This is a genomic window from Halomonas koreensis (assembly GCF_031451675.1).
Lineage (GTDB): Bacteria > Pseudomonadota > Gammaproteobacteria > Pseudomonadales > Halomonadaceae > Halomonas > Halomonas koreensis.
Map to the genome: position 1 here is coordinate 111,370 of NZ_JARWAK010000006.1, position 101,997 is coordinate 213,366.

Genomic DNA, 101,997 nt, shown 5'->3' on the forward strand with positions numbered 1-101,997 from the left:
CCTGGCCGACTGCGGCGTGCGCCGCTACGCGCTGCAGATGGCCCGTACCGAACGCTGCCAGGATCCCGACTACTGCCGGCCGGTCGCCGGCGCCCCCTCGGCCGAGGCCCTGGAGGCCCTGGCCCGGCGCCTGCGCCCGCACTTCGACCGCCTCGACCTGCGCCACTGAGCGCCGCCGCCCCCTGCCCGCCGCCCCGCCCCGCGGGGCGGCGAGGCGACGATGCCCTCGCGACTGATCTGGATCATTTCCCCCCGGGCGCATCACGCCTAGCCTATGCACAACATGTTGCGCCCCAAACCGAGGGAATTGGCATATATGGAAAACAACGCGACGCACCGGGCAGACGCCTCGGGCCGCCACGGAGTCCCGGTGGCCGCCACCATCGACGAATACCTGCAGCGCGCCGACTGGCGGGTGCACGCCAACGCCAACCAGGGCTATTCCCTGGGCGGGCTGATCCTCAACGCCGCCGGCAAGCTGATCGCCAACTACTGGCTCGACGAGGTCTATCCCGAGGCGGTGGGCCGGGCGCACCGCGAGGGCGACCTGCACATCCATGACCTGGACATGCTGTGCGGCTACTGCGCCGGCTGGTCGCTGCGCACCCTGCTCGACGAGGGCTTCAACGGCGTGCCCGACCGGGCCGAGAGCCACCCGCCGCGCCACCTCTCCAGCGCCCTGGGGCAGATGGTCAACTTCCTCGGCACCCTGCAGAACGAGTGGGCCGGGGCCCAGGCCTTCAGCTCCTTCGATACCTACCTGGCGCCCTTCGTGCGCAAGGACCGCCTGGACTATCCGGCGGTCCGCCAGGCCGTCCAGGAATTCATCTACAACCTCAACGTGCCCTCCCGCTGGGGCAGCCAGACCCCCTTCACCAACCTGACCTTCGACTGGTCCTGCCCGGCGGACCTGCGCGACCAGGTGCCGGTCATCGGCGGCGAGGCGCAGCCCTTCACCTACGGCGAGCTGCAGGCCGAGATGGACATGCTCAACCGCGCCTATCTGGAGGTGATGGAGGCCGGCGATCGCCAGGGGCGGGTCTTCACCTTCCCGATCCCCACCTACAACATCACCCCCGACTTCGACTGGGACGGCGACAACGCCGAGCGGCTCTTCGCCCTGACCGCCAAGTACGGGCTGCCCTACTTCCAGAACTTCCTCAACTCCGACCTGGAACCGCACATGGTGCGTTCCATGTGCTGTCGGCTGCAGCTCGACCTGAGCGAGCTGCTCAAGCGCGGCAACGGCCTGTTCGGCAGCGCCGAGCAGACCGGCTCGCTGGGGGTGGTGACGATCAACTGCGCGCGGCTCGGCCACCGCTTCGCCGGCGACCGCGCGGGCCTGTTCGAGGAGCTCGACCGCCTGCTGGCCCTGGGCCGCGACAGCCTGGAGATCAAGCGCGAACGCATCCAGCAGTGGATGGATGCCGGCCTCTACCCCTTTACCCGCCGCTACCTGGGCAGCCTGGACAACCACTTCTCCACCCTGGGCGTGAACGGGCTCAACGAGATGGTGCGCAACCTCAGCGAGGATGCCCACGACATCGCCGATCCCGAGGGCCGGGAGCTGGCCCTGGCGGTACTCGACCACGTGCGCCAGCGGATGCGCGACTTCCAGGAGGAGACCGGCCACCTCTACAACCTCGAGGCCACCCCGGCCGAGGGCACCACCCACCGCTTCGCCCGGGAGGACGCCCGGCGCTATCCGGGCATCCTCCAGGCGGGCCCGCCGGAGGCGCCCTACTACACCAACTCGAGCCAGCTGCCGGTGGGCCACACCGACGACCCCTTCGAGGCCCTGATCCACCAGGATCCGCTGCAGACCCGCTACACGGGGGGCACGGTGCTGCACCTCTACATGCGCGAGCGGCTCTCCAGCGCGACGGCTTGCAAGTCCCTGGTCCGCACCGCCCTGTCACGCTTCCGGCTGCCCTACCTGACCATTACCCCGACCTTCTCGATCTGCCCGGTCCACGGCTACCTGGCCGGGGAGCACGAATTCTGCCCCAGGTGCGATGACGCCCTGCTGGCACGTCAGGCCGCGCCGCACGCGGCCGCCCATTCCGCCGATGAAAGGAGTCCTGCATGAGCACCATCCAGAGCCAACGCGACGCCCTGCCCACCGACCGGCGCCAGCCCTGCGAGGTGTGGACCCGGGTGATGGGCTACCACCGCCCGGTCAGCCAGTTCAATCGCGGCAAGCGCAGCGAGCATCGCGAGCGCACCCACTTCACCGAAGGCGCCGCCTCCCGTTGATCCCGCCGACCGCCGGGGGCCATGCCCCCGGCCCGGAGCCCGCCATGCCCGCTTCTCCCGCGCCTCGCCTGCCGGTCGCCGGCCTCACCCGGCTGACCACCCTGGACTTCCCCGACCGCCTGGCCTGCGTGGTCTTCCTGCAGGGCTGCCCGCTGCGCTGCGGCTACTGCCACAACCCGCGGATGCTGGCCCCACGGCGGGGCGAGGGGCGGGAATGGGCGGAGGTGCGCGACTTCCTCGAGACGCGACGCGGCCTGCTGGAGGGGGTGGTGTTCAGCGGCGGCGAACCCGCCATGCATCGCGACCTGCCCGAGGCGGTGCGTCAGGCCCGCACGCTGGGCTTCGCCGTGGGGCTGCACACCGCCGGCGCCTACCCGGAACGGCTGCAGGCCCTGCTGCCTCAACTGGACTGGGTGGGGCTGGACGTCAAGGGCGAGGCGGCACGGGTCGACGCCATCATCGGTCGACCGGGCCTGGCCCCGCGCCTGGCCCGCAGCCTCGAGGTCCTGCTCGACGGCGGCGTCCCCTTCGAGTGCCGCACCACCCTGCACTGGCGGGACATCGACCTGGCCGGCGTGGAGCGCCTGGCGACCCGGCTGGCCGAGCGGGGCGTGCGCCGCTATGCCCTGCAGCTGGCCCGCCACGACCAGTGCCTGGACCCGGCCTACCAGGCGCCGGTGCCCGGCGCCCCTTCCCGGGAGGCCGTCGCGGCCCTCGTCGCCCGGCTGGCACCGCGCTTCGAGAGCCTGGAACTCAGGGGCTGAGCGCCGCTTGCCACCGGGGACAAGCCGAGGCACCGCCCTCATGGCGACGGCGGCGCGCGCTCCCGACCTGCGCCGCCGCCCCCTCGCCGCTCAGCCGCACTTGGACCAGCCGCAGCCCGCGTAGCAGGTCGGGCAGCCATCCATCATGATCAGGTCCCCGCGGCACTCGGGGCACTGCCCCACCACCGTCGGCCGGCCCTGCTGCGCCTCGGCCTCGCGCTCGGCCCGAGCCTGCTCCTCGGGGCTCGGCGGCTGCCAGGGGTGGCCGCTGGCCAGGCGCTGGGCATAGCGCTGGACCAGCTCCTCCACCGGCACCTGGTGGCCATCCTGGTCCAGGAAGCCCCGGCGGTAGAGGATCTGCTGGATCGACCAGGCGATGGCGGCGACCTCGGAATCATGGAACATCGGCTTGCCCCAGCGGTTCATGCCGCAACGCACCAGCCCCTTGTCCCAGGCCACCTTGCGCAGGTCGGCCACCGCCTGGGTGACATAGCCGCCCCGGGCGGCCAGCGACAGGCTGCGCATGGTGGCGGTGATCCACTGGTGCTCGCTGGACAGCTGGCCGGAGGGGAAGAAGAACTCCACCGGGCGTTCGATGACCACCCGCTTGCCGCCCAGCACGCCCTCCACCGGCATGAAGGACACCAGCAGGTAGACCTTCTTGCGGCCCTCGGCCCCGACATAGGAGATCTTCTCCGAGACGGCTTCCAGGGTGCCCTCGGGGCGCGAGGGAATGCGCACCGTCAGGGGGTTCTCGTCGGCCAGCGGCGGCTCTTCCACCGCCTTCTTGACGCTGTAGGACACGATCTTCGAGGTGATCTCGACGGTCATGGGCGGGCTCCTTGAAGACAGAACGTCGAAAGACTTGCGCTCGCGTGACGCCCCACGACCGCCGCGAGCGATGAGGCGGCAAGGCGCCGTCCTCCGCGGCAGCGGCGTGGGGGAGCCGTCGAGGCGCCTTCGGCGACAGGCGGCGACACCGCCGCGTCGAGCGCGGCCGGTCGTGGCTTACCACTTGCCATAGGTCCCCTCCTTGAGCGCCTCGAAGAGGTTGGCCGCGCTGTGCTCCTCGCCCTCGTAGATGACCGTCTCGTCACCGGCCAGCTCCACGCTCTCGCCGTTCTCCAGCTCGAAGACATAGGTGGTGTTCTTGAGGTCCTCCTCACGAACCAGCACGCCCTGGAAGGCCTCGGGATTGAAGCGGAAGGTGGTGCAGCCCTTGAGCCGGCTGTCGTAGGCGTCCAGGTAGAGGCCCTTGAAGTCCTCGAAGGCGAAGTCGGTGGGCACGTTCACCGTCTTGGAGATCGCCGAGTCCACCCAGGCCTGGGCCGCGGCCTGCACCGCCACGTGCTGGGCCGGCGTCACGGCATCGGCGGTCACGAAGTAGTCCGGCAGGTCGCTCTCCACCGCCTCCGGCGCCACCACGTGGCGATAGGCGGCCAGCTCGAAGGACACCACCTCGACCTGGTCCTTGGTCTTGCGGCCGGCACGGATGAGGTTGCGGTAGTAGCGGTGCGAGAAGGACGGCTCGATGCCGTTGGAGGCGTTGTTGCCCAGCGACAGCGAGATGGTGCCGGTGGGCGCGATGGAACTGTGGTGGGTGAAGCGGGCGCCGTGTTCGGCGAGCTCGGCGACCAGCGCCGGCGCCTCCTCGGCGATCTTCTGCATGTAGCGGCTGTAGCGGGCGTGCAGGATGCGTCCCGGCACCCGGTCGCCCACCTCGTAGCCATCCCGGGCCAGCTCCGGCCGCTCGCGCAGCATCCTCGGCGTCAGCTCGAACTCCTCGGCGAGGATCGGCGCCATGCCCTTCTCCCGGGACAGCTCGAGGGCCTGCTTCCAGCCCTCCACGGCCAGTACCCGGCTGACCTCCTCGGTGAAGGCCAGCGACTCCGGCGAGCCATAGGGCATCTTGAGCATGGTCAGCGCCGAGCCCAGCCCCAGAAAGCCCATGCCGTGGCGGCGCTTGGCCTCGATCTCGCGGCGCTGGCCCGACAGCGGCAGGCCGCTGATCTCCACCACGTTGTCGAGCATGCGGGTGAAGACCGCCACCACCTCACGGTAGCGCTCCCAGTCGAAGCGCGGCGCCTCGCCGAAGGGGTCGAGCACGAAGCGGGTCAGATTGATCGAGCCCAGCAGGCAGGCGCCCTCCGGCGGCAATGGCTGCTCCCCGCACGGGTTGGTGGCCCGGATCTGCTCGCAGAACCAGTTGTTGTTCATGCGGTTGACCTGGTCGATCAGGATGAAGCCCGGCTCGGCATAGTCGTAGGTGGAGCGCATGATGGTGTCCCAGAGCTCGCGGGCGCGGACCACCTCGACGATGCGGCAGGCCACCCGCCCCTGGTCATCGAGGGTGTAGCCGTCCTCGATCACCGGCCAGTCCCGGTAGATCAGCTCGTCCTCGCCGACGTCGTCCCGCTCGCCCGGGTGCAGCGGGAAGGCCAGGGGCCAGTCGGCGTCGGCGCGCACCGCCTCCATGAACTCGTCGGTGATCAGCAGGCTGAGGTTGAACTGGCGCAGGCGCCCGGCCTCCCGCTTGGCCTCGATGAAGGCTCGCACGTCCGGGTGGCCGACATCGAAGGTCGCCATCTGGGCGCCCCGCCGGCCGCCGGCCGAGGCCACCGTGAAGCACATCCTGTCGTAGATATCCATGAACGCCAGGGGGCCGTTGGTGCCGGCCCCGGCGCCGAACACGAAGGCGCCCTTGTGGCGCAGGGTGGAGAAGTCGTAGCCGATGCCGCAGCCCGCCTTGAGGGTCATCCCGGCGTCGACCACGGCCTCCAGGATATCGCGCATGGCATCGCGGATGCTCCGCGACACCGTGCAGTTGATCAGGCTGACCGCCGGCTTGACGGCTTCGGCGCCGGCGTTGGCGACGATGCGGCCGGCGGGGATGGCGCCGTTGTCCAGCGCCCAGCGGAACCTCGGCAGCCAGGCGTCGGGGTCGGCCTCGACCGCGGCCAGGGCGCGGGCCACGCGCTCGCGGGTCGCGGCCGGGTCGGCATCCACCGGCCGGCCGTGGCGGTCCTTGAGGCGATACTTGGTGTCCCAGATATCGAGCGAGGGCGCCTGCAGCGGGATGTCTTCGCCGGCAGCGGCATCCTGGGCGGGTGCAGTCATTCGCGGGTCTCCAGCGGGATTCGGGAAAGCATCAATGATCGCGGCGAGCCAGTCGCTCGAGGCGGCCCAGCCATTCACCGAGGCGGCCCGGCGCCAGCCCCTCCTCCAGGCCATCGAGCAGGTTCTTGACGGTCAGGCCCAGCTCGGTGTCGCCCTCCAGGGAAAGGCGCCGCTGGAAGAAGAGGGCATCGGGATCCTCGCCACGCGTCGCCAGGCACAGGAACTCGCGCCAACCGCCGCGAATGGCCGCCTCCCCGGGGCCCTCGACGAGCACCAGGCGACGCCCCTCCAGGCCGAGGGTCAGGCTCAGCGGCAGGTCGGCGATCTCGAGACACACCCGACGCCCCTCCAGGGCGTCGAATTCGCCCTCCGCCAGGGGCGCGGCGAAGCTGCGGTTGAGCCAGGCCTCCAGCGGCGGCCGCTTGACGGCCAGCGGCAGCGCGCCCAGCAGGCGCATCGGCCCGGGCGGGGCGGGCAGGGGCAAAGCGGGCAGGGGCATGGCGGGCTCTCCTCGGCAAGGGTGGGGCTCCATGCTAGGGCGATGGCGGATGCCGCGCCCTGACATGCATCAAGCCCGGGCGCATCCGCCCTCGCTACCATATATAGTGCACAAGCGAGAATTCGACACCCCATATGGATTCGAGCGCCCTGCCGCCGGCCCAGGGGGCCACCCAAAGACAGGGCGCCCGGCCGTCTGGCCGGGCGCCCCGGGTGCCGTCATCGGCCGGCGTCAGAAGCCGGCGCCCGGGCTGCCGCCCGCTCCCGAACCGGTGCCGCCGGCACCACCGGCGCCACCGCCGGAGCCCCCATCGCCGCCACCGCTTCCTGAACCACCACCGCTTCCGGAGCCGCCACCGGCGCCACCGCCAGCATCGCCACCGGCACCACCGCCCGCGCCACCACCGGCACCGCCGCCCGCGCCACCACCGGCACCGCCGCCGGCACCACCGCCCGCGCCACCACCGGCGCCACCACCGGCACCGCCGCCGGCGCCACCACCGCCATCGCCGCCATCGCCGCCATCGCCGCCATCGCCGCCATCATCGTCACCGGAATCACCGTCATCCTCGTCGGATGGCGGCTCGACGGGCGGCGCCAGCACGATCGCCTCCAGGAAGATCAGCCCGTCACAGCCTTCCGCCAGCAGGCCGCCGCCCCCGCCACAGCCGCCGCCACCACCGCCGCCCGCGGCGGGCGCCGGCAGGTCCTCCAGCAGCTCGGCCAGCTCCTCGTCACTCAGGCGCGCCCCGCCCGTCGACGCCGGCGTCGTCAGGCGGTCATTGGCGACCCGAGACATTTCATCCTCGGACAGGGGCTGTGCCGCCTCTCCCGTCGAGGCCGTCTGCGCCACGGCCCCCGAGGCCCACAGGCAACCGATCGCTACCGTCAAGGCAGCCAACTTGAACCCTTGCATATCGCCCCCTCCCTCGCCGGCGGCCCGAAGCCCGCGGCGACCACGTCACGCAAGACAACATTCTGTTACACGCACTTCCAGCATCGTAATCAAGCGAAGTCTTCACCATCGGAAGACCCGCTGATTATGCGCGTCGCCGAGTATGACGCTCCCCAGCCTCCTCGACAGCAGGAAACTGGGATGCAACGCCGGGCGACACCCGGCGGAGGGGATCAACGGAGAGCAGGAAAGGCATCAGACGGTGCGCGAATAGCGCCCAGCGGCGGGATCGAGGTAGGCATCGAAGGCCATGGCGACGTTGCGCATCATCAGCCGTCCGGCGGGCAGCACCCGGATGCCGTGCTCGTCGATGGCGATCAGGCCATCGTCGCGCATCTCCGCCAGGCGCTCGAGGGCCTCGGCGAAATGCCGCCGGAAGTCGATGGCATAGCGTCGCTCGATGTCGGCGAACTCGAGCCGCCCGTGACACATCAAGGCATTGATGACGTCGCGACGCAGCCGGTCCTCGTCGCTGAGGCGATAGCCGCGCATCACCGGCAGCCGACCGGCCTCGAGGCGCGCCTGGTACTCGGCGGTCTCCTTGACGTTCTGGCTGTAGCTGTCGCCGACCTTGCCGATGGCGGTGACGCCGAGCCCGATCATGTCGCAGTCGGCATGGGTGGAATAGCCCTGGAAATTGCGCTGCAGGGTGCCGTTCTCCTTGGCCCTGGACAGCTCGTCCTCGGGCAGCGCGAAGTGGTCCATGCCGATATAGACATAGCCGGCCTCGGTGAGCCGGCGGATGGTCAGCTCCAGCAACTCGAGCTTGCGCTCCGGAGGCGGCATGTCCTCGGGGCGAATCAGGCGCTGGGCCTTGAACAGCTCGGGCAGGTGCGCATAGCTGTAGGCGGCGATGCGATCCGGGCGCAGCGCGATGATCTTGTCCAGGGTCGCGCCGAAGCTCTCCACCGTCTGCAGCGGCAGGCCGTAGATGAGGTCGACGCTGATCGACTGGAAGCCCGCCTCCCGGGCGGCCTCCACCAGCTCGACCACCTGCGCCTCGCTCTGCACCCGGTTGACCGCCTCCTGGACCCGGCGGTCGAAGTCCTGGACGCCGAAGCTCAAGCGGTTGAAGCCCAGCGCGCGCAGCTCGTGGATCTGGGCCGGGGTCACGGTGCGCGGGTCCACCTCCAGGGAGAACTCGCGGTCCTCGGGCGGGGCGAAGTGAAAGGCCGCGTCCAGCGCCGCCATCAGCTCGCCGAGCTGGGCATTGCTCAGGTAGGTGGGCGTGCCGCCCCCCAGGTGCAGCTGGGTCAGCCGCCGGCTGCCGTCGAACAGCGCCGCCTGCAGGGCGATCTCGCGCTCGAGCCAGCCGAGATACTCCGCCGCCCGCTCGGTGTTGTGGGTGATGATCTTGTTGCAGGCGCAGTAGTAGCAGAGGCTGTGGCAGAAGGGGATATGCACATAGACCGACAGCGGCTTGGGGACCTCCAGCCGGTTGCTGTACTCGGCCGCGGCCCGGTAGTCGTCCTCGGCGAAGGCCGCCTGGAACTGCGGGGCCGTCGGATAGGAGGTATAGCGGGGCCCCGGGCGGTCGTACTTCTCGACCAGGGGGCGGATGAACGGCAGCGTGTCTTGCATGATCGAATCGAGCCTCTTGAACCGTCGGGCGACGACGCGCGTCGTCACCGCCTGTCCGGATTATGCCAGCCGCCGCCGGCGCCGTCGGTACCCTCGACGAGGTAGCTGATGCAGATCAATTCGAGGTAGCCCGCATAATATTCATCTATGATACATCTAACTGACCGCGCCGGCGGCCCGATGCCGCAGTCCCCGTCGACGCCCGCACGAAGATGGTAAAATCCCGCGCACCACGGCCCATTCCCCTTGCCCGCCGGCGCCCGGAGGCTTCATGCACCTGACCCGATTCACCGACTATTCCCTGCGCGTGCTGATCTATCTGGCCGTCAAGGGAGAGGAGCGCTCGACCATCACCGAGATCTCCGAGCGCTTCGAGATCTCCCGCAACCACCTGATGAAGGTCGTGCAGGAACTCAACCACCGCGGCTACATCACCGCCATCCGCGGCAAGCACGGCGGGCTGCTGCTGCGTCAGGCGCCGGAGGCGATCTCCCTGGGCGGCCTGGTGCGCGACACCGAGCGCGACCTCGCCCTGGTGGAGTGCTTCGGCGACGGCAACGAGTGCGTGATCACGCCTTCCTGCCGGCTCAAGCCGATCCTCGCCGAGGCCCTGGGCGCCTTCCTCGCCGTGCTGGACCGCTATACGCTGGCGGACCTGCTCGGCCCGCAGCGCCGCGGCCTCATCCAGCTGCTCCACCTCGAGGACGGCGACGCCCCGGCGGCGAGCTGAGCCGCCCCCTCCGGCGCGTCCCCTGCCGCTGACGCGTTTCTCCCTGGACTGCCCACAACATGATGCACGTCAAGCCCCGAGGGCCGGGCGGCTGGCATGATGATGCCATCCGCCCGGTGCGGTGATGGTCGGACCGGGCTTTCTTCAGCAGGCAAAGATGCATAAAGGAGACGTGTTATGAAGACGCTCGCCATCGCCGCCATCGCCGGGGCCGCCCTCCTCTCCCTGGACGCCCAGGCCGCCGGCGACCCCGCCGCGGGAGAAAGCAAGATCGCCGCCTGCGCCGCCTGCCACGGCACCGACGGCCAGGGCACCTCGCCCATCTATCCCAACCTCGCCGGCCAGTCCGCCGCCTACCTGGAGAGCGCCCTCAAGGCCTACCGGGCCGGGGAGCGCGGCGGCGGCATGTCGTCCGTGATGACGCCCCAGGCCCAGGCGCTGTCCGACCAGGACATCGCCGATATCGCCGCCTACTACGCCAGCCTGACGCCCTGACCGCCCCGGCGCGACGCCCGCGTCGCGCCCTCCCTTCCTTCCCGGTCGCCAGGAACCTCGCCATGCCATTACTCCGGGCCCCGCTGCTCCCCTCGATCGCCAGGTGGCTCTGGCCCCTGCTGTGCCTCTGCCTCGCGAGCCCGGCCCTGGCCCTGGCGCCGGCCCAGGTGCACGAGGGCTTCCCCGCGGCCGACCGCATCGAGGACGCCGAGTCGCGCTGGCCGGTCGGCGCGGTCCACGCCGGCGATACCCTGCTCGGCTACGCCTTCGAGACCGCCGACATCGCCCCGATCCCGGCCTATTCCGGCAAGCCGGTCAACCTGCTGGTGGGCATCGACCTCGAGGGCCGGATCGTCCAGGCCGACGTCCTCGACCACTCCGAGCCGATCATGCTGGTGGGCATCCCCGAGGCAAGGCTGGAGGGCTTCGCCGACGACCATGTCAGCGCCCACGTCAACGACCGGCTCAGGGTCGGCGGCGAGCTGGATGCCATCTCCGGGGCCACCGTCACGGTCATCGTGGTCGGCGACACCATCATGCGCGCCGCTCGCCGGGTGGCCGCCGAACAGGGACTGATCGCCGACCCCTCGGCCACGCCGCCGGCGACGGTCAAGCGGGACGTCTTCACCCCGGCCGACTGGCAGACCCTGACCGGCGACGGCACCATCCGCCGCCTGCACCTCACCCACGGCGAGGTGGACGCGACCTTCGTGGGCACGCCCGCCGAGGACTACCTCCATACGCCCCGGCCCGCCGACCGCACCTTCATCGAGCTCTTCTACACCTACCTCAATGCCCCCACCGCCGGGCGCAACCTGCTCGGCGACGCCGGCTACGGGCGCCTGATGGCCGACCTCGACGAGGGCGAGCACGCCATCGCCGTCATGGGCCGCGGCGACTACTCCTTCAAGGGCTCGGGCTACGTGCGCGGCGGCATCTTCGACCGCATCGAGGTGAGCCAGGACACCACCACCGTCAGCTTCCACGACCGCGACCATAGCCGCCTGGGCGACCTGGCGATCGATGGCGCCCCGGCCTTCGACGAGCGTGACATCTTCATCGTCCGCGAGGAGGCGGCCTTCGATCCCGGCCGCCCCTGGCAGCTGGAGCTGCTGGTGCGCCGCGCCGCCGGCCCCCTGGACACCGAGTTCAGCCGCTTCAGCGCCGACTACCGCATCCCCGAGGCCTATGTCGCGCGGCCCGAGCCCCCCGTGGAGGAAGCGGTCTGGGTCCAGGTATGGCGCGACAAGGCCTTCCAGATCGCCGTGCTGGGCACCGGGCTCGCGGTGCTCACCGGCATCATGCTGTTCCAGGACGTCCTGGTCCGCCATCCCCGGATCCTGCGCCCGCTGCGCCTGGGCTTCCTGGTCTACACCCTGGGCTTCATCGGCTGGTATGCCCTGGCCCAGCTCTCGGTGGTCAACGTCCTGACCTTCACCAATGCCCTGATCACCGACTTCAGCTGGTCGTCGTTCCTGATCGATCCGATGATGTTCATCCTCTGGTCCTTCGTGGCGGTCAGCCTGCTGCTCTGGGGCCGCGGGGTCTTCTGCGGCTGGCTGTGCCCCTTCGGCGCCCTCCAGGACCTGGTCAACAAGGCCGCCCGCAAGCTCGGCGTGAAGCAGGTCGAGGTGCCCTTCGGCCTCCACGAGCGGCTCTGGGCGCTGAAGTACCTGATCCTGCTGGCGCTGTTCGCGGTGTCGCTGCACTCGCTGGGCGCCGCCGAGCGCTACGCCGAGGTGGAGCCCTTCAAGACCGCCATCACCCTGCGCTTCCAGCGCGACTGGGGCTTCCTGGCCTACGCCCTGGGGCTGGTGGCGCTCTCGGCCTTCAACCACAAGGCCTACTGCCGCTACCTCTGCCCGCTGGGGGCCGGGCTGGCCATCCCCGCCCGCCTGCGCCTGTTCGACTGGCTCAAGCGCCACCGCGGCAGCTGCGGCACGCCCTGCCAGATCTGCGCCAACGAGTGTGAGGTGGCCGCCATCCATCCCGACGGCCGCATCAACGCCAACGAGTGCCACTACTGCCTCGACTGCCAGATCACCTACCACGATGCCCACCGCTGCCCGCCGATGATCAAGCGGCGCAAACGCTACGAGAAGGCGGCCCGCCTGGCCGCGCAGCCCGACGCTCCCGAGACGCCGGCCCCCGAGGCGCCGACGTCGAAGCGAATCCCGATCCATCAGGAGGACTGAACCATGAGCGAGAAGAAGCAGGACATCGAGAACCTCGGCCGCCGCCACTTCCTGCGCAACAGCGCGGTGACCGGCGTGGCCGGCGCCGGCCTGGCCGGCGGCTTCGGCGCCGGGGCGTTGCTCAACAGCCGCCAGGCCCGGGCCGCCGGCGAGGGCGCGGAGGCCGTCGCGCCGGGCGAGCTCGACGACTACTACGGCTTCTGGAGCGGCGGGCACCAGGGCGAGGTCCGGGTGCTCGGCGTGCCTTCCATGCGCGAGCTGATGCGCATCCCGGTGTTCAACGTCGACAGCGCCACCGGCCACGGCATCACCAACGAGTCGCGGCGGGTGCTCGGCGACTCGGCCCGCTTCCTCAACGGCGATGCCCACCACCCGCACATCTCCATGACCGACGGCCGCTACGACGGCAAGTACCTGTTCATCAACGACAAGGCCAACACCCGGGTGGCACGGATCCGTCTCGACATCATGAAGACGGACAAGATCACCAGCGTCCCCAACGTCCAGGCCATCCACGGCCTGCGCCTGCAGAAGGTGCCCCACACCAAGTACGTCTTCGCCAACGCCGAGCTGCCGATCCCCCAGATCAACGACGGCCGCGACCTGGAGAACCCGGACGACTACTACACCATGTTCAACGCCATCGACGCGGAGAGCATGGAGGTCGCCTGGCAGGTGATCGTCGACGGCAACCTCGACAACACCGACGCCGACTACACGGGGCGCTTCGTGGCCTCGACCTGCTACAACTCCGAGAAGGGCATGACGCTGTCCGACACCATGCGCGCCGAGCGCGACTGGGTGGTGGTGTTCGACGTCGAGGCCATCGAGGCGGCGGTCGCCGCCGGCGACTACCGGACCCTGGGCGACGCCGAGGTGCCGGTGCTCGACGGCCGCAAGGGCTCGCAACTGACCCGCTACATCCCGGTGCCCAAGAACCCCCACGGCCTCAACACCTCGCCGGACGGCCAGTACTTCATCGCCAACGGCAAGCTGTCGCCCACCGTCTCGATCATCGCCATCGACCGGCTGCCCCAGCTGTTCGACGACGCCATCGCCCCCCGCGACGCCGTGGTCGGCGAGCCGGAGCTGGGCCTGGGGCCGCTGCATACCACCTTCGACGGCCGCGGCAACGCCTACACCACCCTGTTCATCGACAGCCAGGTGGCCAAGTGGAACATCGCCGACGCCATCCGCGCCTACCAGGGCGAGCAGGTCAACTACATCCGCCAGAAGCTCGACGTCCACTACCAGCCCGGCCACAACCACGCCAGCCTCACCGAGTCCCGGGACGCCGACGGCCAGTGGCTGGTGGTGCTCTCCAAGTTCTCCAAGGACCGCTTCCTGCCGGTGGGCCCGCTGCACCCGGAGAACGACCAGCTGATCGACATCTCCGGCGAGGAGATGAAGCTCGTGCATGACGGCCCCACCTATGCCGAGCCCCACGACTGCATCCTGCTGCGCGCCGACCAGCTCAATCCCAGCCGCACCTGGACCCGGGACGATCCCTACTTCGCCGAGACCCGGGCCATGGCCGAGGCCGACGGCGTCACCCTGGAGACCGACAACACCGTGGTGCGCGACGGCAACCAGGTGCGGGTCTATATGACCTCCATCGCCCCGCAGTACGGCCTCACCGAGTTCAAGGTGAAGCAAGGCGACGAGGTCACGGTGGTGATCACCAACCTCGACCAGGTCGAGGACCTGACCCACGGCTTCTGCATGGTCAACCACGGCGTGTCCATGGAGATCAGCCCGCAGCAGACCGCCAGCGTGACCTTCACCGCCGACAAGCCCGGGGTCCACTGGTACTACTGCAACTGGTTCTGCCATGCCATGCACATGGAGATGACCGGCCGCATGCTGGTCGAGAAGGCCTGAGCCACGACGGGGCCGGGGCATCCCGGCCCCGTATCACGGGAGCCGTAATGACCCGACGCTTTTCCCATGCCGCCGCGGTCCTGCTGACCGCGGCAGCCAGCCTGATGCTCGGCCCCGCCGGGGCCTGGGCCGCGGTCCGGACCGCCGAGCCCGGCGAGCCGCTGCAGGCGCTGGTCGCGGACGCGGAGGCGGGCGATACCCTGCGCCTGGCCGCCGGGCGCCACGCCGGACCGCTGGTCATCGACAAGCCGCTGACCGTCGCCGGCGACCGCCAGGCGGTGCTCGACGCCGGCGGCACCGGTACCGCCGTGACCCTGGCGGCCCCGGGCATCGTCCTCGAGGGCCTGACCATCCGGGGCTGGGGGCACGACCTGACCGCCATGGACAGCGGCATCCTGGTCCGCGAGGCCGCCACCGGCAGCCGGATCCGCGACAACCGCCTGTCGGGTCCCGGCTTCGGCATCCGCCTCGACTCGGTGGACGACGTCGTGGTCCGCGACAACCGGATCCGCGGCGATGCCGAACGGCGCTCCCAGGATCGCGGCAACGGCATCCACCTGTTCAACGTCGCCGGCGCGCGGGTGGAGGGCAACGACATCCGTCGCGTCCGCGACGGCATCTATATCGACACCAGCCGCGACAGCCTGCTGCGCGACAACCGCATGCAGGACCTGCGCTACGGCGTCCACTACATGTACGCCCACGACAACCGCCTGGAAGACAACCTGACCCGCCACACCCGCACCGGCTACGCGCTGATGCAGTCCAAGCGGCTGACGGTGATCGGCAACCGCTCGGAGGACGATCGCCACTACGGCATCCTGATGAACAACATCACCGACAGCCTGCTGCGCGGTAACCGGGTCAGCGGCGTGCACCAGCCCCGCGACGACACCGGCGAGCTGCTGGTCGGCGGCGGCGAGGGCAAGGCGCTGTTCGTCTACAACGCCCAGTTCAACCGCTTCGCCGGCAACCGCTTCGCCGACAGCGACATCGGCATCCACCTGACCGCGGGCTCGGAGGACAACGTCGTGGCCGGCAACGCCTTCGTCGACAACCGCCAGCAGGTGAAGTACGTGGCCACCCGCGCCCAGGAATGGTCGGAGGACGGCCGCGGCAACTACTGGAGCGACTACCTGGGCTGGGACCTGGCCGGCGACGGCACCGGCGACACCCCCTACGAGCCCAACGACGCCATGGACCGGCTGCTGTGGCGCCACCCCGAGGCCCGGCTACTGATGCACGGCCCGGCGGTGCTGGCCCTGCGCTGGGTGCAGCGCCAGTTCCCGGTGTTCCGCCCCCAGGGCGTCAAGGACAGCGCCCCGCTGATGACGCCCCCCGACTCGCTGGAGGCCGACACATGACCGCGATGATCTCGCTCGAGGGCGTGACCAAGCGTCACGGCGCCCTGACCCGCCTCGACCGCCTCGACCTGCGGGTCGAGGACGGCGAGGTCCTGGCCCTGCTGGGCCACAACGGCGCCGGCAAGACCACCATCATGAAGCTGATCCTCGGCCTGCTGGCCCCCGACGCGGGCCGCATCGAGGTGCTCGGCGGCGCTCCCGACGGCCCCCATGCCGGGGCGCTGCGCCGCCGGCTGGGCTATCTGCCGGAGAACGTCAGCTTCTACGAGGCGCTCAGCGGCCGCGAGGTGCTGCGCTTCTTCGCCCGGCTCAAGCGGGCCGACCGGCAGCAGGTCGACGCCCTGCTCGAGCGGGTCGGCCTGGGCGAGGCCGCCGGGCGACGGGTCAAGACCTACTCCAAGGGCATGCGCCAGCGCCTCGGCCTGGCCCAGGCGCTGCTCGGCGCCCCCCGGCTGCTGCTGCTCGACGAGCCCACCACCGGCCTGGATCCCGCCGCCACCCGGGACTTCTACGCCACCGTGGGCGAGCTGCGCGACCGCGGCTGCACGGTGGTGCTGTCGTCCCACGTGCTGCCCGGCATCGAGCCCTATATCGATCGGGCGCTGATCCTCGGCGCCGGCCGGCGCCTGGCCCTGGGCGGCCTGGACGCGCTGCGCCGCGAGGCCGCGCTGCCGCTGACCATCCGCGCCCGGGGCCGGCTGGCGGAGCACGACTGGCCGGCCCTGTGGGACGACGCCCGCATCCAGGCCCGCCCCCTCAACGGCCACGAGGTGTCGCTGTCGCTGCCCGCCGAGGCCAAGCTGCCGGTGCTGCGGCGCCTGGCCGCGCTGCCCGGCGTGGAGGACATCGAGCTGCAGCCGCCGAGCCTGGACGCCCTCTACGCCCACTTCTCGCGCCGCCCCACCGCGGCCCAAGGAGATCGTCGATGAACGCCATCCTGACCCTGGCCGGCAAGGAGTTCCGCGACGGCCTGCGCAACCGCTGGGTGCTGGCCATCGCCTCGATCCTCGCCGTCCTGGCGGTGGGCATCGCCTGGTTCGGCGCCGCCGCCAGCGGCGGCCTGGGCGTCGCCTCCCTGGCCACCACCCTGATCAGCCTGTCGACCCTGGCGGTGTTTTTGATCCCGCTGATCGCCCTGCTGCTGGCCTACGACGCGGTGGTCGGCGAGCACGAGGCCGGCACCCTGCTGCTGCTGCTCACCTACCCCCTGAGCCGCACCCAGCTGCTGCTGGGCAAGTTCCTGGGCCACGCCCTGATCCTGGCCGCCGCCATCGGCCTCGGCTTCGGCGTGGCCGGCGCCACCATCGCCCCGGGGGCCGAGGGCATGCCGCTGGGCGAGCTGGCCGGCGGCCTGGGGCTGCTGATCGTCAGCAGCATCCTGCTGGGCTGGGCGTTCCTGGCCCTGGCCTACCTGATCAGCGCCGGCGCCACCGAGAAGGCCCGGGCCGCCGGCCTGGCCCTGGGAACCTGGTTTTTGTTCGTGCTGGTCTTCGACCTGGCCCTGCTGGCGCTGCTGGTCGGCGTCGAGGGCGGGGGCGACTGGCTACCCTGGCTGATGCTGCTCAACCCCACCGACGGCTTCCGGCTGCTCAACCTGGCCGGCGTGGACGCCGCCCGGGAGTTCACCGGCCTGGGCGCCATGGCCCGGGGCGACATGTTCCACCCGAGCGCGCTGGTGACGACCCTGCTGGCCTGGATCCTGGTCCCGCTGGGGCTGGCCGTGCTGCGCTTCCGTCACCGCGCGACCTGATCGAGGACGTATCGATGTTCCGCCTGCTTCGCCTGCTCCCCCTGCTCCTGATCGCCCCGTGGCTCGCCGGCTGCGGCGGCGAGCCGGAGACCGCCGCCCTGGCGCCGCCCCAAGCCATCGACGCCGGCGACAGCTGCCATGTCTGCGGCATGCTGATCACCGAACATCCCGGGCCCAAGGGCCAGGCCTTCCTGGAGGGCGCCGAGGCCCCGCGCAAGTTCTGCTCGACCCTGGACCTGTTCGTCTTCCTCCAGCAGCCGGAGAACGCCTCGCGCCTGTCCCATGCCTATGTCCACGACATCGGCATCACGCCCTGGGGGCGGCCGGCCGACGAGGCCTTCATCCGCGCCGACGAGGCCTGGTACGTGGTCGGCCACGAGCGGCGCGGTTCCATGGGCCACACCCTGGCCTCCTTCGCCGAGCGCCAGGACGCCGAGGCCTTCCGCGGCGAACACGGCGGCGAGGTGATCGCCTACGCGGACATCGACCTGGACCTGCTGGGGCGGCTGGGCCGGGGCGAGCTCGAGGCGGATGCCGGGATGGCGCACCATGGGTCGGCCCACGCCCACTGAGGCGCCCCGCCCGCCGGATATGCTAGCCTCCCGGCATCCTGTCGCCCGGGAGGCCCCATGCCATCGCGTCTGCTCGCCCCCTGCCGCGCCCTGCTGCTCGGCCTGCTGCCCCTGGCCGGCACGGCCCAGGGGCTCGACTACAACATCGACGAGGTCCGCGCCCACGGGGCCTGGCACTCGCTGCGCCTGAGCCTCGGCGAGGAACGCCACGCCCGGGCCCTGGAGGCGTCCAGCTACGCCGACAGCACGCTCAGCGTCAACGCCACTCCCGGTGCCTGCGACCGGCCCTGGCTGGAGTTGCGGGTGGCGCTCGCCGAGGTCCAGGCCGACAGCGCCACGGTCAACCGGGTGCCGGTGGACCTGCTGGTCGACCAGGGCGCCGTGCACACCGGGGAGGGCGCCTTTCTCATCGAACGCGGCGACGACGGCTTCTACGTGCGCCTCTCGCGGCTCGACACCGTCGCCCTGCTCGACGCCATGGCCGCCGGCGAGACCCTGCGCCTGCGCATCCACCGCGCCCCCGAGGACTACTGGTTCATGGCCTTCGACCTGACGGGCTTCGAGGCCGCCCGAGCCCGCATGGCGCGGCTCTGCCGCAACGCGGACGAGACGCCGTAAAGGACGCGGCTTGCCCGTCGTCGCTGAGCATTCTGACGTGGTAGTGGCGAGCGCCGGCACGCGTCGGACATGGCCTAGCTCGGCACGCCCTGCGGCGCCAGCCAGCGGGCGGCGAAGTCCTCGGGCGGCAGGGCCCGGTCGTAGAGGAAGCCCTGGCCGAGACGGCAGCCCAGCGCCGTGAGCGCCTCGGCCTGGTCCCGCGTCTCCACGCCCTCGGCCAGGGTGGCGAGCCCCAGGCTGTCGGCCATGGCGATGATGGTGGTGACGATGGCGTGGTCGTTGTCGTCGCGCAGCATGTCGCGCACGAAGGAGATGTCGATCTTCACCGTGTCCACGGCGAAGCGCTTGAGGTAGGCCAGCGAGGAGTAGCCGGTGCCGAAGTCGTCGATGGCCAGCGAGAAGCCGGCCTCGCGCAGCGAGCGAGTCACCGTCACGGCCTGCTCGGGATCGGCCATGAAGCCGCTCTCGGTGAGCTCCAGGGCGATGTCCCCGGGGCGGCAGCCGGCCGCCGAGACGATGGCGGCGAGGCGCTCGGCCAGGGCCGCGTCCTCCAGCTGCTGGGCGGCCACGTTGATATGCAGCCGCCCGGGCAGCGGCGAATACCCCCGGTCGCGCCAGGCCGCCAGCTGCCGGCAGGCCTCGGCCAGCACCCACTCGCCGAGCCGGGCCAGCATGCCCCGCTCCTCGGCGATGGGAATGAACTCGCCGGGCGAGACCCAGCCGAGCACCGGATCGTGCCAGCGACACAGCACCTCGGCGCCGATCGGCGCGCCGCTGGCCATGTCCACGCAGGGCTGGTAATGCAGGCTCAGGCCGCCCGCCTCCAGGGCCGCGGCCAGGCGCCGGGCCAGGCTCAGCCGCCGGGCCAGGGCGCGCCCCATCTCCACGTCGAAGATCCGCACCGCGACGCCGGCCTGCTTGGCCCGGTACATGGCGATATCGGTGTGCTTGAGCAGCTCCCGCGGACCATCGGCGTGATCCGGATAGAAGGCCACGCCGACGCTGACGTCCAGCGAGAACGCCTGGCCGTCCACCGCCACCGGATGCGCCAGGGCCCGGGTCAGGCGCTCGGCCATGGCCGCCACGGCCGGCCGGTCGGTGTCCTCCAGCATCACCACGAACTCGTCGCCGCCCATCCGGGCCAGGCTCGCCCCCTCGACCAGGCAGTCGCGGAAGCGCCCGGCCACCTCGCCCAGCACCCGATCGCCGACGTCGTGACCCTGGCTGTCGTTGACCTCCTTGAAGCGGTTGAGGTCCAGGAACATCAGCGCCAGCCGCTGCCCCCGGGCCTCGGCCGCGGCGACGGCCTCCCGCAGCCGGGCCATGAAGCAGGCCCGGTTGGGCAGGCCGGTATCGGCGTCGTAGTAGGCCAGGTGGCGGATATGGGCATCGCTGCGGTGACGCTCCAGCTCGGCGGCGGCGCCGGCGGCGAAGATGCGCAGGGTGTGGCTGACCATGGCGGTCTCGAGGATCGGGCGCCGGTAGAGCAGGAACACCGAGCCCACCGGCCGGCCGGCGGTGTCGTCGAGGCGCCGCCCGACATAGGCCCGGGCGCCCAGCGACTCGGCCAGCTCGATGCCCGGGAAGCACTCCCCCAGGCCGTCGTCGATGATCAGCTCCTCGCGCTCGAAGGCCTGCTCGCAGGGTTTGCCGGCGAGGGTGTAGGAGAAGGACGGTACCGGCGCGCCGTCGACGAGGCCGGCCAGGGTCGTGGCGCTCAGGGGCTCGCCCGGCTCGAGGCGCGAGATGAAGGCGGCGTCCGCCCCCAGGGCATCCGCCATGCGCCGGGCCAGCTGGCTGAAGTAGGCCTCGTCGCTGCGGGCGGTCAGGGCCTCGGCGATGTCCAGCACCGCCTTCTGGGTGCGTTCGCGCTCGGCCTGGACCCGCAGGGCCTGGAGCCCGAAGGCCAGGTTGTCGGCCAGCTCCTCGAGCAGCGCGAGCTCATCGTCCGAAACCCCGCCCGGCGTGCCCTTGAGCAGCATCAGCGCCCCGAAGGGCCGCCCGCCCTCGCACAGCGGCAGGGCCACCACGGCGCGGTAGCCTCGCCGCTGCGCCGCCTCCCGCCAGCGCGGGAAGGTCGCGTCGCGCGCCAGGTCCTCGAGGATCACCGGCCGGCCATCGCGCAGGCAGCGGCCCACCGGCGTCCGGCCCTCGGGCGCCGCGGCGTCCCAGCGGAAGCGCACCTCATCGAGATAGCCATCCTCCCACCCCGCATGGGCCTGGGGCACCACGCTGCGCTCGGCATCCTGCAGCGGGTAGCCCACCCAGGCCATGCGATAGCCGCCCACCTCGCAGGCCAGGCGGCAGATGTCGCCGAGCAGCGCGCTCGCCTGCTCGGCCCGGATCACCGCGCGATTGACCAGACGCAGCAGGGTCAGGGCGCGATGGCTGTGCGTCAGCGCCCGCTCGACCTGGCGCCCGGCCAGCTCGGCGCCGGCCCGGGACGCGGCGATGCGCAGCACCTCCAGGGGCGTGCCCGTCTCCTCCAAGGGGCGGTCATAGAGGGCCGCGACCAACCCCAACAAGCGGTCGTCGGGACCCAGCAGCGGCACGCCCAGATAGGCCTCCGCGCCCGTCTCGGCGAGCAGCCGATCCTCGGGGAAGATCTCGCACACCCGCTCGGGAAAGCGGCAGGGGCGCTGGTCGACCACCCGCTCGCAGGGCGTGCCGGCCAGCTCGTACTCGAAGGGCTCGAGGCGCCGCCCCCGGGACCAGGCGCCCAGGGTCCGCACCCGCCGACTCGCCGGCAGGGTGCGCGCCAGCAGCACATGATCGGCGCCCAGCAGCTCCGCCAGGCAGCCGGCCAGGCGGGGAAAGAAATCGCGGCGATCCTCCGGCGACAGGCTGTCCGCCAGCCGCTGAAAGGCCTCCTGCGCATCGCTCGACATCGTCATGCATCGCGTCCCTGTGAGTTCCCGTGGCGACGCCGGACGGTCGGACGCCCACGGCCGGCGACCCGTCTCCCGATCGCGGACGATGACGGCCGTGCCCGGAGACCTGATTGTTAGAAACAGCTTATGTAGAAGCTAGGCGGGCGGGGGAGGCGATGTCAATGCGCGCGCGGCCCGGGACGGGGCCGCGCGCCGGGCCGCTCAGTGGCGGATCAGGTGGTCGAAGGCGCCCAGGGCGGCCTTGGAGCCCTCGCCCATGGCGATGACGATCTGCTTGTAGGGCACGGTGGTGACGTCGCCGGCGGCGAAGATGCCGGGCACCGAGGTCATGCCGCGCTCGTCGACCACGATCTCGCCACGGCTGGAGAGCTCGATGGGCGAGTCCTTCAGCCATTCGGTGTTGGGCACCAGGCCGATCTGCACGAAGACGCCCTCGAGGGCCAGCTCGCGCAACTCGCCGGAGGCCCGCTCCTCATAGCTCAGGCCGGTGACGCGGTTGCCGTCGCCGTTGACCTCGGTGGTGCGCGCGCCCTTGATGATCTCGACGTTGGGCAGGCTGGCGAGCTTTCTCTGCAGCACCTCGTCGGCGCGCAGCTCGTCCATGAACTCGATCAGGGTCACCTCGCCGACGATGCCGGCCAGGTCGATGGCCGCCTCGACGCCGGAGTTGCCGCCGCCGATCACCGCCACCCGCTTGCCCTTGAACAGCGGGCCGTCGCAGTGCGGGCAGTAGGCCACGCCCTTGTTGCGGTACTCGGCCTCGCCGGGCACCTTCATCTCGCGCCAGCGGGCGCCGGTGGCCAGCACCAGGGTCCGGCTCTTGAGGCGGGCGCCGGATTCGAAGCGCACCTCGTGCTCGCCGCCGGCCTCGCCCGGCACCAGCTCGACGGCGCGCTGCAGGTTCATGATGTCGACGTCGTATTCCTTGACGTGCTCCTCCAGCGCCGCGGCGAGCCTGGGGCCCTCGGTTTGGGGCACCGAGATCAGGTTCTCGATGGCCAGGGTGTCGAGCACCTGGCCGCCGAAGCGCTCGGCGGCCACGCCGGTGCGGATGCCCTTGCGCGCCGCATAGACCGCCGCCGCGGCGCCGGCCGGGCCGCCGCCGATCATCAGGGTATCGAAGGCGGCCTTCTCGCTGAGCCTGGCGGCCTCGCGCTCGACGGCGCCGGTGTCGACCCGGGCCAGGATCTGCTCGAGGCTCATGCGGCCCTGGCCGAAGGGCTCGCCGTTGACGAACACGCTCGGCACCGACATCACCTCGCGGGCCTCGACCTCGTCCTGGAACAGGGCGCCGTCGATGGCGTCGTGGGAGATGCGCGGGTTGAGGATCGCCATCAGGTTCAGCGCCTGGACCACGTCCGGGCAGTTCTGGCACGACAGCGAGAAGTAGGTCTCGAAGTGCAGGTCGGCGTCGAGGGAGCGGATCTGCTCGATGACCTCGTCGCTGGCCTTGGGCGGATGGCCGCCCACCTGCAGCAGGGCCAGCACCAGGGAGGTGAACTCGTGGCCCATGGGGATGCCGGCGAACGCCACGCCGGTGGGCTCGCCGTCGCGGTGCAGGGCGAAGGACGGCGAACGCTTGTCGCCGCCCTCGGTGGACAGGGCGATCTTGTCGCTGAGCCCGGCGATCTCATCGAGCAGGGCGTGGAGCTCCCGGGACTTGTCGCCGTCATCCAGGGTGGCGACCAGCTCGAAGGGTTGGGTGACCTTGGCGAGGTAGGCTTTCAGCTGTTGCTTCAGAGAGTCGTCCAGCATAACGCGGCAATCCTTGTGATGAGTGACTCGAAGACACGACTTCCCCGTACGGGCCGCGATGGACTCGCACCCGGAAGCCATGTCGGCAGAACCGGAATCGGGCCCCGCCGGGACGTCGTCCCGATCTCGCTTGCGCGACTGGTTGGTCGATCGAGGCGCCGCGCCTCGGCGGGGTAACGGGGAGCGGGAAAATCCCGCCGGTCAGCGATCCAACAAAGGATGCGCAGATTTATGTCGCGAGCGATGAGAGGCGGGGGCGCCTAGCCTGGCCGCCGCCGGAGCACAGCTTCCGGAGTGTAGCTCGCTACATGAGAGAGCGACCGGGCCGGCGTGCCGGCACCGCCGGCGGTCAGGATGGCTAGGTTCGTTCCCGACGAACCTACGCATTTCCCACTTCCTGTGGGTCATCGAGCGCAGCAATAAATCGGCGTGTCCTTAGATCTTGCCGACCAGATCCAGCGACGGCGCCAGGGTCTCCTCGCCTTCTTCCCACTTGGCCGGGCAGACCTCGTTGGGGTTGGCGCGGACGTACTGGGCGGCCTTGACCTTGCGCAGCAGCTCCTCGGCGTTGCGGCCGATGTTGCCGGCGTTGAGCTCGATGATCTGGATCCTGCCGTCCGGGTCGACCACGAAGGTGCCGCGGTCGGCGACGCCCTCCTCCTCGATCAGCACCTCGAAGTTGCGCGACACGACATGGGTCGGGTCGGCCAGCATCGGGTACTGGAGCTTGCCGATGGTCTCGGAGCTGTCGTGCCAGGCCTTGTGGGTGAAGTGGGTGTCGGTGGAGACGCCGTAGATCTCGACGCCCAGCTTCCGGAACTCCTCGTACTTGTCGGCCAGGTCGCCCAGCTCGGTGGGGCAGACGAAGGTGAAGTCGGCCGGGTAGAAGAAGAGCACGCTCCACTGGCCCTTGAGGCTCTCGTCGCTGACCTCGACGAAGTCGCCGTTGTGATAGGCGGTGGCGTTGAACGGCTTGATCTCGGTGTTGAGCAGGGACATGGCGTTGCGATCCTCGTTGCGTTGGGTGATGGGTGAAGACGCAAACGAGAATAACCGCGGCCCTTCGATAGGTTAAATTGAACAGAATCATAATTCTGATAGCCATAGAACATCTATCGACGCCGGCGCGGGTCAAGTCCGGCCCCGAGCGGCCGATAACCCGGGGAATGGACGGCGCCTCGTCCCGAGGGCCGCGCTCCCTGGAGGCAGGATGCAGCCACCCGACTCCCCCGACATGGCCCCCACCGGCGACGGCCTGGAAGGCGTCACCCGCCTGGCCCGCGAGCTGCTCGCGGTGCCGATGGCCCTGCTGGCCCGGGTCGACCGCCGCGGCTCGCCCCGGGTGCTGGCCGTCGACGGCGCCCCCTCCCGGGAGGCGCTGGCGTTCTGTGCCCGGGTGGCGGACGCGGCGACGCCGCTGGCGGCCGAGACGGCGGGCGGCCTCGCCGGCCATCCGCTGTGCCCCGACGGCGCGGGGCCGACCGGCGCGCTGTGCGTGGCCGGCGTCCTCGACGCCCGGGCACGCCGCCGCCTGGCCCTGCTGGCGAGCCAGGCCGAGGCCCTGCTGCGCGCCCGCGAGCAGGCGCATCGCCTGGAGCGTTCCACGCGGCGCCTGGAGGCGATCCTGCGCGAGTCGGCGACCGGCATCCTGCGCATCGACGCTGACGGCATCGTGCTGGATGCCAACCCCTATGCCCTGCTGCTGCTGGGCTATGCCCGCGAGGAGCTGCTCGGCCACAACGTCAACCGGCTGATGCCGGAGGCCGTGGCCCGGGAGCACGACGGCTACCTGCGCCGCTTCCTGGCCGGCGGGACGCCGCGGATCATCGGCCAGGGGCGCGAGGTCGAGGCGCGCCACCGCGACGGCCATCCGGTGCCGGTCCACCTGGCGGTCAGCGCCCTGCGCGACGAGACGGGCCGCATCGACGAGTTCATCGGCATCCTCACCGACCTCAGCGAGATCCGCGCCGCCCGCGAGGCCGCGCTGCGCGAGCGACAGCTGCTCCGGGCGGTGCTCGACGGCAGCCACGACCCCATCTATGCCCGCAGCGGCGACGGCCGCTACCTGGCGATCAACCAGGCCTTCGACGCGCTGCTGCCCCACCGCGACGGCGACGACGCCCTCTCCGGCCTCGCCGCGGACGTGCGGGACGGGATCGAGGCGGCGGAGCGCCGCGTGCTGGCGGACGGCCGCCCCCAGCGCCTGGCGCTGTCCCTGCGCCCCGGGCGCCACCACGACCTGACCCTGGCGCCGCTGCGCGAGGTCGACGGGAGCATCGACGGCGTGGTGGGGGTCGCCCACGACAACTCCCAGACCCGGCGCCAGGCCGCCCTGCTGCGCGTGCTCCACCAGGGCATCACCGACTACCAGGCGCTGATGTCCGGCCACCGGCTGTGGACCTTCCTGATGGAGGCCCTGCGCGAGCTCACCGAGAGCGACTACGCGCTGATCGGCGAGGTCATCGAGGAGGCCGGGGCCCCGGCGCTGAAGATCCACGCCATCACCGACCTGTCCTGGAGCGAGGAGTCGCGCCGCCTGATGGAGCGGCTGCGCAGCGGCGACATGACGCTGACCGATCCCGACACCCTGCTGGGGCGCGTCTTCGCCCACGGCGAGGTGGTGATGACCGAGGACCTGGCCGGCCACCCCCACCGCGGCGGCATGCCGCCGGGCCACCCCGCGCTGCACAATTACCTGGGGGTACCGATCCACGACGGCGACGCCCTGATCGGCATGTACGCCATCGCCAACGGCCGCCGCGCCTACGACGACAGCCTGCTCGAGTGGCTGCGCCCCTTCACCGCCACCTGCGCGCTGCTGATCAACCTCTACCGGCGGATGGCGGAGCGCGAGAGCGTGCTGGAGGCCCTGGCCCGGGCCCGGGACGAGGCTCAGCGGGCCAGCCAGGCCAAGAGCGACTTCCTGTCGGCGATGAGCCACGAGCTGCGCACGCCGCTCAATGCCATCCTCGGCTTCTCGCAGCTGCTGGCCGGCAGCCGACGCCACCCGCTGGACGCGCGCCAGCGCCGCCAGGTCGAGCAGATCGACAAGAGCGGCCGCCACCTGCTGCGGCTGATCGACGACATCCTCGACCTGGCCCGCATCGAGGCCGGCCGGCTGCCGCTGTCGCGGGAGCGCGTCGACCTCGGCGAGGTGGCCGAGGACGCCCTGGAGGCGCTGGAGACCCAGGCCCGGGAGCGCGAGGTCCGGCTGGCGGCGGACCTGGTCGCCGAGGCGACGGTGGAAGGCGACTACACCCGCCTCAAGCAGGTGCTGCTCAACCTGCTGTCCAACGCCATCAAGTACAACCGCCCCGGCGGCGAGGTGCACCTGGCCATCGAGCGCCGCGGCGACGCCTGGCGGATCGGCGTCCGGGACACCGGCCCCGGCATCCCCGAGGGGCGCCGCGGCGAGCTCTTCCAGCCCTTCCAGCGGCTGGACGCCGAGCACGGCCCCGTGGAGGGCACCGGCATCGGCCTGGCCATCACCCGCGAGCTGGTGGAGCACATGGGCGGCCGCCTCGAGGTGGCGAGCCGCCCCGGGGAGGGCAGCCACTTCTGGTTCACCCTGCCCGCTACCGCCCCCGCCGCGCCTCCGGCGGCCGCGCCGACGTCCGCCCCGGCCGCCGAGGTGCGCGCCCGGGTGCTCTACGTGGAGGACAACCCGGCCAATCGACGGCTGATGGCCGAGGCCTTCGAGGAGCGCGAGGGCCTGAGCCTGCAGCTGGCGACCAGCGCCGAGCAGGCCCTCGAGCTGATCCGCCGCCGCCCCCCGGACCTGGTGCTGATGGACCTGCACCTGCCCGGCATGGACGGCTTCGAGGCGCTGGCGCGGCTGCGCGCGGTTCCGTCCCTGCGCCACCTGCCGGTGCTGGCGCTGTCGGCCAACGCCATGCGCGACGACGTGCGCCGCGGCCGGGAGGCCGGCTTCGACGACTACCTGGTCAAGCCGGTCGCCTTCGATGACCTCTTCGCGGCCCTGGCGCGCTGCCTGGCCACCCCCGAGAACGCCTGAGGAGCGGGCATGCCCGATACGGACCTGACCCACAAGCGGCTGCTGATCGTCGACGACAACCCGATCAACCTCGAGATGCTGGGCGACCTGCTGGAGGACCACGGCTACACCGACCTGGTCCTGCTGGACGACGCCCGCGAGGTCCTGGCCCACTGCCGGGCGCGGCTGCCCGACCTGATCCTGCTGGATATCCGCATGCCCCACCTGGACGGCTACGGGGTCCTCGAGCAGCTGCGGCGGGCCTTCGGCGAGCGGGCGCCGGCGGCGATCGTGCTCACCGCCCAGGTCGACGATGCCACCCGCCGGCGCGCCCTGGCGGCCGGCGTCCGGGACTTCCTGACCAAGCCCTTCGATCACGAGGAGGCGATGCAGCGCATCCGCAATGTCCTGCGGGTGGAGCAGCGGCTCGCCGAGCGGCGCGAGCAGGCCGACCGGCTCGAGGGGCTGGCCGAGGCCCGCACCCGCGAGCTCGAGCGCCTCTCGCTGACCGACCCGCTCACCGGGCTGCCCAATCGCCGGGCCCTGCTGCAGAAGCTCCAGGCCTGGCGGGCCGCCGGCCACGAGACCGGCGCGCTGTTCATCGTCCTCGACGACCTGCCCGACATCATGCGCCTGCACGGCCATGACGTCGCCGAGCGGCTGCTGCAGCGCCTGGCCGACTCGCTGGCCCCGATCCTGCCCGAGGCGGCCATGCTGGGCCTGTGGGGCGGCAACGACCTGCTGGTGATCCTGCCGGTGCCGTCGGACGGCGCCTCCCTGGACGCCCTGGCCCGCCGCCTGCTCGATCGCATCGGCCGCCCCCAGCCCGTCGACGAGCGGCGCCTCACCAGCCGCGCCCGCATCGGCATCGGCCAGGCCCGGGACCGCGCCCCGCAGCGCCTGGTGCACATGGCCGCCCTGGCGCTGCCGGACGCCCAGGCGACGCCGCCCATCCGCCATCATTGCCCGACCCTGGAGGCCCGGCAGCGCGAGCGCCTGGAGCTGCAGCACGACCTGCGCGGCGCCGCCGGCCGCGGCGAGCTGCGGCTGGCCTTCCAGCCCAAGCTGTGGCTCGCCGAGGGCCGCCCGCTGGGCGCCGAGGTGCTGCTGCGCTGGCGACACCCGCGCCACGGCGACGTCTCGCCGGGACGCTTCATCCCCCTGGCCGAGGCCACCATCGACATCCTGGAAATCGGCGACTGGGTGCTCGAGACCGCCATGGCCCGGCTGGTCGCCTGGCGGGCCGAGGACCGGGTGGCCGAGGACTTCTCCCTGGCCGTGAACGTGGCCGCCCGCCAGCTGTGCACCCCCGACTTCGCCGCCACCCTGCTGCGGCGGCTGGCCCGCCACGGCCTGCCGCCCCACAGCCTGAGCATCGAGGTCACCGAGTCCGGGCTGATGGCCGACCTGAACGAGGCCCGGCGCCAGCTGCAGGCGCTGGCGGCGGCCGGCATCGCCATCGCCGTGGACGACTTCGGCACCGGCCATTCCTCGCTGGCCTACCTGAAGACCCTGCCGCTGAGCGTGCTCAAGATCGATCGCGCCTTCGTCACCGACCTGCAGGGCGACCCCGCGGCGCGCCAGCTGGCCGGCACCATCACCCGCCTGGCCCACGGCCTGGGCTTCGAGGTGGTCGCGGAGGGGGTGGAGACCCCGGAGCAGGCGCGGCGGCTCCGGGAGATGGGCTGCGGCATCGCCCAGGGCTACCTGTTCGCGCGGCCGCAGCTCGAGGCGGCGTTCCTGGACTGGTACGCCGAGGCCACCGGCCGACGCGCCCCGGCGCCGGACTGAGCCGGCGCCGGCCTCAGCCGCGGCCGGCGGGCGCCTTGAGCAGCAGCTCGACGCGGCGGTTCTCGGCCCGGCCCTCGGCGCTGTCGTTGTCGGCCAGGGGGCGGGTGTCCGCATAGCCGATGGCGCGCAGCCGCTCCCGGGTCACCCCGGCCTCGGCCAGGGCGCGCACCACGGCGCTGGCGCGACCGGTGGAGAGCTCCCAGTTGGAGGGAAAGCGGGAGGTGGCGATGGGCAGGCTGTCGGTATGCCCCTCCACCGAGATCTGGCCCTCGACGCCGGCGAGCCGCTCGGCCAGGCGCGCCAGCACCCCGTGGCCGCCCTCGGTGAGGCGCGCCCGGCCGCTGTCGAAGAGCAGCCGCTCCTCGATGCGCAGGGTGACCCCGCGCGCGCTGCGCTCGACGCTGACGCCGTCGATGCCGAGCCCCTGGAAGCGCGGCTGCAGGCCCTCGTGACGCGGCTTCAGCCCCTGGCCCACGGCCAGGGCCGCCTGGCGCGCCGGGGACGCGATCTCGTCCTCCCGATCCCCGGGCAGGCCGTAGCTGGCCATGGACAGCAGCAGCACGAACAGCGTGATCAGCAGCGTCAGCACGTCCAGGTAGCTCATCAGCCAGCTCTCGCCGTCGCCCTCTCCCTGGGCGGGCGGCGCGATCGCCTGGCGGGTGTCGTGATCAAGCACCCTGGCCGGCCTCCTCGTCGCGCGACACCGGCCGCTGGGGATCGCGGATCTCGTCGTGGTAGTTGGCGACGAAGGAGTTCAGGGTCTCCTCGATGAACGACGGCAGGCGCCGCTTGGTGATCAGCGAGATGCCCTCGAGCACCATGTTCATGGCGATCAGGCGCTCCTCGGTGCGGCGCTCGAGCTTCACGGCGATCGGCTTGAACACCAGGTTGGCCAGCAGGATCCCGTAGAAGGTGGTCAGCAGCGCCACCGCCATGCGCGGCCCGATGACGTTCAGGTCGCCGGCCTCCATCACCTCGAGCATGTTCACCAGCCCCACCAGGGTGCCGATCATGCCGAAGGCCGGGGCGTAGGTGGCCATGGTGCGGAAGATCTGCGCCTCGGCGTGCTCGCGGGCCTTGAGCCGAGCGATGCGCCAGCGCAGCAGGTCGAAGATCTCCTCTTCCTTGGTGTTGGCGATGACCAGCTGGATGCCGGTGCGCAGGAAGGGGTTGCGGGTCTGCTCCAGGGCCGCCTCCACGGCCCGCACGTCGCCCTTGAACCACAGCCGCGACATGTCCACCAGTTCCTTGATGTCGTCGCGGGTGTAGGTGTTCTCGCGGCGGAAGACCAGCCCCACCAGGCGCACCACCCGCACCACCTCCTTGAGCGGATAGCTGATGAAGGTGGCGGCCAGGGTGCCGGCCAGCACGATGGCCAGCCCCGGCAGGTTGACGAAGCTCTGCGGCGACTCGGCGGTGAACAGCAGCACGCTCGCCAGCAGCACGATGCTCGCCAGGATCCCGATCAGCGTGGACGGATTCATGTGGGCTCCCTGTCTCTAGGACGACGGACAATGAGTGGTCATCGGCGCGAAGGCCGAAAGCTTGAGGGATGGCCGGCGAGAGAGGACATCTCGCCCGCGCCTCAGGCGTCGCGCAGCTTGCCGCGCAGCCGCCCCACGGCCTGGCTGTGCAGCTGGCAGACCCGGGACTCGGTGACGCCGAGCACGGCGCCGATCTCCTTGAGGTTGAGCTCTTCCTGGTAGTAGAGGCCCATCAACAGCTTCTCGCGTTCGGGCAGGGCCTCGATGGCCGCCACCAGCCGGGCGCGCTGCTGCTGATCCACCAGCTGCGCGAAGGGCGTCTCGGGGGCACCGTCCTCGAGCATGCGCCCCTCGCCGCCCTCGGCCATCAGTTCCTCGAAGGGCAGCAGCTGGCCGCTGTTGGTGTCGCTGAGCAGCCGGCGATAGGCCTCCAGGTCCATGTCCAGGGCGGCGGCGATCTCGGTCTCCTCCGCCGGTCGCCCCAGCTCCTGTTCCAGGCGACGCGCCGCCTCGTCGGCGGCTCGGGCGTTGCGGCGCACGCTGCGCGGCAACCAGTCGCGGCTGCGCAGTTCGTCGAGCATGGCGCCGCGGATGCGCTGGCTGGCGAAGGTCGCGAAGCTCGCCCCCTGGGCGGCGTCGAAGCGCCCCAGGGCCTCCAGCAGGCCCACGGTGCCGGCCTGGATCAGGTCGTCCAGCTCGATGCTGGCCGGCAGGCGGACCTGCAGCGCCAGGGCCTGGCGACGCACCAGGGGCATGTAGTCATCCAGCAGCGTGTCCTGTTCGATCTTGCCTTGTGCGGTATACATACGTGCCTCGGCCTCTTGCGAGCCTCACCGATAATTGACGATCACCTGCAGCCCCTGGACGCGGACCGGGCCGGCGCCGTCCGGGGCGAAGCGGAAGCGCAGCGCCTCGCCGGCGGGCAGCCCCGCCAGAGCCCGGGTGCGCCCGCGCCGGGCGGGCAGCGTCACGCAGCCGGCCGGATGGCAGAGCCGGGCCCGCAGCGCGGCCCCGGCCGGCACCCGGTAGCGCCAGCGCACCTCGACGACGCGCCCGCCGGCCGCCGCCGGGGGCGGCGTCAGTGCCCGGCTCGGGGTTTCCCGGCCGGCCACGGCGGCCCGCACCCCGGGCGCCTCGGCGGCCCAGCTGCCCGACGCCGACGCCGGCGCGGCCAGCAGCCAGCCCAGCAGGGCCGCCCCCGCCATGGCGCCCCGCCTCATGCCATCACCAGCAGGTCGATGCCCAGGTAGCGGCCCGCCGCCTGGCGCAGGTTGTCGAGCAGGCCGAGGCGCGACATGCCGGGCGGGTGTACCGCCAGCAGCCGCCGCGGCCCGCCGGCGGCCGCCAGGCGGGCCAGCACCCCGAAGGCGCGGCGAAAGGCCTCGGCGTCGCCGCCGACCCACAGCGCCCAGCGCGGCTGCTGCTCGGCCAGGGCCGCCAGGTGGGGGCTCGACACGGCCAGCGGCACCACCTTCCAGCGCCGCGGGTCGCCCACCCAGCGGCGGCCGCGGCCGGCCCACTCCTCGAACAGCTCGGTCACCCGGGCCGCCTGCTCCGCCGAGGTGTCGGGCAGGCCGACCACCACCAGGGTCGTGGTCGGCGCCGGCTCGGCGGCGGGCGATTCCGGCGCCTCGACGGGGGCCTCGACCGGGGCCGCGGGCGCCGCGCCCTGGGTCGTCCGGCCTTCCCGCTCGGCCCAGGCGCGCAGCCCGGCCGCCTGATCCCCGGCGATCACCGCAGGCCCTCCAGGCCCGCGGCGCCGACGTGGCGGATGGCGTCACGGGCCATGAACAGGTACAGCAGGCCCTCCAGCAGGGCATGCTCGCGGCGCCGGCGGCGCCCGCCCGGCAGCGCCAGCAGCTCGCCGCGCAGCTCGTCGGCCTCGGCGTCCTCGGCCTGATCCAGGTGACAGGCGGCGGCGGCCAGGCCCGCGGCCAGCAGCTGGCGCACCTCGGCATCGGTGTCGTCCGGCAGCAGGGCCTGCAGCCGCTCCCAGGCGCGACGCACCTGGCGGGGCAGGGCCTCGCCATGCAGCCGGCCGAGCAGCAATGGCAGGGTGTCGGCGGCGGCGGTCAGCGGGGTCAGCCAATAGCGCTGCCCCAGGGCGCGGCCGCTCTCGGGATCGTCCAGGACCGCGACCCAGGCCATCAGCGGCTGTCGCGACGGCCCACCACGCTGCCCCGCGGGGCCCGCCTCCACCGGCAGGGCGGCGAAGCGCGCCCGGGCGGCCTGGCCGCGGAAGCGACAGCGGCGCTCCCCGGCGTGCTCGGCGAGCGCCGCCAGCTCGGACAGTGCACGGCGCTCGCCGGCGTGATGCACCCGCTGGCCGGGCCGCGCCTGGCAGAGCCAGGGCGCCCGGGCCTCGTCCAGCCACAGCCAGGTCTCGGCGTCGGGCAGGCTCGGCAGCAGGTGGACCGCGACGCCCCGTTCACCGGCCCGGGCCAGGCGCGCGGGCCAACCCGCCGGCTGGCGCTGCTGGAGATCGGGCAGCGCCAGCCAGCCGCCGCGGGCATCGATGCCGAGATCGGGCATCGCCCAGTCGGCGCCCGGCAGGGAGCGACGCGCCGCCCACAGCATGCCCACCCGCTCGAGGGCCTCGGGGGGCGCCTCGAGCAGGCGCTCGAGGCGCTCCTCCTGCAGGCAGGCCGGCAGCGCCGACAGGTCCCAGGTGGCCTCCAGGGCGGCGATGCCGGTCAGCCGGCGACGCAGCCCCGCCAGCAGCAGGCCCAGCCGGCGCCCTCGGCCGAGCAGGTCGTCGGCCCAGGGCGTCGCGGCGAGCGTGGCGGGCGCCGACGGCGCGGCGACCCGCGCCGACAGGGCGGCCTCGACCAGCGCCTCGGCATCGGCCGCCTCCAGGTCCTCGGGGACCCGCTGGCCGGTGGAGACGAAGCGCAGCCGCAGGCCGTGGCGGATCAGGGCATCCAGCGCCGGGCCCAGCTGGCCGGCCTCGTCCTGCTTGGTCAGCAGGCAGTCGTCCAGGGCGACCCCTGCGGCCCGGGCCGCCTGGCGATAGCGAGTGATCACTTCCTCCAGGGTGCCGGGCTGGCTGGCGGCGTTGAGCACCAGCAGCATGCGCACCCGCTCGTCGCTGCCCTGGAGCTGGGCGGCCTGGGCGATGATGCGGCGATCCCGCTGGCTCATGCCCACGGTGTCGATGATCACCCAGCGCCGGCCGTCCAGCTCGCCCAGCAGCTCGTCCATGGAGGTCTCGGGAGACAGCGCGTGCAGGGGCACGTCCAGCAGCTCGGCGTAGATGCGCAGCTGCTCGTGGGCGCCGACCCGGAAGCCGTCGGTGGTCACCAAGGCGACGTTCTCGGCGCCGTGGCGCTGCACGCAGCGGGCCGCCAGCTTGGCGGTGGTGGTGGTCTTGCCGACGCCGGTGGGGCCGACCAGCGCCAGGATGCCGGGCGCGTCGAGGAAGGCTTCGGGATCGACGCTGACCGGCAGCCGCGCGGCCAGCCGCCGGGCCAGCCAGGCATGGCCGGTCTCGGGCGCGGCCTCGGGGCCGGCCAGCTCGGCGGGCAGGCGGGCGAGCAGCTCGTCGGCCAGCGCCTGGCCGAAGCCCGCCTCGCGCAGCGCCCGCTCCAAGGCCTCGCGCCCCGGCTCGGCGGCGGCCGTCGCTCCGCCCTGGCCGGCCAGCAGCGAGCGCATGTCCTGCATCTCGCGCAGCAGGCGCTCGCTCATCGCCCGCAGGTCGCCGTCGCCCTCGGCGGCGGGGGCAGGCGCCGAGGGCGTCTCGACAGCCGGCGTCGGGGGGACAGGCGACGGGGCCTCGGCGGTGGCGGGCGCCACGGCCTCGTCGGCCATGGCCAGGATCTCCACGCCCGTCTCGGTGGGGCGATTGGCCAGGATCAGGGCATCGTCGCCGAGGGCGGCGCGGACCTGGCGCATGGCCTCGCGGCTGGTCTCGCCGACGAATCGCATCACGCTCATGGGGTTCACTGTCCTCCGATCAGGGTGGTGACCCTCAGGGTCCGGTCATCGGGGAGCTCGGCCTGGGACATCACCACCAGGTGGCGCAGGCGGCGGCGCAGGAAGCGCGCCAGCACCGGGCGCAGCGGGTGCGGCACCACCAGCACCGGCGGCTCGCCACTGGCCTCGTGGCGCTCCAGGGCCTGCTCGGCCTGGGTCATCAGGGTCTCGGCCAGCCCCGGCTCCAGGGCGCCGCTGCCGTTCATGGCCTGGGTCAGCACCTGCTCCAGCTGGCCGTCCAGGCCCATGACATTGAGGGTCTCGCGGCCGGCGAACCACTGCTGGGTGATGGCCCGGCCCAGCGCCAGGCGCACCGCGGCGGTGAGCTCGCCGGGATCCTGCTGCTGGGGCGCGTGCTCGGCCAGGGCGTCGAGGATGGTGCGCATGTCGCGGATCGAGACGTCTTCCTCCAGCAGGTTCTGGAGGATGCGCTGCAGCACGGTGAGCGAGATGGCCTTGGGCACCACCTCCTCGACCAGCGGCTTGTGGTCCTCGCCGAGCTTGTCGAGCAGCTTCTGCACCTCCTGGCGGCCGAGCATCTCGGCGGCGTGGCGGTGCAGCAGGTGATTGAGGTGGGTGGCCACCACGGTGCTGGCGTCGACCACGGTGTAGCCGTAGACCTGGGCGTGCTCGCGCTGCTCGGTGTCGATCCACACCGCCGGCAGGCCGAACGCCGGGTCCTGGGTCGGGGTACCGTTCAGCTCGCCGGACACCTGGCCCGGGTCGATGGCCAGCCAGCGCCCCGGGAAGGCCTCGGCGCGGCCGATCTCGGCGCCCTTGAGGCTCAGGGTATAGGCGTTGGGCGAGAGCTCCAGGTTGTCGCGGATATGCACCACCGGCGGCAGGAAGCCGACCTCCTGGGCGAACTTCTTGCGTACGCTCTTGATGCGCCCCAGCAGCTCGCCGTCCTGCTGGGCGTCGACCATGGGAATCAGCCGGTGGCCCACCTCCAGGCCCAGGGTGTCGACCAGCTGGACGTCGTCCCAGCTGGCCTCCGGGGCCTCGGGGGCCGGCGGCGGCGCCGCCTGGGTCTGCTCGGCGACCAGCTCGCGCTCCTTCTTGCGGATCAGCCACCAGGCCAGCCCGCCCAGCAGGGTGGCGAAGATCAGGAACACCAGGTTGGGCATGCCCGGCACCAGGCCCAGCAGGCCCATGACGCAGGCCGCCAGGATCATCACCTGGGGATTGACGAACAGCTGGCCGATCATCTGCTGGCCGACGTCCTGATCGGTGGTGACCCGGGACACGGTGACGCCGGCGGCGGTGGAGATCACCAAGGCGGGGATCTGGGCCACCAGACCGTCGCCGATGGTCAGCAGCACATAGGTGCGGGCGGCGTCGCCGAAGGCCATGTCATGCTGCATCAGACCGATCAGCAGCCCGCCGATGATGTTGACCACCATGATCACCAGGCCGGCCATGGCGTCGCCGCGCACGAACTTGCTGGCGCCGTCCATGGAGCCGTAGAAGTCGGCCTCCTGGGAGACGTCGGCGCGGCGCTGGCGGGCCTCGTCCTCGCCGATCAGGCCGGCGTTGAGGTCGGCGTCGATGGCCATCTGCTTGCCGGGCATGGCGTCGAGCATGAAGCGGGCGCCCACTTCGGCGATGCGCCCGGCGCCCTTGGTGATGACCATGAAGTTGATGATCACCAGGATCAGGAACACCACCAGGCCCACGGCGAAGTTGCCGCCGACCAGGAACTGGCCGAAGGCCTCGATGACCTTGCCGGCGGCGTCGCCGCCCTGGTGCCCCTCCAGCAGCACCACCCGGGTGGAGGCCACGTTGAGCGACAGCCGCAGCAGGGTGGTGAACAGCAGCACCGCCGGGAAGGCGGCGAAGTCCAGCGGCTTCTGGGTGAACATGCTGACCAGCAGCACCATCACCGCCATGGCGATGTTGAAGGTGAACAGCAGATCCAGCGCGAAGGGCGGCAGCGGCAGGATCATCATCGACAGGATCATGATGATCAGCAGCGGGCCGGCCAGCAGCTTCATCGGCACGTCGGCCATCCAGTTGCGTCGCGGCAGGTAGTGGCTCAGGGCCTTCATGCTCGTGCCTCGTCGGTGTCATCGTCCGGCCCCGGCGCCGCCACGGCGTCCGGGATCGGCAGGTTCTCGGGCGTGGGCGGGGCCTGGCCGCCCTCCTCGGCGACGCGCTTCAGGCCGAAGGCCCAGGCCAGCACCTCGGCGACCGCGGTGTAGAGGGCGGCGGGAATCTCGTCCTCCAGCTCCACATGGTGATACAGGGAGCGCGCCAGGGGCGGCGCCTCCAGGCGCGGCACGCCGGCCTCCTCGGCGACCTCGCGGATGCGCGCCGCCACGGCATCGGCGCCCTTGGCCACGACCCGGGGCGCCGCCATGCCCGTCTGTTCGTACTTCAGCGCCACGGCGTAGTGCGTGGGGTTGGTGATCACCACGTCGGCCTCGGGCACCTCGCTCATCATCCGCCCGCGTGCCATGGCCTGCTGCTGCTGGCGGATGCGCCCCTTGACCTGGGGATCGCCCTCGGACTCCTTGTGCTCGCGCTTCACCTCGTCCTTGGACATGCGCAGCTTCTTGGCGTGACTCCACAACTGGTAGGGCACGTCGATCAGGATCACCACCAGCAGGGTCAGCACCATCAGCCCGCAGGCCTCGGCGGCCATCCACATGGCCTCGGCCAGGGCCTGCTGGACGGGCATGGTCATCAGCGCCATGAACGCGCCGCGATTCAGCCACAGGTAGGCCACGCCCACGCTGCCCACCAGCACGGCCTTGGCGATGGCCTTGGCCAGCTCCACCAGGGCCTGGGTGCCGAGGATGCGCTTGAGCCCCTTGAAGGGGTTGAGCTTGCCGGCCTGGGGCTTGAGCGACTTGGCCGAGATCACCCAGCCGCCGAGCAGCGCCGGCGCCACCAGGGCGATCACGAACAGCAGCAGGAACAGCGGCAGCAGGCCGATCAGGGTGCGGCGCCCCATGGCCAGCGCCTCGACCAGCATCGGCGCGGTCTCCATGGCCTGGCGCCGCTCGAACAGGAAGGCCGACTCCATGACGCCGCCGATCTGGTCGTACAGGCTGCCACCCATGGTCGCCAGGCCCACCACGCCGCCGAGCAGCAGCAGGAAGGTGGCCAGTTCGCGGGAACGGGCCACCTGGCCCTCCTCGCGGGCCTTCTCCATGCGTCGGGGCGTGGCGTCTTCTGTCTTCTCGTCGTCGCTGGTCTCGTCGGCCATGGCCAATCACCGGGCACTCGTGCGCACCCTGGCCATTATCCGCGGGCGGGGGAAGGGACGGTCACGCGAAAAGGGCCGGTTTTCGTGGGCTTATCCACGCGTCCCGGCCTTCTCGCATGACGTCGTCGGGGGTAGGGGAAGGGGGCGGCGGTCGCCTAGAAGCCCAGCTGGTCCAGGAGGTCGTCCACCTGATCCTGGTCGGCCACCACGTCGTCCGCCTCGGGCTTGACCTGGGGCCCGTTGAGCAGGTCCTCGCGGCGCTTGGCATCGCTCTCGCGCTGGCCGTCGGCGCGGCGCTGCATGTCCTCGCGGGCCTCGCCCTTGGGCACGCTGTCGATCAGCACCTGCACCAGCTGATGCTCGATCTCGCGGATGACGTCCATCATCTTCTTGATCACCTGGCCGGTCAGGTCCTGGAAGTCCTGGGCCATCATGATCTCGAGCAGTTCCTTGTTGGTCGCCTGGGTGGCCTCGGGGACCCGGGCCAGGTAGCCGCGGGTGTCCTGGACCAGCTCGCGAGCCTCGTCGAGCTCCTTGGGCTCGGCGAACCACTCCGCCCAGCGGGCGTCCAGGGCCTCGGCCTCGCGGCTGAGGCGATCCTGCTCGGGCTGCGCCCGGTCGATGGCGTTCAGCGCGCGTTCCGCCGCCTGCTCGGTCATGGTCGCCACGTAGCTGAGGCGATCCCGGGCATCGGGGATGGCGTCGGCCGCCCGCTCGATCTCCTTGTCCAGCCCCAGCTCGCGCATGCTGTCCCGCAACATGCGGGTCAGGTGCCCGATGCGCTGGACCAGCTCGTCTCCGTTCGCCTGCTGCTCGCCAGGCTGCGTCTCGGTGCTCATCATCGCCTCTCCTGCTGGCCGGGCCCGCGGGCCCGGCGCGTGTCACATGCCCAGCTTCTCGAAGATCTTGTTGAGCTTCTCCTCGAGGGTCGCCGAGGTGAAGGGCTTGACCACGTAGCCGCTGGCCCCGGCCTGGGCGGCCGCGATGATGTTTTCCTTCTTGGCCTCCGCGGTGACCATCAGCACCGGCAGGTCCTTGAGCTCGTCGTCGGCACGGATCTGCTTGAGCATCTCCAGGCCGTCGAGGTTCGGCATGTTCCAGTCGGACACCACGAACTCGAAGCCGCCGCCCCTGAGCTTGCCGAGGGCGTCCTGGCCGTCCTCGGCCTCCTCGACGTTGGTGAAGCCCAGCTCCTTGAGCAGGCTGCGCACGATGCGGCGCATGGTCGGGAAGTCATCCACCACCAGGATGCTCATGTTCTTGTCCGCCATCGAATGTCCTCTTCTGTTAACGGTGTCTTGGCAAGGGGAGGCCGGCGGCGATGCCGCCGGCGAGTGTCAGAATTCTTCCCAGTCGTCCTCGGCCAGCGCCTCGGCGGGCTCGCGCCGGGCCGGCGCCGGCCGCGGCGACGCGGGTTCGGGGGCCGACGGCGAGGCCGGGGCCGAAGCGCCGCCGGTGGGCAGCGCCGCGGGCGCCGCGCCCGCCAGGCGGAAGGTCGCCATGGCGCGCTCCAGGCGGGTGGCCTGTTCCTCGAGCTCGGTGGCGGCGGTGGCGGCCTGCTGGACCAGGGAGGCGTTCTGCTGCGTCACCTGATCCATCTGGCCCACCGCCTGGCTGACCTGCTCGATGCCGTCGCTCTGCTCCTGGGAGGCCGCCGAGATCTCGTCCATGATATCGGTGACGCGGCGCACCGAGTTCACCACTTCCTCCATGGTCGAGCCGGCCTGCTCGACCAGCGCCGAGCCCTCCTGCACCTGGCTCACCGAGCCCTCGATCAGCGCCTTGATCTCCTTGGCCGCGTCCGCCGAGCGGCTGGCCAGCTGGCGCACCTCGCCGGCCACCACCGCGAAGCCGCGACCCTGCTCGCCGGCCCGGGCCGCCTCCACCGAGGCGTTGAGCGCCAGGATGTTGGTCTGGAAGGCGATCGAGTCGATGACCCCGGTGATGTCGGCGACCTTCTGGGAGCTGCCGGCGATGCCGTGCATGGTCTGCACGACCTGCTGGACCACCTCGCCGCCGCGCTCGGCGGTGTGGGTGGCCTCCTGGGCCAGGCCGTTGGCCTGACGGGCGTTGTCGGCGTTCTGGCGCACGGTGGCGGTAATCTGCTCCATGCTGGAGGCGGTCTCCTCCAGGGAGGCGGCCTGCTGCTCGGTGCGCGAGGACAGGTCGGCATTGCCGCTGGTGATCTCCCGGGCCCGGCCGTGGATGGCCTCGCTGCCCTCGCGCACGTCGCCGACGATGCCCGCCAGGCTGGCCTGCATGTCGCGCATGGCGGCGAACAGCTGGCCGATCTCGTTGCGGCTGAGCACCTTGATCTCGCCGGTGAGGTCGGCCTTGGCGATCCGCTCGAGGTTGATCACCGCCTGGCGCAGCGGCACCACCAGGATGCGGCGCAGGCCCAGGTAGAGCAGCACCATCATGGCCACCGCGACCGCCAGGATCGCCCCGCCGATCAGGCTGTAGCGGCTCTGGGTCGCCTGGTGTCCGGCCATCATCGTCTCGCCCCGGGCGTCGGCATAGCGCACGAACTCGGTGAGCGCCGCCTCCAGGGCCTGCTGGGGCTCGGCCATGCGCTGGCGCAGCTGGGCGAAGGCCTGGGTGTCGACCTCGTCGAGCAGGCCGTGGCCCTCGCGCACCAGCGCCAGCATCTCGCCGAAGCTCGTCTCCACCGCCTCGGCCATGGCGGCCCCCTCCCCCGCGGCCGGCACCGCGGCGAAGGCCTCGAAGCGGGCCTCGGCGCGATCCAGCTGGTCCTGGGCGGCCTCCAGGCTGGCATCCGCCTGGCTGGTGCGCCCCATCAGGAAATGCCCGGAGGCCGACTGCAGGTCGACCAGGGCCCCGGTCATCAGGGAGTCGGCGCGATTGATCTCGTTGAGCTGGTCGACGTTGATCCGGTCCAGGGTGGTCAGGGTCTCGCTGGCCGAGCGGCTGGCCATCCAGCCCAGGCTCGCGACCACCGCCAGGAACACCAGGAAGCACAGCAGCACCCCGTTGATCACCTGGCTGATGCGAAAGTTGCGTAACAGCTTGAGCATGCGATGGCTCCTCTAGCGATGGGATCTCAGACGCGCTGAGCGCGCCCCGAGGCGGCGACCAGCTTGAGCAGCCGCGGGGCGACCTCGTCCAGGGGCACGACCTCCGAGGCCGCGCCCAGGGCGATGGCCTCCCGCGGCATGCCGAAGACCACGCAGCTGGCCTCGTCCTGGGCCAGGGTCGGCGAGCCCGCCTGGCGCATCTCCAGCAGCCCGGCGGCGCCGTCCTTGCCCATGCCGGTGAGCAGCACGCCGATGGCGTTGCGGCCGGCCTGGGTCGCGGCGGAGTGGAAGAGCACGTCCACCGAGGGGCGATGCCGGTTGACCGGCGGCCCGGCGTCCAGCCGCGCCACGTAGTTGGCCCCGCTGCGCGCCAGCTTGAGGTGGGTATCCCCCGGGGCGATATAGGCGTGGCCGGGCAGGATGCGCTCGCCGTCGCTGGCCTCCTTGACCGAGATCTGGCAGCCGCGGTCGAGGCGCTCGGCGAAGGAGCGGGTGAAGCCGCCGGGCATGTGCTGGGTAATCAGGATCGCCGGACTATTGGGCGGCAGCGGCTCCAGCACGCTGCGGATCGCCTCGGTGCCGCCGGTGGAGGCGCCGATGATGATCAGCTTCTCGCTGGAGACCAGCGGCGCCTTCAGCGTCTGGGGCGCCGGCGTGGAACGCCGCGGCGCCTGCCGTGGCCGCGACCGGGCGGCGGCGCGCAGCTTGTCGGCGATCTCCTCGGCGTACGCCTGCATGCCGCTGCGGATGCCCAGCGACGGCTTGGCGACGAAGTCCAGGGCGCCGAGCTCCAGGGCCCTCAGGGTGACCTCGGAGCCGGACTGGGTCAGCGACGACACCATCAGCACCGGCATCGGCCGCAGCCGCATCAGCCGCTCCAGGAAGTCCAGGCCATCCATGCGCGGCATCTCGACGTCCAGGGTCAGGACGTCGGGGTTGTGCTTCTTGATCAGGTCCCGGGCCGCGATGGGGTCCGGCGCCACGGCCACGACCTCCATGTCGGGCTGGCTGTTGATGATCTCTGTCAGCAGGTCGCGTATCAGCGCCGAATCGTCGACGCACAGCACCTTGATCCTGGGTGCACTCAAGGGGCATCTCCTCTCCACAGTGGCAGGCGGCGGATGACACGCCACCCGTCGCCGGCCATCGCCAAGACTATCGGCCGGCCTGTCGGGTTCTTTAACCGGGGCTCAGCGCCGGGGCTGGCGCACGTAGACCGTCTGGCCGCGCAGCCGGAAGGCGTCGGTGGTATACGAAAAGTTCTCGGAATGGCCGGCGAACAGCAGGCCGTCGGGCTTGAGCAGCGGGGCGAAGCGCTCGAGGATCCGCGCCTGGGTGTCCTTGTCGAAGTAGATCATCACGTTGCGGCAGAAGATGGCATCGAAGGGCCCCTTGATCGACCAGGACGGCGCCAGCAGGTTGAGCGACTGGAAGTCGATCATCGCCTTGAGTTCCGGCCGCACCCGGGCCAGGCCCTCGTGGCGTCCCCGCCCGCGCTGGAAGAAGCGCTTGATGCGCGCCTCGTCGAGCTTGTGGATCTGCTCCATGGAATAGACCCCGGCGCGGGCCTTATCCAGGGCCTCGGTGTCGATGTCGGTGGCCACCACCTCGGCCTGCGAGGCGCGGGAGCCCAGCGCCTCGGTCAGCGTCATGGCGATCGAGTAGGGCTCCTCGCCGGTGGAGGCCGCCGCGCTCCATACCCGCACCGGGCCGGTCACGCCCTGGACGTGGCTGGCCAGCAGCGGGAAGTGGTGCGACTCGCGGAAGAAGGCCGTGAGGTTGGTGGTGAGCGCATTGGTGAAGGCCTCCCACTCCCGGGCGTCGGGCTGGCGCTCGAGCCGCGCCAGGTAGTCCGAGAAGCGCGTCATGCCGTGATGGCGCAGGCGCTTGGCCAGGCGGCTGTAGACCATCTCGCGCTTGTGCTCGGCGAGCACGATCCCGGCGCGCTGGTAGATCAGTTCGCGAATCCTGGCGAAGTCGGCATTGGTCAGCTCGAGATCGCGCTCGAGCTGTCCGCCGCTCGCCCAGCCGCCCGGTTCGGGCGTGAGCAGGTCCGTTGTCACCTTAGAATTCCTCCCATTCCTCGGCGGCCGAGGAGGCGGCCGGGGCGCGACGCTGCGGCACGCCGGCCTGCGCCTCGGCCTGGTCTCCCTCGGCCCGATCGTCCGCGGCGGGCAGCGACCGTTCGGCCCTGGCGGCGCGGCGCTCGGCGGGCGACGGCGCCCGCTCCATGCCGGCCCCGCGCAGGCGGAAGGCGGCCACGGCGCCGGCCAGCTCGCCGGCCTGCTGGTCCAGCTCCGCCGCGGCCCGGGCCGAGGCCTGCACCCGGGCGGCGTTCTGCTGAGTCACCTGGTCCATCTCCACCACGGCCTGGTTGATCTGGCCGATGCCGTTGCTCTGCTCCTCGGAGGCCGAGGTGATCTCGCCCATGATGTCGTTGACCCGGGTCGAGGCCTCGAGCACCTCGGCGAGCGACGCCTCGGCGCGCTTGACCAGCTCGGCGCCGCCCTCGATCTGGCGCGCGGAGCCGTCGATCAGCGCCTTGATCTCCTGGGCGGCGGACGCCGAGCGACTGGCCAGGTTGCGGACCTCCTCGGCCACCACGGCGAAGCCGCGGCCGTGCTCGCCGGCCCGGGCCGCCTCCACCGAGGCGTTGAGCGCCAGGATATTGGTCTGGAAGGCGATCGAGTCGATGGTGTCGATGATCTCGGTCATCTGCTTCGAGCCGTCGGTGATCTCGCCCATGGTGCCCACCAGCTGCTGCATCAGCTCGCCGGTCTCGGCGGTCTGGGTGGCGTTGTCCGAGGCCAGGCCGCTGGCCTGGCGGGCATTGTCGGAGTTGTGCTGCACCGTGGTGGTCATCTCCTCCATGCTGGAGGCGGTCTGCTGCAGCGAGGCCGCCTGCTGCTCGGTGCGCGAGGCCAGCTCCTCGTTGCCGGTGGCGATATCCCGCGCGGCCGGCGCGACCCGCTCGGCGCCGCGGCTGACGTCGCCGACGATGCTGCCGAGACTCTTGCGCATCAGCTCCAGGGCGCCGAGCATGCGGCCCACCTCGTCGCGACGACGCGGCGGGGCGCTGGCGCCCAGGTTGCCCGAGGCGATCTGCAGCGTGAAGCGCTCCGCGGCATGCAGGGGGCGCACCAGGGCCCGCAGCAGCAGGGTGCCCAGGCCGGCCAGGATCAGCAGCCCCGCCCCCAGCATGCCGGCCAGGGCCAGGGTCATGCGCCGCTGGGCCTGGCGGGCCTGGTCGGCCAGGGCGCCGGCGGCCTCCTGCTTGGCGGCGATCAGGTCATTGACCGACGCGGACAGCTCGCCGCCCCAGTCACGCATCTGCTTGGCGTGGGGCGGCAGCTCGGAGAACACCTTGAAGTTGTCCTCGGCGTTCATCAGCGACAGGGCCCGGTCGAGGCCGTCGCGGCGATAGTCGACCAGGCGCTCGCCGAAGGCATCGGCGTTGTCGCCCCGGTTGAGCTCGCGGTCGCTGTAGGCCGACCACAGCGTCTCGAGCCGGGCATCGGCCTCCTCGAGGGTGGCGACGACCTCCTCGCGCTGGTTGATCAGCTCGAAGGGCTCGCGGCTGGTCAGCGCCTGGTGGCTGCGGGTGACGACCTGGTCGATCTGCTGCAGCCTCGCCACGTCCTGGAGACCATCGCGGTTCAGGGCCTGGAGCCGTTCGCCGGCGGCCCCCAGGCCGAACAGCCCCAGCCCGCCGGCCATGGCCAGCAGCACCCCGGCCATCAGCACCATGGCCACCACCTTGGCGCGCATGCTGCGCAGGTTCAGGCGCCCCAACCGGCCGGCCAGGCCGCGACGCTCCAGGCGCCCCCGGTTGAGCGTATAGCCGCTCTTGCCGCCCTCGCGCATCCGCGCATAGACCGCCTCGGCCAGCTCGACGTCGGCGCGCTCCGGCTTGGTGCGCATCGAGGCGTGGCCCACCACCTCGCCGTCCTCGATGATCGGCGAGACGCTGGCGTCGACCCAGTAGTGATCGCCGTCCTTGCGGCGATTCTTGACCAGCCCCTGCCAGGTATCCCCGGCGGCCAGGGTGTCCCAGAGGTCCTGGAAGGCGGCCGGCGGCATGTCCGGATGGCGCACCAGGTTGTGGGGGGCGCCGATCAGCTCCTCCCGGGAGAACCCGCTGACCTCGACGAAGGCCGGGTTGGCATAGGTGATGCGCCCCTTGAGATCGGTGCGCGAGATCAGGAAATCGTCGTCGCCGAGCGCATATTCGCGCTGGGTGACCGGTTGGTTGTTTCGCATAGCTCGTCAGTTCCCCGCGACCCTCGGGAGCCGCTTGTCGTCGTTATGTCGGCCGTCCGGCACCGCACCCGCCGGCGCCGGACGGCATGGCCTCGTCAGAAGGATTCCCAGTCATCCTCCGCCGGATGGCTGTCGGCCGAGCGGGAGGCCGCCTGGGGCGCGCGGGACGCCGACGAGCTCGTCCCCTGGTCGGCGACCAGCGACGGCATCCAGCGGGCCAGGTCGCCGTCGCTGTCGGTGCGCGGCGCCAGGCGCGGCGCCTGCTCGCCCTCCTTGAGCCGGAAGCGGCTGGTGACCTCGCGCAGGCGGCCGGCCTCGGACTCCAGCTGGGTGGCCGCGCTGGCCGCCTGCTGGACCAGGGTGGCATTCTGCTGGGTGACCTGATCCATCTGGGTCACGGCGTCGTTGACCTGGGAGATGCCGTTGCTCTGCTCGGTGGAGGCGGCGGCGATCTCGTCCATGATGTCGCTGACCCGCTGCACCGAGTTGACGATCTCTTGCATGGTCTTGCCGGCGCGGTCGACCCGCGAGGAGCCGGTCTCCACCTGGCTCACCGAGGCCTCGATCAGGCCGCGGATCTCGCTGGCCGCATCGGCGCTGCGGGTCGCCAGGTTGCGGACCTCCTCGGCGACCACGGCGAAGCCGCGGCCGTGCTCGCCGGCCCGGGCCGCCTCCACCGAGGCGTTGAGCGCCAGGATGTTGGTCTGGAAGGCGATCGAGTCGATGGTGCCGATGATCTCGGCCACCCGATGCGAGCCCTGGCTGATCTCGTGCATGGTCGAGACCACCTCGCCGACCACCTCGCCGCCCTCCCGGGCGGTGCGGGTCGCCTCGGCGGCCAGCTGGCTGGCCTGCTGGGCATTCTCGGCGTTCTGGCCGACCGTGGACGACAGCTCCTCCATGCTGGAGGCGGTCTCCTGCAGCGAGGCGGCCTGCTCCTCGGTGCGCGACGACAGGTCGTTGTTGCCGCTGGCGATGCTCTGGGCGCCCTGGTAGATGGAGTCGCTGCTGACGCGCACGCTGCCCACCGTCTCGGCCAGCCCGCGCTGCATCTGGGCCAGCGAGCTGTAGAGGCGGCCGATCTCGTTGTTGCCGCGCTGGGGGATCTCCTCGGAGAGATCGCCCTGCTCCATGCGCTCGAAGTAGCCCACCAGGCGACCCAGCGGGCGGATGACGTTGACCGTCACGCCCCACAGCACGCCTATGATGGTCAGGGCGGCGATGATCAGGGCGGCGATCATCAGCGCCTTGAGCAGCCCGACCTGCTCGAAGAAGTCGGTGTACAGCGACGCGCCCTTCTGCTCGGCGGCACTGAAGAAGCTCACCTCGTGGTCATAGAAGGCGCGGGTGAGCCGCTCCACCGCGGGGGTCAGCTCGTTGAAGGCCTCGGCGCTGCCCTCGACCAGGGCCTCGCGCTGGGGCCGCAGGCCCTGGTTCATCAGCGCCGCGAAGCTCTCCTCGATGGGGGCGATCAGCGTCTCCTGCCCCGGCTGGCGCGGCAGGGCCAGGAACTCCTCGAAGGTGGCCTCCACCTGGTCGAGGGTCTCGTCCAGGGCCGCGGCCTCGGCCTGGACCTCCTCGCGCTCCTCGGGCCAGACGGCCTCGGCCAGGCGCGCATGCAGGTTGCGCATCTCGTTCTGGGCGAACAGCATCTCCGAGTTGGCCCGGTTGAGGGTGGACTGCTGATCCACGTTCACCTGGTTGAGGGTGCGCAGCGAGTCCTCGCTGTAGCGCACCGTATAGAGCCCCAGGCCGCTGAGCACCAGGATCAGGACGGCGAACACCGCCAGTACCAGGCTCCAGCTGACCCGAACGGTCATGTTGTCGAGAAGCTTCTTCACGACTGTCTCCCTCCTCTGGGGGACGGCGGCGAGCCGTCCCGGTAAACGAAACGGGTGGCCGTCATGGCTCGGCCGGCGCCGGGGCGCCGCGCGCCTCGGCGGGCAGGGCCGGCGCCGCGGCCGGGGCGTCCTCGTCGGCGGCGAGACGGAAGTGGGCGACCCGCTCGCGCAGGTGCCGGGTGCGGGTCACCAGCCGGCGGGCGGCATCCGCGCTGCTCTGCACCAGGCCGGCGTTCTCCTGGGTCATGCGATCCATCTGGGTGACGGCCACGCCCACCTGCTCGATGCCCTGACGCTGCTCGCGGGTGGCGTTGGAGATCTCGTCCATCAGCCCGCTGAGACGCTGGATGTCGCCGGCCATGCCGGCGATGATCCGGTCGGTCTCCTCGACCCGCCGGGTGCCCTCGACGACCTTGCCGTCGGCCCGCTCGATGAGCGCCTTGATCTCCTGGGTCGCCTCGGCCGAGCGGCTGGCCAGGTTGCGGACCTCCTCGGCCACCACCGCGAAGCCGCGACCGTGCTCCCCGGCCCGGGCCGCCTCCACCGAAGCGTTGAGCGCCAGGATGTTGGTCTGGAAGGCGATGGCATCGATGGTGTCGACGATCGACGTCATCTGGGTGGCGCTGTCGTTGATCTCGTTGATCGAGGTCACCACGGCCTTCATGGCCTCGCGGCCGTGCTCGGCGTGCCCCGCGGTCTCGACGGCGACCTCCCGGGCCTGGTCGGCATGCTCGGCGTTGTGGCTGACCGTGGTGGTGAGCTCCTCCATGCTGGAGGCGGTCTCGGCCAGCGCCGAGGCCTGCTGCTCGGTGCGGGTGGCGAGCTCGTCGTTGCCCTCGCCCAGGGCCTCCACCTCGCCGTTGACGGCGTCGGAGTCGCGGTGGATATCGCCGATGGTGGCGACCAGGGATTGGCGCATGCGCTCGATATCGAACAGCAGGCTGCGATCGTCGCCGCCGCGCAGCCGCACCTCCCGAGTCAGGTCGCCGTCGGCGATGGCCCGAACCGAGGCCGCCGCATAGCGGGGGTCGCCGCCCAGCGCCCGGGAGACGCCGCGGATCACCAGGCCCATCAGCAGGCTCACCGGCACGCCGATGATCAGCAGGGCCAGCAGGCTACGCACCAGCGAGCCGACGAAGGCGGCGTTGATGTCGTCGATGTAGACGCCGGTGCCGACGATCCAGCCCCAGGGCGCGAAGCGCTCGTGGTAGGACGACTTCGGCGAGGGCTCGCTGCCCTCCTCGTGGGGCCACAGGTAGGAGACGTAGCCGTCGTCGCCGGCCACGTCCTCGGCGAACTCGCGGAACAGGTAGCGATCCTCGACGTTCTGGAAGTCGCCGACATCGGTGCCGACCGCCAGCCGCGGGTGGCTGAGCAGCGCGAAGTCACCGTCGAAGACGTAGAGATAGCCGCGCCCCTGGTCGTACTGCATCCCCTTGATGATGGCGGCGGCCCGCTGCTTGGCGGTCTCCGTCTCGATGTCGCCGGCGGCGGCCCGCTCGGCCTGGCCCTCGATCACGCCCATGGCCAGGTGGACATAGTCCTGGAGGGCGCCGCGGCGCTCCTCGAGCATGGTCTGGCGGTTCTCCCAGGCGCCCCAGGCCACCATCAGCGCCATGGCCAGCCAGATGATGCCCAGAGAGCCCCACAGTTGTTGTGTCGTTGTCAGTCGGCGCACGTGTCACCTCGATTCGGGTCGTTGTCGGCAGCGCCTTCCCAGGACCGCGAGCGGGCCGAGCCTGACGCGCGACACGCCCGTCGCTCCCCTGCCCCGCCCCTGGCGTGGCGCTCTTGTTGTCGGATGGCCGGCCTTACTCGCTGACGGTATCGACCAGGGCCATTTCCTCGCTGGTCAGCAGCTTGTCGATGTCGACCAGCACCAGCATGCGGTCCTCGAGGCTGCCCAGGCCGCTCAGGTAGTCGGAAGACAGGGTCACGCCGAACTCCGGCGCGGGCTTGATCTGCTCCGGGGTCAGGGTCATGACGTCGGAGACGCCGTCGACCACGATGCCGACGATGCGCTCGCCGACATTGAGCACGATGACCACCGTCTGGCCGCCGTACTCGACCTTGTCCAGGCGGAACTTGATGCGCAGGTCGACGATCGGCACGATCACGCCGCGCAGGTTGGTCACGCCCTTGATGAAGTCCGGCGCGTTGGCGATGCGGGTGACGTTCTCGTAGCCGCGGATCTCCTGCACCTTGAGGATGTCGATGGCGTATTCCTCGTCGCCCAGCGAGAACACCAGGAACTCGCGGTTCTGCTCTTCGGTGGCGGCCAGGGCGGCATCGGGAGTCTGGGTGGTCATGACGGCTCTACCTCCTTGCGGGTAAGGGTCGTGGGGGCGGCGTGCTCGACACGCCGGGCTTCCTTCTTGGCACGGTTGAGGCGGTGCAGGTCGGTGATGTCGAGGATCAGGGCCACGCTGCCGTCGCCCAGGATGGTGGCCGCCGAGACGCCCGGCACCTTGCGATAGTTGGTCTCCAGGTTCTTCACCACCACCTGCTGCTGGCCGACCAGCTCGTCGACCAGCAGGGCATAGCGGCGCCCCTCGCCCTGGACGATCACCGCGATCGTCTCGTCGAGTTCGGTCCGGGCCCCGGCCACGTCCAGCGCCTCGTGGACCGGCACCACCGGCAGGTACTCGTCGCGCACCTTGAGCACCACGTCGTCGCCGGCCATGGCGTAGATGTCCTCCTTGGCGGGCTGCAGCGACTCCAGCACCGCGGACAGCGGCAGGATGAAGACCTCGTCGCCGACCTTGATCGACATGCCGTCGAGGATCGCCAGGGTCAGCGGCAGCACGATGCGAATGGTGGTGCCCTCGCCGGGCGTGGACATGATCTGGACATTGCCGCCCATGGCCTGGATGTTGCGCTTGACCACGTCCATCCCCACGCCACGGCCGGAGACGTCGCTGACCTCCTGGGCGGTGGAGAAGCCGGGGGCGAAGATCAGCTGCCAGACCTCGTCGTCGCTCATGCTGTCGGAGACGTTGAGCTCGCTTTCCCGCGCCTTGGCGAGGATCTTCTCGCGGCTCAGCCCGCCGCCGTCATCGATGACCTCGATGAGGATGTTGCCGCCCTGGTGCTTGGCCGACAGGGTCAGCTTGCCGGTGCGCGGCTTGCCGGCCGCCTCGCGGGCCTCGGGCGACTCGATGCCGTGATCCAGGCTGTTGCGCACCAGGTGGGTGAGCGGATCGATGATGCGTTCGGTGAGGCTCTTGTCGAGCTCGGTGGCCGCCCCCTCGGTGACCAGCTCGATCTCCTTGCCGAGCTTGCCGGCGGTCTCGCGGACCACGCGCGGGAAGCGGCTGAACACGAAGTCCATGGGGATCATGCGCACCGACATCACCGCTTCCTGGAGGTCGCGGGCGTTGCGCTGCAGCAGGTTCATGCCGTTGTGCAGGCCGCTGTGGTTGACGTTGTCGAGCTCGCTGACGGTCTGGTCGAGCATCGACTGAGTGATGATCAGCTCGCCGACCAGGTTGATGATCTGGTCGACCTTCTCCACGGATACCCGGATGGAGCTCGATTCGCCGCCGGCCTTGGCCTTCTTGGCCTTGGGCTTGGCCTTGTCGCGGGCGGGCTTGTCGTCGGCCGCCTTGGACTTGGACGCGTCGCTAGCAGGCTTGTCGTCGGCCGCCTTGGGCTTGGACTCGTCGCGGGCAGGCTTGTCATCGCCCGCCTTGGGCTCGGCGTCGGCCCGGGGCTCGGCGGGCTCGGCCTGCGGGGCGGCAGGGGCCGGTGCACGGTCCGCGGCCTCGGCCGGCTCGATGCGCAGCTGCTCGGGCTCGACGATGAAGCCCATCACCGCCTCGATGTCCTCGACGCCCACCGCGGTGGCGAGGGTCACCCGATAGCAGGCCGCATCGCCCTCCCGGGCCTCGATCTCGCCGAGCTGCTCGAGCTCCTCCACCAGCAGGCCGCGGTCCTTGTCGCCGACGTCGAGCAGCGATACCGTCAGCCGGGTCTCGCCGGCCGGCGCGGCGGCTTCGTCCGCCCGCTCGATGCGCAGCTGCTCGGGCTCGATGATGAAGCACATCACCGCCTCGATGTCCTCGGCGCCCACCGCAGTGGTGAGGGTCACGCGATAGCAGGCCGCGTCGCCTTCCCGGGCCTCGATCTCGCCGAGCTGCTCGAGTTCCTCCACCAGCAGGTCGCGGTCCTTGTCGCCGACGTCGAGCAGCGACACCGTCAGCCGGGCGCCGCCCTCGGCGGTTGCCTCCTCCGCCGCGGCGGGCTCGGGGGCCGGCTGCGGCTCGGGCTCGGCCGGGGCCTCGGCGGCCGGCGCGGGCTGCCCCGGCAGGTCGCCGGCGGCCTCCAGCCCCTGGCCGATCTCCTCCAGCGCCAGCCGCTGCAGCGTCTGGCAGATACGCGCGAAGGCCTCCTCGTCGGGGTCCTCGCCGTTGCGGTAGGCATCGAGCTGGTCGTGGAGCATGTCCTTGGTTTCCAGAAAGGTGTCGACGATGTCCCGGCGCAGGGTCAGCTCGCCCTGACGGGTGTGATCCAGGAGGTTCTCGAAGAGGTGCGTGGTCTTCTGCAGCACGTCGAAGCCGAAGGTCCCGGCCCCGCCCTTGATCGAGTGCGCCGCCCGGAAGATGGCGTTGAGCTGCTCGGCGTCCGGATCGTCGACGTCGAGTTCGAGGAGGTGGCGCTCCATGTCGGCCAGCAGTTCCTCGGCCTCCTCGAAAAAGGTGTCATAGAAATCCGTGATATCCATGCGTTTCCCCACCCAGGAAGTGTGATGCCCCTCAGGGCGATGATGCCGGCCCCAGGGCCTCGTGCAGTTGGTCGTTGAAACGCTCCAGCGGCGTGGTCGGCGCCGCCTCGCGGCCGCCGCCGCCCAGCGTCGAGGGCAGCCCGATGCCGTCGACCACCCGCGGCGAGCGGATGCGCTCGGCCACCGACTCGAACAGCACCAGCAGCTCGATGCGGCGATTGATCGGGTCGCTGGCCTCGGTGTCGGGCATCGACACCTGGTCGGCGAAGCCCGCGACCCGCAGCAGCTTGCCGGCATCCAGGCCGCCGGCGACCAGCTCGCGGCGCGAGGCATTGGCCCGGTCGGAGGACAGCTCCCAGTTGCTGTAGCCGCGATAGCCGTTGAGGTAGGCCAGGCTGTCGGTGTGGCCGCTGATGCTCAGGTGGTTGGGCAACTCGTTGAGCAGCGGCGCGATCAGCCGCAGCAGGTCGCGCATGTAGGGCGCCACCTGGTCGCTGCCCAGCTCGAACATCGGCCGCTGCTCGGTGTCCAGCAGCTGGATGCGCAGCCCCTCCGGGGTCATGTCGAAGCGCAGCTGGTCGCGCAGTTCCTTGAGGTCCGGATCGGCCTCGATCGCCGACTCGATGCGCTCCTGAAGGTCGCGGAAGGCGCGCCGCTGGCGTTCGCTGGGCCGGGTCCGCTGGCGCAGGTCGATGCGCGCCCGCTCGCCCTCCTTGTAGACCGGATCGGGGCCGCCCCCGGGAATGACGTTCTCGCTGACCGCCGCGCTGTCACCGCTGGTGATGGCCGCCACCAGCGGCGTGCTGAAGTAGTCGGCGACCCCTTCGCGCTGCTCGGGGCTGGACGTCGAGAGGATCCACATGACCAGGAACAGCGCCATCAGAGCGGTCATGAAGTCCGCCAGGGCGATCTTCCAGCTGCCGCCGTGATGGGCCTGGACGACCTTCTTGCGGCGGATGATGATCGGGCGGCGGTTGTCTCCCTGGCTCATGCGCTCCCCGCACCCGCCTTGGATTCACGCACGTAGTCCTCGAGCTCGCTGAAGCCGGGGCGCTCGGCGCTGTGCAGCGCCTTGCGGCCGAATTCCACGGCCAGCTGAGGGGCGTAGCCGTGCAGGCTGGCCAGCAGGGTCACCCGCATGCACTGCAGCACCTTCTCGGCCTCCTTGGCCTGGCGCTCGATGCGACTGGACAGCGGCATGATGAAGCCGTAGCCCAGCAGGATGCCCAGGAAGGTCCCCACCAGGGCGTGGGCGATCATCACGCCCATCTGGTCGGGATCCGCCGCGGAGGAGCTCAAGGCCTTCACCACCCCCATCACCGCGGCGACGATGCCGAAGGCCGGCATGGCGTCGCCCACCTTGTGGATGGCATCGGCCGGGATATGCACCTCCTGCTCGAAGGCCTCGATCTCGTGCAGCATCAGCTCGTCGAGCTCCATGGGATCCATGCTGCCGCTGACCATCAGGCGCAGGTAGTCGGTCAGGAAGGTCATGATCATGGGATCGGCCAGCACCTTGGGGTGCTCGTTGAACAGGGCGCTGTCCTGGGGATTGTCGATGTCGCGCTCGATGCCCAGCATGCCGTCGCGGCGAATCTTGGCCAGGATCTTGTACTGCAGCGCCATCAGCTCCATGTACAGCGCCTTGTCGTACTTCTTGGAGCGACGCAGGCGCGGCAGGATGCGGAAGGTGGCCTTGAGGGCCTTGCCGTTGTTGGACGCGACGAAGGCGCCGATGCCCGCCCCGCCGATCATCAGCAGCTCGGTGGGCTGGAAGAGCGGCCCGAGGCTGCCGCCGGCGAGCACGAAGCCGCCGAAGACGGAAAGCAGAACGACCAGGTAACCAATGGGAATCAGCACGACCGATATCCTTCGCCGAAACGTGAATGATGCGACTAGGACAGGGTATCGGCCGGTGCCACGGCGGACTTGAGGGACGGCGGGAGAAAAATGGTTCTTCGCAGATCAGCGTGAAGTCGCTGCACGGCTCAGCTTGGCATGGTGGGTGTGCTCTTCGTGGGAGCGATCTTCAGATCGCGATCCGCCGCGCAGCGGCGGCGATAGAGGCACCGCTGTAGGATCTCCCCCGGGCGCCTATCGGCGCCTTTCGCCCAATGAATTGAGCTCCCACGATGACCTGCGCGATGACTCTGTCCCGCTGATAGGGCGCTTCGCGGGAGATTCTATGTTGCCCGCCCGGCCTTGAGGGGCGCTGAAGCGCCGAACCGAGTGCCCCCACAGTGGTATTCACGCCAAGCTGCGAAGAACCAGAACAATGCCGCCGGGCGGGGCTCCCCGCCCGGCGAGCGCTCAGGCGTGGCGGGCCGCCCGAGGGGCCGAGGGCGCGGCGGCCTCGGCGCGACGCTTGCGGGTCTTGCCGGCCCGGGAGGGGGGCTGGCAGATGCCGCACACGTAATCGTGGGTCGGGCTGTGGGCGTGGGCCACGAAGTGTCCGTGGCAGCGACCGCACTCGGACAGCTGGAGCTGGTCGCTCTCGAAGAAGCGCACCAGGGTCCAGGCCCGGGTCAGCCCCAGCACGGCCTCGGCATCGTCGATCGCCACCTGCTCGAGGTACAGCCGGTAGGCCTTGATGAAGGCCTCCATGCGCGCGCAGCCATGATCCTCGCCCAGCCGCCGGTAGATGTTATAGAACAGCGAGGAGTGGATGTTGGGCATCCAGGTGATGAACCAGTCGGTGGAGAAGGGGAGCATCCCCTTGGGCGGCGACATGCCGCGCACTTCCTTGAACAGCCGGATCAGGCGAGCCCGACTGAGATCGGTTTCGGTCTCGAGCACCTGGAGGCGGGCCCCCAGCTCGATCAGTTCGATGGCGAGCTGTACCTGTTCCAGCTCGTCCAGCAGGCTCTTAGCCGACATGTCCGCCCCCTTCCGAGAGCATGGAGCGGGACGCCATCAGCAGCGAGGCATGGAAGTGCCCCAGCCCCTGATCGCGAGGGTTGTCGGCCACCTGCCGCAATTGATCGACGCTCTCGCCGCCGAAGTGGCAGAGCAGCTGGTTGGTGTTGGCCAGTCGCGCCAGCTGGCGAGCATCGAGCGAGGCCAGCAGCTCGGCCATCTCCTCGTCGATCTTGAGCCGGAACATGGCCTCGGCCCGGTCGGCGCCGAGCAGGCGCTGGGCGAGCAGAAGATAGGCGAGATTCAGTTCCCGAATCTCGTCGACGTGCGGATTGGTTTGCATAATTCCCTGCTTTTATTCGCTTGTTTCCACGGCACGATCTTGATGTCGCGCTCGTCGGCCCCCTCATGGCCCGAACAGCACAGCATGAGGGCGCTTTTTTACGGTTTCATAACATACAATACACAACATGAGGCGCCACAGTCCTGCGCTGTCAACGCTCTAGCACTTGACCTGCGTCAATTTTATGAAATTGCTCTAGTGACAATGCCATAAAGCGTGCATCAGACTTTCGCCTTATAAAGCCTAACGCATCGCGCGCAGATCGACTTACATATCTGCGCCCTAGGAGGGCGGCCCCGCCATTTCGCGCACCCACACCAGCAGCTCGGCGATCACCTGGTAGAGCCTGGGCGGAATCTCCTCGTCCAGGTCGAGCTGCATCAGCAGCCCCACCAGCTCGGGGGCATCGTGCACATAGACGCCTTCGCGTCGGGCCTCCTCGAGGATGCGCTCGGCCAGCTCGCCGTAACCCTGGGCGACCACCCGCGGCGCCCCCTCGCCGTCCCGGTAGGCCAGGGCCACGGCCTGGCGGCGGCCTTCGCCCTCCCGCCGGCTCATGCCCCCTCCCCCGGTAGCCCCTCGAGGCTCAGCCGCACGTCATCGAAGCCGTGGGCGGCCAGGCGATGACGCAGCGGCTCGAGGCCGCCCTCGAGCCGGGCCAGCGCCGCCTCCCGGGCCCGCAGCTCGATATCCAGGCGCGCCTCGCGCATGCGCAGCGAGGCCTTCAACGGGCCGATGCCCGCCACCTCGAGCTCCAGGTCGGAGCGCCACTCGGGGGACGCCTCGTCCCGCGACTCCTCCGAGGCCTGCCCCTCGCCGCCCTGCCCCTCGCGCCGCCCCTGGGGCAGCTGGATCACCAGCGCCATGAAGAGCCCGGACCACACATCGCCCTCCCAGCGCAGGCTGGGCGTGGCCAGCATCTCCAGCTGGTGACGCACCAGGTGCTGCAGGCTCTCGTGGACGGTCTCGCGCCCGCCGGGACGGGGCGCCTCCAGGCCCGCCTCGAGGGATCGGGCCCGCGCCGCCTCGGGGGGAGCGGCATCGCGGGCGGCCGGCGAGGGCAGGCTCGTCGCGGCCTCGCGACCGCCGGGTGCAGGCGCGCCGGGCGCGGTCGGCGACACGCCCTGGGGCGCGGGCGACGCCCCGGCGGAAGCCCCCGGCGCGGAGGCCGCGCGAGCCGCGGCCGGCGGCATGCCCTCGCCCCGGGGATGGATGGCCTGGGGCAGGAAGGGCACCGGCGGCGTCGCGGCCTGGACCCGGGCGGCGACCGAGGCCGTCGAGGCCGAACCCGACGCCGAGCCCGTAGAGGTCGCGGCGGCGGTGAGCGGCGTGAAATGCAGGGTACGCAGCATCTGCGGTTCGCGATGCAGCTGCTGGCGGGGCAGCTCGCCCTTGAACCAGCGCGCCAGATGCGCCTCGTAGAAGAGCCCGCTGTCGCGGATGCTGGCCTGCAGGTGCTGGGCCAGCTGGTCGGGAGACGCCGCCTGGCCCGGCGCCACCAGGGGCGCCGCCGGCGAGACCGCCGAGGGCGGCGCGGGGAAGCGTCCCAGCAGGTCGGCGATGGTCCGCGCCGAAGCGCTGAGGTGCGTCAGCGCCGAGGAAGGCGGCGCGCCGGCCGGCGACGCCGGCGCGCTACCGCCCGGGGCCCGCTGGCGGGCCACCTCGCCGGCGGAGGGCGCCGGCGCCCGGGCATCGAGGCGCGAGTCGCTGTGCACGGCTCGGGGCGCCTCGGCCGGGGCGGTGGGCTTGATCGGCTGATTGAGGGGCTTGGGCAGGGGCACGTCGACCCGCTTGCCCAGCACCTGGTGCAGGAGGGTGTCGATCAGGGGCGTGATGCCGCTCACGGCTCGCCCCGGGCGAAACGGCCGGCGGCGCCGAGGACCCGGCCGCCGCCTCCGCCGTAGGCACGCTGCAGGTCCCGCTGGCGCTGCGAGGTGCCCAGCAGCTCGCCCAACTCGTCGCGCCGGCGCTCCAGATGACGGCGAATCTCGAGGTCGTTCTCGAGGATCCCCTCGAGCAGCTCGGCCTTGCGCACCTGTGCCTCGCGCGAGAGCGCCTGGATGGCGTCCCGCTCGGCCAGGCGCTCGACGCGCTGGACGTAGTCGGCCTCCAGCTCGACCAGCGCCGCCCAGTCGGCCTCCCGGGCCAGGGCCAGCATGCGCTCGCTGCATTCCAGCAGCGCCCGATAGCCGGCGATCACGGCATCCTGGGCGGCCTCGTCGGCGTCACCGGCCTCGGTCATCTCAGCCTCCGGTGGCCTGAGCCTGGGGCGCGATCTCGCGCCAGGCCGAGGCGATATCGCTCAGCAACCGCTCGGCCTCGTCGAGCCTCTCCACGTCATCATGACGGTTGGCGGCCAGCAGCTGACGACCGATATAGTCGTACAGCATGTCCAGGCGCTCGGCGATCTCGCCGCCGCGCTCGGCGTCGAGCGCCGCCTGCAACCCGTTGGTGACGATTTCCAGGGCCTTGGAGATGGCCTTCCCCTTCTCGGACCGATTGCCGTCCTGCAGGTGGATACGCGCCTTGCGGATCGACGCCAGCGCGCCGTCGAACAGCATGACGATCAACTGGTGGGGGCTGGCGGACATCACGCCGCTCTCGACTCCCACCTTGGCATAGGCACCGGCACCGCGCCCGTAGGCCGCCGCACCTCGCATGGCTGTCATGTTATCTCGCCTCCTTTGTCACGCCGTGCATCACTGACCCAGCATGGAAGACAGGCCACTGAGCTGACTACTCAGGTAACTGCTCGTCTGGTTCATTTGCGCCACCATGGTGTCCATCTGGGCGAACTGCTCCCGATACCGCGCCACGGTCGCCTCGATGGTCCGCTCGGTACGGTCATAGCGATCCTGAAGGCGATCGATGCTGTCCTGGGCGCCACCGGTGGCACTATCGATCAGGCCGTCGGTCTGCAGCATCTGGTCGAGCCCGTCATCCAGCTTGCCGGCCAGCCCCCCTCCGTAACTCTCACCGGCGAAGAACTCGGAGAGCCCGCCAGGATCCGATGCCAGCACCGTATCCAGCTTGTCATCGTCGATTTCCAGCGTGCCATCGGTCTGGATATCGATCCCGACCTCGAACAACTGCTCGTAGGTCCCGCCCTCGCCACTCATGGCCTCGCTGAGGACATCGCGAAGCCGCGATTCCACGGTACGCAGGGTAGAGTCACCGAGCAGCTGGCCGGCGTCTTCATCCTCGCCATTGTAGGCCGACAGGTCATCGATGGTGCCCTTGAGGCTGTTATAGGCATCGACGAATTCGGTAATGCCTTCCTTGATCGACTCCTCGTCGCGGGTCACCGCCACGGTCGAGCTGCCGGTCTCGGTAAGCTCCAGGGTCACGCCCTGAATGGCCTCCTCGACTCGATTGCTCTGGCTGGCGATATCGATGCCATTGACCGATAGCGAAGCGTTCTGGGCCGCCTGCTCGGTCGTGGCGTCCAGGGTCAGGGAGGACACCCCGTTCTGGAAATCCACCGAGCCGATGGCCGCATCGGTACCGGTCTTGTCGGAGGCCAAGGACAGGCGATAGCTGGAGCCGTCGTTGACGATGGAGGCGGTCACCCCGATGTCCTGATCGTTGATGGCATTGCGGATATCGGCCAGGGAGCTCTGATCGCTGATCGCGACATCCGCCGTGGAGCCGTCACCGAACGCGAAGCTGATATTGCCATCCCCCGACGCCAAGGGGTCGGTCTTGCTGGCGACCCCGTCGGTGGCGATGCTGTAGGCTTCCGCCAGCTGAGTGACATCCACCGAATAGCTGCCGGGCGCCGCATCGGTCGTCGCGGATGCCGTCACGCTGGAGCCCGTCACCTCGGCGGTGACGCTGGCGAAGAAGTCGCGATCACCGATCTTGCTCACCGCGTCCTGAAAATCCGAGAGACCGCTTTCGAGCTTGCCATACGCCGAAAGGGTCGCCTCATAGCTCTTCTGCTGTTGAACGATCGGCACCAACTGTTGCCGCTCGGCGCTCTTCAGCTGGTCGAGCAGCCCGTTGAGGTCCATTCCCGAACCGATACCCAGAGATGAAATCGAGGCCATGACGCGTCCTTCCTGTAATGCGATGAGTCTGACAGTCGGGCAGCTTGCCCTGGGGCCGAACAGCCCATGTCAGACGGGCTAATTCTAACTATCGGCCGGGGACGCCCCGACTTTAGGCTCCACCGGCACTTCCTCGCGAGGCTCGCCCAGCCGCTGGCTCACCTCGCCCTCGAGCACCTCGCCGAGCGACTCTCCCGGCGGCTCGGCGACCTCGGTGAGCTGGACCCGGGTGGGACGAGTCTGCGCGTCCAGCCCCTGCACCCAGCCCAGCCGGCCGTCGGCGAAGCGCGCCAGCGAACCGATCGGATAGAGGCCGAAGCGCCGGATGTAGCGCTTCACCCAGCGCGCATCGAAGGCCTGGTCGCGATCCAGCAGGTAGCGATAGATGGCGCCCAGACGCCAGGCCGGCCGCTCCCCCAGGGGGCGGCGCAGGGTATCCACGGCATCCACCACCGCCGCGGCACGCTCCAGCTCGCCCAGCGACTCGCCCTGGCGCCCCTCGGGATAGCCGCTGCCGTCCAGGCGCTCGTTGATGCGGCGCACCACCGAGGCGAAGACCGCGGGCGACAGCCACTGGCAGTGCGTCATCCGCGCCTCCAGCAGCGCGATGTGCGAGGTCCCCTCGGCGCTGACCTCGTCACCCTGCCAGGCCTCGTCCGGCAGCAGCGCCTTACCCAGGTCATGCACCATGGCGCAGGCCACCAGGGCCTTGCGCAGCTCCCGCGGCACCGAGGCCTCGCCCACCAGGTCGAGCAGGTGGGCGGCCACCCCCAGACCATGGGCGACCAGCCAGGATTCGTCATGCAGGCAGGCGGTGGCGAACAGCAGCCCCTCGCGATCCTCCTCATGCAGGCCCAGCAGGCGATCGGCATGTCGCGACAACTGCACCGAGTCGACCTCGGCGCCGTCCTTGAGCTCCAGCAGCTGGGCGTCCAGATAACCGGCGATCCGCGACAGCCGTCGCGCCATGGGGGTCGGGTACGCCTTCATGTTGCGCCGCCCCACCTCGGGGGTCGGCTGGGCCGCGCCCTGGAAGAGCATCGAGGGCAACCGCGAGGCCTCGCCACCCTCGGCGTGCCGCGCGGCCTCCTGCTCGATCTCGCGGACGAAGTGCCACAGCCGACGCTCGTGCTCGGGGCCGTTGCCCTCGAAGCGGAAGCCGACCGCCACGGCCTGGCGCTCGGTATCGGCGCGCCGGTGGCGCGGCCGGCCGCGCACGGTGAAGCGCGTGCCGTCGGGGAAGCACAGCTCGATCTCCAGCGGCAGGGCCGCCTCGGCCAGCAGCGCGGTCGCCGCCAGCGGCAGCTCCAGGCGACAGCCCTCCAGCGACAGGTCCTTGAGGTCTCCCTGCACGCTCTTGCCGTCCGGCCCGCGCAGGATGGCGCCGACCTCCATGCCCAGGCGCAGCCGGGCGCGGAAGGTATCGCGGCGCTGCAGCACCTCGAGGAAGAAGGGATAGGGGCAGCGGCAGACCAGGCGGCCGTCGCGCTGCTCGCAAGCCTCCATGGCCAGCTCCGGGGTACGCACCATCTTGCCGTGCGCCTGGCCCAGGACGCGGAAGGCCTTGCCCCGCTGGAGTTCGCCGGCGACCTCGCGAATCGCGCTGACATCGAGGTCCAGCCCTTCGCCGGGGCGCTGCTCGGTGACCAGCACCGGCAGCGGCTCGCCGTGCTCGCCAAGCTGCAGGGACGCCCCGCTGGGGCCGATCAACGCCTCGATCAGCGCCTCGATCTCGACGGGGTTCTCGATGCGGGTGTAGCCGTCCTCTGCCATCCCTGTGCCTCTCGCTGGTGGTCCTCGATCGAACACACATCGGCCGGGAACGACGAGACTTGAGGCGGCGGGTTACTGCTTCTCGGCCAGCCCGCCGAGGGTCTGTTCCAGGTCGTCGAGCAGCCCGCGAGTCAGCCGCACGGAATCGCGCACCTCGGCGGCGGAATGCGAGGACTGCTCCGCCAGGCGCCGTACCTCCCCGGCCACCACGCCGAAGCCGCGCCCCGCCTCGCCGGCGCGGGCCGCCTCGATGGTGGCGTTCAGCGACAGCAGGTGGGTCTGGGTGGCGATGCCCTCGATGGTGTCGACCAGGGCGGCGATGCGCTCCCCGGCCTCGGCGACACCGCGCATGCTGGTCTCCATCGCCTGGCGAAGCGCCACGTCCCGGGTGACGTCGCGGAAGAAGGCCGTGTAGTGGGTCTCCTCGCCCAGCGCCACCTTGGAGAGGGTCACGCTGCCCCAGCGGGGCTCGCCGTCGCGGCGCGGAATCGGCACCTCGCGGGTGAAGCCGACGATGCGATTCTCTCCGCCGTTGCGGTTGGCATCGACATAGCCGTCGTGGTGGGGGCGGATCTCCGCCGGTACCAGCATCTTGACGTTCTCGCCGAGCACCTCCTCGCGGTCGAGGCCCCAGAGCCGCTCCGCGGCGGCGTTGAAGAAGGTGACGCGGTTGTGGTGATCGATGGTCACCACGGCATCCAGGGCCTGCTCCAGGGTCTGGTTGAGCCGCTCCCGGAGCTGGCGCTGGTAGGTAATGTCCTTGGCGAAGGCGGTGTAGCGGATCTCGCCGTCGAGCTCGATCTCGGACAGCGAGAGATTGACCCACAGCTCGCGGCCGTCGCGGCGCTGCATCCGGACATCCCGGCTGCTGCCGACGATGCGGTTCTCCCGGGTGCGACGCTGATGCCCGATGAAGTCGTCGTGCCGCTCGCGCAGCTCGCCGGGCACCAGCAGCTTGACGTTGCGGCCCAGCACCTCGTCGCGACGATAGCCCCAGAGCCGTTCCGCCGCCGGATTGAAGAAGGTGATGCGGTTGTCGGCGTCGATGCTGACCACGGCATCGAGCGCCTGCTCCAGGCTCTGCTCGAGCAGGACGCGCTCGGCACGCTCGTCCCCCACGTCACGCACCATCACCACACCGCCCCGCGCCATCGGCCGATGCTCCACCCGCGCCCAGAAGGCGCGGCCATGGCGATCCCAGAGGCAGGCCTCGTCACCGGTGGCTTTCCAGCAGGCGGCGGGCAGCAGGCGCTCGACGCCCTCGCCGAGCAGCTCCTCGGCGGCGTAGCCCCAGAGGCGTTCGGCGGCGGCATTGATGAAGTCGATGCGTCGCCGGTCGTCCAGGCCGATCAGCGCTACCGGCAGGGCCTGGAGTCGTTCCAGGAAGGCGGACTCGCGGGACGCCTCGGCGGCGGGGGCGGGCGCCAGGGCGAGCGACAGGCGTTGCAGCAGGGATGTCATGGCCGAGCCTCGAGTGGAAATGATGCCCGCAGCATAACGATACAAAAGCTGTACAGCAAATCCTTACATGTATCGCCATGTTCGCCACATCGCCGCCCGAGGGGTCGACTGAACGACCATCCCTGTACAACCCATGTACATCACGCCGGTTCGGCACCCTCCATCTCGGCGCCGCCCTCGAAGATCCGGTAGCAGTGCTTGCCCGCCTCCTTGGCGCGGTACATCGCCTGATCGGCACGGCGCAACAGCAGGTCGGCATCCAGGGCGTCCGTGGCCGCGTAATAGGTCACCCCCAGGCTCGCCGAGACCCGCAGGGAGACACCGTCGACGTCCACGCGCGCCGAGGTGACCGCCAGCAGGCGATCGAGCACCCGCCGGGCGTCGCCCGGCCCCTCCAGGCCGGTCAGCACGGCCACGAACTCGTCGCCCCCCAGGCGGGCCAGGGTGTCGCTGGCCCGCAGCTGCTCGCGCATGCGCTCGGCGAGCGCCACCAGCAGGCGGTCGCCGGCGTCGTGGCCATGGGTGTCGTTGATCGCCTTGAAGCCGTCCAGGTCGATGAACACCACCGCCAGTCGCCCGCCGCGGCGATCCACCCCGGCCATGGCCTGGCGCAGGCGGTCGGCCAGCAGCAGCCGGTTGGGCAGGCCGGTGAGGGCATCGTGCTGGGCGGCATGGGCCAGCTGGCGCTGATGCTCCTTGAGCCGGGTGATGTCCGACATCAGCCCGACATAGCGCTGCACCCGACCGGCCTCGTCGACGATGGCGCTGATGGTGAGCCGCTGGGGGTAGGCCTCGCCGTTGCGGCGCCGGTTCCATACCTCACCGTCCCAGTGCCCGTAGGCCTTCAGGCGCTGCCAGAGCTCGGCATAGAAGCCCGCGTCATGCCAGCCGGCGCTGAGCAGGCGGGCATTGCGCCCGATCACCTCGTCGCGATCATAGCCGGTGATCTGGCTGAAGGCGCCGTTGACCTCCAGGATGTCGCCGCTCGGCGAGGTGATCATCACGCCCTCGTGGGAGTGGGTGAAGACGCCGGCCAGCAGGCTCAGGCGCTCGCGCTGCTGGCCCAGCAGGCGATTGCGGCGGGCCAGCATCACCAGCAGCGTCGCCACCAGGGCCGCGGCGGCGCCCAGCCCCAGCAGGAAGCCATAGTAGCGCTCCCAGATATCGCGCCAGGTGAAGTCGGGGATGTTGTCGAAGGGTGGCAGGCGCAGCGTCCTGGCCAGCCGTTCCACGGGCAGGTAGTCCTGAGGCGGCGCGAAGCCAGCGATGCGGGCCGCTTGGGCGGCGGGATGGTCGGCCCCCAGGGTGAACAGCGCCACCGCCACCCGGCGCACCGTCTCGGGCGCGACCTGGGGCATGACCACGAAGGGCCATTCCGGATAGAGCCGGGTGGACACGGCGAAGGGAAAGCCCGCCAGCCGCTGAGCATTGACCACCTCGAGCCGCCCCGGCTCCAGGCGCCCGGCCTCGCGCAGGCGCTCCAGGATGCCGGTGCGGACGAAGCCGACCTCCGCCTCGCCGCGCAGCACCGCCTCGACCACGGCGTCGTGGCTGCCCACCACCCGCGCGTCGATGTCGCGGACCGGGTCGAGACCGGCCTGGCGCAGCTCGAAGGCATGGGTCTGGTAGCCGCCGAGGAAGCGGCGCCCGGGAATCGCCACCCGGCGCCCCTCGAGATCCGCCAGTTCGGCGATCGCCGCATCGCCGGCGGCCTTGATCACCACCCCGCCCAGGCTGCTCACGGCCTCGCCATGCTGGGTATTGATCAGCGTTGCCAGGGCGCCGGTCAGGCTGTTGCGGCTGCGCACCTGCAGGTAATGGCTGGGGTTGGTCATCAGCAGGTCGAGGCGGCGGTGGGCGATCGCCTCCTCGATCTCGTCCAGGCTCAACACCTCCAGCTCGACGCGGTGATCCGGCAGCTGCCGACCGAGATAGTCCGCCAGGGGGCGATAGCGCGCCTCCATCACGGCGGGCGGGCGATAGGCGAAGACGCCGAGCGTCAGCGTCGACTCCGCCGCGGCCATCGCGGGCCAACCAATCAGGAACGCCAACAGCAGGCCACGCCAGCGCTTCATGGCATCTCTCCCGGTTCGGGCAGATAGCGCGGCGTCGCCAGGGAGGCCAGGTCGTCGGGGACGGGCAGCAGGGCGTTGTCCACCATGACCCGGTTGAGCAGGGTCGCGGCGCGGCGCAGGTCACCGTCGACGCCGAAATAGTCGCGATTGCCCGCCCGACCGGGAAGCTCCAGGCCCGCATAGGAGGCGCGGACCTCCTCGTAGCCGAGCCCCCGCCAGGCCGCGATGCGGCGCATGGCGTCCTGGGGGCTGACGCGCAGGTGGTCGAGCCCGCGAAAGAAGGCCGCCACCAGGCCATGCAGCGCCTCGCCGCGCCAGCGCAGCCGATCCCGGCGCACCGCCAGGACATCGAGGATGACATCGGGGAACTGGCTGCTGTCGTAGAGGCGCACCGCCCCCTCGCGCAGCAGCCGCCGGGCCGCCGGCTCGTAGCTGATCGCCGCATCGATGCTGCCCGCGTGCCAGGCCGAGAGCTGCGCATCGGGGGGCATGTCCACCACCTCCAACCGGTCGCGGGTCAGGCCCGATGCCGCCAGCAGCTGCGACAGCACCAGGTTGCCCACCGCGGTGCGCTCCACGGCCAGGCGCCTCCCGGCCAGGTCGCTCAACGAGGCGATGTCCGGCCGGGCCAGCACCATGTCGGCGCCCACCGAATCGTTGCAGACGGCGATCACCGTCAGCGGGATGCCCTCGGCGCGCGCCTTGAGGGTCTCGTCCAGGGTCAGGGCGGCACCATCGAGCTCCCCCCGCAGCAGCCCCGCCAGGGAGTCACCGGCGTTAGCGCTCTCCCGGAGCCGCACCCCGTCCGGCAGCCAGCCGAAGGCCCGCGCCAGATACAGCGGCTCGTAGCCGGGCCAGGGGTGGAGGCCGATGGCGAGCGGCGCCTCCCGCCCGCAACCGCCCAGGGCCAGCGGTGCCAGAGCCAGCCCCGCCAAGGCGCCCAACGCCTCGCGGCGATGCAGCGGAACATACTCTGCATTGTCCCGGCGGGAAGGACGATCATGGCTGGGGAGACGAGGCGGCATAGGACGGCAGACAACGCTTGGAGGACGAGCGGGGCGACGGCGACATTGATTTAAGCATAACGAATATTGCGATGCGCCATAAGGTCGCACCCGCCTGACCTGGATCATGACAAGGCCGCCAAGCGGGCGCCGACACTCAGGCCGATAGCCGCCGAATCCCCAGGAAGCGCCCCTCCGGCGAGACATGCAGCCGGAAGACGCCATGCACCCCGTCCCGCCGGACCACCCGACGCAGCGCCTCGGCCGGGAAGGCCACGCTGCGCCCGTCCAGGCTAAGGGTATGCACCATGCCCGCCCGGCCCTCGTAATGGGCCAGGCAAGCCTCGGGCGAAAGTTCGATGATCACGTCGATGGTGGGCATTGGGCACCGCCTTTCGACTCATGGCCTTCTTATGCCCTGCAGTCGCAATCGGGTCATACGTCATGGCCTTAGGGAGGATTGCAAGTCGCCTTGCAGCCTTAAGCGACCCTATAGCCACAACTGCAAGTCGTCAGCATGGAAGCAAAAAGCATATAAGTTCGGCCATGGCCTAGGCCATTCGAACATAAGGCCAGCAGCGCTATACATCGAATACATTATATAAGCAATGCCTGCTAACGCGCCTATCCACCCAACTTTTATGAAGCACTTCCCGAGAAAAAGCTAGAAGACAGCTTGCTGTCGACAAAGCGTGACCTCAGCACCGTCTCTGCAAACTCTGGAGCATAGAAAGAAACCCTATCAACAACCTCGATCTCTTCATCCAGAAAGCTCAAACCTGAAGTGTCGCGCCCTCCTTTGTTAGGATTATGATGAAACGCCACCACTTCCGCATGCTTCTTCCTAGCGGCCTCTTCATCATCCACCTCCAGCCCAAACTTGGCTCCGATGCGAATCACATTCTCATAATCGTGAAAATCTTCGGCGGTGACCCAGCAATAGACACCACCCTCGCTGTCATAAATCGACTGGGCCTGCAGCTGCCGGTAAAAGGCGTCAAGAACGCCCCAAAAGCATAACTGGTAATCCGAAAGCGTCATTGGAGAAAAAACAGGAAGAGCACCAGGAAGAGTGGGGTCGGCCGAGTAGCGCTTACCGTTATCACTTCGCGCGGGAGTGCTTCCACGCTTGTAAAGGCTTTTGGCCGTCTCCCTGAAATCTCGATTCAGAAAGATAAGGCCAGGCATTACCCCCATCCTCAACAAGGGTATAAGAAAGCCTTTACCGAACACATTACTGGTTTCCACATAACTCGACTCTCGCGAAGCGTATATAGAATCGAGCTTCTTCTCCAAGAAGAGGAGCGCATGTCGAGGATCAAGCTTCACTGACTGAAAGACATCAGCATAATTTGGATGCGGCTCATGCTCCGATCTAACATCATTAAATATTTTAAATGTCTCGGTCAGCATAGTGGTACCTGTCCGCCCATGCGTAACCGTAAAAACAAGGTTCTTTTTTTCGTTATTCATAGCGGCTCTCCATCAATTCTCTTGACAGGCTTGGCCGGCCGCCCCGCCACGATGGTATCCGGAGGAACATCGCCAGTCACCAAACTCCCTGCGGCTATTACGGCGTTTTCACCGATCACAGCAGGGCCCAACACTGTCACACCGGAGCCTAACCACACCCCTCGCTTGACATGAATATCACGCCCCTCATTGGGTACAGCAAGCAGGCGCTCTCGCCCAGTCTTGGCATAGTCATGAGTTCCCGTGAGCAACATGCACCTATGCCCAAAGAAACATTCCTCTTCTACTGTCACGTGGCCAGAACGCGTATTCACAAGCAGGTCATTTACAGAAATAGTCGTCCTTTCAAGATGGACCCTGCTCTTATCTCCCCAGACCCTCACTTGCCGCAGCTCGGCATCAGCAATGTAAGGCATCATCAACTTAGCCAACACCGCGAGCTCTTTCTTTTTTGCCGTCTTCAAAAGAGACAAAAAATCGCTTTCTGCCTTTTCCGACTCCGAAGAAGAGCTCAAACTTTCTTCAGACTCCGGTTTTTTATTCATCAAAGGCACCATCACGGCCCTCCTTTAGTTCATCTCGGCGAGAAGCTTATCCACCTCATCCGCCACAACATCATTTGCGTCTTTTGACAGCGAGTCATGAGCACCCCTTTCTTTCTTTACAGGGCTCCTTTCCCGCACCATTTCAATATATTCCCTGGCCTTCTTCTCACTGCATGAGCGCAGGATCTCGTATGTGATGTCACGCACGCCGAAAAACTCATGCAGCATGAAAGCCAGCCTTTTCTTTTTATCGTCACTCAAGCCTGAAAGGTTTTCATTATTGGGTACAAACAAGGCATCGGCACTTATCAACTGACTGGGGTCAAGCGAGAACTCCCCCTCCTCGATATCGACCTCCTGATAATTAGCATTATGAAAGCGGTAAAATCGGAAGCCATTGCGATTAGCCCAGCTCGTCAGCGTCCCGATGTCGGCCTCCCCCCTGTAACGAGGGTTAAACCTAACCCTCACCCTAATTAAGAGAGCATAACTAAGAGAGGATTTACCATTCTCCATAATTGTCAGATTGTCGTGACAATCATCCAGTGACAACATATCCAGGCTCGGCAAACCCTGAATGCTGTCTAGACCGACACTTGGCACCTCAGCATCCGGACTCGCCGCTCCCCGTTGCTCTGAGATATCAAGTGTAGAAACACGAGCTCCACTTTCTTCTGTGTACAGGTCCCGTGGTCGACCATCTCCTAGCACTGCACCGCTAAAGCACTGAAACTCACCATAGTGAGCCAGATGGCCGGCCACCCCCAAAGCGCAGGATGGATCGAAGCTCAGCATGGCAATATCGCCGCGATGAAGCAGTCGCTGAGTGGAGGGGTGTTCCGCCCAGTCACCACCATTGTCGATAACAAGGACGGGGGAGGACAGCTCCCAGTCAAACGACTCTTCTTCACGCATCGTGGGGAATCGGAGCGGAAACTCTTCCCCTTCGAACATCGCTTTTCCATTCTTTTCGAAGGACAGAGGTGCCGGCTCTTTCCCTTCGCAATGACGCTGCCAAACTGCTCGCAACGCCGTGGTCAGATGCCGGGAAAAGCGCTCGCCATCACATACAGGCGACTCTTCCAGTACCGTCCGCAAGGCGGCACGAATGACTGCCAGGTTGGGCAGGTCGCCTACCAGCTCTTTTACCTTTTTACGGTAGTCTTCCCAGTTATCAGTGACTAGCTCCGGCAACCCCGCATTGGTGAGGTGCGTAGCACTGTGTCGTCCCGCAAAAGTCGGCCCCGTACGAGTGACCACCGGAACCCCCATGAGCAGCGCTTCACAGGTCGTCAAGCCTCCGGAGTATGGCCAGGTATCAAGGGCCACATCGATACGCTGATAAGTAGCAAGGAAGTCTCGATGATCCGAGGGCCCCTCAAGGAGCAGACGAGACGCCTCAACTCCGTATGAAGCCATAGTGGCGCGGATTTTTTCACAGAAAGCAGGAACATCGAACTGCTTGCCCCGCAACAACAGTTTGCTCTCGGGAACTTCTTGCATCAGTAAAGCCCAAGCCTCGAGAAGCTCCTGGCTCAGCTTGGCGGGATTATTGAGGCAACCGAAAGTCACATAGCCATTCTTGATAGCCGGCAACGACGTCTGCTCTGGCGCATACTTTGGCACCTGATAGCAGATATAATCATCCGGGAGACGTATCAATGACTCGACGTATCGATCATCGATCCCTTCTGGCGTCTCCACGTGATCACTGATCAAGTAATCGAAGCACTCTAGGCCTGTGGTATTGGAAAGCGATCCTACCCACTTCACCAACAAGGGAGCAGGCTCTTGGACGAGAGCCTTATAGCGACTCCCTTCACCTATCCCGTTCATGTCAACGAGGATATCCACCTCGTCTTCTCGAATTTTTTCTGCCAACTGATCATTATTAAGATGACCAATAGGGAACCAAGCGTCGAAGCGTCGCTTAAAGCGGGCCGTCAAGTGGTCCTCAAGTTGATTGGTAGAATAGCCCACCAACTCGAAGAGCCGGGTGTCCAGCGATTCGATGGCAGGAAGGATCATCTGTCCGACGGGGTGAGTGCGGAACCCTCCGGACAACAGCCCAACACGCAGCCGCTTGTCAGGCTCGCGAGAAGTCTCAGCACGCTCTATCCGCTTATCGGGGCGCAATGCCTGACCGCGCTCGACTAGATACTGGAATAGATCATCCGCGCTATAGCGAGGATTGTAATGTCTTGCTCCCAAAAGGTTGGAGACTGGCTGATCCGCCTCCGGACGGACTTCCTGAGCGATGGAGTAATGGTATTCTGCCTTGTCATACTCCGTTTGATACAGATATAGGCTTGCCAAGTTATTATTAGCGCCGAAGTCTCTCGGGTTATTCTTCAAGACTTCCTGTAACGCCTCTTGAGCCTCCCCTTCACGACGAAGAGATGTCAGCTGCAAGGCTCGCCACTTGAGGACTTCCGGCTCGCCAGGAGCATAATGCAAGCATCTGTCACAAAGCTCTAGAGCCTCCACAAAACGCCCCATGGCATAAAACGCCCTCGAGAGCAGGAAGTTCGTCGTCATGTTGTCAGGATTGCGCTCCTTACCTTCCCTCAGGTATCGACTCGCTGTACGAGCCTCGCCCTGATCCAGGAGCACCTCTGCTATCTGATTGATGCTTTCGATATCCTCAGGCTGAAGCGACAGCGCGTGCTCCAAGGCGCGCTTCGCCCCTGACAGGTCTCCGAGGCGATGTCGCGCTTGAGCTTCCCAGGCGTGCGCCTCGGCACTCGTGCAGCCGCCTTCGATCAGTTGCCTCGCTTTCTCTAGAACACGCTCATGGCGCCCCGTGGAGCGATCATTTCGCAACCGATGACGGAACGAGATGCCAATGACGTGTTCGGCTTGCGTTGTTTGGCCTCCGGACCTGCTATCTGCCATGTTAGAGCTCCTACGATTGGCAACCTGACTTCGTCAAAGCCTACCAGCTGTTCTTGTTCGGCAAGGCAGCGAAATCCTGTTGGCTGATGGGTCTATTTCTCGCCATGACGCAAAAAGGCCCCCTGAAAGGGGGCCCCATGCCTCTCGCAGCCGTGCTGCGCTAGCGACGCTAACCTTAGCCCAGCAGGGAGAGGGCGGATTGCGGCAGCTGGTTGGCCTGCGCCAGCACGGAGGTACCGGCCTGCTGCAGGATCTGGTTGCGGGTCATGTTGGAGACTTCCACCGCGTAGTCTGCGTCCTCGATGCGTGAACGAGCAGCGGAGAGGTTGGTGGACGTGGTGCTGAGGTTGCTGACGATCGAGTCGAAGCGGTTCAGGGTGGCACCCAGGGTGCTGCGCTCGGTGTCGATGGTGTTCAGGGCGCTGTCGACGGCGTCGATGGCAGCCTGAGCGCTGGAAGCCGAGCTTACATCGAGATCGCCAGAAGTCACACCCAGAGTCGTGGTGGTCGCGTCGACGGTATCGACATCGATGCTGTCGTTCGCAGTGGTGTTGGCCCCAACCTGAATCTGGAGGGTAGAAGCACCATTGAGCAGGTTTGTGCCGTTGAAGGTAGAGCCACCGGCCACCCGGCTGATCTCGGCGACACGCTCGTCGATCTCGGTCTGGATGGAGGCGCGGTCGTCGGCGCTGTTGGTGTCACTCGCCGCCTGCACGGCCAGCTCGCGGATGCGCTGCAGGTTGTCGTTGATCTGGTTGAGGCCGCCTTCCATGGTCTGGACGAGGGAGATACCGTCGTTGGCGTTACGGCTGGCCTGGCCCATGCCGGTGATCTGAGCGCTCATGCGGTTGGCGATGGCCTGGCCGGCGGCATCGTCCTTGGCGCTGTTGATACGCAGACCAGAAGACAGACGCTCCATGGAAGTCTGGAGGTTGCTCTTCGCCTCGTTGAGGTTGTTCTGACCAATCAGGGCAGTGATGTTCGTGTTGATAACGGACATGGTGATTTCCTTCCAAGCTGTGAGGGCTCCATTGGCCGCCCCGAGCCATGCATCGGTGGGGCCTGCCACAACGGCGCCGTTGGCCGTTACCCTGTCTAACGGCAACCCTCGACAAGACTTTAGGGAAGCATGAAAAATTTTCTGACCTCCCCGCTGCGGGCATTCACCGAGTCCCCGGCGGAGCGGTCAAGTCGCTGATGGCACGGCCGATATCGGCTTCGTCCTCCCTCTCATCCACCGGAACTCCGAGGCCACGGTGACAGCCCAGCAGGAACGCATCTCGACCCACACTCTGGTTCACGATCTTATCCCCAAGCTCAAGGCCACCGAACGCCTTGTGGATGGCACGCTACGGGGCCGGGTCGAGCGCAGCGAGGATCCCCGAGAGACGGCGCGACTGGAGGAGCTCAAGGCCGAGTTCGAACTCGAGATCGCAATGATCCGCATGAACCTCGAGCATCTGCTGCGGCGTTACGACCGGCAACTGGAAGACGCCGGCCGGGACGGACAGGCCGATAGCGCCATGCTGACGCTCGATGCCCACGAGGCGGTCGCCATCGAGAGCGCCAGGGCCCTGTATCGGCGCGCCCGGGAGCTGGCACGCTAGGTGTGCCCGCGGGCCGTTCGCGGAAGGCCCCAGCCGGCTAACCGGGGGGCTTAGAATACTGGCTGACATGGGGCCGGTGCCCGTTGCATGGATGGAGCAGAGGCTTGCCTCTTCCGAACTCTCGCAGGGCCACGCATAGGCCCACTCGCGCAGGACGGTTCGACTGAACCGCTCAGCCTCACCATTGGCCCGGGGCATGTCAGGCTGGGGGCGCTCGTGCTTCAGCCTCAGTCGCCAGCATCGACGACGGACCGCCTTGGATCGGAAGCAGGCGCCGTTGTCGTCCAAGCACCCGCGTGAAGCGCCCCCAGCCCTCGGCACCTCCCGCAGGGCATAGTACGCACTCCAGCCGGTTTCATCAGGTTAGTCTGTGCCGTCGGCCACCCGCGAGTGATCGTCGATGACGATGTGAACATAGTCCCAGCCAGCACCAGGCGTGTTCCGTTGGCGATCGTCGGTAAACCGATGCCCGGACGCTGGAAGCGGCCGAGCTGCTTGATGCCCAGGTGCAGGAGCTCCTCCGGCGCGTCATGTTCGAGCGCCCAGACCGGAACCAGGCCGACCTGCGCCTCGGGCAGCGATCAACCGACAGCTAGGCTACTACCTGGCGGAAATCTCATTTGACGTCGTCCGGTTCAGCATGGGACCGTGGGTTTTAGTTGGTTAGCAAGTCGTATATGTCAGTTGTACTCGAATGATTCGGCAGCTTGGTTATATCCCCTTGTTTTACCTGCTTCATCTGGGGTAGTACCCGGCAATATTACGAAAGGCGCTTCGCGCTAAGGAATTCGATCATGGCAACTGGCACAGTCAAGTGGTTCAACGACGCTAAAGGTTTTGGCTTCATTGCTCCCGCCGATGGTGGTGACGATGTGTTCGCCCATTTCTCGGCGATTCAAGCTGACGGCTTCAAGTCCCTGCAGGAGGGCCAGCAGGTCTCGTTTGACGTGACTCAGGGTCAGAAAGGCCTTCAGGCCTCAAACATCCAGGTTCTCTAACCTTCGGTTAGGCACCATTGTAGAGCACCAAGGCCCGCTTCGGCGGGCCTTGGTGTTTCTGCGTGCCCGCCTCTCCAATCGGTCAGAATCATCAACAACCATTGGGGAAGCGAGCCGAGTGACGGCACTGTCGCCGAGAACACGGGGGCCTGGGGACGGCTGGCAGGCCCGCCACGGCCAGGCCGACCTCCGGGCGACCGCCAACGACCTCTCGCTGCCCCCACGATGACAGCGACTCACGACGCGCCGAGATGCTGCTGTTAAGCGGCCCCATTTACTGGGCCACCTGACGACGAGACGGGCCCTACCGAGAGATCACCGCCAGGCCGAAAGTGCCTCTCGGCTGCCGGGCCCGCGGCACCTCGCCGCGGGCCCGGCGATTCAGGCGGGTGCCGTGTCGCGGGACGGCAGGGCGGGGCGCGCCGGCGGGGCCGCGGCGTCGCGTCCCTTCAGGGTGAAGCCGCCGACGATGGCGGCCAGCCGGTCGGACTGCTCCTTGAGCTGCTCGGCGGCGGTGGTGGACTCCTCCACCAGGGCGGCGTTCTGCTGGGTCATGCGGTCGAGCTCGCTGACTGCCACGTTGACCTGGCCGATGCCCTCGCTCTGCTCGCCGGTGGCGGCGGTGATCTCGCCCAGCACGTCGGCCATGCGGGTCACGCTCGCCACCAGCTCCTCCATGGTCTCGCCGGCCGAGCGGACCTGTCGCTCGCCCTCCTCGGTGCGTTCGGCGGAGGTGTCGATCAGCCCCTTGATCTGCTTGGCCGCCTCGGCGCTACGGCTGGCCAGCTGGCGCACCTCGCCGGCCACCACCGCGAAGCCGCGACCCTGCTCGCCGGCCCGGGCCGCCTCCACCGAGGCGTTGAGCGCCAGCAGGTTGGTCTGGAAGGCGATGCCGTCCATCATGGTCACGATCTCGCTGATCTGCCGCGAGGAATCGCTGATGCCCTGCATGGTGTCCACCACCTGGCCCATGGCCTCGCCGCCGCGCCGCGCCACCTCGCTGGCCGACTCGGCCAGGCCGTTGGCCTGCCGGGAGGACTCGGCGGTGTGCTCCACGGTGCTGGTGATCTCCTCCATGGAGGCCGAGGTCTGCTGCAGGCTGGAGGCCGCGTTCTCGGTGCGCCGGGAGAGGTCCTGGCCGCCCTGGGCGATCTCGGTGGCCGCCACGCGGACCGACTCGCTGCTGTCGCGCACGTCGACCAGGACGTCGTTGACCTTGTCGGCGAAGGCGTTGAACTGGGTGGCCAGCTGCGCGGTCTCGTCGCGCCCGCGCACCGGCAGGCGGCGGGTCAGGTCGCCGTCGCCGGAGGCGATGTCGCGCATGCGCCCGGCCAGCTGGCGCAGCGGCCGGGCGATGCTGCCACCCACCAGCCAGCTGGCGACCAGCCCCAGCCCAGCCACCAACAGCCCCACCAGGGTCATGCCCCAGAGATCCGCCCGGCGCTGGTCGGCCAGTTGGGCCTCGAGATCGTGGAGCCCGGCCAGCACGGCGCTTTCCGGCAGGCGCACGGCCAGCACCCAGCGCGAGCGGGTCTCGCCGATGGTGAAGGGACGATACAGCTCGAAGCGTCCGGCGGCCTCGTCGAAGCGGTAGACGGTCTCGCCGTCGCGGGCGCTGGCCAGCGGCTGCTGCATGGCCGCCCCCAGGGTCTCGCTGGCGGCCTGGCCCAGGGCACCCGCCTCGGCGGTGGAGGCCGCCACCACGCCGCGCCCCGCGACCAGCGCCATCTCGCCGACACCCTCGTAGAGCCCGCGGTTGGCCTCGGCGAGCATGCCCTGGAGGAAGTCCACATCCAGGTCGACCCCGGCGATGCCGCGGAAGGCGCCGTCGACCAGGATGGGCACGTTGAAGGAGGTGACCAGCTTGCGCTCGCCGTCGTAGTCGTAATAGTGCGGATCGATGATGCAGGTGCGCCGGGTCTCCCGGGGGCAGAGGTAGTACTCGCCCTCACGGATGCCCTGGGCGTTGCGCGTCTCGCTCTCCATGCCGCTGCCCAGCGGCAGCACCTCCAGGTCGCCCTCGGCGGTGCGGTACCACCAGGGCATGAAGCGCCCGCTGCCGTCGTAGCCGTCGCCGCGGCGTCCGGCATGCAGGGCGTCGGGACCGAAGGCGTCGGGCTCCCAGCCGATGAAGGCGTCGAGCAGGTCGGGATTCTCGGCCACCGCATCGCGCGCCAGATTGGACAGCTCCCGGCGGCTGAGCGCCAGGCGCTCGCGCCCCTCGGCGTCGCGCTCGCCCATCAGCGCATTGGTGGCGGCCAGGCCCCGGGCCACCCCCAGGGCGCTCTCCAGTTGGCGGCGGATCGCCTGGGTGCGCGCCTCGGCCAGGGCCTTGAGGCGCTGCTCGGCGTTGGCCTCGATCAGCTCGCCGGCACGCTCGGCCACCAGGGCCTGGGAGCGGGAACCGGCCAGGGTCGCGTAGCCGACCAGCGCGGCCACCAGCACCAGGATGCAGAGCCCCACCACCAGGGCGACATGGCTGCGCAGCGACTTAAACCGCATGGTCGACCTCCCGCGCCGCGCCGACGGGTCGCCGGTAAGGCCCGGCGGGGCCACCAGGGGCGGCGGTCGACGCCGCCCGGGTCGAAGATGACAGGATCATGGAATGTCTCGTGCTCAGGGGATGAGGCCAGGGCTATCGGCACGAGACGCGCGGACTTGAAGCGCCGCGGGGGCGACACCCGGCCGGATGTCGCCGGGCGATCAGCGCAGGTCGCTCACCGCCTCCTGGATGTCGGCCAGGCTCGCCTTGGTGAGGTCCTTGGAGAGGGTGTGGATGACGCGCTTGGCGGTGGGCGGATCCAGCTTGTCGCGCAGCTGGCCCAGGAAGCGCGGCGGCGCCACCAGGATCAGCTTGTCGAGGGTGTTCTCGACCCGGGCCCGGTAGAGGCGGTCGGCGACCTCCCGGGCGAAGAGGTGCTCGTGGTGCTCGGAGGCCGCGCTCTCACCCCCGGCGGAACGGGCCGTGGTCGCCGTCGACTCGTGAACGTCACCCTCGCGGTCGGTCACCAGGTCGCCTTCGTGCAGCCGGCCCTCGGCGTGCACCAGGCTGTCCTTCTCTTCGAGCTTGAGGGCGTCGCGGGTGAAGATCCGCGCCCTGGCGGCGTCGGCCACCACGATATAGGTCGTCATAGTCGCTCCTTGCAGGTGCCGGGCGGGGGAGCGGCCCCCCGCTCACCTTCTCAGCATTGGCAAGGCGCCCGCCAGCGTCAACTGGCGACACTAGGAGCCTGTCAGGCTTAACGCTGATCTACTGCGAATCCCGGGCTTTCGGCCAACTTCATTCGATTGATCTCGCTAAATAGCGCGCTATTCGCCTCAATCTATCGATGAATTTGACTCGCAATCCGTGATTCTCGTGACGATTGGTCAAACCCGACAGGCTCCTAGGCGTCGGCCTCCGCGGACACTGCCGTCGCCGCGGCGGCTGGGGTAGGATGCCCGCTCGCCGGCACGCCCCTCTCGCCGATTCCGGAGGATTCTTCCATGCGGTCTTTTCTGCTACCCCGCCATCCCCTGCCACGCCGCACCCTGCTCGTCTGTCACGCCGTCATCCAGCTCGGCCTGCTGGGCGGCGGCGCCAGCTGGCTGGCGCCGCGCACCCCCTGGCTGTCCGACACCGGCTGGTCAAACGCCTGGCCGGCGCTGGCCCTGGGCGCCGGCCTGACGCTGCTGGCCATGGTCGGCGCCCGGCTGCTGGCCGAGTTGTGGCTGCTGCCCCATCACCTGGCCGCCCAGCGCACCGGCTTCGCCGCCGGCGCGGTGGTGACCCGCTCGGTGGAACGGCGCCCCGCGGTCCACGACCGGCAGCGGGCGCGGGTCGCCGGCGGCCGCGAGGTGGACGCCGAGGACGCGGTGATCGGGCCGGCCAGGGTGGCCCCCCAGGCGCCGCCCCGCCGCCAGGACGAGCCCAGCCTGGACCTGGCCGGCGGCCACTCGGAGCCGGCGCCCGCCAACGAGCCGCGGCTGTGACATCGTCCGCGCCCTGAACGACGAACCCCGGCCTCGGCCGGGGCTCGTGTCGTGCCGCTTGGCGAGGGCGCGCTCACGCCTCGAGCAGTCGCCGCATGAAAGGCGGCAACGCCAGGGCCCCGCGATGCGCCTCGGCGGTGTAGTAGTCGAGCGGCAGCTCGGCGGCGGCCGCCGCCGACTCGCGGAAGGCGGTGACGTCCCGGCCCTTGCCGGCCAGGGTCACGCTCCACCAGCCGGAGGGATAGACCGGCTGGGGGAAGGGCAGGGTGGCCACGCTGTCGAAGCCGGCCTCGAGCATGTCGCGGCGCAGCTCGCGGATGATCGAGCCGCTGTGGTAGAGCGGCGACTCGCTCTGCTGCACCATCACCCCGCCGGGCGCCAGGATGCGATGGCAGCGGCGCAGGAAGTCGGTCTTGAACAGCCCCTCGGCGGGCCCCACCGGGTCGGTGGAATCGATGATCAGCACGTCGACGCTGTCGTCGGCGGCCTCGTCGACCCACTTCACGCCATCGGCGAACCGGAGCTCGGCACGGGGATCGTCGTTGGAGGCGGTGAGCGCCGGGAAGAAGCGCTCGGCGGCCCGGGTCACTTCCTCGTCGATATCGATCTGGGTGACCTTCTCCACGCCGGGGTGGCGCAGCACCTCGCGCAGGGTACCGCAGTCGCCGCCGCCGATGATCACCACCCGCCTGGGGTCGGCGTGGGTGAACAGCGCCGGGTGGGCGATCATCTCGTGGTAGAGGAAGTTGTCGCGCTCGGTGAGCATCACGCAGCCGTCGAGCACCATCAGGTTGCCGAAGGTCTCGGTGGCGTACACCTCCAGGTGCTGATACGGGGTCTGCACCTCGTGCAGCTTGTCGGTGACCTTGAGCGAGAAGGCACTGCCGTGGCCGTCGAAGACTTCGGTGAACCAGCCGGAATCGAGAGAGGCGCTCATCGGGAACCCTCGGGAAAGGTGGGGGGAGAAACCGTGTCCGCCGGCGGGCGGCGGCCGGCAAGATAGCCTAAGGACGCGCGCGAAGAAAGCCCCGGCGCAGGCCGGAAAGCGCCAGCACCGCCGCGGCGGCCCCCAGGCCGTTGGCCAGGATGTCGGCGGGGTCGCCGCCGAGCCGCCCCGGCACCGCCAGCTGGGCCAGCTCGATGGCCACGCCGTACAGCGCGGCGGCGGCGAAGGCCCGCGACAGGCGCACGCCGGCCAGGCCCGTGAGGCCGGCGATGCCGGCATAGCCGAGGAAGTGGCTGGCCTTGTCCCAAGGCAACGACCGGGGCAGCGCCTCGGCCGGCGACAGGCTGCCCCAGGCGACCGCCAGCGCCGCCGCCACGGCCAGCGTCGCCCACAGGCGCCGCCGATCGTGCCAACGGCGCAGCCAACCCGGCTCAGCCATGGGCGATGTTGCGATGATAGGCCGGGCTCAGCTCGTGCAGGGCGTCCATGAAGGCGGTGACATGGGCCGGATCGGTGAACTGGCTGATGCCGTGACCCAGGTTGAAGACATGGCCGGGCCCCTCGCCGAAGCTGTCGAGGATGCGCGCCACCTCGGCGCGGATCGCCGAGGGCCGGGCGAACAGCACGTTGGGATCCAGGTTGCCCTGCAGGGCGACGCGATGGCCGACCCGCTCCCGGGCCACGGACAGCTCGGTGCTCCAGTCCAGGCCCAGGGCGTCGGCGCCGGTGGCCGACAGGTCCTCGAGCCACTGGCCGCCGTTCTTGGTGAACAGGATCACCGGCACCTTGCGCCCCTCGTGCTCGCGGATCAGCCCGGCGACGATCTGTTCCATGTAGCGCAGCGAGAACTCCAGGTAGGCCGGCGTCGAGAGCGCCCCGCCCCAGGTGTCGAAGATCTGCACCACCTGGGCCCCGGCGCGGATCTGGGCGTTGAGGTAGTCAGTCACCGCATGGGCCAGGGTGTCGAGCAGCCGGTGCATGGTGTCCGGGGTGTCGTAGAGCATGGCCTTGACGTGGCGGAAGTCCTTGCTCGAGGCGCCCTCGACCATGTAGGTAGCCAGCGTCCAGGGGCTGCCGGAGAAGCCGATCAGCGGCACCCGCCCGTTCAGCTCGCGGCGGATGGTCGAGACGGCGTTCATCACGTAGTCCAGGTCGCGCTCGGCGTCGGGCACCGTCAGGGCCTCCACCGCCTCGGGCGTGCGCACCGGCTTGCGGAACTTGGGCCCCTCGCCGGTCTCGAAGTACAGCCCCAGCCCCATGGCGTCGGGGATGGTGAGGATGTCCGAGAACAGGATGGCGGCGTCCAGCGGATAGCGCTCCAGCGGCTGTAGGGTGACCTCGCAGGCGCGGTCCCGGTCGCGGCACAGGTCCATGAAGCTGCCGGCCTGGGCGCGCACCTCGCGGTACTCCGGCAGATACCGGCCGGCCTGGCGCATCATCCACACCGGGGTGCGGTCCACGGGCTGGCGCGCCAGGGCGCGCAGAAGGCGATCGTTCTTGAGTTCCATGCGGGCGCTCGTCCACGGAAAATGTGGGCGCCATTGTAACGCATCGGCACCGCACGGGCTGCTCGTGAGCCGGTGATCGCTTCCTGATAGAATGCGAGGATCCCCATCGGCCACGCCATGGTCATGCATCGAGGTACACCGTGACGATTCGCTACATCGCCGCCTCCCGGCTGCCCACCCCCTGGGCCACCTTCACCATGCACGGCTTCGAGGACGAGGCCACCGGCAAGGACCATGTCGCCCTGACCCTGGGCGAGGTCGGCGATGGCGCCCCGGTGCTGGGCCGCGTGCACTCCGAGTGCCTGACCGGCGATGCCCTGTTCTCGATGCGCTGCGACTGCGGCTACCAGCTCCAGGAGGCGCTCAAGCGCATCGCCGAGGAGGGCCGCGGCGTGCTGCTCTACCTGCGCCAGGAGGGCCGCGGCATCGGCCTGCTCAACAAGATCCGCGCCTATCACCTGCAGGACCAGGGCGCCGACACCGTGGAGGCCAACGAGCAGCTCGGCTTCGCCGCCGACCTGCGCCGCTACGACCTCTGCCTGCCGATGCTCGAGCACCTGGGCATCGGCGCGCTCAGGCTGATGACCAACAACCCGCGCAAGGTCGACGCCCTGACCCGGGCCGGCGTCGAGGTCAGCGAGCGGGTCGGCCTGACCACCGGGCTCAACCCCCACAACGAGCACTACCTCTCCACCAAGGCCGGCAAGCTCGGCCACATGATGGCGCTGGGCGACTTCACCCAGGCCGACGACGTGGATATCGAGCGCAAGCCCTGACGGCGGGCCGGAACCTCCCCTTCGGCGCCGGCGTCGAAGCGCAAAGGGAGGATCCGCCATGTCCCGGTCGCCCATCCCGGACCCCGACTACTCGCTCCTCGAGGAGATCCTGCACAGCGCCAGCCACGGCCTCGGCGCCGCCCTCAGCCTGGCCGGCACGGCGGTGCTGCTGGTGCTGGCCGGACGCGCCGCCTCTCCCGACCTCCCCAAGGCCGTGGCGCTGGGCCTCTACGGCGCCACCCTGGTGCTGCTGTATACCGCCTCGAGCCTCTATCACGGCGTCCGCCGCCCCCGCCTCAAGCGCGCCCTGCAGACCCTCGATCACTGCGCCATCTACGCCCTGATCGCCGGCACCTACACGCCCTTCCTGCTGGTCAACCTGCGCGCCTCGGTGGGGCCGCCGCTGCTGGCCGCGGTCTGGGGCCTGGCCGTGGCCGGGATCGCCCTGCGGCTGTGGCACCCCCGGTCCCGCGGGCACCTGGCCGGCTACCTGGGCCTCGGCTGGCTGATCCTGGTCGCCGCCGAGGACATGGCCGCCGCCCTCTCGCCCGCCGGGCTCGGCCTGCTGACCGCCGGCGGGCTCAGCTACTCGGTGGGCACCCTGTTCTTCGCGATCCGCGCCATCCCCTTCAACCACGCGCTCTGGCACCTGTGCGTGCTGGGCGGCAGCGGCTGCCACTACGCCGCCGTGGTCACCGAGGTCCTGCCCTACCCGGGGTGAACGCCCGTCGATAGCCCCTCCCCATGATGCTCATAGGACATTGCTACTTTATTAACAATTAGCAGGCTATTATTATGCTCGACATCAAGCCACTCGATCCCGGAGGTCGACATGAAACGCAAGATGCTCGTCGCCAGCCTGATGCTCGCCGCCCTGCCCCTGGCCGCCCAGGCCGACAACGCCGCCCAGCGCGCCCTGGCGCTCCACCAGGAGCCGCTTTCCGAGGCCGCCGCCACACCCGCCGACGACGCCCACCCCGCCGAGGTGCACGCCGCGGCCCTGGGCGGCAGCGAGGCCATGGCCCAGGCCCGGCTGCGCCTCGACGCCCGGGCGCCGGAAACCCATATCGCCGCCGGCGGCGATGCCACCCGGCTCGGGCGCCTGGCCACCCAGGGCTGAGCAACGCCGCCGGGGGCTGCCCCCGGCGGTGTCGCGTCAGGGGCGGACGCCCCCCCGACCGACGAAATCCCCGAAACGCGAACGCCCCCGGCCGAGGCCGGGGGCGTTCGCGTGGAAGGGCGCAGAGGGCGCCGGGGTGGATCCCGCGGGGGTGGTCAGTCCCGCGCCAGCCCCGCCTGCGGGGGCATCCGCCAAAGGCGGCGCAGGGTCACGGCGGTAACGACCAGGGCCGCGGCGCCGGCGGCCCCGCCGATCAGGGCGCTGCCGGACAGCCCGGCGACGAAGAACGCCAGGATGCCGGCCAGGCCCGCGGTGATCGCGTAGGGCAGCTGGGTGCGCACGTGATCGATGTGGTCGCAGGCGGAGCCGGCCGAGGACAGGATGGTGGTATCCGAGATCGGCGAGCAGTGGTCGCCGAAGATCCCGCCGCTGAGCACCGCGGCGATGGCCAGCGACAGCGACAGGTCCATGGCCACCGCCACCGGCATGGCGATGGGGATCATGATGGCGAAAGTGCCGTAGGAGGTGCCGGTGGTGAAGGCCACCAGGGCGCCGATCAGGAACAGCAGCACCGGCACCAGGCTCGGCGAGATGCTGGCCTCGGCCAGGGTCACCAGGTAGTCGGCGGTGCCGAGCTCGGAGGTCACGCTGCCGATCGACCAGGCCAGGGTCAGGATGATGTAGACCAGGGTCATGCTCTTGATGCCGTCGACCACGATCTCCATGGCCTCGCGGAAGTCGAACAGCTTCTGGGTCATGCCCATGATCAGCCCCACTGCCACCGCCACGAAGGTGGCGATCAGGATCGACTGGCCGCCGTCGGCCTGGCCCACGGCGGTCACCAGGTCGTTCTCGGGGTAGTTGCCGGTCCACAGGAACAGCGGCGGGATCATGCCCACCAGCACGCCGATGGGCACCAGCATGTTGCGCTTGCGAGCCTGGTGCTCGGGCACCGAGGCCATCTCCTCGACCTCATGGCCGGAGGGCGGGTTGGCGCCCTCGGCCATCACCTCGCCGGTGGTGCGCGCCCGCGCCTCGGCCCGGGCCATGGGACCGAAGTCCCACTGGGTGACGACCATGAACACGATCAGCCCCAGCGCCAGCCAGGCATAGAAGTTGAGCGGGATCGACGACAGGTAGATCAGGTACTCGGAGCCGCTGGCGTCCATCTCGGCCAGCTGGGTGCCGATCAGGCCCATCACGAACACCACCCAGGTGGAGACCGGGCCCAGCAGGCACATCGGCGCCGAGGTGGAGTCGACGATATAGGCCAGCTTCTCCCGCGAGACGCGCATGCGATCGGTGATCGGGCGCATCACGCTGCCCACGGTCAGGGCGTTGAAGTAGTCCTCGAAGAAGATCAGCACGCCCAGGCCCAGGGTCGCGCCCTGGGCGCCGCGCCGGGAGGCCACCCGGGCGGAGATCGCGCGGGCGATGGCCTGGGCGCCGCCGGTGCGCTGCAGCACGCCGATCAGCACGCCGAACAGGCCGCAGTAGATCAGCACGGTGACGCTCCACTCGTCGCCGACGCTGGGGATGATGAAGTCGCCGAAACTGTCGTAGAGGCCGGCCGCGGGGTTGCCGCCGGCCAGCATGGTGGCGCCCAGCCAGACGCCGCAGAACAGCGCCGGGATGACGTTGCGCGTCGCCAGCGCCAGCACGATGGCCAGCACGGGCGGCAGCAGGGAAAAGGCTCCGAATGACATCAGGGGGAATCTCCAGATAATTCTTGTCGGTCACCACCGGCATGCCCGGGGGCCCCGCATCGCCGTTGCCCGGCCGCCTCGTGAGCGGCCACTGCGGCGAGCAGCCGGGCATCCTAGGGGCCCCGGGGCGATCCGGCAAGGGCGATGTCACATCCCCACAAGCCGCGGCCGGAATGCCGCAAGCGCCGCGACCCGGCGCCTGGGGGAAAAGCTCTGGAAATTCAGCGAGTAAGGAGAAAGCCGTCGGGAGGTGCCAGGCTCAAGCCGCGGCGGACCGCGCCTTGCGGATGCGTTCGTAGGCGCTGCCGATCTCGCTGGTGCGCTCCTTGGCCACCTCGCGCATGCTCTCCGGCATGCCCTTGGCGGCGAGCTTGTCGGGATGGTTCTCGCTCATCAGTCGCCGGTAGGCCTTCTTGATCTCGGCGTCGCTGGCCTCGGGGGTCACCCCCAGCACCTGGTAGGCGTCCTCCAGGGAGGGGCCGGACTCGCCCGCGGCCTCGGGGCCGCCGCGCAGCATGGCCTCGACCTGGGCGATCTCGGCCTCGGAGCAGCCCAGGCCGCGCACCACCCGCATCAGCATCTCGCGCTCGGCGGGGTGCAGCTCGCCGTCGGCGGCGACCGCGGCCAGCTGCACCTGCAGGAACAGCTGGCGCAGGGCGGGCTGGCTGCCGGCGATGCGCCGCACCCGGGCCAGTTCGGCGTCGAGGTCGAAGTCCGGGCCCTTGCCCCGGGTGAAGTCGGCGCGGGCCTGGGCGCGCTGAGCCTCGTCGAGGCGCAGGCGATCCCAGAGCTTGCGCGAGGCCTCCAGCTCGTCCTCGGAGACCCGGCCGTCGGCCTTGCACAGGCAGCCCATGACCGCGAAGGTCGACTCGAGGAACTGGGCCTGGGCGCCGACCAGGCGCGCCACCAGACGCTTGCGCAGGCGGTGGACCAGCCAGTAGCCCAGGCCGCCGCCGATCAGCAGCCCCAGGGGGCCGCCGACCAGGAATCCGATGAAGGCGCCGATCAGGGTGATCAACAACATGGCGTCGCTCCGTGTGATGGGTCGGGTCAGTCGGCGGCCAGCCGGTCGCGGATGGCGGCCTCGATGCCGGCGGCGTCGAGGCCGCACTCGGCCAGCAACTCGGCCGGCTTGCCGTGCTCGACGAAGGCGTCGGGCAGGCCCAGGTTGAGCACCCTCACCGTCCGGCCTTCCGCCAGCAGCAGCTCGTTGACGGCGCCGCCGGCGCCGCCGGCGACCACGTTCTCCTCCAGGGTCACCAGCAGGTCATGGGCCTCGGCGGCGGCCAGCACCGCCTCCCGGTCCAGCGGCTTCACCGAACGCATGTTCAGGTGGCTGGCATCCAGACGCTCGGCGACCTCGGCGGCCGGGCCGTTGAGGCTGCCGAAGGCCAGCAGCGCGACCCGCGGCCCCTCGCCGCCGGCCCGACGGCGCGTCTGCGCCTCGCCGATCGGCAGCGGCTCGAGATGCTCGGGGATGGCCGCGCCCGGGCCGGTGCCGCGGGGATAGCGCACCGCCGCGGGGCCGGGATGATGGTAGGCGGCGCTGAGCATGGCCCGGCATTCGGCCTCGTCGGCCGGCGCCAGCACCACCAGGCCCGGCACGCAGCGCAGGTAGGACAGGTCCAGGGCGCCGTGGTGGGTGGGGCCGTCCTCGCCCACCAGACCGGCGCGGTCGATGGCGAAGGTCACGTCCAGGTCCTGCACCGCCACGTCGTGGATCAACTGGTCGTAACCGCGCTGCAGGAAGGTGGAGTAGATGGCCACCACCGGCTTCATGGCCTCGCAGGCCAGGCCGGCGGCCAGGGTCACCGCGTGCTGCTCGGCGATCGCCACGTCGTGATAGCGCTCCGGGTATTCCTGGGAGAAGCGGATCAGGTCGGAACCCTCGCGCATCGCCGGGGTGATGCCGATCAGCCGCTCGTCGGCCGCCGCCATGTCGCACAGCCAGTCGCCGAAGACGTTGCAGTACTTCTTGGGCTTGGGCCCGGACGGTGGGGCCGGCTTGAGCGGCGGCGGGGTGTCGCCGTTCTTCTCCAGCTTGGTGATCGCGTGGTAGCCGATGGGATCGGCCTCGGCGGGCAGGAAGCCGCGCCCCTTGCGGGTCTTGACGTGGAGGAACTGCGGCCCCTCCAGGTCGCGCATGTTGCGCAGGGTCTGGGCCAGGGTCGCCAGGTCGTGGCCGTCGATGGGGCCGATGTAGTTGAAGCCCATCTCCTCGAACAGGGTCGCCGGGCTGACCATGCCCTTCATGTGCTCCTCGGTGCGCCGCGCCAATTCCAGGGCGCCGGGCAGGTGCGAGAGCACCTTCTTGCCGCCCTCGCGCATGCTGGTATAGGGCTTGCTGGCGAGGATCCGCGCCAGGTAGCTGGCGATGCCGCCGACGTTCTCGGAGATCGACATCTCGTTGTCGTTGAGCACCACCAGCAGGTTGGCGTCGACGTGGCCGGCGTGGGCCAGAGCCTCGAAGGCCATGCCCGCGGTCAGCGCGCCGTCGCCGATCACCGCGCAGGCCCGGCGCTTCTCGCCCCGGGCGCGGGCCGCCAGCGCCATGCCCAGCGCCGCCGAGACGGAGGTGCTGGAATGGCCGACGCCGAAGGTGTCGTACTCGGACTCGGCGCGCCGCGGGAAGGCCGCCAGGCCGCCGTACTGGCGGATGCCGGTCATCGCCTCGCGGCGGCCGGTGAGGATCTTGTGGGGGTAGGCCTGATGGCCCACGTCCCACACCAGGCGGTCGTGGGGCGTCTCCAGGGCATGGTGCAGGGCCACGGTGAGCTCCACGACGCCGAGGCCGGCACCGAAGTGCCCGCCCGAGACGCCCACGCTGTAGAGCAGGTAGGCGCGCAGCTCGTCGGCCACCTGAGCGAGCTGGGCGTCGTCCATGGCCCGCAGGGCGGCCGGCGTCTCCAGGGTGTCGAGCAGAGGCGTCGCCGGACGCTCGACCGGAATGTCATCGAACAGCTTCATGGGGACTCTATCTGTCGGGGCAGCCGGCGCCGCCGGCTTCCTCAGTGGTCACGCTCGATCATGTATCGGGCCAGTTCAGCCAGCGGGTCGGCGGCCGCGCCGAGGGGCGCCAGGGCGGCCACGCCCTCCTCGACCAGCTCCCGGGCCTTGCGTCGCGCCCCCGCCAGCCCCAGCAGGCTGGGGTAGGTGGGCTTGTCGCGGGCGGCATCGGCCCCGGAGGCCTTGCCCAGGGTGGCGGTGTCACCGGTGACGTCGAGGACGTCGTCGTGGACCTGGAAGGCCAGGCCGATGGCCTCGGCATAGCGTTCCAGGGCCGCCAGCCGCGGGTCGTCCTCGGTCACCGCCACCAGGCCGCCCAGGCGCACCGCGGCGCGGATCAGCGCGCCGGTCTTGTGGCGATGCATGGTGGCCAGGGCGCCGGCGTCGGGATGGCCGCCCACCGCCGCCAGGTCCAGCGCCTGGCCGGCCACCATGCCGTCGCGGCCGGCGGCCCGGGCCAGGGTGCCGATCATCGCCGGCAGGCGCGGGTGGGCGGTGGCCGCCAACACCTCGAAGGCCAGCGCCTGGAGGGCATCGCCCGCCAGGATGGCGGTCGCCTCGTCGAAGGCGCGGTGCACCGTGGGCTGGCCGCGGCGCAGGTCGTCGTCGTCCATGGCCGGCAGGTCGTCGTGGACCAGCGAGTAGGCATGGATCAGCTCCAGGGCCGTGGCCGGCGCGTCCAGGGCCTCGTCGGCGGCGCCCAGGGCGCGGCCGGCGGCATAGACCAGCACCGGGCGCAGCCGCTTGCCGCCGACCAGCACCCCGTGGCGCATCGCGGCCTCGAGGCGCGGCGACGGGGCCTCGCGGGTCTCGAAGAGCGTCTCCAGGCCGGCGTCGACCCGGGCCCGATCGGCGGCCAGTCGCGCCGCCAGGCTATCAGCGTTCACCATCGTCCTCCGCGGGCGGGGCGAAGGGCTGCAGGTCGATGCCGCCGCCCTCGCCTTCGGTCAGGGTGCGTACCTTGAGCTCGGCCTCGTCCAGGCGCTGCTGGGCGTCCCGGGTCAGGCGCACGCCCTGCTCGAAGGCCTCAAGCGACCCCTCCAGGGTCAGCTCGCCGGACTCCAGCCGCTCCACCAGCGCCTCCAGACGCTCGACGGTGGCGGCGAAGTCCGCCGGCGCCGCCTCGCCCTCGGGCCCTGTGTCCTGTTCCGCCATGGCCTTCCTCGTCGGTCGCTCTCACCACGAAGGCGACAGTATACACGCTCCACCCCCCGGGTCGTCTGCCCCGTCGGGGTGGCGGCCGCCGCCGGCCCCGGCCCTCCGCCGACCCCGGCCCTCCGGCGGCCCCTGCATGCAGCCGGCTCATGCCTGCAGCGCAGCAATTTCATCCTGGCGACGCCCGGCTGTGGTAGCATATGGGGCCTCTTTCGAGCCGGCACCGGCCCGGGCCTCCGCGACCTGGCGGGTTCCATCGCTCACCCACCTGAACCGCAAGCGGCGCGCACCGACACCTAAAGGGGTTGATTCGACCATGGCCAAGACGTCCCTGGACAAGAGCAAGATCAAGATCCTGCTGCTTGAGGGCATCCACCAGAGCGCGGTGGACAACTTTCTCAACGCCGGGTACACCAACATCGAGCACCTGCCGACCTCGCTGGACGAGGCGACGCTGATCGAGAAGATCCGCGACGTCCACTTCATCGGCCTCCGCTCGCGTACCCAGCTCAACGAGCGCGTCTTCGCCGCCGCCGAGAAGCTGGTGGCCGTGGGCTGCTTCTGCATCGGCACCAACCAGGTCGACCTCGATGCGGCCCTGGCCCGCGGCATCCCGGTCTTCAACGCCCCCTACTCCAACACCCGCTCGGTGGCCGAGCTGGTGCTGGCCGAGTCGATCATGCTGCTGCGCGGCATCCCCGAGAAGAGCGCCAGCGCCCACCAGGGCGGCTGGATGAAGTCGGCCAAGAATGCCCACGAGGCCCGCGGCAAGACCCTGGGCATCGTCGGCTACGGCAGCATCGGCGCCCAGCTCTCGGTGCTGGCCGAGTCGCTCGGCTTCGACGTCATCTACTACGACGTGGTCACCAAGCTGGGCATGGGCAACGCCCGCCAGGTGGGCAGCCTCGAGGAGCTGCTGGCCCGGGCCGACATCGTCAGCCTGCACGTGCCGGACCTGCCCTCGACCCGCTGGATGATCGGCGAGGAACAGATCGCGCTGATGAAACCGGGCAGCATCCTGATCAATGCCTCCCGGGGCAGCGTGGTGGTCATCGAGGCCCTGGCCGAGGCCCTCGAGGCCGGCCGCCTCAACGGCGCCGCGGTGGACGTCTTCCCGGTGGAGCCCAAGGGCAACAACGAGGAGTTCGTCAGCCCGCTGCGCGGCCTGCCCAACGTCATCCTCACCCCGCACATCGGCGGCTCCACCCTGGAGGCCCAGGAAAACATCGGCATCGAGGTCTCCGAGAAGCTGGTGACCTACTCCGACAACGGCACCACCATCACCTCGGTCAACTTCCCCGAGGTCGCCCTGCCGGCCCACCCCGGCAAGCACCGCCTGCTGCACATCCACGACAACGTCCCCGGCGTGATGTCCGAGATCAACCGGGTGCTGTCCGAGAACGACATCAACATCCTCGGCCAGTACCTGCAGACCAACGAGCGCATCGGCTACGTGGTCATCGACGTCAACAAGGACTACGGCCCCAAGGCCCTGGAGGCCCTGAGCCGGGTCGACCACACCAAGCGGGTGCGGGTGCTCTACTCCGAGTCCAGCTACGAGGGCTGAGGCCGCCGCGACCGCCCGCCCCCGGCTCAACCGACCGCCGCGTCATCGACGCGGCGGTTTTTTGTGCCCGCAGCCGGCCTGACGCCGGGCGCGGCCCTCACGCCCCTGAGACCGTCAGGGGCGGCGGGCAAGAAAACGCCTTGACAGTCGCTCGAAAGGCTCGCACTTTGTACACAATCCTTGATTCAACCTCGGCACATCTGTCGTACACATAATTACAAAGGCACCTGAACCAAGGCTCTGGTCCGACGCGAGACTTGGGTAACCCTTTGTCCACCATGCCGCCCGAGGCGGCCTCACGGGAGGACAATCATGACCGAGAACGCCCAGACCCTGTGGATCCGACAGCCCCGCGCCTGCAGCGAGCCCGCCGCCGCCGGGGGCGTGGTGGTCCGCGACTCGCGCATCGTCGAGGCGGTGCCGGCGGGCGGCACGCCCCGGACGCCCGTCGACGCGACCTTCGATGCCTCGGCGCACGTGCTGCTGCCGGGCCTGGTCAACACCCATCACCACTTCTACCAGACCCTGACCCGAGCCTACTCGCCGGCGCTGAACAAGGAACTCTTCCCCTGGCTGACCACCCTGTACGACGTCTGGGCGCACCTCACCGAGGAGCAACTGGCGGCGGCCAGCGAGCTGGCCATGGTGGAGCTGCTGCTGTCCGGTTGCACCACCGTGGCCGACCATCACTATGTGTTCTCCGGGGCGCTCTCGCAGGCGATCGACGTCCAGGTGGCCACCGCCCGGCGCCTCGGCGTGCGCGCCGCCCTGACCCGCGGCTCGATGAGCGTGGGCCGCGACGACGGCGGCCTGCCGCCGCAGTCGGTGGTGCAGGACGAGCGCACCATCCTCGACGAGAGCGCGCGACTGATCGACGCCTATCACCAGCGCGGCGAGGGCGCCATGACCACCATCGCCCTGGCCCCCTGCTCGCCGTTCTCGGTGAGCCGCGAGCTGATGCAGGAGAGCGCCCGGCTGGCCGAGGCCAAGGACGTGCGCCTGCACACCCACCTGGCGGAGACCGCCGACGAGACCGCCTACTGCGAACGGCTGTTCGGCATGCGCCCGCTGGACTACCTGGCGGCCACCGGCTGGCTCTCCGAGCGCACCTGGCTGGCCCACGGCATCCACTTCGACGACGAGGAGGTGGCCCGGCTCGGCGCGGCCGGCACCGGCATCGCCCACTGCCCGTCGTCGAACATGGTGCTGGGCTCGGGCCTGTGCCGCACCCTGGAGCTCGAGGCCGCCGGCTGCCCGGTGGGCCTGGCGGTGGACGGCTCCGCCTCCAACGATCACTCCAACCTCGCCGAGGAGATGCGCCAGGCGCTGCTGCTGGGCCGGCTGCGCTACGCGCCGAGCCGGGTCACCCATGACGACGTGATCCGCTGGGCCACCCGCGGCTCCGCCGCCTGCCTGGGGCGCGACGACATCGGCGGCCTGGCCCCCGGCCAGCAGGCCGACCTGGCGCTGTTTCGTCTCGACGAGCCGCGCTTCTCCGGCGCCGAGAACCCCCTCGCCGCCCTGCTGCTGTGTGGCGCCCATCGCGCCGACCGCGTGATGGTCGCCGGGCAGTGGCGGGTCACCGAAGGCCGGCCGGTGGGCGTCGACCTCGACGCCCTGCTGGCCCGACACGACGCGGCCGCCCACGCGCTGCGAAGCGCCGGCTAGGCCGACGATCACCGGGTTTCCAACAACGACAACAGGAGACGCCCAATGTCGACACCCGAAAGCGCCGCCGAAGGCGGTACCCCCAAGGTGCGCAGCACCCACGACGTCAACGCCATGCCGCCCCTGGGGCGGGCCATTCCCCTGGGCCTGCAGCACGTCCTGGCGATGTTCGTGGGCAACGTCACCGTGCCCATCATCATCGCCGGCGCCGCCGACCTGCCCGAGGACCAGACCGCCTTCATGATCCAGGCGGCGATGTTCGTGGCCGGGGTGGCGACCCTGGTGCAGTCCCTGGGCCTCGGCCCCATCGGCGCCCGCCTGCCGATCGTCATGGGCACCAGCTTCGGCTTCGTGCCGGTGCTGATCCCCATCGCCGTGGGCATGGGCCTGCCGGCCGCGCTGGGCGCGGCCCTGTGCGGGGGCATCGCCATGGCCCTGGTGGGGCTCTTCCTGCCCTGGGTGCGCTTCCTGTTCCCACCGGTGGTCACCGGCACCTTCGTGATCATGCTCGGCACCCTGCTGATGCCGGTGGGCTTCGCCTACGCCGGCGGCGGCTTCGGCGCCGAGGACTTCGGCGCCCTGCACAACGTGCTGCTGGCCGCCCTGGTGCTGCTGATCACCCTGGGCCTGCACCAGTTCGGCCGCGGCATCTGGTCCGAGGCCGCGCCCCTGGCGGGCCTGGTGATCGGCTATGTCACCGCCATGGTCTTCGGCCTGGTGGACTTCGGCCAGATCGCCTCCGCCGACTGGGTCTCGCTGCCCATGCCGCTGACCATCGGCCTGGAGTTCCATCTCGCCGCCATCATCCCGGTGGTGCTGCTGGCCGTGGTGACCTGCGCCGAGTCGATCGGCGATATCGTCGGCACCACCGCCGGCGGCCTGGACCGCGAGCCCACCGCGAAGGAGCTCTCCGGCGGGGTGATGGCCGACGGCCTGGCCAGCGTCTTCGCCGCCGTCTTCAACGCCTTCCCGCAGATCAGCTTTAGCCAGAACGTCGGCATGGTGGCCCTGACCGGGGTGGTCAGCCGCTTCGTGGTGGCCATCGGCGGCGTCTTCCTGCTGCTCGCCGGCCTGCTGCCCAAGCTGGGCGGGCTGATCTCGAGCATCCCCAATGCCGTGCTCGGCGGCGCCGTGCTGATCATGTTCGGCATGATCGCCAGCGCCGGCATCAAGATGCTCTCCCATGTGGCGTTCAACAAGCGCAACATGGTGATCATCGGCGTCTCGCTGTCCGCGGCCATCGGCCTGCCCGCCCAGGAGGGCCTCTACGCCGGCCTGACCGAGAACGTCCAGGCGATCATCGAGTCCGGGCTGATTCCGGGCGCCATCTGCGCCATCGTCCTCAACCTGGTGCTGCCCAAGCACGACCGCAGCTTCCGCGACGACGTCTGAGTCGCCCCGCCGACCGCCCCGTCCGGGGCGGTCAGAAGCAGGTGGCCAGGACCTCGAGCACCTCGAGGTCCTGGCTCACCCGGCACAGTTTCCGCCACTTGTCGAAGGTCAGGCAGGGGTGGGAGATCCCGAAGGCCACCACGTCCCCCACCGCCACGTCCTCGGCGCCGTCCGGCAGCGCCACGAAGGCGTGCTGGTCCATCAGCCTCGTCACCCGCCAGCCATCGACGCCCAGGGGCGCCGTGGGGCTGCCGCCCTCCCGGTAACGGCGCAGCGGCACCGGCGGCCGGTCGCCGCCGACGTCGCGCCGCCCCAGGGCGACGATGGCCAGGCCCGGCTCGGGCAGCGACTGCACCTGGGCGACGACCTCCAGGGCCGGCCGCAGCCCCTCGGCGAACTCGGGACGCCGCGCCAGCAGCCGGGCCTGGGCCTCGCCGTAGAGCCCATGATCGTGGGTCACGTAGCAGCCGGGGCGCATCACCCGGCGGACTCGCTCGTCGAGCCCGGCGTCGCGGAAGGCCTCGGCGATCAGGTCGTGCCAGGCGGAGCCGGAGGCGGTGACCAGCGGCCGCGCCACCGGCAGCCGGCCGGCATCGTCCAGCGCCCGCAGGGTGGCGACCAGCGCCCCGGCATAGGCGCTCACCGCCGGGGCCGGATCTCGACCGGCCTCGGCCTGGACCATGCCCTCGTAGCCCTCCACCCCGGCGAGCACCAGCGCCGCTTCCCCGGCCACCGCCTCGGCCAGCGCCATCACCTGGTCGCGGTCGCGGCAGCCGCAGCGCCCGCCGGGCACGCCCAGCTCGATCAGCACCGGCAGGCGCAGGCCCCGCTCGCCGAAGAAGGCCCCCAGCGCGCGGACATTGGCGATCGAGTCCACCAGCACGTAGCACTCGGCGCCGGCCGTCAGCAGCTCGGCGACGATCGCCATGTTGGCGCGCCCCACCAGCTGGTTGGCCAGCAGCAGCCGCGTCACGCCGTGGGCGAAGGCCGCCCGGCACTGGGGCGCGGTGGCCAGGGTGATGGCCCAGGCCCCGGCGGCGAGCTGGCGGCGAAACAGCGCCGGCGCCATGCTGGTCTTGCCGTGGGGCGCGAGGCTCGCCCCGTGGGCATCGCAGAAGCGCTGCATCCAGGCCAGGTTGTGGGCCAGGCTGGTCTCGTGGAGCACGGCGGCGGGCAGGCTGACGTCCTCGAGCAGCCGCGGGCCGGTCTCGGGCAGGCCCTTGTCCAGGGGCGGGTCGGTCGGGGGCATGGGGCACTCCGGTGGCGATTCATGGGTCTCGTCCCAGCCTACGCAAGGGCCGGACGCCGACACCAGGCGGGGTCTCCCCGAGGGGTTCTTTGGAAATCATTTCCGAAAGCAAGACAGACTTGCCGCGACGCGGTATGCTGATCATTGGTGAGTCAACGACGCGGGAGATCAGGCAGTGAGTGAAGGCAAGCGCAGAACGGCGGGACGCCCGGCATCCGGCAAGAGCAGCGGCGGCCACAGCCAGTCCCTGGTGCGCGGGCTCAACCTGCTGGAGCGGCTGGCGGCCAGCCCCGGCGGCCTGGCATTGTCCGAGATCGCCGAGCAGTCCGAGCTCGCCCCCTCGACGACCCACCGGCTGCTCCAGGCCCTGCAGAGCCAGGGCTATGTCACCCAGGACAACGAGCTCGGCGTCTGGAAGATCGACGTCAAGACCTTCCGCATCGGCAACAGCTTCCTCGAGGCCCGCGACTTCGTGGGCAGCAGCCGGCCCTTCCTGCGCCGGCTGACCGCACAGACCGGCGAGACCGCCAACCTGGGGGTGCGCGACGGCAGCACCGCGGTGTTCCTGGCCCAGAGCGAATCGCCGCAGATGATGCGCATGATCACGCGCCTGGGCTCCCGGGCCCCGCTGCACGCCTCGGGCGTGGGCAAGGCGCTGATGGCCTGGCTGCCCGACGACGAGCTCGAGCGCGTGCTCGACGAGCGCGGCCTTGCCCGGGTGACCACCAACACCATCCACGACACGCACACCCTGCGCGAGAGCCTGGCCGAGATCCGTCGCCAGGGCTACGCCTGCGATCGCGAGGAGCATGCCATCGGCCTGCACTGCGTGGCCGCCTGCATCCACGACGAGCACGGCACCCCGCTGGCCGCCATCTCGGTCTCCGGCCCCATGGCGCGGATCCCCGAGACGCGACTCATCGAGCTCGGCGAGCTGGTCCGCGATACCGCCGAGGAGATCACCGCCCGGCTCGGCGGCCGGATCCCCGCCCACGACGAGGCCCTGGCCTGAGGCGTCGCCCGGCCGCCGCGCCGGGCTCCCTTCCGCTTGCCTACTCCAGCCGCGCCAGCTGACGCTCCAGCCGGCCCATGACGTCGAGCAGCTCGCGGTACTCCGCGACGCTCAGCGGCGCCACCAGTTCCGCCTCCCAGGCCCGCGCCTCGGGAATCAGCTCCGCCAGCAGCGCCCGGCCCGCCTCGGTGAGGCGCAGGTCCTGGACCCGCTGATCCCGGGGCGAAGGGCGACGCCGGATCAATCCCCGCGCCTCCAGCGCCTGCACCGCCCGGGAGACCTTGGCCTTGTCCATGCGGGTGGCGTCGCGGATCTCCTTGGCGGTCAGCTCCTCGCGGTGATGCAGCCAGGCCAGCACCCGCCACTGGGCCACGCTCAGGTCGTGGCGGGTCTCGTAGAGGCGCGCCAGGGCCTGGCTGATGCGATCGGCCAGGTGGTTGAGGCGGTAGGGCAGGAAGCGTTCCAGGTCGAAGTTCGACGCTGAGGCGTCATCGGCGCACATCGCGGTCTCTCGTTTCGGGATCGGGGCGATGGTTGCATATGAAACCAACAGGGTCTAGCATCGCCCATATAGTTTCATATGAAACCATAAACCCCGGGAGGTCGCACAGAATGACAACACCGCTCGACTACCAGCAGGGCTTTCGCAACCACTTCGCCACCGAGGCCCTGCCCGGCGCCCTGCCGGACGGCCAGAACTCGCCCCAGCGCTGCCCCTACGGCCTCTACGCCGAGCAGCTCACCGGCTCGGCCTTCACCGCGCCGCGCCACCACAACCTGCGCTCCTGGCTGTACCGCATCCGCCCCTCGGTGGCCCAGGGCGGCTACCGGCGGCTGCCGGATGCCACCATGGCCACCGCGCCTGCGGCGGGGCCGGCGGACCCCAACCAGATGCGCTGGGACCCGCTGCCGATCCCGGAGGCTCCCACCGACTTCGTCGACGGCCTGCTGACCGTGGCCGTCAACGGCGACGCCGGCGACCAGACCGGCTGCGGCGTGCACGTCTTCGCCTGCAACCGCGACATGACCGAGCGCTTCTTCTACGACGCCGACGGCGAGCTGCTGATCGTGCCCCAGCTGGGCACCCTGCGGCTGCGCACCGAGCTCGGCGAGCTGGAGGTGACCGGCGGCGAGATCGCGGTGATTCCCCGCGGCATCAAGTTCCAGGTGCGCCTGGCCGCGGGCAGCGACGCCGCCCGGGGCTACGTCTGCGAGAACTACGGCAGCCCCCTGGAGTTGCCCGGCCTGGGGCCCATCGGCGCCAACGGCCTGGCCAACCCGCGGGACTTCCTGACCCCGGTGGCCGCCTACGAGGACCAGAAGGGCGACTTCGAGCTGGTGGCGCGCTTCTCCGGCGCCTTCTGGGCCGCCCGCCTGGATCACTCGCCGCTGGACGTGGTGGCCTGGCACGGCAACTACGCGCCCTACAAGTACGACCTGGCTAACTTCAACACCATCAACACCGTGAGCTTCGATCATCCGGACCCGTCGATCTTCACCGTGCTGACCTCGGCCTCCGACACCCCGGGGATGGCCAACATCGACTTCGTGATCTTCCCGCCGCGCTGGATGGTCGCCGAGGACACCTTCCGCCCGCCCTACTTCCATCGCAACCTGATGAGCGAGTTCATGGGCCTGATCCACGGCGAGTACGACGCCAAGGCGGAGGGCTTCGTGCCCGGCGGCGCCAGCCTGCACAACTGCATGTCGCCCCACGGCCCGGACGCCGAGACCTTCGAGAAGGCCTCGAACGCGGAGCTGACGCCCCAGTATCAGGGCAACACCCTGGCCTTTATGTTCGAGAGCCGCTACGCCTTCCAGCCCACCGAGACGGCCCTGAACGCGGACTTCCGCCAGCGCGACTACGTCGACGTCTGGGCCGGGCTGGATTCCCACTTCGATCCGACGTCACGATAAGACAACCGTGCCACCCTCCCGGGGATGATGAGCGCCGGGGACAAGACGAAGCGAGGGTCTTTTGCCAAGGATGGCAAAAGTAGCGCCCACGGAAGGGTTCACAGCGCCCTCGCGCAGGCTTGGCGACGGAATAGCTCATCCCGTTCATCTCAGTGTGCGACATGCTCTGAGCCCCGGACGCCACGAACCCTCTGACACCGAAAGGACCGACATCATGAAACTCGCCACCCTGAATACCGGCCGCGACGGCGAGCTGGTCATCGTTTCCCGCGACCTGAGCCGCGCCGTGCGCGCCACCGAGATCGCCGCCACCCTGCAGCAGGCCATCGAGAACTGGGACGAGCTGGCCCCGCGCCTGGAAGAGCGCTACGCCGAGCTCAACGAGGGCCGCGCCGAGGGCGCCTTCGACCTCGAGGTCGAGAGCCTGCATTCGCCGCTGCCGCGCAGCTACCACTGGGCCGACGGCTCCGCCTACCTGAACCACGTGCAGCTGGTGCGCCAGGCCCGCGGCGCCGAGATGCCCGAGACCTTCTGGACCGACCCGCTGATGTACCAGGGCGGCGGCGACCGCTTCCTGGCCCCCACCGAGCACATCGAGGCGGTCAGCGAGGAGCACGGCATCGACTTCGAGGGCGAGCTGGCGGTGATCACCGACGACGTGCCCATGGCGGTGACCCCGGAGCAGGCCGCCGGCCACATCAAGCTGATCATGCTGGTCAACGACGTCAGCCTGCGCGGCCTGATCCCCGGCGAGCTGGCCAAGGGCTTCGGCTTCTTCCAGGCCAAGCCGGCCTCCAGCTTCTCGCCGATCTGCGTGACACCGGACGAGCTGGGCGACGCCTGGCAGGACGGCCGGGTCCACCTGCCGCTGACCGTGCACCTCAACGGCGAGAAGTTCGGCGAGCCCGAGGCCGGCCCGGACATGGTCTTCGGCTTCCCCGAGCTGGTGGCCCATGCGGCGAAGACCCGCTACCTGGGCGCCGGCGCCATCGTCGGCTCGGGCACCGTCTCCAACCCCGACGCCGACGGCGGCCCGGGCAAGCCGATCGCCGACGGCGGCGTGGGCTACAGCTGCCTGGCCGAGGTGCGCATGGTCGAGAAGATCCTGCACGGCGAGATGCAGACGCCCTTCATGCGCTTCGGCGACCGGGTGCGCATCGAGATGTTCGACCGCCAGGGCAAGAGCATCTTCGGCGCCATCGACCAGCGGGTCGTGAAGCACGAGGCACGGTGAGGAGGCCGGCATGACGACGCTCTACGGTTACTTCCGCTCCTCGGCCGCCTACCGGGTTCGCATCGTCCTCAACCTCAAGGGCCTGGACTACGACCAGGCCCCGGTGAACCTGGTCCGGGGCGAGCAGCGCGACGACGCCTACCGGGCCCGCAACCCCCAGGGGCTGGTGCCCAGCCTGGTCACCGACGATGGCGTGTCGCTGACCCAGTCGCTGGCGATCTGCGAGTACCTGGACGAGCGCCACCCCGAGCCGCCCCTGCTGCCGGCGGATCCGGCGGGGCGCGCCCGGGTGCGCGCCCTGGCCCAGCTGGTCGCCTGCGAGATCCATCCGCTGGACAACCTGCGGGTGCTCAAGTACCTGACCGGGGAACTGGGGGTGGACGAGGCGACCAAGATGACCTGGTACCGCCACTGGGTCCACGAGGGCTTCGCGGCGCTGGAAGCCATGCTCAGCCGCGAGGCCGGCAGCGGCGACTTCTGCCATGGCGACGCCCCGACCCTGGCGGATGCCTGCCTGGTGCCCCAGGTGTTCAACGCCGAACGCTTCGAGTGCGACCTGGACGCCTATCCGCGGATCCGCCGGATCGCCGCCAACGCCCGGGCCCTGGACGCCTTCCGCCGGGCGGCCCCGAGCGAGCAGCCCGACGCCGGCTGAGGTACAATAAGCGGGCTAACGGAAGACGCCGAGCGTGGCGACAGCGGCGCCCGGCGTCGTTGGCGTCCCTTCACCCACCGAGGAACCGCCGTGCTGAGCCCGACCTCTCCCGTCACCGTGGCCCTGCTCGCCGCCCTGACCGCCCTGGGCCCGCTGGCCACCGACATGTACCTGCCCGCCATGCCGGCCATGGCCGAGGCCCTGGGCACCGGCCCCGACCGGGTTCAGCTGACCCTGAGCGTCTACATGGCCGGCTTCGCCGTGGCCCAGCTGCTGGTCGGCCCGCTCTCGGATCGCGCCGGACGCAAGCCGGTCATGGCGGCGGGGCTGGGGCTCTTCATGGCGGCCAGCCTGCTGTGCGCCCTGGCCCCGAGCATCGAGATCCTGCTGGTCGGCCGCTTCCTGCAGGCCCTGGGCGGGGCCGCCGGCCCGGTGCTGGCCCGGGCCGCGGTGCGCGATATCCACGGCCCGGTGGAGGCGGCGCGCATCCTCTCCTACATGGCCAGCACCATGGCCCTGGCACCGGCCCTGGCGCCGGTGGTCGGCGCCGGCCTGCTGCTGGCGTTCGGCTGGACCGCGGCGTTCTGGCTGCTCACCCTGTATGCCGCGGCCATGCTGGCCCTGGTGCTGGCGCGGCTGCCCGAGAGCCTGCCCGAGGCCCGGCGCCAGTCGATCCGCCCCCTGGCGCTGCTCGGCACCTTCCGCCGGCTGCTCGGCCAGCGGCGTTTCGTCGGCTACACCCTGACCAACGCCTGCGCCTTCTCGGGCCTGTTCGCCTACCTCTCCGGCTCATCCTTCGTGCTGATCGACTTCATGGGCGTGGCCCCGGCGCACTACGGGCTGCTGTTCAGCCTGGTGGTGCTGGGCTTCTTCGTCGGCTCGATGACCAGCGGCCGCTACAGCCGGCGGCTGGGCCGCGAGCGGCTGATCGCCCTCGGCACCCTGTGCTGCGCCCTGGGCGGAGGCGGCATGGCCGCGCTGTCGCTGGCCGACGTCTTCTCCCCCTGGGCGGTGGTGCCGCCCCAGATGCTGTTCATGGCCGGCTTCGGCATCGTCATGCCCCAGACCATGGCCGGCGCCCTGGCGCCCAACCCCGACTGCGCCGGCACCGCCTCCTCGCTGTTCGGCTTCCTGCAGATGGCCATCGCCGCCCTGGGCGGCGCCCTGGTGGGCCAGTTCCACGACGGCACCTCCCACAGCATGGCGGTGGCCATCGGGCTGTCCGGCGCCCTGGCGCTGCTCTGCTACCTGGGCCTGGCCCGCCCCTCGGCGCGGCCGCATGGCGATGCCGCCACGCTGGAGGCGCGCCGGGGCTGAAGCCGGCGCCCACGGAGAGTAAGATAACGGCCGTCCCCACCGCCAGCCGAGGCCCGCGATGCATTCCCACCTGCTCTCCATCGATTCCCTGTCACGAGACGCTATCGATCATCTGATGCGCGTCGCGGCGCGCATGGAGCCGATCGCCCAGCGGCGCAAGGTCACCCGGGTGCTGGAAGGCGCGGTGCTCGGCAACCTCTTCTTCGAGGCCAGCACCCGCACCCGGGTCAGCTTCCACGCCGCCTTCTCCCGCCTGGGCGGCAGCGTCTGCGACACCACCGGCTTCACCTTCTCGTCCATGGCCAAGGGCGAGTCGCTGTACGACACCAGCCGGGTGATGAGCGGCTACTGCGACGCCATCGTGATGCGCCACCCCGAGCAGGGATCGGTGGCCGAGTTCGCCCGCGCCACCAACGTGCCGGTGATCAACGGCGGCGACGGGCCCGGCGAGCATCCCAGCCAGGCGCTGCTCGACCTCTACACCATCGACAAGGAGTTCGCCCGGCGCGGCAAGCGCCTGGCGGGGGCCCACATCCTGCTCACCGGCGACCTCCGCTACGGCCGCACCGTGCACTCGCTGATCAAGCTGCTGGCCCGCTACGGGCCCATGCGGGTCACCCTGGTGGCGCCGCCGGGGCTGGAGATGCCGCACTCGCTGATCGAGCGCGTGGCGAACCAGGGCCTGGACGTGCAGGTCCGCGAGAGCCTGGCGGACGACTTCTCCGACGTGGACGTGGTGTACACCACCCGCATCCAGAAGGAGCGCTTCACCGCGGAGATGACCGAGGGCTTCAGCCTGTCCCGGGACTACACGGTCGACAAGGCGTTCATGGACCGGCGGGTCAACGACCACGCCATCGTCATGCATCCGCTGCCCCGGGACAGCCGGCCGGACGCCAACGACCTGGACGTCGACCTCAACGGCGACCCGCGCCTGGCGATCTTCCGCCAGACCGACAACGGCATCCCCGTGCGCATGGCGATCTTCGCCACCCTGCTGCAGGTGGACGAGCTGATCGAGAAGGATCTGCGCGACGTGCCCTGGTTCGTGCCCAAGACCGTCGGCGTGGACGACGCCCCCCTGTGAGGGGCGCCGGACGGGCAGGCATACCGCGACACGGGCCGGCGACCGCCGGCCCGTGTCGTCGGGGCGAGGGGCATCAGCTCCGGGGCGGCAGCCCCTCGGCCCGGGCCAGCCAGGCCTCGAGGATCAGCACCGCGGCCAGGCCGTCGACGCTGTCCTCGCGGTAGTTGCCGCGATGGCCGGCGTCCCGGGCGATGGCCTTGGCCTCGCGGGTGGAACCGCGCTCGTCGGCCATCTCGCAGGGAATGCCGTAGCGGCCGAACAGCCGCTTGCCGAACTTGCGGGCGCGGGTGCTCATCACGCTCTCGCTGCCGTCCATGTTGAGCGGCAGGCCGACCACGAACAGGTCCGGCCGCCACTCGTCCACCAGCCGCGCCACCCGCGACCAGTCGGGGATGCCGTCCCGGGCCGGCAGCGGGTCCAGGGCCCGGGCGCTGGCGGTCAGCTCGTTGCCCACCGCCACGCCGATGCGACGGGTGCCGAAATCGAAGCCCAGGATCAGGCGCTGGCCGCTCATCGCCGCCTCCGGGCCGCGCAGGCCGCTCCCTTCATATCAGGAATGCCCCGCTTCGCGGGTCATCAGGTTCAGGTCCACGCCCAGCAGGTTGGCGCTGGCGGACAGGCGCTGCTCCGGCGCCACCTCGAAGAGGATGTCGGCGCGCCCTTCCACGGTCAGCCAGGCGTTGTCCTTGAGCTCGGTCTCGAGCTGGCCGGACTCCCAGCCGGCGCAACCCAGGCAGACCAGGAACTGCTCGGGACCGCGGCCGGCGGCCAGGGCCTCGAGGATATCCATGGAGGTGGTCAGGGCGATGTCGTCGGCCACCTGCAGGCTGGAGTCCCAGTCCTGGCTGTCGCCGCGATGCAGGATGAAGCCGCGATCCTTGTGCACCGGGCCGCCGTAGTAGACCGGGGCGTTGAGGTGCGGGCTGCCGGCGCCTTCCAGCTCGAGCTGCTCGAACAGGGCGTCCAGGGTCAGCTCCAGGGGCCGGTTGACGATCACCCCCATGGTGCCCTTGTCGTCGTGGTCGCAGAGGTAGCTGAGGGTGCCGGCGAAATTGGGGTCTTCCAGGTGCGGCATCGCCATCAGGAAGTGGTGTTTCAAGCTTTGCATGGGACTCCCCAGCGGAACACGGCGCGCCGCGGGCGCGATCCGGAAAGTGTCTGCGCGCGCCGGCCGCCGCGCTCGGGCGCCGGACGAGGCCGGCGGCACCCCGGGAGGGGCCGCGCGGCGAGCGTCGGGGCCGGCGTTGCAGGGCGGGGCGGCGGGAGCTAGCGCACGCCGTAATGATTGCCGTCGCCGAACCGCCAGATGCGGGAGATGGACAGGCTGTCCAGGTCGCCCATGCCCGCGTCGAAGGGACGATAGGGCGCGGCGCCGTGGACGGTTTCCAGCGCCGCCTGGTCGAGCTCGGCATGTCCGGAGGATTGTATCACGTCCGCTCGCCGCACCTGACCGTCGCGGCCGATCACCACCCGGATCCGCAGCTGCCCCTCCAGGTGCGGCGGCGCCGGATGGACGCGGTTGCCGTAGCGCTCGACGCGGCGCGTCCAGTCGTCGATGTAGCGCGCCTCGGCGGCGCGCCGGGCGGCCGGCCGGGCCTCGCCCGGGGCGTCCCCGGCATGGTCGGCGGACAGGCCCTGCTCGCGGATGCTGGCGGTGGCCTGGGCCATCAGGTCACGACCGGAGGCGGACGGGGCGGTGGCCGACGGCGGCGCCGGCGACGCGGCCGGCTGCGGGGCGCTGGGCCGGGGATCGGGGGTGACGGTCGCCTCCCGGGCCCGCTCGACGGCGGGCGCGGCCGTCTCATCCGGCCGCGCCTCGGGGGCGGAGCGGGCGGGGGCCTCGGGCTCGGCCGGGGTGGCCGGATCCACGGCGGCCTCGGCGGCCTGCTGCGCGGGCC

89 protein-coding genes (1 of these 89 only partly in view) are annotated in these 101,997 nt (G+C 70.1%); 30 read left to right on the top strand and 59 right to left on the bottom strand.

Translation table 11 applies throughout. The annotated features are described in order from the left end of the window. The 4 genes from QC818_RS08755 to QC818_RS08770 all read left to right on the top strand — a co-directional run. Positions 1 to 169 carry the 3' portion of an anaerobic ribonucleoside-triphosphate reductase activating protein gene (locus QC818_RS08755; RefSeq protein WP_309652466.1) on the top strand. It extends 578 nt beyond the left edge of the window, so 169 of the gene's 747 nt are visible here — the last part of the coding sequence; the start codon falls outside the window, past its left edge; the stop codon is at positions 167 to 169. A 147-nt stretch (positions 170 to 316) separates the two neighbouring features. After that, positions 317 to 2,089 (top strand): ribonucleoside triphosphate reductase, encoded by a 1,773-nt coding sequence (locus tag QC818_RS08760; RefSeq protein ID WP_309652467.1) that lies wholly within the window; start codon positions 317 to 319, stop codon positions 2,087 to 2,089. Next, positions 2,086 to 2,256: an anaerobic ribonucleoside-triphosphate reductase gene (nrdD, locus tag QC818_RS08765; RefSeq protein WP_309652468.1), complete on the top strand. Its 171-nt coding sequence runs from the start codon at positions 2,086 to 2,088 to the stop codon at positions 2,254 to 2,256. The genes QC818_RS08760 and nrdD overlap by 4 nt, the downstream gene beginning before the upstream one ends. Before the next feature lie 44 nt (positions 2,257 to 2,300). Further along, positions 2,301 to 3,020 (top strand): anaerobic ribonucleoside-triphosphate reductase activating protein, encoded by a 720-nt coding sequence (locus QC818_RS08770; RefSeq protein ID WP_309652469.1) that lies wholly within the window; start codon positions 2,301 to 2,303, stop codon positions 3,018 to 3,020. A gap of 90 nt (positions 3,021 to 3,110) precedes the next feature. On the opposite strand, the gene QC818_RS08775 is transcribed toward QC818_RS08770, so the two are convergent. From QC818_RS08775 to hemN, 5 genes are all read right to left on the bottom strand, one after another. Further along, positions 3,111 to 3,851, bottom strand: coding sequence for a ribonucleoside-diphosphate reductase (locus QC818_RS08775; protein WP_309652470.1), 741 nt, complete (start codon positions 3,849 to 3,851; stop codon positions 3,111 to 3,113). 177 nt (positions 3,852 to 4,028) lie between these two features. Continuing rightward, complete coding sequence (locus QC818_RS08780) at positions 4,029 to 6,137, bottom strand: adenosylcobalamin-dependent ribonucleoside-diphosphate reductase (RefSeq protein ID WP_309652471.1); 2,109 nt, start codon at positions 6,135 to 6,137, stop codon at positions 4,029 to 4,031. Positions 6,138 to 6,168: 31 nt separating this feature from the next. Further along, complete coding sequence (ubiT, locus tag QC818_RS08785; protein WP_309652472.1) at positions 6,169 to 6,636, bottom strand: ubiquinone anaerobic biosynthesis accessory factor UbiT; 468 nt, start codon at positions 6,634 to 6,636, stop codon at positions 6,169 to 6,171. 218 nt (positions 6,637 to 6,854) lie between these two features. Further along, complete coding sequence (locus QC818_RS08790) at positions 6,855 to 7,196, bottom strand: hypothetical protein (protein ID WP_309652473.1); 342 nt, start codon at positions 7,194 to 7,196, stop codon at positions 6,855 to 6,857. Between the two features lie 589 nt (positions 7,197 to 7,785). Then, positions 7,786 to 9,171: an oxygen-independent coproporphyrinogen III oxidase gene (hemN, locus tag QC818_RS08795; protein ID WP_309652474.1), complete on the bottom strand. Its 1,386-nt coding sequence runs from the start codon at positions 9,169 to 9,171 to the stop codon at positions 7,786 to 7,788. 271 nt (positions 9,172 to 9,442) lie between these two features. Between hemN and QC818_RS08800 the strand changes: the two genes are divergently transcribed. The 9 genes from QC818_RS08800 to QC818_RS08840 all read left to right on the top strand — a co-directional run bounded on the left by QC818_RS08800 (position 9,443) and on the right by QC818_RS08840 (position 18,776). Further along, positions 9,443 to 9,901, top strand: coding sequence for an Rrf2 family transcriptional regulator (locus QC818_RS08800; RefSeq protein WP_309652475.1), 459 nt, complete (start codon positions 9,443 to 9,445; stop codon positions 9,899 to 9,901). 177 nt (positions 9,902 to 10,078) lie between these two features. Next, the gene (locus QC818_RS08805) at positions 10,079 to 10,396 is read left to right on the top strand and encodes a c-type cytochrome (protein WP_309652476.1); all 318 of its coding nucleotides are present in this window, start codon (positions 10,079 to 10,081) and stop codon (positions 10,394 to 10,396) included. A 62-nt stretch (positions 10,397 to 10,458) separates the two neighbouring features. After that, positions 10,459 to 12,591 carry a transcriptional regulator NosR gene (gene nosR / locus QC818_RS08810; RefSeq protein ID WP_309652477.1) on the top strand — a complete coding sequence of 711 codons (2,133 nt, stop codon included), beginning with the start codon at positions 10,459 to 10,461 and terminating at the stop codon, positions 12,589 to 12,591. 3 nt (positions 12,592 to 12,594) lie between these two features. Beyond that, positions 12,595 to 14,472, top strand: a complete 1,878-nt coding sequence (nosZ, locus tag QC818_RS08815; RefSeq protein ID WP_309652478.1) for a TAT-dependent nitrous-oxide reductase — start codon at positions 12,595 to 12,597, stop codon at positions 14,470 to 14,472. A 47-nt stretch (positions 14,473 to 14,519) separates the two neighbouring features. Continuing rightward, positions 14,520 to 15,836 carry a nitrous oxide reductase family maturation protein NosD gene (locus QC818_RS08820; RefSeq protein ID WP_309652479.1) on the top strand — a complete coding sequence of 439 codons (1,317 nt, stop codon included), beginning with the start codon at positions 14,520 to 14,522 and terminating at the stop codon, positions 15,834 to 15,836. Continuing rightward, positions 15,833 to 16,765, top strand: a complete 933-nt coding sequence (locus tag QC818_RS08825; protein WP_309652480.1) for an ABC transporter ATP-binding protein — start codon at positions 15,833 to 15,835, stop codon at positions 16,763 to 16,765. The genes QC818_RS08820 and QC818_RS08825 overlap by 4 nt, the downstream gene beginning before the upstream one ends. After that, positions 16,762 to 17,586 (top strand): ABC transporter permease, encoded by an 825-nt coding sequence (locus QC818_RS08830; RefSeq protein WP_309652481.1) that lies wholly within the window; start codon positions 16,762 to 16,764, stop codon positions 17,584 to 17,586. The genes QC818_RS08825 and QC818_RS08830 overlap by 4 nt, the downstream gene beginning before the upstream one ends. Positions 17,587 to 17,600: 14 nt before the next feature. Then, the gene (locus QC818_RS08835; protein WP_309652482.1) at positions 17,601 to 18,158 is read left to right on the top strand and encodes a nitrous oxide reductase accessory protein NosL; all 558 of its coding nucleotides are present in this window, start codon (positions 17,601 to 17,603) and stop codon (positions 18,156 to 18,158) included. Between the two features lie 57 nt (positions 18,159 to 18,215). Continuing rightward, entirely contained in the window at positions 18,216 to 18,776 is a 561-nt protein-coding gene (locus tag QC818_RS08840; protein ID WP_309652483.1) for a hypothetical protein, read from the top strand. Positions 18,777 to 18,850: 74 nt separating this feature from the next. On the opposite strand, the gene QC818_RS08845 is transcribed toward QC818_RS08840, so the two are convergent. The 3 genes from QC818_RS08845 to ahpC form a co-directional block, all read right to left on the bottom strand. Further along, entirely contained in the window at positions 18,851 to 21,670 is a 2,820-nt protein-coding gene (locus QC818_RS08845; protein ID WP_309652484.1) for a sensor domain-containing phosphodiesterase, read from the bottom strand. Positions 21,671 to 21,868: 198 nt separating this feature from the next. Continuing rightward, positions 21,869 to 23,422, bottom strand: coding sequence for an alkyl hydroperoxide reductase subunit F (gene ahpF, locus QC818_RS08850; RefSeq protein WP_309652485.1), 1,554 nt, complete (start codon positions 23,420 to 23,422; stop codon positions 21,869 to 21,871). Between the two features lie 435 nt (positions 23,423 to 23,857). Beyond that, positions 23,858 to 24,421, bottom strand: coding sequence for an alkyl hydroperoxide reductase subunit C (ahpC, locus tag QC818_RS08855; protein ID WP_309652486.1), 564 nt, complete (start codon positions 24,419 to 24,421; stop codon positions 23,858 to 23,860). A gap of 211 nt (positions 24,422 to 24,632) precedes the next feature. On the opposite strand from ahpC, the gene QC818_RS08860 reads away from it, so the two are divergent. Together QC818_RS08860 and QC818_RS08865 are read left to right on the top strand one after the other, a co-directional pair. Continuing rightward, positions 24,633 to 27,437: an ATP-binding protein gene (locus tag QC818_RS08860; RefSeq protein WP_309652487.1), complete on the top strand. Its 2,805-nt coding sequence runs from the start codon at positions 24,633 to 24,635 to the stop codon at positions 27,435 to 27,437. 9 nt (positions 27,438 to 27,446) lie between these two features. Beyond that, entirely contained in the window at positions 27,447 to 29,207 is a 1,761-nt protein-coding gene (locus QC818_RS08865) for a putative bifunctional diguanylate cyclase/phosphodiesterase (protein WP_309652488.1), read from the top strand. A 13-nt stretch (positions 29,208 to 29,220) separates the two neighbouring features. Here the strand turns inward: QC818_RS08865 and QC818_RS08870 are convergent, their stop codons facing one another. The 36 genes from QC818_RS08870 to QC818_RS09045 all read right to left on the bottom strand — a co-directional run bounded on the left by QC818_RS08870 (position 29,221) and on the right by QC818_RS09045 (position 71,207). Then, positions 29,221 to 29,883 (bottom strand): OmpA/MotB family protein, encoded by a 663-nt coding sequence (locus QC818_RS08870; protein WP_309652489.1) that lies wholly within the window; start codon positions 29,881 to 29,883, stop codon positions 29,221 to 29,223. Further along, complete coding sequence (locus tag QC818_RS08875) at positions 29,876 to 30,691, bottom strand: motility protein A (protein ID WP_309652490.1); 816 nt, start codon at positions 30,689 to 30,691, stop codon at positions 29,876 to 29,878. The genes QC818_RS08870 and QC818_RS08875 overlap by 8 nt, the downstream gene beginning before the upstream one ends. A 101-nt stretch (positions 30,692 to 30,792) precedes the next feature. Beyond that, entirely contained in the window at positions 30,793 to 31,497 is a 705-nt protein-coding gene (locus QC818_RS08880) for an RNA polymerase sigma factor FliA (RefSeq protein WP_309652491.1), read from the bottom strand. A 24-nt stretch (positions 31,498 to 31,521) separates the two neighbouring features. Beyond that, entirely contained in the window at positions 31,522 to 31,911 is a 390-nt protein-coding gene (locus QC818_RS08885) for a flagellar protein FlhE (protein WP_309652492.1), read from the bottom strand. Further along, positions 31,908 to 32,426 (bottom strand): hypothetical protein, encoded by a 519-nt coding sequence (locus QC818_RS08890; protein WP_309652493.1) that lies wholly within the window; start codon positions 32,424 to 32,426, stop codon positions 31,908 to 31,910. The genes QC818_RS08885 and QC818_RS08890 overlap by 4 nt, the downstream gene beginning before the upstream one ends. Beyond that, complete coding sequence (gene flhF, locus QC818_RS08895) at positions 32,423 to 34,624, bottom strand: flagellar biosynthesis protein FlhF (protein WP_309652494.1); 2,202 nt, start codon at positions 34,622 to 34,624, stop codon at positions 32,423 to 32,425. The genes QC818_RS08890 and flhF overlap by 4 nt, the downstream gene beginning before the upstream one ends. 5 nt (positions 34,625 to 34,629) lie before the next feature. Continuing rightward, the gene (gene flhA, locus QC818_RS08900) at positions 34,630 to 36,711 is read right to left on the bottom strand and encodes a flagellar biosynthesis protein FlhA (protein WP_309652495.1); all 2,082 of its coding nucleotides are present in this window, start codon (positions 36,709 to 36,711) and stop codon (positions 34,630 to 34,632) included. Further along, complete coding sequence (gene flhB / locus QC818_RS08905) at positions 36,708 to 37,874, bottom strand: flagellar biosynthesis protein FlhB (protein ID WP_309652496.1); 1,167 nt, start codon at positions 37,872 to 37,874, stop codon at positions 36,708 to 36,710. Before flhB ends, flhA begins: the two co-directional genes overlap by 4 nt. A gap of 155 nt (positions 37,875 to 38,029) precedes the next feature. After that, positions 38,030 to 38,713, bottom strand: a complete 684-nt coding sequence (gene cheZ, locus QC818_RS08910) for a protein phosphatase CheZ (RefSeq protein ID WP_374710073.1) — start codon at positions 38,711 to 38,713, stop codon at positions 38,030 to 38,032. A 42-nt stretch (positions 38,714 to 38,755) separates the two neighbouring features. After that, positions 38,756 to 39,145: a chemotaxis response regulator CheY gene (gene cheY / locus QC818_RS08915; protein ID WP_309652498.1), complete on the bottom strand. Its 390-nt coding sequence runs from the start codon at positions 39,143 to 39,145 to the stop codon at positions 38,756 to 38,758. 66 nt (positions 39,146 to 39,211) lie between these two features. After that, the gene (locus tag QC818_RS08920) at positions 39,212 to 40,909 is read right to left on the bottom strand and encodes a methyl-accepting chemotaxis protein (RefSeq protein ID WP_309652499.1); all 1,698 of its coding nucleotides are present in this window, start codon (positions 40,907 to 40,909) and stop codon (positions 39,212 to 39,214) included. Positions 40,910 to 40,935: 26 nt separating this feature from the next. Further along, on the bottom strand, positions 40,936 to 41,997 hold the full coding sequence (locus tag QC818_RS08925) for a protein-glutamate methylesterase/protein-glutamine glutaminase (RefSeq protein WP_309652500.1): 1,062 nt from the start codon (positions 41,995 to 41,997) through the stop codon (positions 40,936 to 40,938). A 102-nt stretch (positions 41,998 to 42,099) separates the two neighbouring features. Next, positions 42,100 to 42,972, bottom strand: a complete 873-nt coding sequence (locus QC818_RS08930) for a CheR family methyltransferase (protein WP_309652501.1) — start codon at positions 42,970 to 42,972, stop codon at positions 42,100 to 42,102. Between the two features lies 1 nt (position 42,973). Next, positions 42,974 to 45,169: a methyl-accepting chemotaxis protein gene (locus QC818_RS08935; protein WP_309652502.1), complete on the bottom strand. Its 2,196-nt coding sequence runs from the start codon at positions 45,167 to 45,169 to the stop codon at positions 42,974 to 42,976. Positions 45,170 to 45,264: 95 nt separating this feature from the next. Next, the gene (locus tag QC818_RS08940; protein WP_309652503.1) at positions 45,265 to 47,010 is read right to left on the bottom strand and encodes a methyl-accepting chemotaxis protein; all 1,746 of its coding nucleotides are present in this window, start codon (positions 47,008 to 47,010) and stop codon (positions 45,265 to 45,267) included. Between the two features lie 61 nt (positions 47,011 to 47,071). Then, positions 47,072 to 48,688: a methyl-accepting chemotaxis protein gene (locus QC818_RS08945; protein ID WP_309652504.1), complete on the bottom strand. Its 1,617-nt coding sequence runs from the start codon at positions 48,686 to 48,688 to the stop codon at positions 47,072 to 47,074. 133 nt (positions 48,689 to 48,821) lie between these two features. Then, on the bottom strand, positions 48,822 to 49,319 hold the full coding sequence (gene cheW / locus QC818_RS08950) for a chemotaxis protein CheW (RefSeq protein ID WP_309652505.1): 498 nt from the start codon (positions 49,317 to 49,319) through the stop codon (positions 48,822 to 48,824). Continuing rightward, complete coding sequence (locus QC818_RS08955; RefSeq protein WP_309652506.1) at positions 49,316 to 51,733, bottom strand: chemotaxis protein CheW; 2,418 nt, start codon at positions 51,731 to 51,733, stop codon at positions 49,316 to 49,318. The genes cheW and QC818_RS08955 overlap by 4 nt, the downstream gene beginning before the upstream one ends. Before the next feature lie 31 nt (positions 51,734 to 51,764). Further along, positions 51,765 to 52,724 carry a flagellar motor protein MotB gene (gene motB, locus QC818_RS08960; RefSeq protein WP_309652507.1) on the bottom strand — a complete coding sequence of 320 codons (960 nt, stop codon included), beginning with the start codon at positions 52,722 to 52,724 and terminating at the stop codon, positions 51,765 to 51,767. Continuing rightward, positions 52,721 to 53,593 carry a flagellar motor stator protein MotA gene (gene motA / locus QC818_RS08965; protein ID WP_309652508.1) on the bottom strand — a complete coding sequence of 291 codons (873 nt, stop codon included), beginning with the start codon at positions 53,591 to 53,593 and terminating at the stop codon, positions 52,721 to 52,723. The genes motB and motA overlap by 4 nt, the downstream gene beginning before the upstream one ends. A 450-nt stretch (positions 53,594 to 54,043) precedes the next feature. Next, positions 54,044 to 54,610, bottom strand: a complete 567-nt coding sequence (gene flhC / locus QC818_RS08970; RefSeq protein WP_309652509.1) for a flagellar transcriptional regulator FlhC — start codon at positions 54,608 to 54,610, stop codon at positions 54,044 to 54,046. Then, complete coding sequence (gene flhD / locus QC818_RS08975) at positions 54,600 to 54,932, bottom strand: flagellar transcriptional regulator FlhD (RefSeq protein ID WP_309652510.1); 333 nt, start codon at positions 54,930 to 54,932, stop codon at positions 54,600 to 54,602. The genes flhC and flhD overlap by 11 nt, the downstream gene beginning before the upstream one ends. A 282-nt stretch (positions 54,933 to 55,214) precedes the next feature. Further along, entirely contained in the window at positions 55,215 to 55,490 is a 276-nt protein-coding gene (locus tag QC818_RS08980; protein ID WP_309652511.1) for an EscU/YscU/HrcU family type III secretion system export apparatus switch protein, read from the bottom strand. Beyond that, on the bottom strand, positions 55,487 to 56,776 hold the full coding sequence (gene fliK / locus QC818_RS08985) for a flagellar hook-length control protein FliK (RefSeq protein WP_309652512.1): 1,290 nt from the start codon (positions 56,774 to 56,776) through the stop codon (positions 55,487 to 55,489). Before fliK ends, QC818_RS08980 begins: the two co-directional genes overlap by 4 nt. Continuing rightward, positions 56,773 to 57,174 (bottom strand): flagellar protein FliT, encoded by a 402-nt coding sequence (gene fliT, locus QC818_RS08990; RefSeq protein ID WP_309652513.1) that lies wholly within the window; start codon positions 57,172 to 57,174, stop codon positions 56,773 to 56,775. The genes fliK and fliT overlap by 4 nt, the downstream gene beginning before the upstream one ends. Position 57,175: 1 nt before the next feature. Continuing rightward, entirely contained in the window at positions 57,176 to 57,601 is a 426-nt protein-coding gene (gene fliS / locus QC818_RS08995; RefSeq protein WP_309652514.1) for a flagellar export chaperone FliS, read from the bottom strand. A gap of 30 nt (positions 57,602 to 57,631) precedes the next feature. Beyond that, positions 57,632 to 58,981, bottom strand: a complete 1,350-nt coding sequence (gene fliD / locus QC818_RS09000; protein ID WP_309652515.1) for a flagellar filament capping protein FliD — start codon at positions 58,979 to 58,981, stop codon at positions 57,632 to 57,634. An 84-nt stretch (positions 58,982 to 59,065) separates the two neighbouring features. Then, positions 59,066 to 60,754, bottom strand: coding sequence for a PilZ domain-containing protein (locus QC818_RS09005; RefSeq protein ID WP_309652516.1), 1,689 nt, complete (start codon positions 60,752 to 60,754; stop codon positions 59,066 to 59,068). Between the two features lie 72 nt (positions 60,755 to 60,826). After that, complete coding sequence (locus QC818_RS09010) at positions 60,827 to 62,215, bottom strand: PAS domain S-box protein (RefSeq protein WP_309652517.1); 1,389 nt, start codon at positions 62,213 to 62,215, stop codon at positions 60,827 to 60,829. A gap of 140 nt (positions 62,216 to 62,355) precedes the next feature. Next, positions 62,356 to 64,290 (bottom strand): PhnD/SsuA/transferrin family substrate-binding protein, encoded by a 1,935-nt coding sequence (locus tag QC818_RS09015; protein ID WP_309652518.1) that lies wholly within the window; start codon positions 64,288 to 64,290, stop codon positions 62,356 to 62,358. Next, on the bottom strand, positions 64,287 to 65,225 hold the full coding sequence (locus QC818_RS09020) for an ABC transporter substrate-binding protein (RefSeq protein ID WP_309652519.1): 939 nt from the start codon (positions 65,223 to 65,225) through the stop codon (positions 64,287 to 64,289). The genes QC818_RS09015 and QC818_RS09020 overlap by 4 nt, the downstream gene beginning before the upstream one ends. Positions 65,226 to 65,451: 226 nt before the next feature. Continuing rightward, positions 65,452 to 65,676, bottom strand: a complete 225-nt coding sequence (locus QC818_RS09025) for a DUF2835 domain-containing protein (RefSeq protein ID WP_309652520.1) — start codon at positions 65,674 to 65,676, stop codon at positions 65,452 to 65,454. A gap of 257 nt (positions 65,677 to 65,933) precedes the next feature. Continuing rightward, positions 65,934 to 66,767, bottom strand: a complete 834-nt coding sequence (locus QC818_RS09030; protein ID WP_309652521.1) for a hypothetical protein — start codon at positions 66,765 to 66,767, stop codon at positions 65,934 to 65,936. Beyond that, positions 66,764 to 67,324: an acyltransferase gene (locus QC818_RS09035; RefSeq protein ID WP_309652522.1), complete on the bottom strand. Its 561-nt coding sequence runs from the start codon at positions 67,322 to 67,324 to the stop codon at positions 66,764 to 66,766. The genes QC818_RS09030 and QC818_RS09035 overlap by 4 nt, the downstream gene beginning before the upstream one ends. A 12-nt stretch (positions 67,325 to 67,336) precedes the next feature. Continuing rightward, the gene (locus QC818_RS09040; RefSeq protein WP_309652523.1) at positions 67,337 to 70,207 is read right to left on the bottom strand and encodes an O-linked N-acetylglucosamine transferase, SPINDLY family protein; all 2,871 of its coding nucleotides are present in this window, start codon (positions 70,205 to 70,207) and stop codon (positions 67,337 to 67,339) included. Positions 70,208 to 70,382: 175 nt separating this feature from the next. Beyond that, entirely contained in the window at positions 70,383 to 71,207 is an 825-nt protein-coding gene (locus QC818_RS09045; protein ID WP_309652524.1) for a flagellin N-terminal helical domain-containing protein, read from the bottom strand. Between the two features lie 256 nt (positions 71,208 to 71,463). Between QC818_RS09045 and QC818_RS09050 the strand changes: the two genes are divergently transcribed. Both QC818_RS09050 and cspE read left to right on the top strand, forming a co-directional pair. After that, positions 71,464 to 71,814, top strand: coding sequence for a hypothetical protein (locus QC818_RS09050; protein ID WP_309652525.1), 351 nt, complete (start codon positions 71,464 to 71,466; stop codon positions 71,812 to 71,814). Positions 71,815 to 72,608: 794 nt separating this feature from the next. Further along, a complete protein-coding gene (gene cspE, locus QC818_RS09055; RefSeq protein ID WP_309652526.1) occupies positions 72,609 to 72,812 on the top strand; it encodes a transcription antiterminator/RNA stability regulator CspE in 204 nt (67 codons plus the stop codon). Between the two features lie 381 nt (positions 72,813 to 73,193). Here the strand turns inward: cspE and QC818_RS09060 are convergent, their stop codons facing one another. Together QC818_RS09060 and QC818_RS09065 are read right to left on the bottom strand one after the other, a co-directional pair. Further along, entirely contained in the window at positions 73,194 to 75,314 is a 2,121-nt protein-coding gene (locus QC818_RS09060; protein ID WP_309652527.1) for a methyl-accepting chemotaxis protein, read from the bottom strand. 201 nt (positions 75,315 to 75,515) lie between these two features. After that, entirely contained in the window at positions 75,516 to 75,944 is a 429-nt protein-coding gene (locus QC818_RS09065; protein WP_309652528.1) for a host attachment protein, read from the bottom strand. A gap of 354 nt (positions 75,945 to 76,298) precedes the next feature. Between QC818_RS09065 and QC818_RS09070 the strand changes: the two genes are divergently transcribed. Further along, positions 76,299 to 76,784, top strand: a complete 486-nt coding sequence (locus QC818_RS09070; protein ID WP_309652529.1) for a hypothetical protein — start codon at positions 76,299 to 76,301, stop codon at positions 76,782 to 76,784. A gap of 73 nt (positions 76,785 to 76,857) precedes the next feature. Here QC818_RS09070 and speE read toward each other — a convergent pair whose 3' ends face one another. The 3 genes from speE to hemE all read right to left on the bottom strand — a co-directional run bounded on the left by speE (position 76,858) and on the right by hemE (position 79,238). Further along, positions 76,858 to 77,721, bottom strand: coding sequence for a polyamine aminopropyltransferase (speE, locus tag QC818_RS09075; RefSeq protein WP_309652530.1), 864 nt, complete (start codon positions 77,719 to 77,721; stop codon positions 76,858 to 76,860). A 67-nt stretch (positions 77,722 to 77,788) separates the two neighbouring features. Next, positions 77,789 to 78,169, bottom strand: coding sequence for a VanZ family protein (locus QC818_RS09080; protein WP_309652531.1), 381 nt, complete (start codon positions 78,167 to 78,169; stop codon positions 77,789 to 77,791). Then, complete coding sequence (hemE, locus tag QC818_RS09085) at positions 78,162 to 79,238, bottom strand: uroporphyrinogen decarboxylase (RefSeq protein WP_309652532.1); 1,077 nt, start codon at positions 79,236 to 79,238, stop codon at positions 78,162 to 78,164. The genes QC818_RS09080 and hemE overlap by 8 nt, the downstream gene beginning before the upstream one ends. Positions 79,239 to 79,378: 140 nt before the next feature. Between hemE and ribA the strand changes: the two genes are divergently transcribed. The 3 genes from ribA (at position 79,379) to QC818_RS09100 (ending at position 81,134) form a co-directional block, all read left to right on the top strand. Then, positions 79,379 to 80,014 carry a GTP cyclohydrolase II gene (gene ribA / locus QC818_RS09090; protein WP_309652533.1) on the top strand — a complete coding sequence of 212 codons (636 nt, stop codon included), beginning with the start codon at positions 79,379 to 79,381 and terminating at the stop codon, positions 80,012 to 80,014. Positions 80,015 to 80,072: 58 nt separating this feature from the next. Then, a complete protein-coding gene (gene trhA, locus QC818_RS09095; RefSeq protein WP_309652534.1) occupies positions 80,073 to 80,735 on the top strand; it encodes a PAQR family membrane homeostasis protein TrhA in 663 nt (220 codons plus the stop codon). Between the two features lie 111 nt (positions 80,736 to 80,846). Continuing rightward, complete coding sequence (locus tag QC818_RS09100; protein WP_309652535.1) at positions 80,847 to 81,134, top strand: hypothetical protein; 288 nt, start codon at positions 80,847 to 80,849, stop codon at positions 81,132 to 81,134. Between the two features lie 155 nt (positions 81,135 to 81,289). On the opposite strand, the gene QC818_RS09105 is transcribed toward QC818_RS09100, so the two are convergent. The 5 genes from QC818_RS09105 to QC818_RS09125 all read right to left on the bottom strand — a co-directional run bounded on the left by QC818_RS09105 (position 81,290) and on the right by QC818_RS09125 (position 87,001). Beyond that, positions 81,290 to 82,840 (bottom strand): Na+/H+ antiporter NhaC family protein, encoded by a 1,551-nt coding sequence (locus tag QC818_RS09105; protein WP_309652536.1) that lies wholly within the window; start codon positions 82,838 to 82,840, stop codon positions 81,290 to 81,292. Positions 82,841 to 83,099: 259 nt separating this feature from the next. After that, positions 83,100 to 83,864: a co-chaperone DjlA gene (gene djlA / locus QC818_RS09110; RefSeq protein ID WP_309652537.1), complete on the bottom strand. Its 765-nt coding sequence runs from the start codon at positions 83,862 to 83,864 to the stop codon at positions 83,100 to 83,102. Between the two features lie 26 nt (positions 83,865 to 83,890). Continuing rightward, positions 83,891 to 85,807, bottom strand: coding sequence for a 1-deoxy-D-xylulose-5-phosphate synthase (gene dxs, locus QC818_RS09115; RefSeq protein ID WP_309652538.1), 1,917 nt, complete (start codon positions 85,805 to 85,807; stop codon positions 83,891 to 83,893). 41 nt (positions 85,808 to 85,848) lie between these two features. Beyond that, on the bottom strand, positions 85,849 to 86,736 hold the full coding sequence (ispA, locus tag QC818_RS09120) for a (2E,6E)-farnesyl diphosphate synthase (protein WP_309652539.1): 888 nt from the start codon (positions 86,734 to 86,736) through the stop codon (positions 85,849 to 85,851). Continuing rightward, positions 86,723 to 87,001 carry an exodeoxyribonuclease VII small subunit gene (locus QC818_RS09125; RefSeq protein ID WP_309652540.1) on the bottom strand — a complete coding sequence of 93 codons (279 nt, stop codon included), beginning with the start codon at positions 86,999 to 87,001 and terminating at the stop codon, positions 86,723 to 86,725. The genes ispA and QC818_RS09125 overlap by 14 nt, the downstream gene beginning before the upstream one ends. A 316-nt stretch (positions 87,002 to 87,317) precedes the next feature. On the opposite strand from QC818_RS09125, the gene serA reads away from it, so the two are divergent. From serA to QC818_RS09140, 3 genes are all read left to right on the top strand, one after another. Continuing rightward, positions 87,318 to 88,568, top strand: coding sequence for a phosphoglycerate dehydrogenase (gene serA / locus QC818_RS09130; RefSeq protein ID WP_309652541.1), 1,251 nt, complete (start codon positions 87,318 to 87,320; stop codon positions 88,566 to 88,568). 312 nt (positions 88,569 to 88,880) lie between these two features. Beyond that, positions 88,881 to 90,236, top strand: coding sequence for an 8-oxoguanine deaminase (locus tag QC818_RS09135; protein WP_309652542.1), 1,356 nt, complete (start codon positions 88,881 to 88,883; stop codon positions 90,234 to 90,236). Positions 90,237 to 90,281: 45 nt separating this feature from the next. After that, positions 90,282 to 91,628 carry a uracil-xanthine permease family protein gene (locus QC818_RS09140; RefSeq protein WP_309652543.1) on the top strand — a complete coding sequence of 449 codons (1,347 nt, stop codon included), beginning with the start codon at positions 90,282 to 90,284 and terminating at the stop codon, positions 91,626 to 91,628. 31 nt (positions 91,629 to 91,659) lie between these two features. Here the strand turns inward: QC818_RS09140 and QC818_RS09145 are convergent, their stop codons facing one another. Continuing rightward, positions 91,660 to 92,877: an amino acid deaminase gene (locus QC818_RS09145; protein ID WP_309652544.1), complete on the bottom strand. Its 1,218-nt coding sequence runs from the start codon at positions 92,875 to 92,877 to the stop codon at positions 91,660 to 91,662. Positions 92,878 to 93,052: 175 nt separating this feature from the next. Here QC818_RS09145 and bhcR point away from each other — a divergent pair, with 175 nt between their 5' ends. Then, a complete protein-coding gene (gene bhcR / locus QC818_RS09150) occupies positions 93,053 to 93,889 on the top strand; it encodes an HTH-type transcriptional regulator BhcR (RefSeq protein ID WP_309652545.1) in 837 nt (278 codons plus the stop codon). Between the two features lie 40 nt (positions 93,890 to 93,929). On the opposite strand, the gene QC818_RS09155 is transcribed toward bhcR, so the two are convergent. After that, positions 93,930 to 94,391, bottom strand: coding sequence for a MarR family winged helix-turn-helix transcriptional regulator (locus QC818_RS09155; protein ID WP_309652546.1), 462 nt, complete (start codon positions 94,389 to 94,391; stop codon positions 93,930 to 93,932). 110 nt (positions 94,392 to 94,501) lie between these two features. On the opposite strand from QC818_RS09155, the gene hmgA reads away from it, so the two are divergent. The 5 genes from hmgA to pyrB all read left to right on the top strand — a co-directional run bounded on the left by hmgA (position 94,502) and on the right by pyrB (position 100,099). After that, positions 94,502 to 95,806: a homogentisate 1,2-dioxygenase gene (gene hmgA, locus QC818_RS09160; RefSeq protein WP_309652547.1), complete on the top strand. Its 1,305-nt coding sequence runs from the start codon at positions 94,502 to 94,504 to the stop codon at positions 95,804 to 95,806. A 214-nt stretch (positions 95,807 to 96,020) separates the two neighbouring features. Continuing rightward, positions 96,021 to 97,040 (top strand): fumarylacetoacetate hydrolase family protein, encoded by a 1,020-nt coding sequence (locus QC818_RS09165; protein ID WP_309652548.1) that lies wholly within the window; start codon positions 96,021 to 96,023, stop codon positions 97,038 to 97,040. A gap of 10 nt (positions 97,041 to 97,050) precedes the next feature. Next, entirely contained in the window at positions 97,051 to 97,695 is a 645-nt protein-coding gene (gene maiA, locus QC818_RS09170) for a maleylacetoacetate isomerase (RefSeq protein WP_309652549.1), read from the top strand. Between the two features lie 90 nt (positions 97,696 to 97,785). After that, positions 97,786 to 99,012 (top strand): multidrug effflux MFS transporter, encoded by a 1,227-nt coding sequence (locus tag QC818_RS09175; protein ID WP_309652550.1) that lies wholly within the window; start codon positions 97,786 to 97,788, stop codon positions 99,010 to 99,012. A gap of 58 nt (positions 99,013 to 99,070) precedes the next feature. Continuing rightward, complete coding sequence (pyrB, locus tag QC818_RS09180; protein ID WP_309652551.1) at positions 99,071 to 100,099, top strand: aspartate carbamoyltransferase; 1,029 nt, start codon at positions 99,071 to 99,073, stop codon at positions 100,097 to 100,099. A 73-nt stretch (positions 100,100 to 100,172) separates the two neighbouring features. Here the strand turns inward: pyrB and ruvX are convergent, their stop codons facing one another. From ruvX to QC818_RS09195, 3 genes are all read right to left on the bottom strand, one after another. Further along, entirely contained in the window at positions 100,173 to 100,613 is a 441-nt protein-coding gene (gene ruvX / locus QC818_RS09185; RefSeq protein ID WP_309652552.1) for a Holliday junction resolvase RuvX, read from the bottom strand. A 36-nt stretch (positions 100,614 to 100,649) separates the two neighbouring features. Then, a complete protein-coding gene (locus tag QC818_RS09190) occupies positions 100,650 to 101,207 on the bottom strand; it encodes a YqgE/AlgH family protein (RefSeq protein ID WP_309652553.1) in 558 nt (185 codons plus the stop codon). Positions 101,208 to 101,365: 158 nt separating this feature from the next. Further along, a partial coding sequence (locus QC818_RS09195; protein WP_309652554.1) for an energy transducer TonB occupies positions 101,366 to 101,997 on the bottom strand: 632 nt, incomplete at its 5' end.

What these genes read in the sequence shown, in the direction of transcription:
- QC818_RS08760 (WP_309652467.1), top strand. Translation starts at nt 317, where the DNA reads ATGGAAAACAACGCGACGCACCGGGCAGACGCCTCGGGCCGCCACGGA.
- nrdD (WP_309652468.1), top strand. Translation starts at nt 2,086, where the DNA reads ATGAGCACCATCCAGAGCCAACGCGACGCCCTGCCCACCGACCGGCGC.
- QC818_RS08770 (WP_309652469.1), top strand. Translation starts at nt 2,301, where the DNA reads ATGCCCGCTTCTCCCGCGCCTCGCCTGCCGGTCGCCGGCCTCACCCGG.
- QC818_RS08775 (WP_309652470.1), bottom strand. Translation starts at nt 3,851, where the DNA reads ATGACCGTCGAGATCACCTCGAAGATCGTGTCCTACAGCGTCAAGAAG.
- QC818_RS08780 (WP_309652471.1), bottom strand. Translation starts at nt 6,137, where the DNA reads ATGACTGCACCCGCCCAGGATGCCGCTGCCGGCGAAGACATCCCGCTG.
- ubiT (WP_309652472.1), bottom strand. Translation starts at nt 6,636, where the DNA reads ATGCCCCTGCCCGCTTTGCCCCTGCCCGCCCCGCCCGGGCCGATGCGC.
- hemN (WP_309652474.1), bottom strand. Translation starts at nt 9,171, where the DNA reads ATGCAAGACACGCTGCCGTTCATCCGCCCCCTGGTCGAGAAGTACGAC.
- QC818_RS08800 (WP_309652475.1), top strand. Translation starts at nt 9,443, where the DNA reads ATGCACCTGACCCGATTCACCGACTATTCCCTGCGCGTGCTGATCTAT.
- QC818_RS08805 (WP_309652476.1), top strand. Translation starts at nt 10,079, where the DNA reads ATGAAGACGCTCGCCATCGCCGCCATCGCCGGGGCCGCCCTCCTCTCC.
- nosR (WP_309652477.1), top strand. Translation starts at nt 10,459, where the DNA reads ATGCCATTACTCCGGGCCCCGCTGCTCCCCTCGATCGCCAGGTGGCTC.
- nosZ (WP_309652478.1), top strand. Translation starts at nt 12,595, where the DNA reads ATGAGCGAGAAGAAGCAGGACATCGAGAACCTCGGCCGCCGCCACTTC.
- QC818_RS08820 (WP_309652479.1), top strand. Translation starts at nt 14,520, where the DNA reads ATGACCCGACGCTTTTCCCATGCCGCCGCGGTCCTGCTGACCGCGGCA.
- QC818_RS08825 (WP_309652480.1), top strand. Translation starts at nt 15,833, where the DNA reads ATGACCGCGATGATCTCGCTCGAGGGCGTGACCAAGCGTCACGGCGCC.
- QC818_RS08830 (WP_309652481.1), top strand. Translation starts at nt 16,762, where the DNA reads ATGAACGCCATCCTGACCCTGGCCGGCAAGGAGTTCCGCGACGGCCTG.
- QC818_RS08835 (WP_309652482.1), top strand. Translation starts at nt 17,601, where the DNA reads ATGTTCCGCCTGCTTCGCCTGCTCCCCCTGCTCCTGATCGCCCCGTGG.
- QC818_RS08840 (WP_309652483.1), top strand. Translation starts at nt 18,216, where the DNA reads ATGCCATCGCGTCTGCTCGCCCCCTGCCGCGCCCTGCTGCTCGGCCTG.
- QC818_RS08845 (WP_309652484.1), bottom strand. Translation starts at nt 21,670, where the DNA reads ATGACGATGTCGAGCGATGCGCAGGAGGCCTTTCAGCGGCTGGCGGAC.
- ahpF (WP_309652485.1), bottom strand. Translation starts at nt 23,422, where the DNA reads ATGCTGGACGACTCTCTGAAGCAACAGCTGAAAGCCTACCTCGCCAAG.
- ahpC (WP_309652486.1), bottom strand. Translation starts at nt 24,421, where the DNA reads ATGTCCCTGCTCAACACCGAGATCAAGCCGTTCAACGCCACCGCCTAT.
- QC818_RS08860 (WP_309652487.1), top strand. Translation starts at nt 24,633, where the DNA reads ATGCAGCCACCCGACTCCCCCGACATGGCCCCCACCGGCGACGGCCTG.
- QC818_RS08865 (WP_309652488.1), top strand. Translation starts at nt 27,447, where the DNA reads ATGCCCGATACGGACCTGACCCACAAGCGGCTGCTGATCGTCGACGAC.
- QC818_RS08875 (WP_309652490.1), bottom strand. Translation starts at nt 30,691, where the DNA reads ATGAATCCGTCCACGCTGATCGGGATCCTGGCGAGCATCGTGCTGCTG.
- QC818_RS08880 (WP_309652491.1), bottom strand. Translation starts at nt 31,497, where the DNA reads ATGTATACCGCACAAGGCAAGATCGAACAGGACACGCTGCTGGATGAC.
- QC818_RS08885 (WP_309652492.1), bottom strand. Translation starts at nt 31,911, where the DNA reads ATGAGGCGGGGCGCCATGGCGGGGGCGGCCCTGCTGGGCTGGCTGCTG.
- flhF (WP_309652494.1), bottom strand. Translation starts at nt 34,624, where the DNA reads ATGAGCGTGATGCGATTCGTCGGCGAGACCAGCCGCGAGGCCATGCGC.
- flhA (WP_309652495.1), bottom strand. Translation starts at nt 36,711, where the DNA reads ATGAAGGCCCTGAGCCACTACCTGCCGCGACGCAACTGGATGGCCGAC.
- flhB (WP_309652496.1), bottom strand. Translation starts at nt 37,874, where the DNA reads ATGGCCGACGAGACCAGCGACGACGAGAAGACAGAAGACGCCACGCCC.
- cheZ (WP_374710073.1), bottom strand. Translation starts at nt 38,713, where the DNA reads ATGAGCACCGAGACGCAGCCTGGCGAGCAGCAGGCGAACGGAGACGAG.
- cheY (WP_309652498.1), bottom strand. Translation starts at nt 39,145, where the DNA reads ATGGCGGACAAGAACATGAGCATCCTGGTGGTGGATGACTTCCCGACC.
- QC818_RS08920 (WP_309652499.1), bottom strand. Translation starts at nt 40,909, where the DNA reads ATGCTCAAGCTGTTACGCAACTTTCGCATCAGCCAGGTGATCAACGGG.
- QC818_RS08935 (WP_309652502.1), bottom strand. Translation starts at nt 45,169, where the DNA reads ATGCGAAACAACCAACCGGTCACCCAGCGCGAATATGCGCTCGGCGAC.
- cheW (WP_309652505.1), bottom strand. Translation starts at nt 49,319, where the DNA reads ATGACCACCCAGACTCCCGATGCCGCCCTGGCCGCCACCGAAGAGCAG.
- QC818_RS08955 (WP_309652506.1), bottom strand. Translation starts at nt 51,733, where the DNA reads ATGGATATCACGGATTTCTATGACACCTTTTTCGAGGAGGCCGAGGAA.
- motB (WP_309652507.1), bottom strand. Translation starts at nt 52,724, where the DNA reads ATGAGCCAGGGAGACAACCGCCGCCCGATCATCATCCGCCGCAAGAAG.
- flhC (WP_309652509.1), bottom strand. Translation starts at nt 54,610, where the DNA reads ATGTCGGCTAAGAGCCTGCTGGACGAGCTGGAACAGGTACAGCTCGCC.
- flhD (WP_309652510.1), bottom strand. Translation starts at nt 54,932, where the DNA reads ATGCAAACCAATCCGCACGTCGACGAGATTCGGGAACTGAATCTCGCC.
- QC818_RS08980 (WP_309652511.1), bottom strand. Translation starts at nt 55,490, where the DNA reads ATGAGCCGGCGGGAGGGCGAAGGCCGCCGCCAGGCCGTGGCCCTGGCC.
- fliT (WP_309652513.1), bottom strand. Translation starts at nt 57,174, where the DNA reads ATGACCGAGGCCGGTGACGCCGACGAGGCCGCCCAGGATGCCGTGATC.
- fliS (WP_309652514.1), bottom strand. Translation starts at nt 57,601, where the DNA reads ATGACAGCCATGCGAGGTGCGGCGGCCTACGGGCGCGGTGCCGGTGCC.
- fliD (WP_309652515.1), bottom strand. Translation starts at nt 58,981, where the DNA reads ATGGCCTCGATTTCATCTCTGGGTATCGGTTCGGGAATGGACCTCAAC.
- QC818_RS09005 (WP_309652516.1), bottom strand. Translation starts at nt 60,754, where the DNA reads ATGGCAGAGGACGGCTACACCCGCATCGAGAACCCCGTCGAGATCGAG.
- QC818_RS09010 (WP_309652517.1), bottom strand. Translation starts at nt 62,215, where the DNA reads ATGACATCCCTGCTGCAACGCCTGTCGCTCGCCCTGGCGCCCGCCCCC.
- QC818_RS09015 (WP_309652518.1), bottom strand. Translation starts at nt 64,290, where the DNA reads ATGAAGCGCTGGCGTGGCCTGCTGTTGGCGTTCCTGATTGGTTGGCCC.
- QC818_RS09025 (WP_309652520.1), bottom strand. Translation starts at nt 65,676, where the DNA reads ATGCCCACCATCGACGTGATCATCGAACTTTCGCCCGAGGCTTGCCTG.
- QC818_RS09030 (WP_309652521.1), bottom strand. Translation starts at nt 66,767, where the DNA reads ATGAATAACGAAAAAAAGAACCTTGTTTTTACGGTTACGCATGGGCGG.
- QC818_RS09035 (WP_309652522.1), bottom strand. Translation starts at nt 67,324, where the DNA reads ATGGTGCCTTTGATGAATAAAAAACCGGAGTCTGAAGAAAGTTTGAGC.
- QC818_RS09040 (WP_309652523.1), bottom strand. Translation starts at nt 70,207, where the DNA reads ATGGCAGATAGCAGGTCCGGAGGCCAAACAACGCAAGCCGAACACGTC.
- QC818_RS09045 (WP_309652524.1), bottom strand. Translation starts at nt 71,207, where the DNA reads ATGTCCGTTATCAACACGAACATCACTGCCCTGATTGGTCAGAACAAC.
- cspE (WP_309652526.1), top strand. Translation starts at nt 72,609, where the DNA reads ATGGCAACTGGCACAGTCAAGTGGTTCAACGACGCTAAAGGTTTTGGC.
- QC818_RS09060 (WP_309652527.1), bottom strand. Translation starts at nt 75,314, where the DNA reads ATGCGGTTTAAGTCGCTGCGCAGCCATGTCGCCCTGGTGGTGGGGCTC.
- QC818_RS09065 (WP_309652528.1), bottom strand. Translation starts at nt 75,944, where the DNA reads ATGACGACCTATATCGTGGTGGCCGACGCCGCCAGGGCGCGGATCTTC.
- QC818_RS09070 (WP_309652529.1), top strand. Translation starts at nt 76,299, where the DNA reads ATGCGGTCTTTTCTGCTACCCCGCCATCCCCTGCCACGCCGCACCCTG.
- speE (WP_309652530.1), bottom strand. Translation starts at nt 77,721, where the DNA reads ATGAGCGCCTCTCTCGATTCCGGCTGGTTCACCGAAGTCTTCGACGGC.
- QC818_RS09080 (WP_309652531.1), bottom strand. Translation starts at nt 78,169, where the DNA reads ATGGCTGAGCCGGGTTGGCTGCGCCGTTGGCACGATCGGCGGCGCCTG.
- hemE (WP_309652532.1), bottom strand. Translation starts at nt 79,238, where the DNA reads ATGGAACTCAAGAACGATCGCCTTCTGCGCGCCCTGGCGCGCCAGCCC.
- trhA (WP_309652534.1), top strand. Translation starts at nt 80,073, where the DNA reads ATGTCCCGGTCGCCCATCCCGGACCCCGACTACTCGCTCCTCGAGGAG.
- QC818_RS09100 (WP_309652535.1), top strand. Translation starts at nt 80,847, where the DNA reads ATGAAACGCAAGATGCTCGTCGCCAGCCTGATGCTCGCCGCCCTGCCC.
- QC818_RS09105 (WP_309652536.1), bottom strand. Translation starts at nt 82,840, where the DNA reads ATGTCATTCGGAGCCTTTTCCCTGCTGCCGCCCGTGCTGGCCATCGTG.
- djlA (WP_309652537.1), bottom strand. Translation starts at nt 83,864, where the DNA reads ATGTTGTTGATCACCCTGATCGGCGCCTTCATCGGATTCCTGGTCGGC.
- dxs (WP_309652538.1), bottom strand. Translation starts at nt 85,807, where the DNA reads ATGAAGCTGTTCGATGACATTCCGGTCGAGCGTCCGGCGACGCCTCTG.
- ispA (WP_309652539.1), bottom strand. Translation starts at nt 86,736, where the DNA reads ATGGTGAACGCTGATAGCCTGGCGGCGCGACTGGCCGCCGATCGGGCC.
- QC818_RS09125 (WP_309652540.1), bottom strand. Translation starts at nt 87,001, where the DNA reads ATGGCGGAACAGGACACAGGGCCCGAGGGCGAGGCGGCGCCGGCGGAC.
- serA (WP_309652541.1), top strand. Translation starts at nt 87,318, where the DNA reads ATGGCCAAGACGTCCCTGGACAAGAGCAAGATCAAGATCCTGCTGCTT.
- QC818_RS09135 (WP_309652542.1), top strand. Translation starts at nt 88,881, where the DNA reads ATGACCGAGAACGCCCAGACCCTGTGGATCCGACAGCCCCGCGCCTGC.
- QC818_RS09140 (WP_309652543.1), top strand. Translation starts at nt 90,282, where the DNA reads ATGTCGACACCCGAAAGCGCCGCCGAAGGCGGTACCCCCAAGGTGCGC.
- QC818_RS09145 (WP_309652544.1), bottom strand. Translation starts at nt 92,877, where the DNA reads ATGCCCCCGACCGACCCGCCCCTGGACAAGGGCCTGCCCGAGACCGGC.
- QC818_RS09155 (WP_309652546.1), bottom strand. Translation starts at nt 94,391, where the DNA reads ATGTGCGCCGATGACGCCTCAGCGTCGAACTTCGACCTGGAACGCTTC.
- hmgA (WP_309652547.1), top strand. Translation starts at nt 94,502, where the DNA reads ATGACAACACCGCTCGACTACCAGCAGGGCTTTCGCAACCACTTCGCC.
- QC818_RS09165 (WP_309652548.1), top strand. Translation starts at nt 96,021, where the DNA reads ATGAAACTCGCCACCCTGAATACCGGCCGCGACGGCGAGCTGGTCATC.
- maiA (WP_309652549.1), top strand. Translation starts at nt 97,051, where the DNA reads ATGACGACGCTCTACGGTTACTTCCGCTCCTCGGCCGCCTACCGGGTT.
- pyrB (WP_309652551.1), top strand. Translation starts at nt 99,071, where the DNA reads ATGCATTCCCACCTGCTCTCCATCGATTCCCTGTCACGAGACGCTATC.
- ruvX (WP_309652552.1), bottom strand. Translation starts at nt 100,613, where the DNA reads ATGAGCGGCCAGCGCCTGATCCTGGGCTTCGATTTCGGCACCCGTCGC.
- QC818_RS09190 (WP_309652553.1), bottom strand. Translation starts at nt 101,207, where the DNA reads ATGCAAAGCTTGAAACACCACTTCCTGATGGCGATGCCGCACCTGGAA.